The organism is Chromohalobacter nigrandesensis (assembly GCF_023061285.1).
Lineage (GTDB): Bacteria > Pseudomonadota > Gammaproteobacteria > Pseudomonadales > Halomonadaceae > Chromohalobacter > Chromohalobacter nigrandesensis.
Map to the genome: position 1 here is coordinate 57,533 of NZ_JAKGAM010000006.1, position 115,343 is coordinate 172,875.

The following is a 115,343-nucleotide window of genomic DNA, read 5'->3' on the forward strand; positions in this document are numbered from 1 at the left end:
TGAAATGATCCTGGAACAGAGTCGCGCGCGGATCGATACGGCCGATGCCGATGACGCCGGTTTCTGCTTCGCGGGCAATATGGAACACCGCCTGCACGAGCTGCTGGGCCAGCAGCGCTTCTTTTTCTTCCACCGAGGCGGCGACTACCGGCGCCGGCAGCAGGAAACGCTCCGCCCCGGTCTTGTCAGCCAGCACCATCACCCCATCGTAGCGGTTGGCAGAGCCGTCACGGGCGACATTGCCGACCAACGACACGATGCGATGCTGCGAGCGATCCAGACGGCTCAGGGCCTCCACCGTAGCGCGCACCGAACGCCCTGTGCCCAGCGATAGTGTCAGCGCTTGCTGGCGATCGAGAAGCCCAGCCAGGCGTTCGGCCCCCGCCTGGGCGAGGAAGCGCGGGCTGCTGTCCGGCACATCGGGGTCGCTGGGCACTACATCGCAGTAATCCAGCCCGAAATGGGTGAGAATCGCCTCACCCATCGCCATGCATCCGGAAATGGGATGGTCGATGTGCACCTTGACCAACCCTTCCTGCCGCGCCAATGCCAACAGGCGCTGTACACCGGGGCGCGAGACGCCCAACTGACCGGCGATTTCGTCCTGGGTGCGCCCCCCAACATAGGACAACCAGGCCGCACGCGCCGCCTGCTCGCGTTTGAGTTCGTACTTGTCCATCGCCGCTGCTCCTGCTGGAAGGGAGAATGCCGGCATCATCGCAATCGCATGCCATACGCACAATACGCGCCCATCGGAAGCACGCCGCGACTGCGTCAGATGATGATCAGGACTCGGTACCGCTCGGCGCTACCGGTGACGCAGGCAGCCAGACGCGTGCGGCGAGTCCACCGAGCGAGGCACGTGACAGCGAAAGCCGGCCGCCATATAGCGTCATCAGATCCTCGACAATGGCCAAGCCCAGCCCGGAACCGGAGCGTCGTTCATCGAGGCGGGAACCTCGCGCCAGGGCGGCGTCACGTTGTGCCTCGCTCATGCCGGGGCCGTCGTCCTCGATCAACAACTCGACGCCTGCCGCCTGCGGCTGAAGGCTTACGGTGACCTGGCTGTCGGCCCAGCGCAGCGCATTCTCCAGAAGGTTGCCGACCAGTTCCTGCAGATCCTGGGCCTCCATGCGCACCTTGAGGTCATCGGCCAACGATTGCGTCAACTGAACACCGCGCCGTTGCCCCATTCGCGTCAAACCCTCGAGCACCGGCGCCAAGGTTTGAGCAGCATCCACCTTGCCGGCGAGAACGACCCCGCCGGCGGCCGAGGCCCGAGCAAGATGATGGCGAACGGCCTCATCGATGCGCCCCAACTCGCCGTGCAGGCGGTCGCGCGTATCGGGCGGGAAGCGTTCGGCAAGGGTGGTGAGTACGCTGACCGGGGTCTTGAGTGCATGCGCCAGATTGCCGGCAGCATTGCGACCGCGCTCGATCAGACGCCTATCTCGTTCCAGCACCCCGTTCATGGCACGCGCCAGGCGCGCCAGTTCGTCGGGCAGGAAACGTGTCTCGAGGCTGTCGGCATCACCGGATTCAACCGCACGTAGATTGGTATGCATGCGACGCAACGGTGCCAGTCCCCAACGAATCTGAACCGCCAGCCCGACGAGCAGCAAGGCGCCCAGCGCCAGCAGCGACAACCCCAGCAGCCACTCGAAACGTGCCACCTCGGTATCCAGCTCCTCGCGTGACGCCGCCACACTGACATGCAGCGTCTCGGCATGCCCCGGCAAGCGGATATCACGCTCGATGACGCGCAGCACGTCCCCACGCGGGCCCTCGACTTCGCTCACGGCAACGCCCGTGGCGTTATCGATCGGTAGCCGTTGATCCCACAACGAGCGCGACGTCAGCGTTTGCCCCTCATCGGCACTGATCTGCCAGTACCATCCCGAGAAGACACGCTCGAATCGCGGGTCGCCCAGCGAGCGCGCCATACGCAGTTCTTCGTTCTGAGCATCGACCTGCACACCCGCCAGCAATACATTGAGCAACGATTCGAGACGGTCGTCGAAGGCGGTGGTGACGGAATCGCGAAAGTTATAGGCAAGCCCCGAGCCCGCCAGGGGGAGCGCCACCATGACCAGCAATAGCGAAGCAATAAGCAACCGGGCACGAATCGAGGTACGCGCAAGACGTTGTCGCCAAGGATAGCGACTCATTGCTCATCCTCGGGCGCCACCAGACGATATCCCTGCCCGCGCAGGGTCACGATGCGCTGGTTGCCGAGCTTACGGCGCAGGCGACTGACCTGCACATCGATGACGTTGGAGTCGGGCTCATGGTCACGGTCATAGACATGCTCGGAAAGTTCGATACGTGTCACGATGCGCGGCGCGGCATGCAGCAGATAGCCCAGCAGCCGCGACTCCTGGGCCGTCAAGGTGATCGGGCGTCCCGCCAGGGTGACGCTGCCGGTATGCGTATCCAGCGCCAGTTCCCCCAGCCTGAGGATAGGGTGTGCATGTCCGTGGCTACGTCGCACCAGGGCACGCAGACGAAACAGCACCTCGGCGGTTTCGAAGGGTTTGGTGACGTAGTCGTCGGCGCCGGCGGAAAAGCCCGCCGCCTTGTCCGACCAGCGCTCGCGGGCCGTGAGCACCAATACCGGCAAGTCGATGCCATCCTCGCGCCAGGCCGCAAGCCAGCGCGTGCCATCACCATCGGGGAGACCCAGATCGAGTATCACGGCGTCATAGGATTCGACGCGCACCAGATAATCGGCCGTCTCGCCGGTCGCGGCATGCTCCCACAGCAGTCCCGCTTCCCCGAGCGCTTCGCCGAGCGCCTGTGCCAGCGCGGTATCATCCTCGACCAGCAACAGCTTCATTGACGTGTCATCCCATCGATATTGACCCCTTCGATACCAATCATTTCCCCGCTCGTGGCATCGAATTCGAATTCCACCACCTGCCCCTGCGGACCGATCATGTCGATTTCGTAGCGCGGTATACCATCGTCGCGCTCGAGTTCAACCTCTAGCACCTGGCCTATATAATGCCGCTCGAGCCAGTCGAGCACCTTGGGCAGTGCGACCACACGCCCCTCCTCCACTTCGCGGTGCAGTGAGCGCCATTCGTCATCGTCGGCCGCGACCAGTGACTGGCAGGCCATGATACCCACCGCCACCAGCATCAGCGCTTTGATACAGCGATTGAAGCGTTTCATGGACATGAGTTTGCCTCTGCCGACATGAATGCAGCATGAATAATCGCGCGCTAGATACTCCATATCGGCCCCTGCCACGCTTTCGAGATCATCGCTGCCACGCATGTCCGACGCTCGGTCACATGAATGAAAGATGAACATCGTTTTCAGGTGACTGCAAGGTAGACGGCGTTAGCGTATCCCTAATCCGCAGTCGCGGTTCTATCATACCGGCCTTGAGGCGAAAGCCAGGAGTGAATCATGAAGACGATGCATATGCTGATGATGCCGATGGTTCTCACGGGTGGGCTGTCCACTGCCGCGCTCGCCGATGACGGTAGCCTATCTTCCAACGCACTCGAGTCGCTACTCAACGACGCCGATACATACGGTGTCACCCATTATGATGATGTCGCCATCGATGACGGTAACCGCCTCGAGATAGAAGGCTGGCGTGACGACGGCTGGCAACTCGACATCGACATGCTTATCGAGGACGGCAGCCTGGTGCACGAGAAACGGCACAAGGATACGGTTCCCGACTGGAGCCTGACCAGCGACGAACTGCACCAGGCACTGGGCAACGCTCAGGACGCCGGCATGAAACGCTTTTCCGAACTGGATGTCGATGAAGAAGGGCATGTGGATATCGAAGGCTACGACGCCCAGAATAGTGAGATCGACATTCGCCTCGAGCGCAATGACCTAACGGTCACTGGAGTGGAACATGACTAATCGACAGCAAAATGCCGCCTGGCAGGCGGCACAGCAATGGCAAGAACGGGCGCGTCGAGCGCGTCCGTCACAGGGCGCTGGCGGGCTCAAACTCCTCGCCACCTGGTTGTTGTTCGGCGTGATGATGATCGTCGGTACTCTGCTCGGCCTGTTCTTCCTGGTCATCGGCTGGGCGATGCTGCCCTTCTTGCGCCACCGCATGAAGAAACGCGCCGAGGCGTTTCGTGCCGACCATGCGCGCCCGGCGGGCGGCAATGGCGCTCAGGACAACGCTCGATCGCCGGATGATAAGCATTCTTCTCGCGTGCTCGAGGGCGACTACCGCGTCAAGTCGGACGACTGATCAAGGAATACGACTGCCTACCTGCAATCTACAGGTCTCACCATCAAGGAAGAAGGATCGTCGACTAAGACGAAAAAGCCCGCCCCCGGAGGGACGGGCTTGATATCTGGTGCGCCCGGGAGGATTCGAACCTCCGACCACCTGATTCGTAGTCAGGTACTCTATCCAGCTGAGCTACGGGCGCTTTGCACAACGCACGACCAGCTCTGCCGTGTTTCGCGTTGTATCGAGAGCCAAGCTCTCTCATTGGCATCATCACGTGATTTACTGTCACTCACGTGAGTCTTAAAGTGGTGCGCCCGGGAGGATTCGAACCTCCGACCACCTGATTCGTAGTCAGGTACTCTATCCAGCTGAGCTACGGGCGCAATACTTTAATTCCTACAACTTTTACTTCGATGCAATGCATCCGGTTGAATGGCGGAGAGAGAGGGATTCGAACCCTCGATGGGGCTACAAACCCCATACTCCCTTAGCAGGGGAGCGCCTTCAGCCACTCGGCCATCTCTCCCTCATCAACACGGCGCGTATGTTACCGATTATGCTGGGGTCTTGTCTAGAGCGGATTGAAAATCTTTTGATATCAATCAATACCGTCACTATTTACTTGGCAAACGACCCACTTAACGTACTGCATGCATGTCAAACTGCTCAATCCAGAAAGCGTGCGAGTCTATAAGCCCGAGCGGATAAAGGGGACGACTTCACCAGCTCAGACGGTTCCACGCATGCGTTACTTCAAACGCTTGAACCACCGTCTTCGCTATCGGTCTTCTCACGCTGAATGCGTTGATAGATCTCTTCGCGATGTACGGCTACGTCCTTGGGCGCATTGACGCCGATACGGACCTGATTGCCTTTTACACCTAGGACCGTAACGGTGATGTCGTCGCCGATCATCAGTGTTTCACCGACGCGACGGGTCAGGATGAGCATGTCTGATCTCCTTCTCAGGCTTTCTTCCAACGGGATGCATGCACCGCCAAGCGACAGTACGAAGGCGAATTATGCGTCATACAGGCCCCGAGAGCCAATGGCGCGTACTCTGCATCCACCGATGCGCTGAATGAAAGGCCGCATCTGGCCTTCCGGCGTCGTCCTGACGCCACCCTCAGCGTAGAAGCCAATGGGCCAGGAAGGCCAAATTTCTTTGCTTATTCGCCCTGTATACTGTCTTTATCGAGCCCGAAGGCGGAGTGCAACGCGCGCACGGCCAGCTCCATCTGCTTCTCGTCGATGACCACGGAGATCTTGATTTCCGAGGTAGAGACCATACGAATGTTGATGTTTTCGTCGGCCAATACACGGAACATCTTGGACGCCACCCCAGCATGCGAACGCATGCCCACACCGACCAACGAGACCTTGGCGATATTCTCGTCGCCACGCAGCTCACCACCGCCCAGCGCCGGGATCACCTGATCCTGCAGGATGCTTCGTGTCTGCTTGAAATCGTTCTTGGCCACGGTGAACGTGAAGTCGGTGTAGTCACCGGCAGGAGCCACGTTCTGCACGATCATGTCGATTTCGATGTTGGCATCGGCGATGGGCCCCAGGATCTTGGACGCCACGCCCGGCACATCGGGGGTATTGAGCAACGTCAGCTTGGCTTCACTGGAGGTGAAGGCAATACCGGAGATCAGCGGTTCTTCCATGGAGGCCTCTTCTTCTTCAGCGACGATCAGGGTACCGGGGCCGTCCTCGAAACTGGACAGCACGCGCAACGGTACGTTGTATTTACCCGCAAATTCGACGGCGCGAATCTGCAATACCTTGGAGCCCAGGCTGGCCAGCTCGAGCATTTCCTCGACGGTGATGCCCGAAAGACGGCGCGCCTTGGAACACACCCGCGGGTCGGTGGTATACACGCCGTCCACGTCGGTGTAGATCTGGCATTCATCGGCCTTGAGCGCCGCCGCCAGGGCCACGCCGGTGGTGTCCGAACCGCCGCGTCCCAACGTGGTAATGTTGCCCTCGTCGTCGACGCCTTGGAAGCCGGCCACGACCACGACCTGACCGTCGTCGAGATCGGCCTGAATGTCGTCGGTCTCGATACGCTGGATACGCGCCTTGGTATGGGCGCTGTCGGTCTGGATGCCGACCTGACCGCCGGTGTAGGAGGTCGCCGCCACGCCCAGCTTGTGCAGGGCCAGGGCCAGTAGCGAGCTGGTGACCTGCTCGCCGGTGGACACCAGCATATCCATCTCGCGCGGCGTGGGCTCATCGTTGATCTGGCTGGCCAGGTCGATCAGCCGATTGGTTTCCCCGCTCATTGCCGACACCACGACAACCACCTGATGGCCTTCGTCGCGGAATCGCTTCACTTTATCGGCGACGGCCTTGATGCGCTCCACCGAGCCCACCGAGGTCCCCCCGAACTTCTGTACGTATAGCGCCATAGCTGCCTATCCGTGGTGGTTTTCCCAAGCATGAATGAAGAAGAGGGCCGGCGCCATGCGCACGACCCTCTTCACGATCTCACTCGCCGAGCCGGGCCTCGACCCAACTCGGTACACTCGACAAGGCATCAGGCAACGCCTGAGGCCGTGACCCTCCCGCCTGCGCCATGTCGGCCCGGCCACCGCCCTTGCCGCCGACCTGCTCGGCGACATGCTTGACCAGGTCGCCGGCCTTGAGGCGCGCGGTCAAATCGTCAGTCACTCCGGCGATCAGGCTGACCTTTTCGTCGCCGGCCACGCCCAGCACGATGACCCCCGACCCCAGCTTGTTCTTGAGCTGATCGAGCAAGCCGCGCAGTTCCTTGCCACCGATGCCTTCGACCTGCTTGGCGAGCAATTTGACGCCCGCCACCTCACGCACCTCGGCCAGCATGTCGCCGCTTGCGGCACTCGCCAGCTTGGCCTTGAGCCGCTCGAGCTCCTTCTCCAAGCTGCGATTGCGCTCGAGCGTCGCCTCGAGACGTGACTCTACCTGCTCGGGTTTGGCCTTGAGATGCTCGGCGATACGCGTGACCTTGGCTTCCTGATCGCGGAAATACGCCAGGGCGCCTTCGCCTGTGACGGCCTCGACGCGGCGCACGCCTGCGGCGACCCCCGCCTCGCTGAGAATGTGGAAGCAACCGATATCACCACTGCGCGCCACGTGTGTGCCGCCACACAGTTCGATGGAGAAGTCATCGGCACCAATGGTCAGCACGCGCACGTTATCGGCATACTTGGCCTCAAAGAGCGCTGCGGCGCCTTTGGCCTTGGCCTCGTCGAGCGTCATTTGCTCGATGCGCGTGTCGGCGTTGGCGAGGATCTGCGCATTGACGATACGCTCGACCTCGTCGAGCTGCGCCGACGTCATTGCCTCGAAGTGGCTGAAGTCGAAGCGCAGACGCTCCGCCGTTACCAACGAGCCTTTCTGCTGTACGTGCTCGCCCAGAACTTGCTTGAGCGCCTCGTGCAACAGGTGCGTCGCCGAATGGTTGCGCATGGTCGCCGCGCGCAGGCTGGCATCGACCTGCGGGGTGACACTGTCGCCCACGTCGAGCCGCCCCTCGACGAGCACGCCATGATGCAGATGATGCCCGCCCTGCTTCTGGGTATCGGTCACCTGGAAGCGCATGCCGTTGGCGTTCAAGTAACCGGTGTCGCCGGCCTGCCCGCCCGATTCGCCATAGAACGGCGTGCGATCCAGCACCACGACGCCCTGCCGGCCGGCCTCGAGTGTCGCCAGCGCATTGCCCTCGCGATCCACCAGAGCGGTGACACGGGCCTCGTCTTCCAAGCGATCATAACCGGTGAAGGCCGTTTCGCCCTCGAGCTCCAGCGCCGCCGTATAATCGGCGCCGAATTGACTGGCCGCACGGGCACGCTCGCGCTGCGCCTCGAGCTCACGCTGGAAGCCGACCTCATCCGGCGTCACGCCCCGCTCACGGCAGACATCCGCCGTCAAATCGAACGGAAAGCCGTAGGTATCATAGAGCTTGAAGACGGTCTCGCCCGGCAGCACCTCGCCCTCGAGCGAGTCCAGCGCCTCCGTCAGCAGTCCCATGCCATGATCCAGCGTGCGCGCGAACTGCTCTTCTTCCTTGAGCAGCACCTTCTCGATCTGGGTGCGTGTCTTGCGCAACTCCGGATAGGCATCGCCCATCTCGGCATCCAGCGCCGCCACCAGCTTATGGAAGAACGGCTCGCGGGTACCGAGCTTGTGGCCATGGCGGATGGCGCGACGAATGATGCGACGCAGCACGTAACCGCGCCCTTCGTTGGACGGCAGCACGTCGTCGGTGATCAAGAAGGCGCAGGAACGGATATGATCCGCGATCACGCGTAGCGACGGCGCGCTGGTATCGGCGTAGCCCGTGGCCTCTGCCGAGGCATCGAGCAGATTCTGGAACAGGTCAATCTCATAGTTGGAATGCACGCCCTGCATCACCGCCGCGACGCGCTCCAGGCCCATGCCGGTATCGATGGACGGCTTGGGCAGCGGGTTCAGCGTCCCGCTGCTGTCGCGATCGAACTGCATGAATACCAGGTTCCAGATCTCGATGTAGCGATCGCCGTCCTCATCGGGGCTTCCCGGTGGGCCGCCCGCGACCTCAGGTCCATGATCGTAGAAAATCTCGGATGACGGGCCACAGGGACCGGTATCGCCCATCTGCCAGAAGTTGTCCTCGTCGAGCTTGGAGAAACGCGCCGGATCGACACCGATCTCGTCTTTCCAGATCCGTTCGGCTTCGTCGTCGCTGACGTGAACGGTGACCCACAGCTTGTCGGCGGGCAGCCCCAGGCGTTCGGTCAAGAACGACCACGCGAAGCCGATCGCATCACGCTTGAAATAATCGCCGAAGCTGAAGTTGCCCAGCATCTCGAAGAACGTATGGTGACGCGCGGTATAGCCGACGTTATCCAGATCGTTGTGCTTGCCCCCGGCACGCACGCAACGCTGCGGGGAGGTGGCACGTACGTAGGGACGCGGATCACGCCCCAGGAAGACGTCCTTGAACGGCACCATGCCGGCATTGGTGAACAGCAACGTCGGATCGTTGTCAGGCACGAGCGAACTCGACGGCACGATGGTATGGCCGTGCTCCTCGAAGAACGTCAGAAAGGCTTGTCTGATGTCTGCGCTTTTCATAGAAATTCCGTGGCGGTGTGCGTTAGGCGCTGCGGGCACGCGCGGCCCGACCGGACAAGCGGTGGGCGAGAAACGCGAAAGTCGGCGAATGACGGAAAACGAGTCGCCCTGAACCATCGCAAGGCACACTAGTATAACGCGTTCGACGGGGGACTAAAGAGGTGCCGAAATACCGGCGGAAGGTACACGCGTGGTGGCAGGCGCGCTAATGGTCCATATCCCAGGCATGTGCCATGGCATGACGCACCTGATCGAAATCGAAACCGCGGGAGGCCAGAAACCGCTCGCGCTTGGCACGTTCACGCGGCTCGCGGCCGGGTGAGTCGAAGCGCTTGGCCAAGGCCTCGCACGCCAGGCGATGCCAATCGGGGGCCTCGCCGTCGAGTGCCTCGCGCGCCATCTCATCGGTGACGCCACGCGCACTCAACTCGGCACGAATCTTCATCTCCCCTTGGCCCCGAAACAAGCGCGACCGCACGAATTGCTCGGCGAAGCGTGCATCGGACTGCAAGCCTTCCTCGGCCAGACCATCCAGCGCCAACGCGATATCGGCGCGTTCATGCCCCCGCGTCGTCAGCCGCGACACCAGCTCAGCCTGCGAGTAATCGCGACGCGCCAGCAGGCGGATGGCATCATCGCGAGGTGTCGCCTCTTGCTTATCCATGGTTACAACAGGCTATCGTCGTTCTGGGTCGCTGCGGCCTTATCTTCGCTGGCACCCTCCTCCGGCTTGTCGTCCTCCGCCTTGGGCGTGGACAGCAACCGCGCGCGAATCTCGGTTTCGATCTCGTCCATGATCGCCGGATTGTCCTCGAGAAACTGAGCGGCGTTGGCCTTGCCCTGACCGATCTTGCTGCCTTGGTAGCTGTACCAGGCACCCGCCTTGTCGACCAAGCCTTGCTGCACGCCGAGATCAACGACCTCGCCGGCATGGTAGATGCCCTTGCCATAGAGGATCTGGAACTCGGCTTGGCGGAACGGCGGCGCAACCTTGTTCTTGACGACCTTGACACGGGTTTCGTTGCCGGTCACCTCGTCGCCCTGCTTCACCGAGCCAGTCCGGCGGATATCCAGGCGCACACTGGAATAGAACTTCAGCGCGTTGCCGCCGGTGGTGGTCTCGGGACTCCCGAACATCACACCGATCTTCATGCGGATCTGGTTGACGAACATCACCATGCAGTTAGCGTTCTTGATATTGCCGGTGATCTTGCGCAGCGCTTGAGACATCAAGCGCGCCTGCAGGCCAACATGGGCATCGCCCATTTCGCCCTCGATCTCGGCACGCGGCGTGAGAGCCGCAACCGAATCGACGACGATCACATCGACACCGCCGGAGCGTACCAGCATGTCGCAGATTTCCAGTGCCTGTTCACCGGTATCCGGCTGCGAGACCAGCAGATCGTCGAGGTTGATACCCAGCTTTTCGGCGTAGCTGGGGTCCAGCGCGTGCTCGGCATCGACGAAGGCACAGGTCTTGCCTTGCTTTTGTGCCTGAGCGATCACCGACAATGTCATGGTGGTCTTGCCCGAGGATTCGGGGCCGAAGATCTCGACCACGCGACCCAGCGGCAAGCCGCCCACACCAAGCGCAATATCCAGCCCCAGCGAGCCGGTGGATACGGCGGGCAGCGCCACGCGCGGCGTATCTCCAAGACGCATCACGGCGCCCTTGCCGAACTGGCGCTCGATCTGGGAAAGCGCTGCGTTGAGCGCCTTGGAACGGTTGTCGTCCTGTGCCATGAAGGTCTCCTATCGAAGGACGTCGAAGCTCGCACGGCGGCACAAACGCATGTCGGCGCCGACCGCGAAATACTGTATGACTAGACAGTAGTATGACGAAAAAATTCCTCGCCGCCTACCTCTGCTTTTCACCCGATATCACGCTGTCGATACCATTTTCTCAAACCTGTCGATCAGGCCGATCAACGCCACGCGTACTGCCTGGTGACGCACTTCACTACGCGATCCTGCCAGGTGATGGCATTCTACTTCCTGTTGCCGCTCATCGCCCCAGGCAAACCATATCGTGCCTGTCGGCTTGCCGGGGCTACCGCCACCAGGGCCGGCGATACCGCTGATCGCCACACCCAGCGTGGCACCACTGTCGCAACACGCCCCCGCCACCATTTCGACCACGGTTTTGGCACTGACCGCTCCGTGCTCGGCAAGGGTCGCGTCACGCACACCCAATAGCCGCTGCTTGGCGCCATTGGCATAGGTCACGTAGCCGGTCTCGAAATACGCGGAGCTGCCGGCAATATCGGTAATCGCACTGGCCACACCGCCGCCGGTGCAGGACTCCGCCGCCGTCACGCTGGCATTCGCCGCGAGACAGGCGCGCCCCAGGCGCTCGGACAATGCCTCGAGCGAAAAAGCTTGCCATGCTGTCAGCGTCACCGCCATATCATGTCCCCCGGTTGCCATCTTGAGCGGCATGCCACTGACGCCGCCCACCCGAATGCGTAGAATAGAGGCTTTGGCGAACGTTTGCAGGCGCGTCCAGCGTCGCGTCGCCTTGATCCCATTTGGCAACATCAGCCACCGGCACGACAAGGATTCGCATGAGCCAGGCCTCTGCCCAGCATACGCCGATGATGGCCCAGTACCTGAAGATCAAGCGCGAGCATCCCGAGGTGCTGCTCTTCTATCGCATGGGCGATTTCTACGAGCTGTTTTATGAAGACGCCAAGCGCGCCGCCCAATTGCTCGATATAACCCTGACCCAACGTGGCCAATCGGCGGGCAAGCCTATTCCCATGGCCGGTGTGCCGTATCATAGCGCCGAAGGCTATCTGGCGCGGCTGGTCAAATCCGGGGAATCGGTGGCCATCTGCGAGCAGATGAGCGACCCCAGCACGGCCAAGGGACCCGTGGATCGTCAGGTCGTGCGCATCGTCACGCCAGGCACTCTGCACGATGAAGCCTTGCTCGACGCGCGCCGCGACAATCTCGTGCTTGCCGTGCATCCTCACGGCGAGCGCTGGGGCCTGGCCTGGCTGGAGCTTTCCAGCGGCCATTTCAGCGTGCTCGAAGTCGATGGCGAGAGCGACCTGCTGTCCGAGATCCAGCGCCTCGACCCCGCCGAACTGCTCGCTGCGGAGAGTCTTTCGCTGCCGCCGACCCTCGCTGAGCGTCCCGGCTTTCGCCGCCAGGGCGACTGGCTGTTCGACCTGGAGAGCGCTCAGCGCTTGCTGTGCGATCAATTCGGCGTGGCCGACTTGCGCGGCTTCGGCTGCGCGCACCTCACCACCGCGCTGACCGCCGCCGGCGTGCTCATCGACTACGCCCGCGATACCCAGCGCTCGCGCCTGCCGCACGTCACCGGCATCGCCGTGGAAAATCGCGACGAGGCGGTGGTGATCGACGCCGCCAGTCGCCGCAATCTCGAGATCGACATCAACCTCGGCGGCGGCGTCGAGAATACGCTGGCCAGCGTGCTGGATACCACCGCCACGGCCATGGGGTCGCGCCAGTTGAAGCGCTGGCTGAACCGGCCACTGCGCGATACCGCCCAGGTCCAGGCGCGTCAGGCGGCGGTACAGAGCCTCATCGACGACGATCGTTATGCTGCCCTGCGCGAGCCGCTCAAGGCGATCGGCGACGTCGAGCGCATCCTTGCCCGCGTGGCCCTCTACAGCGCCCGGCCCCGCGACCTGGCACGCTTGCGCGATGCCCTCAACGCCCTGCCGGCGCTGGAACGCGACCTGGCCGAGCTCGACGACGGCACCGCCATCGACGAACTCAAGCACCATATCCGGCCGTACCCCGAACTGGCCGACACGCTGACCCGTGCGCTGATGGACAACCCGCCCGTGGTGATCCGCGACGGCGGGGTGATTGCGACCGGTTTCGACGAGGAGCTCGACGAATACCGAGGCCTGGCCGAGCATGCCGGCGACTACCTGGTCGAGCTCGAGACCCGCGAGCGCGAACGCACCGGTCTGGCCGGCCTCAAGGTCGGCTACAATCGCGTCCACGGTTACTTTATCGAGATCCCCCGCGCCCAGGCTCGCGAGGCCCCGGCCGAGTATATTCGTCGCCAGACGCTGAAAAACGCCGAACGCTTCATCATCCCCGAGCTCAAGGAATTCGAGGACAAGGCACTCTCGGCCAAGTCGCGCTCACTGGCCCGCGAGAAGCTGCTCTACGACGGCTTGCTGGAAACCCTCAACGTCGATCTGCAAGCACTACAGGGCACCGCACGCGCCCTGGCGACCCTCGACGTGCTGGCATGTTTCGCCGAACGCGCGCTGGCGCTGGATTTCGTACGCCCCCGGCTGAGCGATCAGCCTGGCCTGCGCATTCATGGCGGGCGTCATCCCGTGGTCGAGCACGTCAGCGACCACCCATTCGTGCCCAATGACCTGACGCTGGATGAAACGCGGCGCTTGCTGGTCATCACCGGGCCCAACATGGGCGGGAAGTCGACCTACATGCGCCAGGCGGCCTTGATCGCGCTGCTCGCACATACCGGCAGTTGCGTGCCTGCCGACGATGCCGAGATCGGCCCCGTGGATCGCATCTTCACGCGTATCGGCTCCAGTGACGATCTAGCCGGCGGCCGCTCGACCTTCATGGTGGAGATGACCGAAACCGCGACTATCCTGCATAACGCCACCGAGCACAGCCTGGTGCTGATGGACGAGATCGGTCGCGGCACCAGCACCTTCGACGGCCTCTCGCTGGCCTGGGCCAGCGCCGAACACCTGGTCGAGCGACGCGCGTTCACGCTCTTCGCCACACACTACTTCGAGATGACCGCGCTGACGGAACCCTACGACGGCGTGGCCAACGTGCATCTGACGGCCGCCGAACATCAGGATGGCATCGTTTTCATGCACCGTGTCGAGGAAGGTCCCGCAAGCCAGAGCTACGGTCTGCAGGTCGCGCAACTCGCCGGCGTACCGCCTCGCGTCGTGGCACGAGCACGCGAGAAGCTCGCCACTCTGGAGCAGCAGGAAGTCCATCAAGCCAGCGCTCGTGGCGCCACCCACGAGGGCGACGCGCCCAAACCGCAACAGGCAGACCTTTTTGCCAGTGCGCCGCACCCGGTCATCGAGGCCCTGGAAAAGCTCGACCTCGACGACCTTTCCCCACGCCAGGCCATGGCCTTGCTCTATGAGTGGCGCGGGCAGTGTTGAGGAGGCGTGGGGACGTTTGGCTATGAGGCCATTCCAAAACGTTTATGGCGCTGGCTTGCCCGCGCGCCGGGGGCGCGACTAAAATGTGGCGCCATTAGAATACGCCATTATAAATCGCCGCCCGTTTATAACCGTACTGTCACCCTTGAGCGCTGCCGCGACCGAGATTCAGGAGATCCCCATGACATTCGTCGTCACCGAAAACTGCATCCGCTGCAAATACACCGACTGCGTCGAAGTATGTCCCGTGGACTGCTTCTACGAAGGGCCCAACTTTCTGGTGATTCATCCCGACGAGTGTATCGACTGCGCGCTGTGCGAGCCCGAGTGTCCGGCGGAGGCGATATATTCGGAGGATGAGCTTCCGGATGATCAGAAGGACTTTACCGAGCTCAATGCCGAGCTTTCCGAGATCTGGCCCAACATCAGCGAAAAGAAGGATCCCCTGCCCGAGGCGGAGCAGTGGGACGGTAGCCCCGACAAGTTGCAATACCTCGAACGCTGACTTACAGCATTCTCGGCGCGCGACACAAGGCCGGCCTTTCGACAAGGTCGGCTTTTTTTCGTCGAGAAGGCAGGCCAAAAAAAAGCGGCCCGAAGGCCGCTGCATCCCATTCATCCCTGAGCGGCTCCCTCCGCTCGACTCCCTAGGTGCGCTCCATGCCTGCCATGGGCTCCCTCCACGACAGACGCACCCTGCTGCATCCCAATCTGCCTCCAGGTAAGCAATGCCTTTGCTCATCCTGTGCCACGTATTGTTGCCAAACCTTCTCATCACGACAAGCGGGTCCTCTGCTCCTCGACTTTTAGCAGACAGACACCGGAAAAACCAAAATCTTCCTTTAAAAACATAAAGATAAACCATTAAAAAGTGTATCTATCACGTCGATTATCGCGATTTATCACACATCGATGGCACTTTTTGTAGGAAATCTCTTACAAAGAATGGAGATAATGCTTACCCAAAAACACCCACGGCGGCCCTGAAGGCCGCCGTGGGTGCTACAACCGAGACGTCATAGACGTGCGCTTTGCGCTCGACGTCAGCCCTGGCCCTTGATCGCGGCCAGGCCCGGATAGATAGCCTTGCCCTCCAAGGCTTGCTCGATGACCAGCAAGCGGTTGTACTTGGCCACGCGGTCGCTGCGGCACAGCGAGCCGGTCTTGATCTGGCCGGCGGATGTACCCACGGCCAGGTCGGCGATGGTGGTGTCCTCGGTCTCGCCGCTGCGGTGCGAGATAACCGCCGTGAAGCCGGCGTCCTGCGCCATCTTGATGGCATCCAGCGTCTCGGAAAGCGAACCGATCTGGTTGAACTTGATGAGGATGGAGTTGCCGATGCGCTCGTCGATGCCACGCTTCAGAATCCGCGTGTTGGTGACGAACAGATCGTCGCCCACCAGCTGAATCTTGTCGCCCAGCTTGTCGGTCAAGGCTTTCCAGCCAGCCCAGTCGGACTCGTCCATACCATCCTCGATGGAGACGATCGGGTACTGATCGCACAGCGCGGCGAGATAGTCGACGAAGCCTGCCGCGTCGTAGGACTTGCCCTCGCCCGAGAGGTTGTACTGACCGTCCTGGTAGAACTCCGAGGAGGCGCAGTCCAGCGCCAGTGTCACGTCCTTGCCCAAGGTGTAGCCGGCCTTTTCCACGGCCTCCTGGATCACCGCCAACGCCTCGGCGTTGGAGGCCAGGTCGGGAGCGAAACCGCCCTCGTCGCCCACCGAGGTCGACAGACCGCGTGCGGCGAGCACTTTCTTCAGGGTATGGAAGATCTCGGCGCCCATGCGCAATGCTTCACGGAAGTCAGGCGCGCCCACCGGCTGGATCATGAATTCCTGAATGTCGACGTTGTTGTCGGCATGCTCACCGCCATTGAGGATATTCATCATCGGCACCGGCATGCGGAACTGGCCCGGCTGGCCGTACAGCTCGGCGATGTGCGCGTAGAGGGGCACGCCCTTCTCGATGGCGGCCGCCTTGGCCGCGGCGAGCGACACGGCGAGGATGGCGTTGGCGCCGAGGCTGCCCTTGTTGTCGGTGCCATCCAGTTCGAGCATGGCGTTATCCAGACCGCGCTGATCGAGCGCATCCTTGCCTAGCAGGGCGTCGCGAATCTTGCCGTTGACGGCTTCGACCGCCTTGAGCACGCCCTTGCCCAGATAGCGCGCGGCATCGCCGTCGCGCAGCTCAAGCGCCTCGCGCGAGCCGGTGGAGGCGCCACTCGGCGCGCAGGCCGTGCCACGCACGCCACTCGCCAGCACGACATCGGCCTGAACGGTCGGGTTGCCGCGGGAGTCCAGCACCTCGAGGGCGTGGATATCTTTGATCTCAGCCATTGCGAGTCATCCTCGTGTTAACGATGGGTCGTTTCAGCATATCGAGAGGGTAGCGGTCGCGTTGACCGCTACGGGCGGCTCCGCTCGTCGTGTACTCGACTATCGCATGCGTCGGTGTCTCAGTCGATTTCCAGGGGGGCAAACCCCTTGACCATATCGTCGATCGACTTGAGTTGGCTCAAGAAGCCCTCGAGGCGGTTCAAAGGCAAGGCGCAGGGGCCATCGCACTTGGCGTTGTCGGGGTCGGGATGCGCCTCAAGGAACAGCCCCGCCAGTCCTACCGCGACGCCCGCACGCGCCAGCTCGGCGACTTGCGCACGACGCCCGTCGGCGCTATCGGCGCGGCCACCCGGTTGCTGCAGCGCATGCGTGACATCGAAGAACACCGGATAGCCCGTCTTCTTCATTTCACCCAAGCCCAGCATATCGACCACCAGATTGTTGTAGCCGAAGCTGGAGCCGCGCTCGCAGAGTATCAGCCGCGAATTGCCGGCTTCCTCGCATTTGCGAATGATATGACGCATCTCATGCGGGGCGATGAACTGCGGCTTCTTGATGTTGATCGCCGCACCGGTCTCGGCTAACGCCACCACCAGATCAGTCTGGCGGGCCAGGAAGGCCGGCAACTGAATGACATCCGCCACTTCGGCCACCGGCTTGGCCTGCCAGGGTTCGTGAACGTCAGTAATCACCGGCACGCCAAAGCGCGACTTGATCTCGTCAAGCCACTCGAGGCCCTTTTCCAGGCCCGGGCCGCGATACGAGTGAATCGAGCTGCGATTGGCCTTGTCGAAACTCGACTTGAACACATAGGGAATGCCCAGGCGCTGCGTCACCTCGACATACGCCTCGGCGACTTCCAGGGCCATCTCGCGGGACTCGAGCACGTTCATGCCGCCAAACAGCGTCAGCGGCAATGAATTGCCGGCCCTCAGGCCGGCAAACTCGATGTGTTTGGATGTCTCGGCCATAGCGCTTCCTCAGTTCTGCTGTTGTGCACGCGCCCGTGCGACCGCGGCCTTGTACTCCAGCGCGGCGTTGATGAAGCCGGAGAACAGCGGATGCCCATCGCGCGGCGTGGAAGTGAATTCCGGGTGGAACTGGCACGCCACGTACCAGGGGTGATCGGGCAGTTCGATCATCTCTACCAGGGAATGGTCGGCGCTCTTGCCGGAAATCACCAGGCCGGCGTCTTCCAGCGCCTCGACGAACTGGTTGTTGACCTCGAAGCGATGACGATGGCGTTCGGTGATGTCTTCCAGGCCATAGGCCGCGTGCGCTCGGGTTCCCGGCGTGAGGTGGCACACCTGGCCGCCGAGCCGCATGGTGCCACCCAGGTCGGACGCCGCATCGCGCAGCTCGATCTTGCCCTGGGGATTGACCCATTCGGTAATCAGCCCCACCACCGGGTGCTGCGTGTCGTGGGTGAATTCGGTGGAGTTGGCATCCGCCCAACCCGCGACATGGCGCGCATATTCGATGACCGCTACCTGCATGCCCAGACAGATGCCCAGATACGGCACCTTGTTCTCGCGGGCATAACGGGCGGTAGCGATCTTGCCTTCCACGCCACGCTCGCCGAAGCCACCGGGGACCAGAATGGCATCCTTGCCGGCGAGACGCTCGGTACCGTGACGCTCGATGTCTTCGGAGTCGATATAGTCGATGTTGACCTTGACCCGCCCCTGAATGCCGGCATGGATCAACGCCTCGTTGAGCGACTTGTAGGCGTCGAGCAACTCCATGTACTTGCCGACCATGGCGATGTTGACCGACTTCAGCGGATTCAGCTTGGCATCCAGAACATGCACCCATTCGCCAAGATCGACCTCGTCGGCCTCAAGGCGCAGCTTGTCGCAGATGATCTCGTCCAGGCCATGCTCGTGCAGCATCAGCGGGATGCGATAGATGGTATCGGCATCCTGCAACGGCACCACCGCGCGCTCCTCGACGTTGGTGAACAGCGCGATCTTGCGCCGCTCGCTCTCCTCGAGCTCGACTTCGCTACGACAGATGAGGATATCCGGCTGGATGCCGATGGAGCGCAGTTCCTTGACGCTGTGCTGGGTCGGCTTGGTCTTGGTCTCGCCAGCCGTCTTGATGTAGGGCACCAGCGTAAGATGCATGAAGAGTGCCTGGCTGGCGCCCCTCTCGCTACGGATCTGACGTGTCGCCTCGAGAAACGGCAGCGATTCGATATCCCCCACCGTGCCACCGATTTCCACCAGCGCGACATCGAATCCCTCGCCGCCTTCATACACGCGGCGCTTGATCTCGTCGGTGATATGCGGAATCACCTGCACGGTCCCACCTAGATAATCGCCGCGGCGCTCCTTGCGCAGCACGCTTTCGTAAACGCGCCCGGTGGTGAAGTTGTTGCTCTGGGTCATCTTGGTACGGATGAACCGCTCGTAATGTCCCAGATCGAGATCGGTCTCGGCGCCATCTTCGGTGACGAACACCTCGCCGTGCTGGAACGGGCTCATCGTGCCAGGGTCGACATTGATGTACGGATCCAGCTTGAGGATGGTGACCTTGAGGCCGCGCGCCTCGAGGATCGCCGCGAGGGAGGCGGAGGCGATGCCCTTGCCGAGTGAGGACACAACACCACCGGTCACGAAGATATATCGCGTCATGGAAAACCTGTCGAAACGTGATCTGAAGGCCGTGGAGAAAACCGGGCCTGGATGGGACGCCAGAATAGCAGATTCGCCCACAACGCTCAATTTGAGCTTCGGGCTTCGGGCTTCGGGCTTCGGGCTTCGGGCTTCGGGCTTCGGGCTTCGGGCTTCGGGCTTCGGGCTTCGGGCTTCGGGCTTCGGGCTTCGGGCTTCGGGCAGAAGTATGATTCGTAGCCCGTAACACCTGCGAAGCGTCTTGCTCGTAGCCCGAAGCGCGTTGCTCGTAGCTTATACGCCGAGGTAGTCGAGAATGCCTTCACCGGCCTGACGGCCTTCATAGACGGCGGTGACCACCAGGTCGGAGCCACGCACCATGTCGCCACCGGCGAAGATCTTTTCATGGCTGGTCTGGAAGGCGAAGCCACCCTGTGCCGGCGCCTTGACACGACCGCGCTCGTCAAGATCGATGCCCACCGTGTCGAACCACTCGGCGGGGTTGGGCTGGAAGCCGAAGGCAATGATCACCGCGTCGGCGGCGAACACTTCTTCCGAGCCCGGCACCACCTCGGGACGCTGACGCCCATTGGCATCCGGCTCACCGAGACGCGTGCGCACCAGCTTGACGCCTTCGACCTTGTCCTCGCCGACGATGGCCACCGGCTGACGATTGAACAGGAATTCCACGCCCTCTTCGCGGGCATTGGCCACCTCCTTGCGCGATCCCGGCATATTGTCCTCATCGCGACGATAAGCGCAGGTCACACTCGCCGCCCCCTGACGGATCGAGGTGCGGTTGCAGTCCATCGCCGTATCGCCGCCGCCCAGCACCACGACGCACTTACCTTCGAGCGACACGTAATCGTCAGGATCCTTCTCGAAGCCCAGGCAGTGATTGACGTTGGCGACCAGGAAATCCAGCGCCTTGTGGACCCCGGGCAGATCCTCGCCAGGAAAGCCGCCTTCCATGTACTTGTAGGTGCCCATGCCCATGAACACGGCATCGAACTCGTCGAGCAGTGCCTCATGGGACACATCGCCGCCAATTTCCACGCCCAGGCGGAACTCGATCCCCATCTCTTCGAACACCGCACGGCGCCGCTTCATGACATTCTTCTCGAGCTTGAACTCGGGAATGCCGAAGGTCAGTAGCCCGCCGATTTCGGGGTGCTTGTCGAACACCACCGGTTTGACGCCGTTACGCACCAGAATATCGGCACAGCCCAATCCCGCCGGGCCGGCACCGATCACCGCTACACGCTTGTCGGTCCAATCGACCTTGGACATGTCCGGGCGCCAGCCCATGGCGAAAGCCGTATCGGTGATGTACTTCTCCACCGAGCCGATAGTCACCGCGCCGAAGCCATCGTTCAGCGTGCAGTCACCCTCGCAGAGGCGGTCCTGCGGGCACACACGACCGCACACCTCGGGTAGCGAATTGGTGCGGTGAGACATCTCCGCCGCCTCGAGGATGTTGCCCTCACTGACCAGCTTCAACCAGTTGGGAATGTAATTGTGGACCGGGCACTTCCACTCGCAATACGGATTGCCGCAATCCAGACAGCGATGCGCCTGGCTGGCCGCCTCGCTGGGCTTGTAAGGCTCGTAGATCTCGGCGAACTCGCGCGCTCGGGCGCGCGCTTCCTTCTTCTGCGGATCCTGCCGACCGACATCGATGAACTGGAAATCGTTATTCAGACGGTTTGCCATGGTCGTCTCTCCTGGTATTCAGCGAGCAGCAAGCGCTACTCGGGCCGCCGACGGCTCTGACTCCGGCCACCAACGGCGCTTATTCTGGCCGCCAACGGCTTTTAATCCGGCTGACGCCAGCTCTTATTCCGGCTAACGCCGATGCCTATTCCGGCTGACGCCGATGCCTATTCCGGCTGACGCCGACTCTTATTCCGGCTGACGCCGGGACTGGGCCAGCAGACCGTTGAGATTCGCCGCCTTGGGTTTCACCAACCAGAAATGGCGGATGAAGTCGGAGAAGTCCTCAAGGATCGCCTGGCCCCGCGCGGAGCCGGTTTCGGCGACGTATTCCTCGAGCATCTCCCGCAGGTGGCGCCGGTAGGCTTCCATGACCTCGGTATTGATGCGATGGATCTCGACCAGTTCGTGGTTGTATTTGTCGACAAAGGTGCGATCTTCATCGAGTACATACGCGAACCCGCCGGTCATGCCCGCCCCGAAGTTGATGCCGGTCTCGCCGAGCACGGCGACCAGACCCCCGGTCATGTATTCGCAGCAGTGATCGCCGGCACCCTCGATGACCGCATGCACACCGGAGTTGCGCACCGCGAAGCGTTCGCCCGCCGTGCCCGCCGCGAACAGCCTGCCGCCAGTCGCGCCGTATAGACAAGTGTTGCCGATGATCGCTGTCTTGTGGCTTTCGAAGCGGCTCTCGCGAGGCGGCACGATGACCACCTTGCCGCCGTTCATGCTCTTGCCGACGTAATCGTTGGCATCACCTTCGAGATAGAGTTGCAGGCCACGGGCGTTCCACACTCCGAAGCTCTGCCCCGCCACGCCGGTGAAACGCGCGACGATCGGCGCGTCTTCAAGCCCACTCTCGCCATAGCGCTTGGCGATCTCACCGGACACCCGAGCCCCCACACTGCGGTCGCAGTTGGTGATCTGGAAGTGGAACTCACCACCCGATTTGGCCTCGATGGCCGGCAACAAGGCGTCCAGCATTTCCTGGTTCTTGGCGCCTGGATCGTGCGGCTCGTTGCGACCGATCTGGCAGAACTGCGGCGCGTCCTTGGGGACATGATCGTTCTGCAACAACGGCATCAAATCGAGCTTGCGCTGGGACGCCGTCTCGCCCTCGAGGATCTCGAGCAGATCGGTGCGCCCGATCAGGTCGGGCAACTGACGCACGCCGAGCAGTGCCATCAGCTCGCGGACTTCCTCGGCGATGAAGCGAAAGTAGTGCTTGACCATGTCCACGGTGCCGCGGAAATGCTCGTCGCGCAGATGCTGGTGCTGAGTGGCAACGCCGGTGGCGCAGTTGTTGAGGTGGCAGATACGCAGGTATTTGCACCCCAGCGCCACCATCGGCGCGGTGCCGAAACCGAAGCTCTCGGCGCCGAGAATCGCCGCCTTGATCACGTCGAGGCCGGTCTTCAGGCCGCCATCGGTCTGCAGGCGAATCTTGTCGCGCAGGCCATTGATGCGCAGCGCCTGATGCACCTCGGGCAGGCCCAGTTCCCACGGGCTGCCGGCATGCTTGATCGAGGTCAGCGGACTCGCCGCCGTGCCGCCGTCGTAGCCGGAAACGGTGATCAAATCGGCGTAGGCCTTGGCCACGCCGGTGGCGATGGTGCCGATGCCCGGCTCGGAGACCAGCTTGACCGAGACCTGGGCCTGCGGATTGACCTGCTTCAAGTCGAAGATCAGTTGCGCCAGATCCTCGATGGAATAGATGTCGTGGTGCGGCGGCGGCGAAATCAGCGTCACCCCAGGCACCGCGTAACGTAGCCGAGCGATCAGTTCGTTGACCTTGCCGCCGGGCAACTGGCCGCCCTCACCGGGCTTGGCGCCCTGCGCGACCTTGATCTGCAGCACCTCGGCGTTGACCAGATAGGCCGGCGTCACGCCGAAGCGCCCGGAAGCGATCTGTTTGATCTTGGAGCTACGAATGGTCCCGTAGCGCGCCGGGTCCTCGCCGCCTTCGCCGGAGTTGGAACGCCCGCCGGTCTCGTTCATGGCTTGCGCCATCGCCTCATGAGCCTCGGGTGACAACGCGCCCAGCGACATCCCGGCACTGTCGAAGCGCGGCAGCAGGTTCTCGACAGGTTCGATCTCATCGAGCGGCAACGGTTCGGGCGCCGGCTTGAGCGTCAGAAGGTCGCGGAGGGTCGCCACCGAGCGCTCATTGACGGTCTGTGCGAACTGCTTCCACTTGGCGTAGTCGCCGCTTTGCACCGCGCTCTGCAACTGCATGACCACGTCCGGGTTGTAGGCGTGGTATTCATGATCGTGCACGTACTTCACCAGACCGCCCTGACGAATTCCCTTGCGCGGGATCCAGGCATCACGGGCCAGCAGTTCCTGCTGGAGTTGCAGCTCGGCGAAGCCGGCACCTTCGATACGCGACGCCATGCCGGTGAAGCACATCTCCATGACCTCGGAGGATAGCCCCACCGCCTCGAACAGCTGCGAACCGCGATAGGAGGCCAACGTCGAGATACCCATCTTGGAGAGTATCTTGTAGAGCCCCTTCTGCAGGCCCTTGCGGTAATTTTCACGGGCGTCCGCCGGGTTGCCGGTCAACTCGCCAGTATTGTGCATGTCGGCCATGACCTGGTAGGCCAGATACGGATACACCGCCGTAGCCCCCACGCCGAACAATACCGCCATCTGATGGGCGTCGCGGGCATAGCCGGTCTCGACCACCAGGTTGACGCGCGGCCGCAAGGCCTTGCGGCCCAGGTAATGGTGGATCGCTCCCACCGCCAGCACGGCATGAATCGGCAACTTGCCGCGTTCCAGATCGGCGTCCGAAAGCACCAGGATCACCTTACCCTCGCGAATTGCGTCCTCGGCCCGTTGACACAGGCCGAGCAGCGCCTGCTTGAGCGTATCGCGCTCAGGGTCGTAACTCAGGCTCAGCTTATGGCTGGCGAACGCCGGATCCTCCTGATTAATCAATGCAGTGAACTTGCGCGGCGATAGCACCGGCGTGGTCAGGATCAGGCGGTGCGCGTGTTCGGGGGTCGCCTCGAAGACGTTCAACTCGGCGCCGCAGCAGGTTTCCAGCGACATCACGATCGCTTCGCGCAGCGGATCGATGGCCGGGTTGGTGACCTGCGCGAACTTCTGCCGGAAGTAATCGGTCAGCAAGCGTCCATGACGCGACAGCACCGCCATCGGCGTGTCGTCGCCCATCGAGCCCACCGCCTCCTGGCCGCCCTCGGCCAGCGGACGCAGCAACTGATCGCGCTCTTCGAACGTTACCTGGAACATCTTCTGGTAAACGTTGAGCTTGTCGCCGGCCATGGGCTGAAAACGCGCCAGCTCGGTCAGCGCGGACTCCAGATAATGCGCATGCTGCTTCAACCAGCGCCGGTATGGGTACGCCGAGCGCAGACGTTCGTCGACATCCGGCGTGTGCAGCACTTCGCCGGTATGGGTGTCCACGGCGAGGATCTGCCCCGGCCCCACGCGGCCCTTGGCAATGACGTCCTCGGGCTTATAGTCGTAGACGCCGATCTCGGAGGACAGGGTGATATAGCCGTTCTCGGTGATCACCCAGCGCGCGGGACGCAGCCCGTTACGGTCGAGCATGCACACCGCATGACGGCCATCGGTCATCACCAGACCGGCGGGGCCATCCCACGGCTCCATGTGCATGGAGTTGTACTCGTAGAAGGCGCGTAGATCACCATCCATCGTCTCGACGTTCTGCCAGGCCGGCGGCACCATCATGCGAATGGCGTTGTAGAGATCCATCCCGCCGGTCAGCAACACCTCGAGCATGTTGTCCATGCTCGAGGAGTCGGAACCCGACGTATTGACGATCTCGTCGAGTTCGGTGATTTCCGGCAGCAACGGCGAGAGAAAGTTTTCCTTGCGCGCGTTGGCCCAGCCGCGATTGGCTTCGACCGTGTTGATCTCACCGTTATGCGCCAGGAATCGGAAAGGCTGCGCCAGCGGCCAGCGCGGTGCAGTATTGGTGGAAAAGCGCTGATGGAAGACGCAGATCGCCGTATGCAGCCGCTCATCGCCCAGATCCCGATAAAAGGTGGGCAAATCCGCAGGCATCATCAGGCCCTTGTAGGACACCACCTCGGTGGACAACGAGCAGATATAGAAGTCGTCTTCATCCTTGAGCGCTTGCTCGGCATAGCGCCGCGCCATGAACAGGTCGACATTGAACGCCTGGGTGTCGCACTCGCCATCGGCCTCGACGAAGATCTGACGAATGCGCGGCAGGCACTCCAACGCCATGGGGCCACACACCGACGCATCGGTGGGCACCTCGCGCCAGCCGCTGACACGCAGACCACGCGCCGTCAGTTGCGCCTCGAGTACCTCTCGCGCATGCGTCTCGCGGGCATCGTCATCGGGCAGAAACAGACTGCCCACAGCGAAGCGTTCGCCCAGCGTGACGCCCAGCTCCTCGCTGGCCACGGCACGCATGAAGTCGCTGGGCATCTTGAATAGCAGACCGCAGCCATCGCCGGTCTTGCCGTCGGCGGCGATGCCGCCGCGGTGGGTCATGCAAGTCAGGGATTCGATCGCGGTCTTGAGCAGGTCATGACTCGCCTGCCCTTCCATGTGGGCGATCAAGCCGAAACCGCAGTTGTCACGGAACTCGCCAGGCTGGTGAAGGCCTCTCATCATGGGCGTGCCTCACAATTTTTGAAAACTTGTGTCCAGAAATAATCGTGTTATGCTTTTCGGTTATCTTTTATTTTTAAGGTGTGAAAAGCTCGTCATTCGATGACGCATCGGACGTGAAAAAGGCCAACCAGCATAGCCCCTGGCCCCTGCTCAAGCAATTCCACGACCCGCCTCTCTGCCTCAAAGCCGCGCAAAATCGCGGGGTTAGCCGCATAATTTGGCTAAAACCCCTGACATGTCAACGCGTTAGCAAGCTGGAACGCACAAATCTCGAAACATGCGACTTTAGTCTAGATTATCGCTCCAGCTCATGCCGATCCTGCATGAGGCATGCCGATACAGGCATATTGTCGCGTGAAAACCGTCGTTGCACAAACACGGGCGGGGCGACGCAAAACGCCTGCCGAAGAGGCAGGCGTCACGCGTCGATCAAGGGAGAGACACGCGCGTCAGGCGCGGGGGAAGTCGACGAGCAGCGACTCGAGCATATCCGACGGGGTGTCGTCGTAGACGCACGCCTCGCCCAGGCTGGACAACAGCACCAGGCGTAAGCGGTCGTCGATGTTCTTCTTGTCCAGGCGCATGGTGGCGAGAAAGTCACCGGCACTCATCGCAGCAGGTGCCGTCACCGGCAGGCCGGTATCCGCCACCAGCGTCTCGACACGCGCCATGTCGTCGGCGGCAAGCCAGCCAAGACGCTGCGACAGCGTGGCGGCCATCAACATGCCCGCGCCCACGGCCTCGCCGTGCAGCCAGTTGCCATACCCCTGATGCGCTTCGATCGCGTGCCCGAAGGTATGCCCCAGGTTGAGCAGCGCCCGCTGACCCTGTTCGGTCTCGTCGCGGGCGACGATCTCCGCCTTGATGGCACAGCTTCTGAGGATGGCCTCGGTGAGCGCCTCGACATCGAGCCCGCGCAGCGCCGGCATGCGCGCCTCCAGCCAGGCGAGGAAGTCGGCATCCTGTATCAGGCCGTACTTGATGACCTCGGCAAGTCCTGCGGAGAGCTCACGGGCCGGCAACGTGGCCAGCGTATCGGTGTCGATCAACACCGCGCGCGGCTGCCAGAAGGCGCCGATCATGTTCTTGCCGCGCGGATGATTGACGCCGGTCTTGCCGCCCACCGAGGAATCCACCTGCGACAGCAAGGTGGTGGGCACCTGCACGAAGGCCACGCCGCGCTGATAGCACGCCGCGGCGAAGCCTGCCATGTCGCCGATCACTCCGCCACCAAGCGCCACCAGCGTGCAACGCCGATTGAACCCCGCCGCCAGCAGCGCGTCCCAAATGCGCTCGACACTGGCCAGAGTCTTGGTGTGCTCGCCATCGGGCAGGATTACCTCGCGCACGTCGCGGTCGTCACCGCTCAGCGTGCGCTTGAGGCGCTCGAGATAAAGCGGCGCCACGGTCTCGTTGGTGACGATCATCACCTGACGCCCGGCCAGGTAGGGCACCAGCAGGTTCGGCTCATCGAGCAGCCCCGGGCCGACATGGATGGGATAGCGCCGGGCGTCGAGTTCGACATGCAGACGTTGATACGGCAATGCGGACGAAGCGGTCATGATCAAGCCTTGAGGTCGAGTGGATCGGACAAACGCTTGGTGCGACGAATGATCTCGTTGACCACCGCCCTGGGGCCACGCCGGTCGGTGCGGACCGTCAAGTCGGCGGTGGCGCGGTAAAGCGGGTCACGCTTGGCGAACAGATCGCGCAGCACCTGCTCGGGATTGCCTTGACGCAACAGAGGGCGGTTACGATCACGGGCCGTACGCCGAATCTGCTGTTCGACCGAGGTCGCCAGATACACCACCGTGCCACGCTCGCGCAGCGCCTGGCGGTTATCCTCACGCATCACCGCACCGCCGCCAGTAGCAAGGACGATAGCCTCGCGCCCGGCCAGCTCCCGCAGCATGTGGGTTTCACGATCACGAAAGCCACGCTCGCCCTCGACATCGAAAATCCAGGCAATATTGGCACCGCAGCGCGCTTCGATTTCGTGATCGCTATCGAAAAACTCGCGCTTCAACTCGGCTGCCAGCAGGCGTCCGATGGTGCTTTTCCCCGCGCCCATGGGGCCGACGAGGATGATCGTGGGCAGATCCTGCATCAGCGATTCGCCTGTTCGTCTCCGATGATCTTGGGGGTAATGAAGATCAACAATTCTACCTTTTCGTTGGATTCCTGGGTATAGCGGAACAACGACCCGATGAGCGGTAAATCGCCAAGCAGCGGCGTCTTGTAGAGATTGCGCAATTGCTCAGACGTCAGTATGCCGCCCAGCACCACGGTCTCGCCATCATTCACCAGCACCTGGGTCTCGATGGAATTGGTATCGATCGCCGGCGCGCCATCGTAGCTGCTATCAGAGACGGTATCGTTGTTGATCAGCAAATCCATGACGATGCTGCCGTCGGGGGTGATCTGCGGCGTGGCCTCGAGCGACAGCACGGCTTCCTTGAATTCCACATTGGTCGCCCCGGAGGACGTCGACTCTTGGTAGGGGATTTCCTGGCCTTGCTTGATTACCGCCTTTTTCTGGTTGGCAGTGATGATCTTGGGCTGGGAAATGGTCTGGCTCTTGCCCTCACTTTCCAGGGCACGCAATTCCAGGTCGAGCAACACGTCGCCAGAAAGATAACCGAAGCTGAATGCCGAGCCGCTGCCATCGCTATCACCCAGATCGACGGACAGACCGGCGGAGCCGCGATTGGCACCACTGGGGTTGCGATCGACCACGCTACCCACGCCATCTTCGTCGAAGGTAACCCCCTGGCGTTGCGAGACGCCCCAGTTGACCCCCAACTCCTGGGAGGCAGTATCACGGGCGATGACGATGCGTGCCTCGATCTGCACCTGACGCACCGGCACATCGAGCTTGTCGAGCATGTCACGGATCCCCGCCAGTTGATCGGGCGTGTCACGCACCAGCAATGTATTGGTCCGCTCATCGACCGTCACGCGGCCACGCTCGGAGAGCAGACCAAACCCTTCGCTGCCACGCAGCATCGTGGCGAGATCAGTGGCCTTGGCGTAACGCACCTGCACGTACTCGGTCCTGAGCGGCGCCAATTGTTGAGACTGGACACGATTTTCCAGCGTCTGGCGCTCCATCTGTGCCAGCTCATCGGCGGGCGCGACCACGATCACATCGCCCTCGCGACGACTCGCCAGACCATGACTCTTGAGAATCAGATCGAGCGCCTGATCCCACGGCACCTGCTTGAGATTGAGCGTCACACTGCCCTGAACGCTATCGCTGGCGACGATATTGATCCCGCTGAAGTCGGAAAGCACCGACAGCACTTCGCGTACTTGAATATTCTGAAAATTGAGGCTCACCGGCTCGCCGTCATATTCCTGCGTGTCGCCCTCTAACGCACGCGCATCATCAGCACGCGGCTGCACCTCCACGATCAGTTGATCGCCGCGCTGCGTGACCAGGTGCTGAAAGGCCTCGCGATTGTCGAGCGTCAATGTCACGCCGTCCGCGTCGGACTGTGGCACGATGCGCGACACCGGCGCATCGAAATCGCTGACGTCGAGAATACTGTTCAACTCCTTAGGCAGCCGCACACCGGGCAACGTGACCTTCAAGGTGTCGCCTTCGGCATCCGTTTCAGGCGTCACGCCACCGTGGTCGAGCGTCACCACCAAGCGCCCACCGCCGTTATCGCCACGCCGGAAATCGAGATCGCGGATGCGCGTCAATGCGGTGGAGCGCTCAGCGGCATCCCCGCCCAGACGCACACGAAGACGCTGCCCCTGACGCTGGGTCGAATAGGACAAGGGCTCGTCGAGACCGAACACCAGACGTGTGCGCTCGCCCGTCTCGGCCACGCTGACCTCGCGCAACCCAGCGCGATCGATACCGAAGCGGCGCTGCTCGAGCTGGTTTTGCGTTGCCGGCAGGTCGACGACGAGCTGCGCCGGCGAGTCGCTCCGGTAGCTATGCGGCTCGGGCGCCGGACCATCGAATGCCAGCAACGCATCGATTCCGCCATCTCCGCGCTGGGCAAACTCGAGCGACGTCAACGTCGCCGCCTGCCCCTGGGCACAGACGACCAGCCCCACGAGACAGAGCCCGCCCATCAGCCAGTCGCGCAGCGTTCGCATCATGTGGTTCTCCAATACTTGTTCGTACCGCCATCACTCGGCAGCTTGCGATGAATCGTTGAATTCCAGAGTGCGTTGCCGCTGACGCCAAGCACCGCCGCCATCGCGCACTCGCTCGACCAGCTCGACGCCAGCGTCATGAATCACGGTGACACGTCCGAAATCGGTCCCCAGATAGTGACCTTCGAAAAGACGGTAGACATTGCCATCGGGCGCACGAATCAAGGCCGATGGCTGCCCGCCCACCGTCAAGGTTCCCACTAGCTCGAGTTGTTCCAGCGGAAAGCGCTCCAGGGGCTCACGCGGACGCTGACGATCGGGGCCGTCACCCTGCGACGAGGCTGCGACGCCTTCCTGCGTGCGGCGCTCGGCACTGAACGGGCTGCGCTGCTGGGCCTGGGAATAATCCGCCGTGGGATACACCGGCGCGGGAGGAAGCGACTCGATGCTGCCCTCCGGTCGCTGGCGCAGAGTATCCAGGTGCGCGTCCAAAGCAGTCATCTCTGCATCGCGACAACCGCTCAGCAACACCATCCCGACCAGCCCCGCGAGCAGGACACGCCACCACCGGGGGATCATCAGCCATTCAGTCATCATCACGCCCCTCGACCTTGGGGTCGGCGTCTTCGCGATAACTATAAGTACGCGCCAATATCGACAGACGCAGCGTATCGCCACCGTCCACCGGCGACAGCGAGAAGTCATGTAAGGTGACGATACGCGGCAATGCCGCCACGCTGGCCAGGAAGGCAGCAATGTCGTGATAGCCGCCCCGCACCTGGATATCGAAGGGCTGCTCGATGTAGAAGTCTTGTGGCACCGGCGAGCGCAGCCGGATCGATTCGATGGCGAGCCGATGATCCTGCGCCGCATCGCTGATGTCATCCAGCAGCGCCGGGATCTCTGTGCCGGTGGGCAGCATTTTCAGCAATGCCTGCATGCGCGTGTCGAGCTCCGCCATCTGCATGCGCATCTGCTCGAGATTGGCCGCCTGGTAAGCACGGGTTTCGTATTCCTGGAGCAGTTCGCCCTCGCGTCCCTGCAAGCTGTCGAGGGTTTCCTGGCGCGGCGCGGCAAAGTACCACTGGGCCACCCAGAAGACGGCCAGGAATAGCGCCACCAGGCACAGCGCCTGCAGCAACGCCGGCCACGTACCGGCTTCCTTGAGGTCCAGGTCGCGCCACTCGACCTCGCGCAACTGTCGCCACTGTGAGCGCAGACTCATGGCGCCTCCTCGGCATCACGGCGAGGCGTACGCGCCTCGACACTGAGGTTGAAACGCTTCACCGCCGCAGCGTCGTCGCCCGACTGCACGTCGGAAAGCGCTGGCGTACCGAAATCTGGCGAGGCAGCCAGTTGCCGCAACTGCTCCGACACACGCCGATTGGAGCGCGCCAGCCCCTTGAGCTCGAGTTGATCTCCCTCCCGCACCAGGCGGTCGTAATGCACGCCGTCGGCCAGCGTCGCCGCCAACTGATCGAAGATGCGTACCGTCTGCGGACGGCTGAATTGCAGCTCGCGGATCAGGCCGATCTGTTCGAGCATCCGCCCTCGCAATTGGCGATAGTCCTTGACCGTATCGATGTCCTTTTCGAGTGCCTCCATGCGGCGCTCGATCAGGGCCAGGCGGCCACGCTCGGCATCAATTCCCGCCTGATACCAGCGCGATACACCCAGGGCACACAGCAGCGCCAACACCGATACGCCCACGAGGGCCATATAAAAGCGCTGCGTACGCCGCTGACGGTGCGCCTCTCGCCACGGCAACAGATTGATTTCGATACTCATCGCCGCCCCCTCATCGCCAGGCCACATGCAGTGAGCATCGCCGGTGCATCGCTGGCGAGCGCCTGCACGTCGACGCGTGACGCCACCCGCATGCGCTTGAAAGGGTTGGCCATCACCACTTCCAGCCCGCTTTGCGCCGCGAGCCGTTCACGCAACCCCGGAATGACACTCGAGCCACCCGCCAGAATCAGACGCTGGATATCACGGGGCTTGCCCGAGGTGTAATAAAGCTGCAACGAGCGGCCGATTTGCTGAATCAGCATGTCGATGAACGGCATTACCACCTCATGCTCGTAGTCTTCAGGCAAACCACCGCGTTTCTTGGCCAGCCCCGCCTCTTCGAGGCTCAGGCCATAGCGCTTGCGGATCTCCTCGGTCAAGTGTCGACCGCCCAATACGTTGTCGCGGGTATAGGCGATGCGCCCATCGATGAGCACATGGAAGGCGTTCATGTTGGCGCCGATGTCGACCAGCGCAGCACAGTCTCCCGCCTGATCGGACGGCGTCTCGTCACGCAGCAGCTCGCTGGCCGCACGCTCCATGGCGAAGGATTCCACATCGACGGCGGCCGGCTCGAGGCCGGCACGGCGAAGAACGTCGGCAAGATGGTCGACGTCCTGCAGTCGACATGCCACCAGCAAGACATCTTGTTGATCGGGATAGCGGGCGTTGAGCCCCAGGCGCTGGAAATCGAAGGCCACTTCATTGAGCGGAAACGGGATATGGCGCTCGGACTCGAGCTGAATACGGGCCTCGATTTCGTCGTCGCTGAGCGTCACCGGGTAGGTCAGCGTCTTGGTGATCGTGGCACTGGCAGGCACCGCCGCCACCGCGCGCCGTGAATGCGGACGCGCATGCTCGACCGCACGCGTCAACGTTGCGGCCACCTCGTCGAGATCGCGGATGCGCCGCTCTACCACCGCGCCTTCACGCAATGGACGCACCGCATAGCTGGAAATACGCTGGCCCGCCCCCGTATGATCGAGCTCGATCAATTTGACGGTGGCTGAGGTAATATCCACCCCTACCAGGCCTTGTTGGGACTTTTTAAACCGCCACACTGTCATACCCCTGCGATATTCTTCGGCGTGGCGTGGCGCTCGGTATTATCTTCGGCGAGCCAACCCGCTGCCCCTGTGCCAAGGCAAGCCGCTTTATTATCAGCATGCCACACTATCGTGTGAGGCACGCCACATTGCGTAAGGTTACATTATGCATACTGCCGTGACAGTCGATTCGCATCAACGCTAGCCCCTATGCGGCTGCGTTCTTATAATGGCGACAGCAACGGATTGCACCATTCATTGCGGCCAGACCGCCACCCGAGACGACGGAAAACGCCTTTTCATGAAGCTTTTCAAACGCTTGTTAACGTCCATCCTATGGCTGATAGTGTCTTTGGGGCTGGGCTGCGTACTGGCCACCATTGGCGCCGGTATCTATTTCGCTCCGGGCTTGCCCGATGTTCGCCAATTGCAGAACTTCGAACTGCAAACACCGCTACGCGTTTACACGCGTGACGACAAGCTGATCGGCGAGTTCGGCGATCAGCGCCGCATGCCGGTCGGCTACGATGACATCCCCCAATCCTACATCGACGCCCTGCTGGCTGCCGAAGATGCCAGTTTCTTCGAGCATCCCGGCATCGACCCCAAGGGGCTTGCACGCGCAGCGATGGAGCTTGCCACCAGCGGCAACATCCAGTCGGGGGGCAGCACCATCACCATGCAGGTGGCGCGTAACTATCTGTTGACGCTGGATCAAACATTTACGCGCAAGATTCGCGAGATCCTGCTGTCGCTGCAAATGGAGCAAGTGCTCGACAAGCAGGAAATCCTTGAGCTGTACGTCAACAAGATCTATCTCGGGAATGCCGCCTACGGCATCGGAGCGGCCGCCGAAAGCTACTACGATAAACCCCTTGCGGAGCTCGATTTACCGCAACTGGCCATGCTCGCTGGCCTGCCCAAGGCACCTTCGGCGCTCAACCCGCTGAACAATCCCGAGCGCTCGTTGATTCGCCGCAACTGGGTATTGCTGCGCATGCGCGAACTCGGCTCTATCGACCCCATTCAGTACCAGGCCGCCGTCAAGGCGCCGATCACTGCGCATCGGCCACGCTCGCAGTATGAGGTCAATGCGCCGTATGTCGCCGAGATGGCGCGCCAGTATGCCGTGGAACGTTTCGGCGACGACGCCTACACCGATAACTACCAGATCCAGACGACTATCGACAGCCGCCTGCAGGCCTCCGCGCGCGATGCGCTGGTCAACGGGCTCATCGATTACGACACCCGTCATGGCTGGCGTGGGGCCGAGGAAACCGAAATCCCCTCCAGCCTGGTGGAAGCCCAGGAGCGTACGGATTCCCAAGGGCTCGAGGAAGAGCTGTCCGAATCGCCCGAGGTCATGGAAACCGCACGCCAGGCCGCCAAAAGCAGCGAGGAATCGGTCGAAGGAATCGACGGGGATGTCAGCAACTGGGTCAAGGTGCTCGACCGCACTCCCCGGCATGGCCCGCTCGAGCCGGGTATCGTCGTGGAAACCGAGAATCGCCAGATGCGCGTCCTGACGCGTGACGATGGCGTCGTAACGCTCGACTGGGATGGACTCGACTGGGCGCGCACGTATCACAGCGCCGAGTGGCGCGGCGAGACACCCGCCAACGCCGAGGCCATCGCTCAGCGTGGCGACCTGATTCGTGTCATGCGCACCGACGACGGCGACTGGCGCCTCTCTCAGGTGCCAGGCGCCCAGTCGGCAATCGTCATCATGGATCCGCAAACCGGCGCCATTCGCGGCCTGCAAGGTGGTTTCAGCTTCTCGTCTAGCAAGTTCAATCGTGCTATCCAGGCGCAACGCCAGGCCGGGTCGATCTTCAAGCCCTTCATCTATCTCGCCGCGCTGCACAACGGGATGAACGCCGCCACGGTCATCAACGATGCCCCGGTGGTCATGTCCGATGTCGGCGGCGACTGGCGCCCTGAAAATGCCGAAGGCGAATTCCGCGGCCCTACGCGCTTGCGTGTCGGCCTCTACCAGTCGCGCAACCTGGTCACGATTCGCGTGCTACAGTCGCTAGGCTTGGATAACACGCTGGAATTCCTGACGAACTTCGGCTTCGCCAAGGACCGGCTGCCGCATGGCCTATCGCTCGCGCTGGGCAGCGCATCACTGACACCGCTGGAAATGGCCAATGCTTATGCCGTGCTGGCCAATGGCGGCTTCAAGGTCGTGCCGTGGTATATCCAGTCGGTCACCCATGGCAGCAAGAACGAATTGGTCGAGGAGGCCAATCCCGTGGTGGCATGCCGAGAGTGTGATCCCGACCAGAAAACCGTGGTGCTCGACGGCGAAACGCGCCGTATCGCCGAGCGTGCCGCCAGTCCCGAGGAAATGTATATCATCCGTGACATGATGCGTGACGTCATCGAGAAGGGCACGGGACGCGGCGCACTGGATCTCGACCGTCCCGATATCGTCGGCAAGACCGGCACCACCAACGATCAACGCGACGCCTGGTTCTCCGGCTTCAACGACGACCTGGTGGCCACCGTCTGGGTCGGCAAGGATGACAATTCCACGACCGGTGAATATGGCTCGCAAGCTGCCTTGCCGATCTGGAAGTCGTTCATGGGGCAGGCGCTTCAAGGCCAGCCTGAAAGTATGCCCTCGCGCCCCGACGATATCGTCAAGGTCCGCATCGACCCCGAGACCGGGCTGCGCCTGCACAACGATCAATCGGGCGGCATGCAGGAAATCTTCCGCAAGGACAATTTACCCGACTACAAGCCGCGCTCGATCCAGCCCGAACTCGAGGATAGCAGCGGCTCCCAAGGCACCGGTACTTACGATGCCATTTTCTAGTCGACTCCCCATGGGTGGCCCCGATGGCCACCCCATGAGCGCGCCAGCTCCCACACCACTGATCGAGAACCGTTTTTGAAAGGGAGTCCACCATGCTCGTGTCGCGAGGTTCGCGATGGTCATTGTTATTATCAGTAGCGCTCGTCATGCTGCTCTGCGGCGCACTCCCGGTGCACGCCGATTTATTCTACGCACCGCCCGCACCACAGGACGATGCCCCCGAGATGAGTGGCGAGGCCGAACTCGGCTATACGCGCCTCTCCGGGAACAGCAACAGCCGGACGCTGCTCGCCAAGGGGCGTCTCACCTGGCTGACGGGTCGCCATACACATACGCTGCGCGGCGAGACGCGCAGCGTTCAGGAAAACGATGAAACCAGTACCGAGCAGTACCTGCTGGGCGGCCGCGAGCGTTATGAGCTGGAAGGCCCCCACTATCTGTTCGGTTTCGGACGCTGGGAAAAGGACCGCTTTAGCGGTTACGACTACCAGTTCACCACCATCGGTGGCTATGGCCGTCAGTGGCTCGACGGGGCGACGCACACACTGTCCACGGAATTCGGCCCCGGCTATCGTCACGATGCCTACCAGGACGGCAAGGAAGATGACCTCGGCTTGGCCTATGCTGCACTCGACTATCGCTGGAATATCTCGGAAGGCGCCTACTTCGAGCAGGCAGTTTCTGTCGAAGCGGCCGAGCCCAACACCACGACGCGCTCGATTTCGTCGTTGACCTCCCAACTCAATTCGCACCTGGCGCTCAAGATGTCGTTTGAGGTCAAGAACAATACGGATCCACCGGACAACGCGGAAGCCAACACCGACCGCACTACCTCAATGTCACTGCTCTATAGCTGGTGACGCCGACTAGCCCCGCCCCACAACCACAAAAGGCACAAAAGGCCGCTCCAAGAGCGGCCCTTCGATATCATTGAGTCTGTTCGGAACACGACTATAGCGGTCCGTAAACGTCCTTGATGCTGGTCAGCGGATAATATGCCGGATAGGGCTTGCGCGCCACACCGCTATCGACTGCGGCTTGCGCTACCGCTGAGGCGACCCTGTCGAGCAGCCGCGAGTCCAGCGGCGTGGGAATGATATAACCGCGTCCAAACTCCAGTGACTCGATACCATAGCCATCCAGCACCTCATGGGTCACCGGCTCACGCGCCAAATCCTTGAGGGCATGCACGGCCGCCACTTTCATTTCTTCATTGATACGCGTAGCGCGAACGTCCAGCGCGCCACGGAAGATGAAGGGAAAGCCCAGCACGTTATTGACCTGGTTGGGATAGTCGGAACGCCCGGTGGCCACGATCACGTCGTCGCGGGTCGCGTTGGCGACGTCCGGATGAATTTCGGGATCGGGATTGGAGCAAGCAAAGACCACCGGGCTCGCCGCCATGCGCTCGAGCTGCTCGGGCTTGAGCAGATTGGGACCGGACAACCCCACGAAGACATCGGCCCCCTCGATGGCATCATCCAGCGTACGCCGCGAGGTCTGGGTGGCGAACATCGCCTTGTACTGGTTGAGATCGTCACGCTCGCTGTGCACAACACCCTTGCGATCGAGCATGAAGATGTTCTCGGCGGGCGCGCCACACGAGACCAGCAGCTTCATGCAAGCGATGGCCGCGGCGCCCGCGCCCAGGCAGACGATCTTGGCGTCTTCCAGGCGCTTGCCGGCGATATCCAGGGCGTTGAGCAGTCCCGCAGCCGTGACGATGGCCGTGCCATGCTGGTCATCGTGGAAGACCGGAATATTGCATTGCTCGATCAACGCCTGCTCGATCTCGAAGCACTCCGGCGCTTTAATATCCTCGAGATTGATGCCACCCCAGGTATCCGCGATGCGGGCCACGGTATCGATGAAGGCCTGAGGACTCTCGGCATCGACCTCGATGTCCACGGAATTGATGCCCGCGAAGCGCTTGAACAGCACGCCCTTGCCTTCCATGACCGGCTTGCTGGCCAAGGGGCCAAGATTGCCCAGGCCGAGGATCGCGCTACCGTCGGAGACCACGGCCACCAGATTGCCCTTGCCGGTATACAGATAGGCGTTTTCCACGTCCTTGGCGATCTCGCGACACGGCTCGGCAACGCCGGGACTATACGCCATGGATAGATGTTTCGATGTCTCGGTGGGCTTGGTCAATTCGACGGATAGCTTGCCGGGAATCGGCTTGGCGTGATAATCCAGCGCTGCCTGTCTTTTTTCGTCACTCATGAGCTTTTTTCCAATCGTCTGCATGGAGGCATGACCATCAGAATATAGAAAAAAATTCCACCAAACAACTTATGCCAAGTTCGCAAAATTAAAGACTTTTAAGCGACCGTTTGAAGCAATTACCAGCTATTTATTGAAACTTATGCCTGGCAAACCAAGCATAAAACAAACCTTATCGGAGCCTCGTTTTCGACGTTCCAAAAATAAAAAACCCGCCATATATTCGGCGGGTCTTCTCGAACGCCGGCGACACGCCGGCGTAGCGGTTCTCTTGCTTGGCTCAGTCGCGCTTGAGCGCTGCACCGAAACGCTTGTTGAAGCGCTCGACACGACCACCGGTGGTCGCCTGCTTCTGCTTGCCTGTATAGAACGGGTGGCACTGCGAGCAGACATCCAGGTAGAAGTCGTCTTTGGCGGTGGAGCCCAGATCGAAGGTCGCGCCGCATGAACAGGTGGCGGTGACCTTCTTGTATTCGGGATGGATCGCTTGTTTCATTTTGCTGCCTCACGCTATGGTGCGCCGCCACCTGGTCGACGCCAGGCACCGCACACGGGTTGATAAAGATGCAACCGATTGATTCGGCATGTGACCCCGACGATACTCGCCTGGCACACAGCCGAATAGCCGCACAGTATAGCAGTGCCGCGATATCGCTGAAAAGACGCGTGGCGCCTGCAACGCCATGGGCCACCGCCCTTTCGGAGGATTCTTGTCGAGCACCGACCATACACCACGCCTACTCAGGATCGCCCTGCCCACGCCCTTGCGACGCCTTTTCGACTATCGCCCCTGCCGCGAGGCTCCCGCTTGTGGTTGGCGCCCCGGGCTTCGCGTCAAGGTACCGTTCGGACGTCGTCAGCTCATCGGCGTGGTGGTCGAGTGTCCCGAGCATAGCGACGTTCCAGACGCACAACTCAAGGCGGTGCTGGCGTGTCTCGACGATGCCCCCTTGCCCGACGACTGGTGGTGGTTGTGTCGTTTCACCGCGCGCTACTATCAACACCCGCTGGGCGACACCATCGCCCAGGCATTGCCCGTGGCGTTGCGCCAGGGGCGGCCATTGCAGGCCCGCCACCAGGAGCGCTGGATCGCGCGCGACGGCGATACCAGCCCCCTCGAACGCGCGCCTCGACAAGCCGAACTACTGACCATGCTGCGCCAGCACCCGCGTGGTTTGATGACACGCGCGATCACCGCACAAGGCTTCACCCGCGCCCAATTGGAGGGACTGCTGGCCAAGCAGCTCGTCGAGTGCCGCGAAGAACGCCTGACGGCCACCGAAGAAGCGTCAGGTTCACGGCTCGCCGAACCCTCGTTGCCGCTGACCCGTGAACAGGCAGGCGTTCTCGCCGAAATTCACGAAGGCCTCGAACGCTATCACCCATGTTTGCTGCACGGCGTCACCGGCAGCGGCAAGACCGAGGTCTACCTGCAGCTCATCGAAGCGGTGCTCGCGCGAGACCGTCAGGCACTGGTTCTGATACCGGAAATCGGCCTGACACCGCAAACGCTGTCACGCTTCCGGCAACGCTTTCGGGTCCCCGTGGTCGCCCTGCATTCGGGACTCACCGATCTCGAACGCCTGGATGCCTGGGATGCCGCGCGTACCGGCCGGGCCCCGATCGTCATCGGCACTCGCTCGGCGGTCTTCACTCCTCTGGCCGCCGCCGGGGTGGTCATCATCGATGAGGAGCACGACGGCTCCTTCAAGCAACAGGAAGGCCTGCGCTACCACGCCCGTGATCTAGCCATCGCCCGTGCCCACCGCGAGAACATCCCCATCGTGCTGGGCAGCGCCACCCCGGCGCTGGAGACCCTCGCCCAGGCACGTAGCGGCCGCTACCGTCACCTGCGGCTAACGCAACGCGCCAACCGCCACGCCCCGGCACGCCTGGAACTGACCGATCTACGCGGGCGTCACCGCCAGGGCGGCTTGATCGCCCCCGCCATCGAGGCGATTCGCCAGACCCTGAATGCGGGCAACCAAGTGCTGGTCTTCATCAACCGACGCGGCTTCGCCCCTACCCTGGCATGTCATGCATGCGGCTGGCTGGCTGAGTGCCCACATTGCGATGCCCGCATGACGCTGCATCGCCAGCCGCAGGAACTGGTCTGCCATCATTGCGACTTTCACCGTCCGCTGCCCGATACCTGCCCGGAATGCGACAGTGGCGATCTGCGCCCATTGGGCAGCGGCACCGAGCGCACCGAGGAAACGCTGGCGGCATTGTTCCCCGAGACGCCCGTGCATCGCATCGACCGCGACAGCACGCGGCGCAAGCAAGCCTTCGAGGATATTCTGCGCGAGATTCGACGCGGCGAGCCCAGCCTGCTGGTCGGCACCCAGATGCTCGCCAAGGGCCATCACTTGCCGCATGTCACGCTGGTGGTCGTGGTCAACGCCGACGCCGGGCTCTACGCCAGCGATTTCCGCGCCCTCGAGCACAGTGCCCAACTACTGGTGCAGGTCGCCGGCCGCGCTGGTCGCGCCGAGCATCCCGGACGCGTACTGGTCCAGACCCTGCATCCCGACGACCCCAATCTGCGTTTGCTCGCCGACAGCGGCTATGAAGCGCTCGCCGGCCAACTGCTGGAAGAACGTCGCTTGGCCGGCCTGCCGCCCTATCGTCATCTGGCGCTGGCCCGCTTCGAAGCCGCACGCGAGGAACACGTCGCCGAATTCGCCACCGCCGCCGCCGAGGCATTGCGCGAATGGCTCGTCACTCAGGACACCTCGGTCACCTGCCTGGGACCGGTGCCGGCGCCCATGGAACGCCGTCAGAATCGCTATCACATGCAGTTGATGCTCTCCGACACGCGGCGTAGCGCTCTGCACCGTGCCTGTGCCTGGCTGGTGCAATGGCTGGAGAGTCATCCCGATGGTCGGCGCATACGCGCCTCGCTGGATATCGATCCACAGACGCTGAGTTGACGGGCCCCCGCCGTCCGTACTCGCCGCCACGCGCGGCAACGCAAGACACATGGCATCGCTGGGTTTAAAGGCGCCGTCCAATCGCCGATAATAGGCGACCTAACGCTCTCAGCGCACTTCGTAGCCTGGCGCCCGCCGGCCTGACGCGCGCCAGATACAGGACATCGGAATTTCATGAAAGAGACGATCATCGAACTGCTCGACGCGGCCGGTACGCAGCTCAAGCAGCAAGGCATTCTTCCCCAGGACACCCCGCTGGCCATCAAGGTCGAGCCCGCCAAGGACAAGGCCCACGGCGACTACGCGAGCAATCTCGCGCTGACCTTGGCCAAGCCGGCCGGACGCAAGCCACGCGAGCTGGCCGAGGCCTTGGTCGCGGCGCTGCCGGAAAGCACCGCCATACGCCAGGTCGACATCGCCGGTCCCGGGTTCATCAATTTCTTCGCCGCCACCGATGCCGTCGCCCAGGTGGTGCCCCACATTCTGGATGCCGGCGATACCTACGGACGAAGCCTGAACGGCCAGGGCCAGAAGGTGCAGGTGGAATTCGTCTCCGCCAACCCCACCGGGCCGCTGCACGTTGGCCATGGGCGTGGCGCCGCCATCGGCGACTGCCTATGCCGGCTACTGGAAGCCATCGGCTACGATGTCACCCGCGAGTTCTACTACAACGACGCTGGCGCCCAGATCGACAATCTCGCCCGCTCGGTGCAAGCCCGCGTGAAAGGCCTCACGCCGGAGGCGGCCGAGTGGCCCGAGAACGGCTATCGCGGCGCCTATATCGTCGATGTCGCCAAGGCGTATCTAGCCGGCGAAACGATTACCGCCGATGACCGAGAAGTCACCGGCAAGGGCGAGGCCGAGGATCTCGATGCCATCCAGGAGTTCGCCGTCGCCTACCTGCGTCGCGAACAGGATCTCGACCTCAAGTCGTTCGGTGTCGCCTTCGATGTCTACTTTCTGGAGTCCTCGCTATACAACGACGGCAAGGTGGACGCCACGGTGAAGGCACTCGTCGACGGTGGCCATACCTATGAAGAGGACGGCGCCACCTGGCTGCGCACTACCGATTTCGGTGACGACAAGGACCGGGTAATGCGCAAGCAAGACGGTGGTTATACCTATTTCCTGCCGGACGTCGCCTACCACCTCGACAAATGGCAACGTGGCTTCACCACCGTGATCAACGAGCAAGGCGCCGATCACCACTCCACGGTCACTCGGGTACGGGCCGGCCTGCAGGCGCTGGAAAGCGGTATCCCGCAGGGGTGGCCGGACTACGTGCTGCACCAGATGGTGCTGGTCACGCGCTCCGGGGTCGAAGTCAAGCTCTCCAAGCGCGCCGGCAGCTACGTGACCCTGCGCGACCTCATCGATGAAGTGGGCCGCGATGCCACGCGCTTCTTCCTCGCCGCGCGGCGTGCCGATTCGCAGTTGACCTTCGATATCGACCTCGCTCGCTCGCAGTCCAACGACAATCCGGTCTACTACATCCAGTATGCGCATGCCCGCGTGTGCAGCATGATGCGTCGCGCCGAATCCGAGGCCAAGGCATTCGATCATGCGCTAGGCATGCAGCACCTGAGTCGACTCGATACCGAACAGGAAAAAGAGCTGATGAACCGCCTGGCGCGCTATCCGGAAGTCGTCGAACGGGCCGCTCAGACCCGCGAGCCACAGCAGGTCGCCCAGTACCTGATGGACCTGGCCTCCGACTTCCACACCTGCTACAACGCGGTCAAGGTCATGGTCGACGACGATGAATTGCGCAATGCCCGGATGGCACTGGGCCTGGCCACGCGCCAAGTGCTGCGCAACGGCCTCGATCTGATGGGCGTCAGCGCACCCGAGGAGATGTAAGCATGGCTCGTCGCCCTGCCCAGCAAGGCAAAAACAATTCTCGCGCCACGTCACGCGGCGCCACCAGCCGCAAACGCCAGTCCAAGTCATCGCGGCCGGGGCTCCCGGGATGGCTATGGGGCGTGGTCGGCTTGATCGCTGGCTTCGCGCTCGCCCAATATTTCCAGCAATCGGCCCCGGAGCCGGTCGCCACGGTAATGCCCAAGCCCTCCAATAGCGCCTCATCCGGCAATGACTCGACGGGCAGTACAGGCGGCGGCGCCTCATCGGGCGGTGCACCCGACGAGGCCGCCTCCGAGTCGCGCATGCCGACCTTCGAGTTCTATACCTTGCTACCGGAATCGGAGGTCATCGCACCCAAGGTGGATAACACCACAGCGGCGCCCAGTAGCAGCGGCGAGAGATCGGCAGACACGAGCGACGACCGTGCTGACGAGGTGATGGCCAACCCTTCAGCCGATGGGCTCAAGTACATGCTGCAGGCGGCTTCGTTTCGCAAGGTCGCCGATGCCAAGCGTCTCGCGAGCCGGCTTCAGGACCTGGGGCTGATCGCCAAGATCACCGAAGTGCAAACCTCCAACGACGAAACCTGGCATCGCGTGCAGGTCGGCCCTTACCAAGACACGAATGAGTTGACGCGCGCCCAGGACCTGATGGTGACGCAAGGCATCGAGCCATTGCTGATCAAGTTACAGAACTGAAGGGGCGCCCGGGCGGCTTGATTTACCCGCTTGCCGCCCGCATTACCGTGATCATCGGCATTCGTCGCACCGTTTTATCGCCTGAGGTGCCAAGGGTACCTCGGCAATCAAGTCATCGGGTGTCCGACACCCCACAAGGAGTTCCCATCCATGACCACGATCGTATCCGTACGTCGCGGCGAACATGTCGCCCTTGCCGGCGATGGTCAGGTTTCGCTCGGCAACACGGTAATGAAGGGCAACGCCAGCAAGGTACGCCGCATTCATCATGGCAAGGTACTGGCCGGTTTCGCCGGTGGCACGGCCGACGCCTTCACGCTGTTCGAGCGCTTCGAGGCCCAACTGGATAAGTACCAAGGGCACCTGGTCAAGGCCGCCGTCGAGCTTTCCAAGGAATGGCGCACCGACCGCGCCTTGCGCCGCCTGGAAGCGATGCTCGCCGTGGCCGACAAGAACGCCTCGCTGATCCTTACCGGTAACGGCGATGTCGTCGAACCCGAACGCGGCATCATCGCTATCGGCTCCGGCGGCCACTACGCCCAGGCCTCCGCACGCGCCTTGCTCGAGAACACCGAGCTCGATGCGCGCGCCATCACCGAGAAGTCGCTCGAGATCGCCGGCGATATCTGCGTCTTCACCAATCAAAACATTACCCTCGAGGAGCTGTGAGCCACACTCACCGCTCCCGGGCAGCATAGGGCTCCGTCATGACACAGATGACTCCCCGCGAGATCGTCCACGCACTGGATCAGTACATCATCGGCCAGCAGGAAGCCAAGCGCTCGGTGGCCATCGCCCTGCGCAACCGCTGGCGCCGCATGCAGCTCGACGACAGCCTGCGCGGCGAGGTGGTGCCCAAGAACATCCTGATGATCGGTCCAACCGGGGTCGGCAAGACCGAGATCGCCCGGCGTCTCGCCAAGCTGGCCGGGGCGCCGTTCATCAAGATCGAGGCGACCAAGTTCACCGAAGTGGGCTATGTCGGCCGTGACGTCGAGTCGATCGTCCGCGACCTGGTCGAGATGGCCATGAAGATGGTCCGCGAGCAGGCCAAGGAAGAAGTCGCCCACAAGGCAGAAGACGCTACCGAGGAGCGCATTCTCGACGCGCTTCTGCCCCGACCGCGCGGCAGCGAGTACGACCATGCCCACGACGATTCCTCGACGCGCCAGACCTTCCGCAAGAAGCTGCGTGAAGGCCAGCTCGACGACAAGGAGATCGACATTGAGGTCACGCCGCAGGGGGGCAACTTCGATATCTCCGCGCCGCCGGGCATGGAGGAAATGACCAGCCAGCTGCAAAGCATGTTCTCCAACATGGGCAAGCAGAAGTCGGAATCGCGCCGCGTGACCGTCGAGGAAGCCCGGCGCCTGCTGCACGACGAAGAAGCCGCCAAGCTGGTCAACGAGGAACAGATCAAGAACCGCGCCATCGAGGCGGTGGAGCAGAACGGCATCGTCTTCCTCGACGAGATCGACAAGGTCGCCAAGCGCGGTGACTCGGGCAGCGGTGGCGATGTCTCCCGCGAAGGCGTGCAGCGCGACCTGCTGCCACTGATCGAGGGGTCGACGGTGTCCACCAAGCACGGCATGGTCAACACTGACCATATCCTGTTCATCGCCTCGGGGGCGTTCCACCTCTCCAAGCCATCGGACCTGATCCCCGAGTTGCAAGGGCGTCTGCCGATCCGTGTCGAGCTGCAAGCGCTGACGCCGGATGACTTCAAGCGCATCCTCACCGAGCCGTCCGCCGCACTGACCCGACAATACGAGGCGCTGCTGGCCACCGATGGCCTGGAGGTGAACTTCACCGATGAAGGCATCACGCGCATCGCCGAGATCGCCTGGCAGGTCAACGAAGGCACCGAGAACATCGGCGCACGTCGCCTGCACACGGTGATGGAACGCCTGCTCGAGGAGCCATCCTTCCAGGGAGGCGACATGGCCAGCCCGCTGACCATCGACGCCGCCTATGTCGACGAGCAACTCGGCGAACTGGCTACCGACGAAGACCTGTCGCGGTATATTCTTTAAGCCACGCGCTACGGGCTTCGGGCGACGAACCGCTCGAAGCTCGAAGCTCGAAGCTCGAAGCTCGAAGCTCGAAGCTCGAAAATCAGCATGTCGCTCCCGACGCTCGAGTTAAGGCTTTTCCTTCAAGCTTCCAGCCGCGAAGCGGCGCTCTTCCAGCGTCAAGCTCACCGGAGGTATTTATGTCCTCTCCCATTCCCACGCGCATCCACTACCATCAGCAGGCTCGCGAGCTCGAACTCGGCTATGCCGATGGCACGTCCTACCGTCTGCCGGCGGAACTGTTGCGCGTGTTCTCGCCTTCCGCCGAGGTTCGCGGCCACGGCCCGGACACCGCCGTCCTGCAGGTTGGCAAGAAGGATGTCGGCCTCAAGAACATTACCCAGGCCGGGCGTTACGCGCTCAAGCTGCACTTCGACGACGGCCATGACAGCGGCCTGTACAGTTGGGACTATCTCTATGCAATGGCCTGCCATCAAGAGCAGTGGTGGGCCGATTACCTCCGCCGCCTCGAGGAGGCCGGCGCCTCGCGCGAGCCTTCCACCATCACCATCAAGGAGTTATAAGACATCCCCGGCGTGGCGACAAACGCCAGGGGCGACGTTACAATGCAGCCCCACTTCCACGCACCGCGCGGGCACTCCACGCCTGCCCAAGGAAAGGTCATGGACAAGCGCACGACCCACTTCGGTTATCAGGAAGTTCCGGTCGAGGAGAAAGCTGACCGGGTAGCGCAAGTTTTCCATTCGGTCGCCGCCCGCTATGATGTCATGAACGATCTCATGTCGTTCGGCGTACATCGCCTCTGGAAACGCCTGACCCTCGAGCGCGCCGGTGTCCGTCCCGGCCATCACGTGCTCGACATCGCCGGCGGCACCGGCGACCTGGCGCTCAAGTTCTCGCGCCTGGTCGGTCCTCACGGGCGCGTGGTCCTCGCCGACATCAACGCCTCGATGCTGCGTGTGGGCCGCGACAAGCTGCTCGACAATGGCGTCGGCGACAACGTCGAATACGTGCAGGCCAATGCCGAAGCGCTGCCCTTCGCCGACAACAGCTTTGACTGCATCACCATCGCCTTCGGCCTGCGCAACGTCACCGACAAGGAGGCCGCGCTGCGCTCCATGGCACGCGTGCTCAAGCCTGGCGGCCGCCTGCTGGTCCTGGAATTTTCCAAGCCGGCGAGCGCCGCGCTGTCGCGCCTCTATGATGAATATTCCTTCCGCGTCTTGCCGCGCATGGGCGAATGGGTCGCCCAGGACGGCGAGAGTTATCGCTACCTGGCCGAATCGATACGCATGCATCCCGACCAGGAAACTCTCAAGGCGATGATGGAAGACGCCGGGCTCGAACGTGTCGAGTACACCAACATGACCGGGGGCGTCGTCGCCCTGCACCGTGGCATCAAACTATGAGGCCGTCATGCCGGTGATGTTCACTACCCTGCTGACCAGCGCGGAAACGCTGATCAACGGTCTTCTCGCGCACGATCCCGCCTCGCCCTCGCGATTGGCACAGCTTGCCGGACAGCGCATATCGCTGCGCCTGGAACGCCCTGCGCTGGCAGCGCTGGTGCATTTCGATACCCACGGCATCACCCTGCTCGCCCAGCACGACCCCGACGAGGCCGATAGCGATGTGGTCGTCGAGCTCGATGTCGAGACCCTAGGCGCGCTGCTTAGTGGCGAACGCGTCGAAGCATTGATGTTCGCCGGACGGCTATCGGTGCGCGGGCGTACCCATGTGCTGGAACGCGCCAGTCAGTTGCTCAGCGATCTGGAGATCGACTGGGAAGCCGAACTGGCACACTGGCTCGGCGATATGCCCGCGCATAGTCTGTCGCAAGGCTTGCGACGCCTGAATCGCTTCGGCCTGCGCACGCGCGGCGAGTTGCAACGCGACGTGCATGAATACCTCACCGAGGAAGCACGGCTACTGCCCAGCCGCACGCAATGGGAGATCGCCCGCGAGCATTTGACGCAACTGGGCCTGGCCACCGATCGACTCGAAGCACGCCTGGATCGACTGGTACGCGAGATCGAACGTCGCCGACAGGAGGAGCACACGTCGTGAATTTGCGGCTGTTTCGTATCGCCTGGGTGATCGCGCGTTTCCGCCTCGACACCCTGATCCCCGTAGATCGCCTCCCAGGCATACTGCGCCTGGCGATGAAATTCTCGCCACTACGCTTGCTACCTACCGGCCCGCACACTCGGGGCAAGCGCCTACGCCTGGCGCTCGAAGATCTGGGCCCGATCTTCGTCAAGTTCGGCCAGATGCTCTCCACCCGCCGTGACCTGCTGCCGCCGGACATCGCCGACGAACTCAAGCGCCTCCAGGATCAGGTACTGCCGTTTCCCGGCGAGCAGGCCCGCGCGCTGGTAGAAGAAGAACTCGGTATGGACATCGATGCTGCCTTCGCCGACTTCACCCGCGAGCCGCTCGCCTCGGCTTCCATCGCTCAGGTCCATGGCGCACGCCTGCACAGCGGCGAAGACGTAGTGGTCAAGATCATCCGCCCCAACATCGATGGCGTGATGCGCAAGGACATCGGCCTGCTGTATACCTTTGCGCGCCTGCTCAAGCGGGTTCCCGAAGCCAAGCGGCTACGCCCCGTCGAGGTCGTTGCCGACTACGAGTCCACGCTGTTCGATGAACTGGATCTGCACAAGGAAGCGGCCAACACTTCGCAGCTCAAGCGTAACTTCCGCGATTCGCCGCTACTTTACGTGCCGGCGATCCACTGGCCGCTGACACGCAAGCAGGTGATGGTCCAGGAGCGTATCCACGGCATTCCGGTAGCCGACATGGACGCCTTGCAAGCGGCCGGCATCGACTTGCGCCGACTCGCCGAGCGCGGAGTGGAGATCTTCTTCACCCAGGTGTTTCGCGACAATTTCTTCCATGCCGACATGCACCCCGGCAATATCTTCGTGTCCGCCGACAATCCGCATGACCCGCAGTACATCGCCATCGACTGCGGGATCGTCGGCAGCCTGACCCGCGAGGATCAGGATTACCTGGCCCGCAACCTGCTCGCCTTCTTCCGCCAGGACTACTACGAAGTCGCCGTATTGCACATCGAATCGGGCTGGGTCGGCGAGGACACGCGCGCCAACGAGTTCGCCGCGGCCATTCGTGCGGTTTGCGAGCCGATTCTCGAGAAGCCGCTCAAGGACATTTCCTTCGGCCAGGTGCTGTTGGGACTGTTCCAGACCGCGCGGCGCTTCAACATGGAAGTCCAACCACAACTGGTGCTGTTGCAGAAAACGCTACTCAACATCGAAGGGCTCGGTCGCCAGCTTTACCCAGACCTGGACTTGTGGAGCACCGCCAAGCCTTACCTGGAACAGTGGATGAAAGAACGTGCCGGGCCTCGCGGCTTCTGGGATGCCTTGACCAAGCACGCACCCGAACTCTCGCGCCAGTTGCCCGAGCTGCCAGTGCTGGCCCACCAGGCTCTCGCCCGCAGCGAAGACAGCCACCGCCAGCAGCGCCAGCAAACCGAGGCGCTCAATGCCTTGCAGCGGCGTTGGCACGGTGCCGGAACGCGCGCGCGGCGACTGCGCCTCGGCGCCTTGCTGATCGCTGTGGCGCTGGCTTGGCAACCACTCTGGGAATGGGCGCACACCCAACCCTGGCCGGTGCTGGCCGCCGCTACACTGGGGCTGGCACTCATCGCTTGGCGTTGACGCCGCTGCTAGCGCACGATGTTGCTGCTATCATCCACTCACTACCCTATTTGTCTCGGGACCGTCACATCATGAATGATACGCTTGCCCAGCTATCGGACGTCCTGGCCACACGCCGCCATGCCGACCCCGACAGCTCATACGTTGCCAAGCTCCACGCCAAGGGTCTCAACAAGATCCTGGAGAAAGTCGGTGAGGAAACCACCGAGACCCTTCTCGCCGCCAAGGACGCCGAACACGGTAACGACGAAACGCGTCAGGCATTGGTCGCCGAAACCGCCGACCTGTGGTTTCATAGCCTGGTGATGCTCTCGCATCTGGACATCGACCATCAGGCGGTGCTGGATGAACTGGCCCGGCGCTTCGGAACGTCCGGCCTGGAAGAGAAAGCGTCACGCCCATCACGCTAATCGGCCCGGTCGTCTTCGGGCATCAAGGAGATCTTCCATGTTAGGTGGAATCAGTATCTGGCAGCTGCTGATCGTTCTCGGCATCGTCATCCTGATCTTCGGCACCAAGAAGCTGCGCAATCTGGGCAGCGATCTCGGGGGCGCCGTAAAGGGATTCAAGAGCGCCGTCGGCGAAGAGGAACAGAAAAAAGCGCACGACGACGAGGACACGACGCAGCAGCGTGTCGAGCATGAAGCGAACGACGAGACGCTCGACACCCAATCGAAAACCTCGCAATCGTCCAAGGCCGACGAAACGTCCGAGCGGAAGTAACCGCCATGTTCGATATGGGCTTTCTCGAACTGATGATCATCGGTGTCGTGGCCCTGTTGGTGCTAGGACCCGAGCGCCTGCCCACGGCGGCGCGCACCGTCGGCCTGTGGATCGGCAAGATCAAGCGTACGGTGTCCGGCATGCAGCGTGAGATCAACGCACAGCTGGAAGCCGAGGACCTGCGTCAGAAGCTCAATGAGCAGCAACGCAAGCTCGATGCCGGTCTGCACAAGGTTCGCGACGGGGTCGAACGCCACGCCGACGACACCGACACGCATCACGCCGGATCACGCCGGGGGCCGACGGCGCCTAAACCGGATGATGACGCCTCAGCGACGCGTCCCGACGCCCCCCGGGACACACCCGACGCCTCGTCCGCCAAGGATTCCAACGCCCCATGAGCGATACATCGCCCCGCGAACCGGAGGAGCACGCCCAGACCCCCTTGATCGAACACCTGATCGAGTTGCGTTCGCGGCTGGTCAAGGCGGTGGCGGTGATCGTGGTCATCTTCGGCGCGCTTTACGCCTTCTCCAACGATATCTACAGCTTCGTCGCCGACCCGCTGATGGCACTCTTGCCCGAAGGCGCGCAGATGATCGCTACCGAAGTGGCCTCACCTTTTCTGGCGCCCTTCAAGCTGACGCTGTTCACGGCCTTTTTCATCGCCGTCCCCTTCGTGCTCTACCAGGCCTGGGCATTCATCGCGCCGGGCCTCTACCGGCACGAGAAGACCTTGGCATTTCCTCTGCTCGCCTCGAGCATTCTGCTGTTCTACGGCGGCGTGGCCTTCGCCTATTTCGTGGTCTTTCCCCTGTTATTCGACTTCTTCGTCCATACCGGGCCGGAGAACGTCACGGTGATGACCGATATCAATCAGTATCTGAATTTCGTGCTCAAGCTGTTCTTCGCCTTCGGTGCGGCCTTCGAGATTCCCATCGCCACGTTCCTGCTGATCTGGACCGGCGCGACCAGTGTCGAAAGTCTTGGCAAGAAACGCCCCTACGTGCTCGTCGGCTGCTTCGTGGTGGGTATGATGATGACGCCCCCGGACGTGGTCTCCCAGAGCCTGCTCGCCGTTCCCATGTGGCTACTTTTCGAGGTCGGCATTCTCTTCGGTCGCCTGGTACCGCGCCACCGTCACGACGCCGATGACGAGGCATCCCGAGAAGACTGATCTCCGACAGGCAGGCCACGCTTGGCCCGCTGTCTACGTTGGTTGGCGCGTGTCGTGCCCAGTTTCGTGCATATACTGAAGATGCCCGGTCGTCACTGTCACATTCCTGTCACAGACGGGTGTCATGCTTCCGGGCCAGCGGTTGGTCACAAGCGACGACAGGGAGCTCATGATGGACGACACGCGCTCTTCCGATGTCCCCCTCGGTAGCGATAATGCAGCGTCTCAGGAAGTCGGTGAGAAGCCACCACTTCGCGTCAATCGCACGCGCACGGGCATTCACGCCAAGCCCGCGCCGTTCCCCGAGGCCGAACTCGACGATCCAGCACTGTACTTCAACCGCGAACTCTCGCACCTGCAGTTCAATATCCGCGTACTCGAACAGTCCCTGGATCCCTCGCATCCGCTGCTCAATCGGCTGATGTTCCTGCTGATCTTCTCCTCCAATCTGGACGAGTTCTTCGAGATTCGTGTGGCCGGCCTCAAGCACCAGATCGCACTCGCCCGCGAGGAAAGCGGCGCCGACGGCATGCCACCACGCCAGGTGCTGGCCGAAATATCGCGCATCGCCCACGAGCAGGTCGAGCGACAATACCGCATCCTCAACGAGACCTTGATTCCCGCGCTCGAAGAACAACGCCTGCGTTTTCGCCGCCGTACCCAGTGGACCGAGGCCCAGGCCGATTGGGTACGCGAATATTTCGCCGAGGAGATCATGCCGGTGATCAGTCCCATCGGCCTCGACCCTTCACATCCTTTCCCGCGCCTGGTCAACAAGAGCTTGAACTTCATCGTCGAGCTCGAAGGCACCGATGCCTTCGGCCGTGAAGGGGGACTTGCCATCCTGCCCGCACCACGCTCGCTGCCACGCTTGATGCGCCTGCCACGTGAGCTGAGCGAGGCCGGCTATACCGAATACGTCTTCCTGTCGTCGATGATTCACGCCCATGCTCAGGAAGTATTTCCCGGCATGCAGGTACGCGGTTGCTACCAGTTCCGCCTGACCCGCAACGCCGACCTGGCCGTCGACCCCGAGGATGTCTCGGACCTGGCCTCGGCCCTGCGCGGTGAGCTGCTGGCACGACGCTACGGCAGCGGCGTACGCCTCGAGGTGGCCGATAATTGCCCCGACCGGCTGACGCACTTCCTGCTCACCCAGTTCGAACTCGAGGCGGCAGATCTGTATCGCGTCTCCGGCCCGGTCAACCTGACCCGGCTGATGTCGGTGCTCAGCGATGTCGAGCGTCCCGACTTGCTGTATCGTACCTTCACGCCGGGGTTGCCACGCCAGGTCAAAAGCGATGTCAGTCTGTTCAGCCAGATCGCCCAGAACGACATTCTGCTCCACCATCCTTTCCAGTCCTTCTCGCTGATTGAGGACTGGCTTCAGGAAGCCGCCAGCGATCCGGATGTGCTGGCGATCAAGCAGACGCTGTACCGAACCGGCGCCGACTCCCCCATCGTCAGCGCCCTGGTCGATGCCGCACGCAACGGCAAGGAAGTCACCGTCGTCATCGAGCTGCGGGCGCGTTTCGACGAGGCCGACAACCTCGCGCTGGCATCACGTCTTCAGGAAGCCGGGGCCATCGTCATCTACGGTGTCATGGCCTACAAGACCCACGCCAAGATGCTCCACATGGTCCGCCGTGAACGCGGCACGCTGCGCTATTACGCGCACCTGGGCACCGGCAACTATCACTCCAAGACCGCCAAGCTGTATACCGACTACAGCCTGCTCACCGCCAACGAGACACTGTGCGAAGACGTTCACAAGGTCTTCCAGCAGCTCTCGGGAATGGGCAAGCCACGTCAGATCGATACGCTGCTGCACGCGCCGTTCGTACTCCATGACCGCCTGGTATCGATGATCGATCGCGAGGCAGGCTACGCGAAAAAGGGCCACAAGGCGCAGCTGATCATCAAGTGCAATTCGTTGACCGAGCCGCAGTTGATCCGCGCGCTTTATCGCGCCTCGCGCGCTGGCGTGCAATGCGATCTGATCATTCGCGGCATGTGTTGCCTGCGACCCGGCGTCGAAGGGATTTCCGACAATATCCGGGTGCGCTCGATCATCGGTCGCTTCCTGGAACATACTCGCGTGTTCCACTTCCACAACGGCGGCAAGCCTGAGACCTGGTGCTCCAGCGCGGACTTCATGGAACGCAACATGTTCCGCCGCGTGGAGACCTGCTTCCCGCTGCTCGACAAGAAGCTCGCCCAACGCGTGCGCAAGGATCTGGCCACTTACCTCGTGGACAACTGCCAGAGCTGGGAGCTGCAGACCGACGGCCGCTACCGCCTCCTCGAGGCCGGCGACGCCGAACCGATCAGCGCCCAGGAAACCTTGCTCTACGCCTACGCCGTCAAACCCTGAGCTCGAAGCTCGAAGACAGCCTGAACCAAACCGCCTCCGTCGCAAGTTCAAGCGACGGAGGCGGTTTTTCTTCCAGCTTCCAGCCACGTAGCGGCGCTCTTCCAGGCGTCGGTTACACCCCGATCTGGCCTCCGTCGGCTTTCTGGATCACCACCGTGGCCGCCCGCGGACGCACGCTGCCGTCAGTCGCGCGCGTGGCATCCTGCGTCGCGGCATCGGGGTCCGCTGGCCAATTGCCGGGATGCTGAATGTTGATGAACAGCGCTGTCTTGTCGGGCGTGGTGAACGCCCCCGTCACCTCGCAACCATTGGGGCCGACCGCGAACCGCTTGAGCTGCTGCTGATTGCCGGCCCCCACCACCGAGGCCTGACCGCGCTCATGTGATAAGGCACTCGGCACGACCGCCAGCACTTGGTCGTTGGTCTGTTCGGCGACGCCATCATAGCCATTATCGGTCTCGATCCAGAGGATGCCCTGGCCATCGCCGCGGTCGTCGAACCACAGGCCATCGGGACTAGCGAACTGATTGAGCTCGGTGAGTCCTGATAGGTTATCGGTGTCGTTGGCGCTGGCACCGAACACGAAGATCTCCCAGTGTAAAGAAGTCGCCGCCGGGCTAGGCTCACGCCAACGAATGATCTGGCCGGCTTGGTTGTTAGCCCGCGGGTTGGCCGCATTGGTCGGGGCGGTGTCGTAGGCGACACCAAGTCCGTCGAGATCGCTACCACCATTGCTGAACGTGGCTGCGGTGCCCTCGGCGGTACGATCGCTATTGTTGGTCAGCGCCACATACACATCACCGCTGTTTGAGTCTACGGTGGCCCACTCGGGACGATCCATCGGTGTGGCACCCATCAGGTCAGCGGCGTCACAGGTATTGATGATCACCCCGGCCAGGTCGTCGTCAGCCAGACCGAGGGCGGTGGACAGGCGCTGGCCATCCTGGGTCGTGGCGTCCGGGGTCAGCGGCAGCCACTCACCCGTGCCATCGGCATTGAAGCGCGCCGCATAGAGCGTGCCTGCGTCCAAGTACTTTGCACCAATCGCCAGACGATCGTAATCCTCGCCGGGGCGATTGGCATCGGCGGGATCCCAGTTGGCTTTGGAAACAAACTTGTAGATGTATTCGTTACGCGCGTCGTGGCCGGAGTAAAACGCTAACGGCTGGCCTGCCGTCAGTTTGCCAAGCCAGGCACCCTCATGACGGAAGCGTCCCAGATAGGTCCGCTTGATCGCAGCGGCTTCAGTGCTGACGCTGGCGGTGTTGCCGTAGGGATCGACTTCGACCATATAACCAAAGGTACGCGGCTCGTTACGGTAATCGCCGCTGGCGCTGGTGGCACTGGGCGTGGCGTTGAAGCGGGTAAACTCAGCATCCACCTCGTCGGCGACCCCGGCGGCGGTTTCCCAGGCATAGCGGCTGCGCCCGTCAGGGATACCAATACGGTTGTCATCAATCGTGCGACCGCTGGTTTTGGTAAAGATAGCAGGCCAGTTTTCTTCACCGCTGAGGAAAGTGCCCCAAGGGGTCAAGCCATGACCACAGTTGTTGTTGGTGCCCCGGGTGCGGGTACCGTCAGGCGAGTAGGCGGTGACGACATAGTCGCTACCGCGCACCGGACCGCCAATCTCTATCGGCGTAGCCGACGTGATACGCATGTTGTAGCGCGAGCCGGCGTCCGACGACCAGACGTTGTCACTATTTTTGCTTAGCTTGACGAGAGTGACACCATGCGCATTGATCTCGGTGCGAACTTCATCCGCCGGACGGCTACCGCTATCTTGATTGGTCGGGCCGCCCTGGGGAGCCCACAGGGCGCCTTGGTCGATATACTCATTGTTGAGCGCCAACACAAACTCGCGGGAGGCGCTCTCTTCGCTAAGCGCAAAGAAATCCATGGCATCGTGGTGCATACCCACGCTATTCGCCTGGTACTCAGGGGTCACCACGCGGTCAGCGCTCCACGGCCCCACACTGTCATTAATCGGTGTCCCCCAAGGCACCAACACCTGGGCGGTGTAGCCTTTCGGGACCACGACCGTATCCGTCTTCGAACCGGCAATCGACTCGAACGCCAGCGCCAGCGGCGTCTTTTGGACGCCGCTGGCGCTGGCCATGCTGAGGCCACCGATGCCGCCCAACATGCCTAGGGCGGCCAGACTCAAGCCACCACGCATGATGTCACGTCGCGACGCATGACGCTCCAGCACGGATGAAAACGGCTCGTTAGCGCTTTGGTTCAGGTTGCTGTGATTCTCGATTTCCTTGCTCATGATCTCTCCTCACGGCGTTCGACCGACACTCCGATGTGTCGGAACAAGCTGTGAGGTCATATCCTGAGCCGCTCATATGACAGACAAATGAAGCCTTCTTCAAGCGCGTGAGTTGCGCAATCGCTCGGCGGCCAATGTCAGCAGGTGCTCGGTCGTTTCCCAGCCCAGGCAGGCATCGGTGACGGAAACGCCATAACGCATGGCACCCGGCTGCAACGGCTGTTTGCCCTCGTGCAGGTGACTTTCCAGCATCACGCCGATCAGATCGCGATCGCCGACCAGTCGCTGTTCGAGCACATCGAGCATGACCTCGGTCTGGCGGCGGTGGTCCTTGCGCGAGTTGGCATGGCTGCAGTCAACCATCAAACGCGGCGTGATGCCGGCGTTGTGTAGCTCGCGGCGACAGGCCCTGACCGAGTCCGCATCATAGTTGGGCTTGCCATGTCCACCGCGTAGCACTACGTGGGTATGCGGATTGCCGTCAGTCTCGCGCATCGCCGGGCGACCGGCATCGTCGAGAGCAAAGTGGCGATGTGGGTGCGCAGCGGACTGCATTGCGGCAACGGCGACATCGACGCTGCCATCGGTGCCATTCTTGAAGCCCACTGCGGCACGCAGGCCACTGGCCAATTCACGATGGATCTGCGACTCGGTGGTACGCGCGCCGATGGCCACCCAACTGAGCAGGTCTTCCAGGTACGGCGCGGCCATCGGCTGCAGCAATTCGGTGGCCACGGGCATGCCCAGGGTGGCGATGTCGCGCATCAAGCGCCGCGAGACTTCCAGGCCGTGCGCCATGTCGTCACTGCCATCCAGGTGCGGGTCATAGGCGAGGCCCTTCCAGCCCACGGTGGTGCGCGGTTTTTCGACATAGACACGCATGACCATCAGCAGACGGTCGTCGAGGCGCGCGGCAAGTTCACTGAGCTTTTCGGCGTATTCCAGCGCCGCACGCGGATCGTGAATCGAGCAGGGCCCCACCACCACCAGCAGACGGTCGTCGCGCCCGTCGAGAATGGCCTGAATCTCGCCACGCTGGCGTTCGATCTGCTCCTCGAGGGCGTCTTCCAGCGGCAGGCGCTGCTTGAGTTCCCCCGGCGTGGGCAAGGGCTGATGAGAATGTGCCGTGGCGACATCGGGGCGTTGGGGCATCGTCAGGGGTGCGTTCATGTCGAGTCTCTTGTCTGGGCTGTCCGTCACGCGCGGACAGCGGAACTTCGTGTTCGGTGGACGCCACCCAGCGTTTCACGGTCGGAGGTGGCAGCTAGGGCCGACCGGATGTCGCTAAATCGCCAATAATATAGTGCCTGCGTGCTCTGCCATGCGCCGCCGATCTCGAACATGTCCCGCTCCTGTGTCATACGTCAAAAAAGGGGTGGATTAAACGCAAAAACCCCCGGTCGGGTTGCCGACCAGGGGTTCGAAGACGCTGGAGGCAACCCGGGGTGGGCGTGCCTCGCGGCGTATCAGGTCATGTGACCTTATCGCCGGGCACGCCGGGGCTAAACCAATATCCATAGCTAAAACCAGACAACGCGCGCACGGCATCTTCCGCTGCCTGAATCGGCAGGGAAGGCATACGTGCGGTGACTGATGCTATCGACATGGGTTGACTCCTGAACATGCCCTCATCCTACATGGCTGTGGCAATTTGGCAAGCCCGCAACGGCAAGCGGCACTCATCGCAGGTGACGACCACCATCGACGGGCAGTATCGCCCCGGTCACGAAATCGTTGTCGAGCAGATAACGCAGCGTCTGATAAATGACGCCCGGCCCCGGCACCTTGGCCATCAACGACTTGGCCTTGGCCTTCTCGGCATAGGCCTCGTCGTCGCCCTCGCCCAGCATGATCAAGGCCGGCGCGATGGCGTTGACCTGGATATCCGGCGCGTACATCGCGGCGAACGACAGGGTCAGGTTGTCCAAGCCCGCCTTGGTCGCCGCGTAGGCGGCATGCTTGCGCGAGCCCTTCTGGCTGACGTAGTCAGTCATGTGGATGATATCGCGCTGTGGTTCCTGGCAGGCATCGAGCAACTCGCGGGCATGCAGGTTGATCAGGTAAGGGGCCTGCATGTGCACGCGAAACAGGCGCTCGAAGTTGGCCCCGGCATCGTCGTCGAGGCTGTCCGGCGCCCAGTCGCTGGCATTGTGGACGATGGCGCGCAGCGATGAGGTCTGCGCCTTGAGGCGTGCAATGAAGTCGTGAATGCCCGCCTCGCTGGAAAAGTCCGCCGCCAGAGTCACCGCCCCGCGTCGACGCAACGCCTCAAGAGACTCGCGTTCGCGACGATAGCTCAGGATCACCGGCTGGCCATCGTCGAGCAGACGCTCCACGCAGTGACGCCCCAGGCGCTGAGCGCCACCGGTGACGAGAATCGGTGATTGGCTCATGCGTCGTCCTCCGCACGGCGCTCGCCGGGCGACAGCGATACGGTCTCGGCCGCGTCGTCCGGCAGCGGAATCAGCGGTACGCGCGGCGCGTAGGCAAAGACATCCGAGAAGACCCGCTCGGGATCGAGCCCCAGCGGCGCCAGCGTATCGATGCAGGCGTAGACCATGCCCGGCGAACCGGAGAGGTAGACATCGTCGCCGGAGACGTCCTCCAATGCCGTAGCAAGCACCTCGTCGATACGCCCGATGTGGCGCGCCACCCCCGGTGGCGTGCTCAGACCGGGATCGCTCTCTTCGCTGACGGTGTGCATCTCGACATGCGCATGCTCGGCGACCCATTGCAGCGCCAGGCTTTCCAGATACAGATCCCGCGGATGCTTGACCGCCCACCACAACCGAATCGGGCCCGGGTGCTCGTTGGCCAGAGCCGCCTCGACGATGGCCTTCATCTGGGCGAAACCCGTGCCCGCGGCGATCAGCGTCAGCGGCCGCCGACTGTGGAGATCCAGCACGCAGCCGCCATTGGGCAGGCGCACCGTCAACTGGGCGGCATGCACGAGAATTTCGCGCAGGCGTGCCGAGTTGCTGCGTTCGGGCCAATGCTGGACGTGCAGCTCGATGATGCCGTCGTCGACATGGGCGTTGGCGATGGAGAACGGTACCCAGGTCTCATCGTCTAGCTTGAGCTCCAGGTACTGCCCGGGGGCATGCGCGATGGCCTCGCGGCGCCCCGCCAGATGCACGCGGAATACATCGGGCGTCAGGTCCTCGACCGATTCGACATGGCAGGTCAGGGTCTTAGGCGTCATCGTGTCCTCGTTCGTCGCTCTGGGGCGAATGTCGGGGGGCCGGCGGCGGCGTCGCGATACCATATTCCTCCCAGCGCGCGTCGACACGCCGCTTGATGGCCTCGTCCATGACGATGGGCGTGCCCCACTCGCGGTTGGTTTCGCCCGCCCATTTGGTGGTGGCATCGAGGCCCATCTTCGACCCCAGGCCCGCCACCGGGGAGGCGAAATCGAGATAGTCGATGGGCGTATTCTCGACCATCACCGTATCCCGAGCCGGATCCATGCGCGTGGTGATTGCCCAGATCACGTCTTCCCAGTTACGCGCGTCGACATCGTCATCGAGCACGATCACGAACTTGGTGTACATGAACTGGCGCAAGAAGCTCCACACGCCCATCATCACGCGCTTGGCGTGGCCCGGGTACTGCTTCTTCATGGTCACCACCGCCATGCGGTAGGAACAGCCCTCCGGCGGCAGGTAGAAATCGACGATCTCGGGAAATTGCTTGCGCAGGATCGGCACGAACACTTCGTTGAGTGCCAGGCCGAGGATGGCGGGTTCATCCGGCGGCCGCCCGGTATAAGTGGAATGATAGAGCGGATCGCGGCGATGGGTGATGCGTTCCACGGTGAAGACCGGAAACGTCTCGACCTCGTTGTAGTAGCCGGTATGGTCGCCATAAGGGCCTTCCGGCGCCGTATCGTCGGGGTAGAGATAACCCTCGAGTACGATTTCGCTCGAGGCTGGTACTTCGAGATCGGCATGGCCGCACTTGACCAGTTCGGTGCGCGAGCCGCGCAGCAAGCCGGCGAAGGCGTATTCGGAGAGGCTATCCGGCACCGGCGTCACCGCACCGAGAATGGTGGCCGGATCGGCGCCCAGCGCCACCGCCACCGGAAACGGCTCGCCCGGGTGGGCTTGCTGCCATTCCTGGAAATCCAGCGCTCCGCCGCGATGCGACAGCCAGCGCATGATCAGGCGGTTCTTGCCCAATTTTTGCTGGCGGTAGATGCCCAGGTTCTGGCGCTCCTTGTGGGGCCCCTTGGTGACCACCAGCGACCAGGTCACCAGCGGTGCCACGTCGCCCGGCCAGCAATGCTGGATCGGTAGCTCGTTAAGGTCGACATCGTCGCCTTCGCGGACCACTTCCTGGCATGGCGCCTTGCGCAGCGTCTTGGGCCCCATACTCATCACCTGCTTGAAGATGGGGAGCTTTTCCCAGGCATCGCGGAAGCCCTTGGGCGGCTCCGGCTCCTTGAGAAATGCCAGCAGTTCACCGACCTCGCGCAGCGCAGCGATCGAATCCTGGCCCATGCCCAGCGCGACACGTTCCGGCGTCCCGAACAGATTGCCCAGCAGCGGCATGGCGTGGCCCTTGACGTTCTCGAACAGCAACGCCGGCCCGCCCGCGCGCAGCGTGCGATCACAGATCTCGGTGATCTCCAGGTAAGGATCGACCTCCGCCGTGATTCGCTGGAGCTCGCCACGTTCCTCCAGCGCCGCGATGAAATCGCGCAAGTCCCGATACTTCATGTGGTTTTCCGTGCCAGAACGCGAAAAGGGCAGCATAACATGCCGCCCCTTTCATTGACCGCCCATCGGCCTTCAGCCCGGCGATATCTTGCACGCCTCAGCCGAGGCAGGCCTTCCGGAGGCGCTATGAACCCATCCCTGGGCGCTACCTACGCCATCCATGGCGTAGGACCTCCTGCAGGCCTGTCCTCGGCGCCGCTCGCCTCAACATGTTATCAAGGCTGGCCGCAGCCAGCAGGTGCGTCATGAGCGACACGCAGTCAAGGCGAACTCCGGAGAGCCAGCGGAGTGTACTGTAGTACATGAGCATGGCGAACCGGAGTTCAACGCCGTATTGCCGAGCGCAGACCGATGTTATCTACGCTTCATGGCCTCGAAGAACTCCAAGTTAGTCTTGGTATCCTTCAAGCGATCGATCAGGAACTCCGTCGCCGCGATATCATCCATGGGATTGAGCAGCTTGCGCAGGATCCACATGCGCTGCATTTCTTCCTCGGAGGCGATAAGGTCCTCGCGGCGCGTGCCACTGCGGCGGATATTGAGCGCCGGATAGACGCGCTTCTCGGCCAGCTTGCGGTCGAGATGGGCCTCCATGTTGCCGGTACCCTTGAACTCCTCGAAGATGACTTCGTCCATCTTGGAGCCGGTATCGACCAGTGCGGTGGCGATGATGGTCAGGCTACCGCCTTCCTCGATGTTACGCGCCGCGCCGAAGAAGCGTTTTGGCTTTTCCAACGCGTGGGCATCGACCCCGCCGGTCAACACCTTGCCGGAGGACGGCACCACGGTGTTATAGGCACGCGCCAGGCGGGTGATGGAATCGAGCAGGATGACCACATCCTTCTTGTGCTCGACCAGACGCTTGGCCTTCTCGATGACCATCTCGGCGACCTGGACGTGGCGTGCGGGCGGCTCGTCGAAGGTCGAGGCCACCACCTCGCCACGCACGGTGCGCGACATCTCGGTGACCTCTTCGGGACGCTCATCGATGAGCAGCACGATCAGATGGCATTCGGGATTGTTGCGCGTGATCGACGTCGCGATGTTCTGCAGCATCAGCGTCTTGCCCGCCTTGGGCGGCGACACGAGCAGGCCACGCTGACCCTTGCCGATGGGCGACGTAAGATCGATGACCCGCGAGGTCAGATCCTCCGTCGAGCCATTGCCGATCTCCATCACCATGCGTTCCTGCGGGAACAGTGGCGTCAGGTTCTCGAACAGGATCTTGTGCTTGGCGTTTTCGGGCCGATCGAAGTTGATCTGGCTGACCTTGAGCAGCGCGAAATAACGCTCCCCTTCCTTCGGCGGCCGAATCTTGCCGGCGATGCTATCGCCCTTGCGCAGGTTGAAGCGACGGATCTGCGACGGCGAGACATAGATGTCATCGGGGCCGGCCAGATAGGAGCTGTCGGCGCTGCGAAGAAAGCCGAAGCCATCCTGCAGGATTTCCAGCACACCATCGCCATAAATGTCTTCACCACTTTTCGCATGCTTCTTGAGAATGGCGAAAATGATGTCTTGTTTACGCGAACGTGCCAGATTGTCGATGCCCATTTCCCGGGCAATTTCCAGCAGTTCGGGAACGGTTTTTTGCTTGAGTTCGGTAAGATTCATCGGTTTCGTCAGAGATTGCTCGTGTCGGCGAGGCAATATGGAATTGCCGGACAAAAGACAGGAGGCGGTAGTGCGCCGCGCGGTGCGTTCAGAGGGCCCCAGGAAATCCTTTCCACTCGTCGCATTCATGCCTCAAGGCATCGCCGCGCGAGGGGTTGGCGAAAAACGGTATCGAGAGATTCGGTTCGCGTCGCCTGGCGCCATGCCCAGCTCCTGATCGGGAGGCTTGGCAAGGCAAGAATACTTGGGGCGATCTGACGACTTGGAGGACCGCGACGGCAATGCCGCGTGTACGGTCAGGAAGCATTCGGAACAGTCGAACGACTCGATGGTAGTCAAGGCGCCAGCCAAACGCAAGCCCACTTTTCTCATGCGTGACGCCGGGGCGCTACGCCGTGTGTCGTCGAGGATCGACCATCTCCATGGCACGGCCTCAATGCGCGAGCTGGTGATCGAGCCAGGTCTCGAGTTGCGCAGCAGACAACGCCCCCACGCGCGTGGTATCCAGCCCCGCCTCGGTAAACAACGCCAGGGTCGGCATACCGCGTACACCGTACTTGCGCGCCGTGGCCGTATTGAGGTCGACATCGCACAACGCGACCTGCAACGTCGTCTCGCGCGCGCTGGCCAAGGTGGCTAGCCGTGGGCGCAATTCGACGCAGGGACCGCACCAGGACGCCACGAAGGCCACCAGGGTCGGCCTGGTCGCCTCCAGCACGCGTATCTCGAAGGTGTCGTCCGTCACCTCGAAAAGCCTTTCGGACATACGCCGTCTCCTGAACATTCGGCCAATTCATCATCCCTCATTGGACGCCGCATGGCGACGATTGACAAGCTTCAAGCGCCCCCGCTACCTTGCCATACTTCTGTGAAAAGGATCCTCGCATGAGCAGCCGCCATCCGGCGCCCCGGCGTCTCGCCGCCATCGACCTGGGCTCGAACAGCTTCCACTTGCTGGTGGCCAATCATTACGCCGGTCAACTTCAGGTCGTCGCCAAGATCGGCGAAAAGGTACAGCTAGCGGCCGGGCTCGATGACGAGGAGTGCCTCGACGAAGCGGCCATGGAGCGAGCGCTGGCCTGCCTGGAGCGTTTCGCACCCTACCTGAATGGCCTCGCCGCCAGCGACATGCGCATCGTGGGCACCAACGCGTTGCGCGCGGCACACAACCGTCAGACGCTGATCGACCGCGCCGAAGCGCTGATCGGCCACCCTATCGAGATCATCGCCGGCCGCGAGGAAGCACGCTTGATCTACCTGGGCGCCGCGCATGCGCTGGCCGAGGTACACGGCCGGCGACTCATCATCGACATCGGCGGCGGTTCCACTGAGCTTATCATCGGCGAGCGCTTCGAACCGCTGGCACTGGAAAGCCTGCATATGGGCTGCGTGGCTTATACGCAACGCTTCTTCGCCAATGGAGAAATCACCGAGAAGGCTTTTCGCAAGGCCGAGCTCGCCGCGCTTTCAGAGCTGGCCAACATTCGCCGTTCCTATCAAACGCTCGGCTGGCAGGATCCGGTCGGCTCGAGCGGCACCATCAAGGCCATCGCCGCCGTGCAAGCCGCAAGCGGCGATGCGCCGGAAGGCATGATAACGCGCCAGGGGCTGAAGAACCTGCGCAGCCGACTGCTGAAGTGCAAGAAACTCGACAAGGTCGCCATGGAAGGTCTCAAAAGCGACCGTGCCCGCGTCTTCCCGGCGGGCGTGGCGATCCTCTGCGCCATCTTCGAGGCCTTCGAGCTCGAACGCATGCGCTACTCGGACGGCGCCCTGCGCGAAGGCGTGCTCTACGATCTTCTCGGCCGCAATACCGCCGAAGATTCCCGCGCCTCGGCGCTCATCACGCTGCGCCGACGCTTCGACGTCGACACGCGTCAGGCAAACAACGTACGCGCCACCGCGGTGCACCTCTGCGAGCACATCGCCGACGCCTGGCCGTTGAGCCAGGAGCAGCGCCAATTCCTGGCCTGGGCCGCCGAGTTGCACGAAATCGGCCTGGCGGTCTCGCACAGTCAGTTTCATCGCCACGGCGCCTATCTGCTGGAAAACTCCGACCTGGCCGGTTTTTCGCGTCCCGAGCAACAGGCCCTGGCCTTCCTGGTGCGAGCCCATCGACGCAAGTTCCCCAGCAAGGAACTCGGTGCTCTCCCCTCTGCCTCGCGATCGGTTTATGCACGCCTGGCGCGACTATTACGACTGGCGGTGGCGCTCAATCATTCGCGTCCCGAGCAGCCCACCCTTGACGTCCGCCTCGAGGCTGATGGCGACACGCTGCGACTGGCACTCGATCAGGCTGACCAGCCGCTGCTGATGGCCGACCTCGAGCAGGAGGCGCGTTATCAACGCAATGCCGGTTTCGCGATGATAGTGGGCCGTTGATGGCCGAGGTCCAAACGAGTTCCTGACTCAATTGTTAATCTTGCCGAGGCTGGCGGCTGCCGGCCTCAACCCCATCGATTAGCTTGCGAAGCAGCTCATTCAAGGTGTTTTGCTCGTCCGTCGTAAGGCCTGAAAGGGCCGCCGCTTCATTCTCTACGTGCAGGGGGACGATGCGATTTATCATCTCAAGCCCCGCATCGGTTAATGAGACTAGGGTGCCACGACGATCTTCAGGGTTGGGTGATCGAGCAATCAAACCTGCCTTTTCCAACCGATCGAGACGATTGGTCATCCCCCCCGAAGTGATCATAAGCGCTTCATAGAGCTTCGTTGGACCTAAAGCGTAGGGCGCTCCTGCACGTCGCAAGGAGGCCAAGACATCGAACTCACCTGCTTGAAGGTCATGGTTTTTGAAAAAAGGGTCAAGATAGTCGCGGTGGACCAGACGAGTGACCACCTTAAGCCTCCCGATCACAGCCATTACCAAGAGGTTTAACTCCGGCATCTCTTCCGACCACTGTCGAGTGGCCTTTTCGACATTGTCCATTGCACTCCCATTTACCTTTGCACTAAGATAATTAAAGAAAAGATTCTTTATGAATTCCTATGGCCAGGAGTGATCATGGCGAGTTCAGCACTACAGCGCAAGGGGACGTTTCTGCCCGAGTGGCGTGCCTTAGGTTGCCTATTGCTTGTCGGCACCCTGTTGGCAATGTCATATGTGGTCGCCAAACAGGCCGAAGCGAGCGGTATGCCAAAGCTTCACCTCCTTGTTGTATCCATGGCGGGCGCGGGTCTCGTATTGCTGGGAATCGCACGTCTACAGCATCGGACTTCTCAGCTATCCCCGCGCCTCTGCGAATACGCCCTTGTTTCTGGCATGCTTTTAGCCTTTCCAAATGCCATGGGCTTTCTGGCTATCAGGCATGTGGGGGCTGGGTTCGTCTCGCTTAGCCTGGCCTTCCCTATTCTCATCACTTGGCTACTCGTCGTCATGCTGAGGCTAGAACCGCTAATCAAGATTCGCTTGCTGGGCGTGCTGTTTGGCCTGGCCGGTGGGGTGCTGCTCACCCTGGGAAAGGCCAGCGGAATAGAGGGTAGTTGGGGGTGGACTGCCATTGTTTTGGCCATGCCCGCTGTCATCGCTTTTGGCAATGTTTACCGTACGCTACGCTGGCGGTCCCAGGCCGAGCCAGTCTTTCTTGCTGCTTTGATGTTGCTCGGTGCTGGCGCTTCGCTACTTCCATTTGCAACCGTGTTCGAATCCGGACGAGCGGTTTCGCTGATTGCCACGAAGACGTCTGCTTGGCTCGTTCTGGAGCTGATCGCCGTATATACCGTCCTCTATCTATTCTTTTTCCTACTGCAACGACTGGCCGGCCCTGTCTACTTCAGTCAGATCGGGACGGTCGCCGCTCTGGTCGGCTCAGGGATCGCCATCCTTGCCCTGGGTGAGACCCTGCCAAACTATCTAGGCCCCGCTGCAGCTCTGATCGGGCTAGGCACGATACTTTTTCATCGCGGCGCAAGACTACGACGTACCAAGCCCAGCGCGACCACGACCTAAACCCACAGCCATTTCCCATCTGTCAGATAAGGAGCTTGTAGCATGTCATTTTTGGAAGCCTTGAACTGGCGCTATGCGACGAAACGCATGAACGGACACACAGTCCCTCAGGAAAAGCTGGATACGATCCTCGAAGCGGCACGCTTGGCCCCTTCCTCATATGGATTGCAACCCTACAGCGTGGCTGTAGTCAGCGATGCCGCACTTAGGAACAAGATTCGAGGGTTAGCGGTACCTCAGCCACAGGTTACGGAAGGATCCCACCTATTAGTTTTTGCCACCTGGACGACTATCGACGAGGCTAGCGTGGAAAGGTTTATAGAGCACGTCGCTTCAGAGCGTGACTTACCACTATCGTCTCTTGCAGGCTACACAGATGCGATCAAGAGCACCCTTCGAAAGTACCCAACGCAAGTGGAACGTGAGCATTGGGCCTCGAAGCAGGCATACATTGCTCTCGGGATGGCGCTAGCCGCTGCGGCAACAGAACATGTCGACGCGACACCAATGGAAGGCTTCTCTCCTGAGGCTCTGGATGAGCTCTTGGACCTGAAAGCCCAGGGGCTACGCAGCGTGGTGGTGATGGCCATAGGCGAGCGAGATGAGAGTAATGATTCCATGACTTCGCTTAAGAAGGTGCGCTGGCCAAAAGAGTCGTTCATTACTCACACGTAATGAGGTAAGAGATAAGAAGTCCCGCCTTGCCGCACCCACTGTGCGGCTTTTTTGCATACAGAGCATCCCTAGGCTAACAGAGGGCAGTCCTGGTTAGTCTGGAAAATTCCTAGCACCGTCGCTTGCACAGGTACACCAGCTTCTTCTTGCAACCGTGCACCTTGATGTTAAGATATATTCACATTAGCTTAACATCAAGCTGCCAAGCTAAAACCGATGGTCTCGGTATGACACCAAACGAAGTGTATCAAGCGTAGCTGTAAAAGCCTCGTACTCATAGCCTTCATAGTGACTTCTTGGAACAAAGCAAACATCTGACGTCTATGCAGGATAAAGCGTTCAGCCACCCAATTACACTATCCGCAACATTTACTAAACAACCAGAATTTTGCAGGCTTAGATACACCAGTAACGGATACCCCACACTCGGATGACAATGACAACCATATAAATTGGCTGTGAAGAGCAAGTTCAATAGACGCAAACTTGGGACGCCACAAATCATGGATCGCTTCACTGCTTTGAAAACGTTCTGCGCAGCTGTGGAGGCTCAAAGCTTTTCGCGTGCGGCGAATGACATTTGCCTGTCTCGCTCGGCTGTGAGTAAGAACATACGTGAACTGGAAGAGTATTTAGGCGTCACGTTGATACAGCGCAGTACACGCGGTATCAGTGTGACTGAGGCTGGCGCCAACTATTACGAAAAAGTCAGTCGGATGCTGACCAGCATGAAAGGTGCTGACGATGAGGTACGACAATCCAGTACGACCCCATGCGGAAACCTACGGGTATCTGTGCCACTTTCCCTGGGTCTGTTGTACATCACACCCTTACTACCAACGTTCCTTGAGCGATACCCCGACATCTCAGTAGAGGTAGTGCTAACAGATAGCAAAGTCGACCTTCTCCAAGAAGGTTTTGATCTTGCTATACGTGGTATAAAACGTTTGGAAGACTCGTGCACTAGGTCACGACTGATTGGCGAATTCACTCACACCATATGTGCTTCGCCCGCTTATTTGGCTAGATGCACTGCCCCCATGTGTCCAAGTGACCTTCGACGTCATGACGTACTTATTTATACGGAAGTCGTGACCCCTGATCGCTGGAAGTTCGACAGCCCTACCAATGACGATCCAGATGAGTGCATCGTACAGGTCTCTGGAAGGTATCGATCAAATAACAGTCTCGCCTTGAGACAAGCAGCTATCGCAGGAAAAGGAATTCTTCGCATACCTGAGATCTATGTCAGAGATGACTTGGAGAAGGAGCGCTTGGTTCCCTTGCTCCAAGACTGGTCGCTTCCAACCACAGGAATTTGGGTAATTTACCCACAAACCTCTTTTATACCAAACAGGCTACGCGTATTTATTGACTTTTTAGCAGATCATTTTTCAATGAGCACGCTTCCTTCCACACCTAATCACATCAGCATTACATAAACTTTACATAGATTTTTCAGACATATTTCTTCATTAAGCCCGCAGCGTAATTGTGCGGGCTTTTTTTATATTCTTCGCCTCTCCTCATGTTGTGCACTGTCGGTAAACACAGTTCGCACTCAAATATATCTATCCTATCATTTCTCAGTCTAGTAACGTCTTGTAACGCAGCAATACGCTGTTTTTCCATAGTCGAACACAAGGTAAGAGACAGACATGAGCATTATCCAGGTTGCAGGAATCATCGACGCCAAAGAAGCTGACATGCTGATCAATGAAGGTGTGGATTGGCTAGGTTTTCCGCTACGTCTTCCTTCAGGGCGTGACGATATCAGCGAATCTGAAGCTACCTCTATTTTACAGTCATTGCCTAAACCACACAGGGGAGTTCTGATTAGCTATATGACTGAGGCTGACGAAGTATCCCGCTTCTGTGACCAGCTCTGTCTGGATGCTGTACAGCTGCATGGCGATATTTCCATGAAGGAGTTAGCCAAGCTGCGTGAGGCCCGCCCGGACCTTTATTTGCTCAAAAGCCTCGTTGTTCGCTCAGATAACCTGAACGGTCTCCTCCAGCTTATTGATGACAGCTCCGAATGGGTAGACATGTATATAACTGATACTTTCGACCCTATAACCGGGGCTAAAGGTGCCACTGGTATTACACATGACTGGTCAGTGAGCAAGGAATTGGTACGTCATTCTGAGCGCCCATTAATGATGGCTGGTGGTCTTTCTCCCGAAAATATTGGTGAGGCTATACGAGAGGTTCAGCCTGCTGCCATCGACGCACACTCGCTATTGGAAGGGCCTGACGGGCGCAAGGACCGAAACAAGATCCGCCGCTTCGTTTCAGAGGCACGTGCAGCTTTTGATGAAATTGGTGCAACAACCCTAGTGTAACGGAGGCTTAATCATGCCAGTTCATGTTTTGAACCAGACTAAGTCCTTAAAAGCCATACATTCGGTGATACGCCACCGTGATACCAGCCATTCACTGTTTGTCTTCCAGGCGAATCGGCTGATTCGTTTGATATTGGAAAAATGTTTTGAGCTTTTGCCCTATCAGCCTTACGAGGTAAGAACGCCTATCGGCGAACTGTACGAAGGACAACAAGTTAGCAAGCCTCTTTGTGCTGTTTCTGTCGTTAGAGCGGGAGAGAGCATGGAATATGCCCTTTCATCGATTCTGGCGGGCTTTCCTATCGGGAAGATCTTAATCCAGCGGAATAAGGTGACAAAGCTTCCTCACCTCTACTACGCCGCTTTTCCTGAAGATATTGCTGATCGATATGTGCTTCTTTTGGAACCCATGCTAGCCACAGGGGGATCGGCGATAATGGCTGTGCGTGAACTCCTTGAACGTGGCGTCCCAGAACATAACATCATTTTTGCGAACGTTCTTACCTCACCAGAAGGGTTAGCGAGACTCGAGTCAACCTATCCAAACCTGACTATCGTGACTTCTTCGGTCGAGAAACGACTGAACGAAGAGGCCTTTATGGTACCGGGCATTGGGGACTTTGGTGACAGGTACTTTGGCACAACGAGACAAGGGGCCGCTCATGGACAGGCATAATATTGTCCTGAATATCTTTTTGACCTCATTGGTTCCTATTGTCTGGGGCAGCACATATCTGGTGACCACGGAGTTTTTGCCTCCCGATGCGCCTTTGCTAGCTGCGGTGCTTCGCGCGTTACCGGCCGGCCTCATCCTCATTGCTTTCGGGCGCCAGCTGCCGACAGGTGGCTGGTGGGTCCGGGCGGCACTGTTGGGCGTACTGAACATAGGAGCCTTCTTCTATTTTTTGTTCGTCGCAGCCTATCACCTCCCTGGAGGGGTAGCTGCACTGATCATGTCCATCCAGCCAATCATTGTACTGCTTTATGGAGTAGTACTGTTTGGCAACGCCATTACTGCCACGCAGGTACTGGCCTGTGTGCTGGCGGCAGTCGGTGTGGCTCTAGTAGTGCTCAGGCCTGAAGCTGAATTGAACGTCGTTGGCGTAACAGCTGGCCTTGGGGGGGCATTGTCCATGGCGACGGGCATCGTCCTTACTAAGCGCTGGGGCCGTCCCGCCGGAACCAGCCTATTAACGTTCACAGGCTGGCAACTGGCCTTCGGAGGCGCCGCATTACTGCCGATCGCCCTCGTCTATGAAGGCCTCCCTCCGGTCCTCACAGTACGTAACTGGCTGGGTCTGGGTTACCTCGGGTTGTTTGGAGCTCTCGCCGCCTATGCGCTGTGGTTCCGTGGCATTGAGCGCCTGCCGGCTTTATCCGTGTCTTTCATCTCTCTCCTGAGCCCCCTCTCCGCGACATTGCTGGGGTACTGGTTCCTCAATGAGCAATTGAATTGGTTGCAATTGCTGGGAGGTGTCGGGGTGCTCGGTGCGGTATTCCTCGCGCAGCCCCATATAAACCTTTTTGCCCGTTTTCAACGTCCGAGGCACGGAGAGGCCTGAACCCCATCTGCACACGTCTTTAAACTGATCAGCAAGGGTATTCCCATGGCTTTGAACACGCAGCTTCCTTCCCATGACATTCCTACAACCTTGGACACGCTTTCCGGCATGCTTGCCTGGCAGGCCCGTACAAGGCCGGACGTGCCAGCGGTGATCTCTGACGATACCCAGGTAAGCATGGCCGATCTCGCTTCGACCGCGGGCAGTATTGCCAAGGGGATTCTCTCTAGCGCGCCAGGCGTCAGCGAGTGTCTGGGACTCTATGCCGATCCTTCGCCGGAAATGATCTCTGGTCTCTGGGGTATTCTCTGGGCTGGCCGTGCCTATCTTCCGCTGGCCGTTGAATACCCTGAGGAACGTATTCGTTACATCGTCGAGCACAGCGGTACCAACACCATCCTCACCCAGGCTCATCTAAAAGCCCAGCTACAAAGGATGGTGCCGCACACTACCCAGGTACTGGTGCTCGAAGAGCTCCTGCGAGAACCAGCGAGTGAGGCTGCGACATGCACTTTGGAGGACCTTGGCTACGTAATTTACACGTCCGGAAGTACAGGTAAGCCGAAAGGTGTCATGATCAGCCAAGAGGCCGTGGTCAACCAGTTGCGTTGGCTGTCCCGTCAAGCTTACCTAAGACCTGGCGTCAGAATCCTGCAAAAAACACCGGTCAGCTTCGATGCTGCACAGTGGGAATTACTCGCGCCAGCCGTCGGTGCAGCGGTGGTGTCAGGCCGACCAGGTATGTTCCGTGACGCGCATGCCATCATCTCCAGTATCCAGCGTCACAGTGTGGCCAATCTCCAATGCGTTCCCACCCTGCTCAGTGCGCTTGTCGAAGACGAGACATTCTTGAACTGTACAAGCCTCTCGACACTGTTTTCCGGTGGCGAAGCACTTTCTCAGAAGCTGGCACGCAAGGTGCTCACCTCGATGCCTCACGTCGATCTTGTCAATCTGTATGGACCGACGGAATGCACGATCAATGCGACATCGCATCATGTCTGTGTAGATGAATTAACCGACCTGTCCTGCGCGGTATCAATCGGCACACCCGTCGATGGGGTAACTTGCCATATCCTGGATTCGCAGATGAATCACGTTCCCGACGGAGAGGAAGGTGAGCTCTATCTTGGCGGGATTCAGCTAGCCAAAGGGTATCGCAACAGTACCGAACTAACCCGGGAACGCTTTGTTTTTCTACCCGGGGCTCCACAGCAACGTTTGTACCGGACGGGGGATATCTGTTCCCGGCAAGCCGACGGCACCCTACGCTTTGCTGGGCGTTCTGATCATCAGGTAAAGCTGCGGGGTTATCGCGTTGAACTTGAGGAAATCATCGTAGCAATCGAAGCTCATCTCTGGGTCCGCCATGCGTCGGTGGTGGTCCTTGAAGACGAGCGAACCAAGGGGCAATCGCTGACGGCTTGCATCGAGCTGAACGATAAAGAAGCTGCATTGATGGACCAAGGGGTCGCCGGCAGTCACCACCAATCCAAGGCGAACAAACTTCAGGTGAAGGCTCAGCTGGCCAACCCGGGCCTTCGTGATGATCTTTCTCTCGCCTCATCGGCGGTTACATCGCTGCCCGGCTCACAGCCCTTCGACGAGCAACGACGGAAGGTCTTCGCCCGGAAAACCTATCGTTTCTATGACGGCGGCATCACGACCCGGGACGAGCTGGCAGAGTTGATCAGCGACTGGCAACGCCAGATGGCGAGTCCCAAGGACATGCAGCTACCCTGTGAATGGGATATCGCCCTGTTGAGCGACCTGCTTCGTTGGTTCGGCAGCTTCCAGAGTGAAGCCCGACTTCTCCCCAAATATGCCTATGCATCCCCGGGAGCGCTATACGCCACTCAGCTCTACGTAGAGTGTGCCGGCATCCCAGGTGTTGAGGATGGAATCCACTACTATCATCCCTTACGACACACCCTGATTCGTGTGGCCAGCCCTTTCTCGGCCATTCAGGAAGACGGGCCTCGTCAGCTACGTTTCCACTTCGCGGGCAAGCGAAAGGCCATAGAGCCGGTCTACAAGAACAACATTAGAGAAGTCCTGGAGATCGAAACGGGACACATGCTGGGACTGCTCGATGAAGTACTGATCAAGGATGGTCACAGTGTTACGCCCGCGCCTCGCCATGAATATCTGTTAGCGCACCTTGGTCTCCAACGTGACGACTTTGACCTTGGAAGTTTTGCCTGTGTCCCAGCAGGACGAGGTTGGAGGCCGAATGTCGAGTTATATGTCCAGTCGACGGGCCTTGGGACGGAGGGCCTAGAGCCCGGGACCTGGAAGATCATGAGAAACGAGCGGAAGCTGATTTCGAACAATGCCATTGCGTCACGAGACGTCATCGCAATCAACCAGCAAGTTTTCAATCGCTCAAGCGTCGGCCTATCGATCCTGAGCCGCGAACAGGATGCGTCATTAGGCTATGTGGCGCTGGGCTATGCACTGCACAAGTTCCAGCGTAATGAGCACGGCTTTGGCTTCATGTCATCGGGCTACAGTTCTAAATCGGGCAACCCATTACCCGCTGCTCGCCGATTTGACGGGATTCTTCACGAAGCGGGCATCGAATCTGGCCCGATGTACTTCTTCATAGGCGGCAAGGTCAGCGAGGCACAGCGGCTTAGCGAAGGCATGCATGAAGACAGCGTTCACATGCAAGGCCCCGCAGAGATGATCCGCGATGAACTGGCGAGAAGCCTCCCTGATTATATGATACCCGACAGAGTTCTCGTCTTTGACAGGCTCCCCCTCTCGGCCAACGGGAAAGTCGATCACAAAGCAGTCGCCGCCTCGGATCAGTTACGCGAGGCCGTCGCTGCTAAACCCTATAAGGAGCCTGATTCACCGACCGAGCGCTGGCTAGCAACCCTTTGGTCCGACTTGTTGGATTTTGATCCCGTTTCGCGTGAGGACGAGTTCTTCCTGTCGGGTGGCAATTCCCTGGTTGCGATATCGATGCTTGCCTCGATCAATAAGCATTTCGGTCTGAACCTCCCCGCCCAGGTGGTTTTCGAGTGCCCGAAGCTAAGTGAACTAGCGACTCGCATTGATGAGGGTATGGCCACCCCATCTTCGCGCCTGATTCCGCTGAACGATAAAACAGACGCCTACCCCATATTCTGCTGGCCTGGGTTGGGCGGGTATCCGATGAACCTTCGCCCACTGGCCCAAACTCAGGCCCGTCCATTCATCGGTATCCAGTGTTATGGACTCAATGAGGGTGAGACACCTTACTCAACGATCGCAGAGATGGCCCGGGCGGATGTCGAGGAAATCCAGCATAAGCAGCCGAGCGGTCCCATAACGCTATGGGGGTATTCTTTCGGCGCCCGGCTGGCATTCGAGGCTGCTTGGCAGCTGGAACAAGCAGGCAGACAAATTGACCACCTGGTCCTGATCTGCCCAGGGAACCCTCATGTTGATACCGGGGTGGTGACAGAACAACGTGATGCGAATCTGAGCAATCTGGGCTTCGCTGCGATTCTCCTATCTGTCTTCTTTGGCAAGGTCGACATCGAAGAGACCAAGCGCTGTATGGCTCAGTGTGCCAACCTTGAGGCCTTCATCCGTTACGTGCACACACGACGCCCTGAAGTAGGCGTAGATACCGTGAGGCGCATTACCCAGCTCGTCTGTGAGACCTATGAGTTTGAGTATAACTTCGCTGAATTCAAAGTCCACCGGGTGTCGGCACCCATCGATATCGTGAAAGCCCAAGGGGACGACTACTCGTTTCTGGAAAATGCCAGCAGTTATGCCGCGGCGGCCCCGCGCGTCCTGTATTCGGCAAGCGACCATTACCAAATCCTTCGAGATGGCCCTGTTCGTGAGCTTGCCGGCATGCTCACCCGCGCAGGCCAACCCCCGCAGGGTTTCGAGGAAACCTCCACAACCTCGGCTTCACAGCGGGAGGTAAGCCATGCCGCACATTGAACTGAGCCACTTCCCGGTCGAGCTCACTCACGCAGAAAAAGAGGCCTTGGCCACAGATCTAACACGGGTGGTGTGCGACAGGCTTAAAACACCCTCGTCCGTAGTGTCGATTGTCCTGGAGCCAGTCACGCCCGAGCAGTGGCATGACCGAGTGATCGCTCCGAGGCTGCTACCTGCCGGGAGTCGGCTTATCAAGAAACCGAACTACCCCATTAAGGAATGAACATGCGTTACGTGACCACACATGGCGATATCCCATTAACGTTCAATGAAGAAGTCGCTGACGCGCTGGCCGGTAATCGTCCTGTCGTGGCGTTGGAATCCAACGTCATTACCCACGGTTTGCGATATCCACTGAACATAGAGACGGCCCTGGCCGTGGAGAATGCGGTTAGACGGGGTGGGGCTGTTCCAGCAACGATTTTCATCGATGAAGGTAAGATCCTGGTAGGGTCTGATCAGGATCGGATTGAACGATTCGCTTCCCTTGAGTCCGTGCCGAAGGTATCAAGCCGCGACCTGCCTGTCGCGCTTGCTAAAGGCGGGCCCGGTGCTACCACGGTCGCCTCTTCCCTGGTCTGTGCGGAACTGGCGGGGGTCGAAGTTTTTTCCTCAGCGGGCATCGGCGGTGTGCACCGCGGCGCAGAACGCAGCATGGATATCTCAGCAGATCTGGTGCAGTTCACGCGCTCGCGTGTCGCCGTGGTCTGTGCCGGCGCCAAAAGCATACTGGACCTGGAGTTAACGCTTGAGTTTCTCGAAACACATTGCGTGCCGTTGCTCTCTTACCGCTCGGATGATTTCCCCGCTTTCTTTTGCGACAGCAGTGGCTTGCGTAGCCCCAACCGTATAGATGACCTACCCACCCTAGCCCGTGCAATCCTGGCTCATTGGGCCAGCGGCGCCCCGGGTGGCCCCGTCATCACGACACCACCTCGCCCCGAGGATGCACTGCCTCGCGCCGAGGTCGAAAGCGTTATCACCGATGCACTTCAGCGTGCTGAGACTGAGCAGATTTCCGGCAATGGCCTGACGAAGTTCCTGATGCGTGCCATTGAGCAGGCAACAGAAGGACGCTCTGCCCAGGCCAATGCCGCCGTGCTGGTTAGTACGGCTGAGCTTGCCGGCGAAGTCGCCGCCTCACTACAACGCGAATCTACCTTTGTTTAAGGATCCAAGATGACCCGTTCAATCGCTTTCACCCCGGCACGCTTCGGTGCGATAGACGTTGCAAACCGGTTTGTCATGGCTCCCATGTCACGCAATCGTGCCACACCCGAGGGCCTTGCAACGCCATTGATGGCCGAATATTACGCCCAGAGGGCCACGGCAGGCTTGATCGTGACCGAGGGTGTACAGCCCAGCGCCGTAGGACAAGGGTTCATGAATACACCAGGCCTGCATAGTGAAGCGCAAATAACAGCGTGGCGTCAGGTGACCGAGGCCGTCCATGCCAAGGGAGGCAAGATTGTTGTTCAGCTAATGCACGCTGGACGCATTGGGCATCCCTCCCTCTACCCTGACCGACATGCTTCAATTGCGCCCTCAGCGATTGCTGCACAAGATCAGGCCTTCACTCCCGAAGGTCCCAAGGATTACCCGACGCCTCGTGCCATGTCTGAGGCTGATATCAATCAGGCGATCGCTGAGCATGCCCAGGCTGCCCGAAATGCCATGGAGGCAGGCTTCGACGGCATTGAGATCCATGCCGGTAATGGCTTTCTAATCCATCAATTCATGGCAGAAAACTGCAATCAGCGCACTGATGGCTATGGTCGCGACATTAAGGGGCGTGTTCGCTTTGCCCTGGAGGTGATTGACGCTTGCGTTCAGGCCATCGGCGCCAGGCGTGTTGGGGTAAGAATTTCCCCATGTAATCCTTTTAACGACATCATTGAAGGAAATACCCCAGAACTCTACAAGGCGCTCCTGGAGCGTATACCGGAGGACCTGGCTTACCTACATATTATGGAAGCCAATAACCGGCCGCAGACAGAGGCCATCAGGGCGATGTGGCGCGGTCCGCTCATCCTGAACCCGCATGCGGATGCCACCGCCTGGCCGGCCACTCCAAGCATACTAAAAACCCTCTTCGATACGGACCTCGCCGACGGGGTCTGCTTCGGCGCCCTATTCCTGGCCAACCCAGACCTGGTCTCTCGGATTCGCCTGTCAGCTCCATTAAACAGCGTGGATGAAACTACCTTCTATGGGGGAGGTGCCCGAGGCTATACCGACTACCCGACTCTGGAGCAGTGCGCATCCATTGCCTGATCCCCAGTGCCTTCGGCGGCATCGTCAAGACGCCGAAGAATGAACCGCAGCCGTGAGCTAGGCGACCTGTCCCATAAACAGGCAGGTTGCCCTCGTGCAGCCGAAAAAGGATTAGGCTGATGCATGATGTTGCAATCGTTGGTTTTGGTGCGACTGGGGTCAGTTTCCTCCGCCAGCTGCATTCCCATTTGTATGAGCAGGATTTAGATCCGATCCGTGTTGCCCTGGTTTCGCCTGAGGAAAGCTTTTCGTCTGGGCTAGCCTTTGGACAGGCTGAATATTTTCACAAGGTGAACACGCCACCCGAGCTAATGGGAATCGACCCAGAAGACCCACAAGGGTTTGCCACGTGGATGCGTCAGCAGAGAGGACAGGAGGACCCGTACCCACCACGCGTGACGTATTCAGATTACCTGAAGTATATCTATCGGACCTTGGCCGGCGACAAACTTGCAATCACTGAGTTTCACACCCACGCCAGCGATATCGATACACATACTGCCTACCAAGTTATTCGGCTTAACGATGGGCGCGAGGTCATGACGCGAAGGACCGTGCTTGCTCTAGGGTCTGTTTCCGCACCAACATTCAACACTGCCTCGGGCATGAATCCGGTACAACCCAGAGAGATTGCCTATACGCGGGCCCCCGAATGCGCGTTGGTCGCAGGGACAGGGCTAACGGCAGTGGACTGTGTCCGATCGCTGGCTCGACTGGGAACCCAGTCAATACACATGTTTTCACGTAGCGGGTTTGCGCCCACGGTAATCTCGAAAGGCGTGTCCTACCACCCTGAGCACTTCATCTGGGACAAGTTAAAGGCCGAGTTGAGCCGGCATCCTCGTGAGACGCGGCTGCCCAGTGTTATTAAATTGCTCAAAGCCGAGATAAAACAGATGCCTAATCCGGAAGTCCCTCGAGCCAACAGGTTCCTGTTGAAGGGGAATCTCAAGTCCTATTGGGGTTACCTGTTATCACGCGCTGACAACGCCGATCTCCCTTTTCAGGATACGTTAGGCTCGACTCGATTCTATGCCCACAAGATTTGGCGCAAGCTTGGAGAACGAGAGCGTCAGGACTTTCAACGTAGCTTCGGGTCGTTCTGGGCATGCTGGCGGCATCCGATACCTGCCGATATTGTCAGAGAGCTTCAGCAGTACGCAAAAGAGGGTCGTTTGCATTTGCATCGCCCGGTGGCGCCCATCAAACGCCAAAGAGGGCAGTATATACTTGAGACCAAAGACACGCGCATACTTGCCAACATCCTGATCGATGGAACCGGTGGCTCAGGCGACATGCAGCAAGTCTCTTCTCCACTTGTCCGAAATTTGTTGAACAAACAGTTGGCGATTGCTCATCCCTGCGGCGGCCTGAGAGTCGACTCCCTAACCTATGGATTAGAGAACGACACTCGATCCACAGGAATCTATTGTCTTGGACCATTGGCCAAAGGAGTACTTTTTTCTACTAATGCCTTCTGGTTCAATGCACAGTGCGCCTCCCAGTTAGCCTATTACTTGGCCATCGAGATTCGCCTCGAACCGCATGGGGAGGTTGTTACTTAATGTCCATTCTCATACCTCTAGCCTATTTACTTATCGGCGTCCTGCTAGGGCGCTTTTTGCCCGAAATAAAAAATATCTTGGCGAAAGCGCTGACCAAAATTTTCATCCCGTTAGTCATCATATACAACCTGCTAGCCTACCAAGCCGGTACGGCTTTGCTGGCGCTATTCAGTGTCGCCTTTTGTTCGCTGCTGTTCGTTTGTGGGCTTGTGCTCTGGAAGAACCGGTTGACGGCCCTGACATTGAGTTATCTCAATGTAGGGTGGCTAGGACTGCCAATCGCTATAGCCCTTTTTGGCGATGAGGCCAGCCACATAATAATTGCAGCCTACGTAGGTAGCTCGATCTTCGGAAACATAGCGTCGTCATTGGCATTACAGTCCGACATGCCATGGCGTGGGTTGTTTTATCGCATCGTCAGGATGCCGCCGGTAATGGCGGTGATTGTAGGCCTGGCATTGCATGTCTTGCCGCTGCACCTGGCACAGAATGAATACCTCAGCATTCTCTATGAAGTTGCCAAGCAAATGATGTCCTTGGCTGGCATGGGTGTTTTAGGTATCTGGCTGTACAACTCCAAAGTATCGCTGCAGAGCTTACGAGAATCCATTCCGCACGCCATTGTCAGAGCCGTAGTGGGAACCAGCATGGTCGCCTTATTTATCGTAGGTTGCCGAAGTCTAGGTTACGACCTCTTTCCAGACAGTATCTGGGCACTTGCCTTATTGCCTCTTCTTCCCCCAGCAGCCAATATCGTAGTGCTTGAAACCTACTATTGTGGCACGGGAAATTCCGCGCAAACGATAGTCTGTGGAACGGTAGTTTCTCTTGTATTGATATTTGTTTTTTCTTTTATACTCATGGAGATTTAACGATCATTCCAAGGCCCGCGCAAAGGCTTGGACACCAAAAACCTACCCTCGTCCCTCGGATGGCGATAGGGACTTTTAACCACCCTTGGCGGGCATCGCTCGCAGCCGCCAGCCTTCGGCGGCGGCGATGCCCAGCACCCCGACCAGGATATCGCCTTCCCAGGCCAGCCACAGACGCTCACGCTGCCACGGCGGCACATGGCGTTCCTGCAGCACACGCTTGAGATCGCGCCGCCCGCGCCCTGGCAGACGTAGCGCCTCGCCACCCTGACGCAAACGCAGCGTGAGACTGACATCACGCGGAGGATCGGGAAGCAGTTGCCACGCCAGCGGACCCAGCGGGGTCTCCAGGGGCGCGCGGCCATCCCAGGTCAGGAAGGGATCCGCCACCGGTGGTGCGTCCAGCGGTGCCAGCAGATAGAGATGCCCTCGCCAGCGCCTGGCCTGCGCGCCCGACCAGTCGATATGGACCTGGGCATCGTCGCGGGCCTGCAATTGATCGAGCAAGCTTTCGAGGCGCGCGCGCGGTGGCGTGGGCAGGGAGAGTCGCCGACAGGCATGGCGTACCAGCAGACGCTGGCGGGGCCGGGAGAGTGACGCGATGCTCGCGACCGGCAAGCAGGCCGCCTCGCCCCCCAGCGCCTGCAAGGTTTCTGCGGCCAGCTCTTCCAGCAGCGCATCGCTCTCGCCCAGTTGCTCGGCGGTGCGTGCCAGCGATGTTGCCGCGCCCGGCCAGCGTGCCGCCAGCGCCGGCATGACCGTGTGGCGCAGATAGTTGCGATCAAAGCGCTCATCGGCGTTGGACGGGTCCTCGACCCAACGCAGGTCACGTGTCGCGGCTTCGCGTTCCAGCGTCACGCGCGTTACGGACAGCCACGGCCGGACCATGAAACGCCCCTGCCACTCGCGTCTCTCAGGCATGCCCGCCATGCCGCGCAGCCCGCTACCGCGCAGTCCCGCCAGCAGCAGGCCTTCGGCCTGATCGTCGGCATGCTGCGCCAATAGCAGTGTGTCTCCCGGTGCGACACGGCGCGCATACGCCGCAAGCCGCGCCTCACGGGCGTGTGCCTCGAGACCTCGCTCACCGTGTACCACCGTGACACGCTCGACGTAAAGCGGCACGCCGAGGCGTGAACAAAGCACCCGGCAATGCCGCTCGAAATCCTCGGCAGCCGGCTGCAGGTCATGATTGACATGCACCGCATAGAGCGGCCGTGGATGACAGCGACATGACGCCACCGCCAGCGTCAGCATCAATGAGGAATCCAGGCCACCGGACAGCGCCACCCAAACGCAACGCCCCGGCGAGGTCGTCGCCAGGGCGTCGTCGACAAGGGCGTCAGGGGAAGACGATGCGTTATTGGGGAGCGCCATAGCTCATCAGACGCTCATAACGCCGCGACAGCAGGGCATCTGTCTCCATGGCTTCCAGCCGCTCGAGGCTCGCGCCCAGTGCGTCCTTGATGCTATCGGCCATCTTCTGCGGATTGCGATGCGCGCCCCCCAGCGGTTCCTTGATCAGGGTATCGACGAAGCCCAGCTCCTTGAGGCGCTCGGCGGTAATACCCATCGCCTGCGCCGCCTCGGAGGCCTTTTCGGCGCTCTTCCACAGGATCGACGCGCAACCTTCCGGGGAAATCACCGCATAGGTCGAATACTGCAGCATCTGCAGCTCATCGCAGACACCAATCGCCAGTGCTCCGCCGGAGCCACCCTCACCCACGACGGTGGAAATGATCGGCGTCTTGAGCCGCGACATGACCGCCAGATTATAGGCGATGGCCTCGCTCTGGCCGCGCTCCTCGGCGTCGATCCCGGGATAGGCGCCGGGGGTATCGATAAAGGTCAGTACCGGCATCTTGAAGCGCTCGGCCATTTCCATCAGCCGACACGCCTTGCGATAGCCTTCCGGGCGCGGCATACCGAAGTTGCGTCGCACCTTCTCCTTGACGTCACGCCCCTTCTGATGACCGATGACCATCACCGGCTTGTCGTCGAGGCGCGCCACGCCGCCCACGATGGCGGCGTCATCGGCGAAATGACGATCGCCATGCAGTTCGTCGAAGTCCTCGAACAGGCTATCGAGGTAATCCAGCGTGTAGGGACGCTGGGGATGACGCGAGAGCTGCGATACCTGCCAGGCGCTAAGATCGCGAAAAATCGATTCGGTGAGCTTGCGATTCTTGTCTTCAAGCTTGCCGATTTCGTCGCTCAAGCTGATACGGCTGTCGTTACCGACCAGGCGTAGCTCATCGATCTTGGCTTCCAGCTCGGCGATCGGCTGTTCAAAGTCCAGGTAGTTGGGATTCATAGAACGTCTACTTTGTGGTCTTGGGCAGCCCGGGGCCGCACGTCCGATGTCGCGCGAGGCGACGCTGTGACGGACAGGGCATGGCGCCAACCGGCCGTAAACCGGCATTATCGCACCCTGAACGCATCACGCAAGACACCCCGCACCAAGCACCCTCGCCAGCGATTAAGGAATCACCCACGATAGCGCAACGTCACCGCCTCCTGCCCCTCTACCTCGCGCAGGGCGATGAGCAGATCGTCGCTGGGCGACACCCGCCAGGGATCACCCAGTTCCAGCACGCCGCTGGCCTGGGGATTGCGGTAACGCACGCGTACCGGCAACCCTTGGGGATCACGCCACCGCGTGAGGCTATCTTGCAAACTGCGCGCAAAACGTCCATTGAGACGCGTGCCATCTAGCGCGAGTTCCACGGCCTCGCCATAGCGCGTGCGCGCATCGACCATCGGCGTCACTTCCTTGCCACGCAGGCGCAGGCCGCCCGAATAATCGTCGCTGCTCACTTCGCCCTCGATAATCAGGACATCATCGGCGCCGAGCTTGCCACGCATCTGCTCGTACATCTCGCCAAACAGCGAGGCCTCGATACGGCCGGTACGGTCGTCCAGGGTGATGAACGCCATGGTATCGCCGCGCTTGGATTTCATGGTGCGCATGGCCACCACCAGGCCCGCGACACGCTGCGACTCGCCGCGCAAGGGTTTCAGATCGACGATGCGCGTCGACACGAAACGCTTGAGCTCGCTTTCGTATTCGTCGATGGGGTGGCCCGTCAGATACAGGCCCAGAGTGTCCTTCTCACCGGCCAGGCGCTCCTTGTCGGTCCACTCGCGGGCATAGTGGTAATCGGCATAGACATCGCCGCTTTCCGGTTCGACGAAGGCATCGCCGAACATGTCGATCATCCCAGCGCTGGCATTGGCATGGCTCTGCGACGCCGCCTTGAGCGCGGCATCCAGCGACGCCATCAATACCGCCCGGGACGGCCCCAGGTTATCCAACGCACCCGAGCGGATCAGGGCTTCCAAGGTGCGCTTGTTGAGGCGTTTGGCGTCGACACGGCGGCAAAAATCGAACAGATCGTCGAAGGCACCGTCGGCCTCGCGCGCCTCGACGATCGCCCCGATGGGCCCTTCGCCGACGCCGCGAATCGCGCCCAGGCCATAGACGACACGGTTCTGTTCGTCGACGGTGAACTTGTAGCTGCCCATATTGACGTCCGGCGGCGTGACCGTCAGCCCCTGCTTGCGACATTCCTCGATCAGCGGCACGACCTTGTCGAGGTTGTCCATCTCGGTGGACAGCACCGCCGCCATGAAGGGCGCGGGGTAATGCGCCTTGAGCCACGCCGTCTGATACGAGACCAGACCGTAGGCCGCCGAGTGCGACTTGTTGAACCCGTAACCGGCGAATTTCTCCACCAGATCGAAGAGGTTGCCGGCGAGATCCTGGTCGATACCGTTGGCCGCACAGCCCTCCATGAAACCGGCGCGCTGCTTGGCCATCTCCTCGGGCTTCTTCTTGCCCATGGCGCGGCGCAGCATGTCCGCCTGGCCCAGGCTGTAGCCTGCCATCACCTGGGCGATCTGCATCACCTGCTCTTGATAGAGGATGATGCCGTAGGTAGGGCCGAGTACTGGCTCGAGCAGCTCGTGCTGATACTCCGGATGCGGGTAGGCGACCTCGGCGCGGCCATGCTTGCGATTGATGAAGTCGTCGACCATGCCGGATTGCAGCGGCCCCGGACGGAACAACGCCACCAGGGCGATCATGTCCTCCAGCGAGTCAGGCTCCAGACGCTTGATCAACTCCTTCATGCCGCGTGATTCGAGCTGGAAGACCGCCGTGGTCTCGGCCTTCTTGAGCATATCGAAGGTAGGCACGTCATCCAGCGGGATCGAAGCGATATCCAGCGGCCCCTGCCCTTCGCGGGCGCGCACCGTATCGACCATCTCCAACGCCCAGTCGATGATGGTCAGCGTACGCAGCCCCAGGAAGTCGAACTTGACCAGCCCGGCTTCCTCGATGTCGTTCTTGTCGTACTGCACCACCAGCCCGCTGCCGTCTTCCTCGCACAAAAGCGGCGAGAAATCGGTCAGCTTGGTGGGCGCAATCACCACCCCGCCGGCGTGCTTGCCGGTGCCGCGGGTAATACCCTCGAGCTTGAGCGCCATGTCCCAGATTTCCTGGGATTCCTCATCGTTGTCGAGATATTCCTTGAGCGCCGGCTCCTGCTCGATAGCCTTGGACAAGGTCATGCCGACCTCGAAGGGGATCAGCTTGGAGAGCTTGTCGCCCATCGAATACGGCTTGCCCTGGGCACGCGCCACGTCACGCACCACGGCCTTGGCAGCCATGGTGCCGAAGGTCACGATCTGTGAGACGGCATCTCGCCCGTAACGGCTGGCCACATACTCGATGACCCGGTCGCGCTTCTCCATGCAGAAATCGACGTCGAAGTCGGGCATCGACACACGTTCCGGATTGAGGAAGCGTTCGAACAGCAGGTCGTACTCGAGCGGATCCAGGTCGGTGATCTTGAGTGCGTAGGCGACCAGCGAGCCGGCCCCCGAGCCACGCCCCGGCCCCACCGGAATGTCGTTTTCCTTGGCCCACTGGATGAAGTCCATGACGATCAGGAAGTACCCGGGGAAGCCCATTTCGAGGATGATATTGAGCTCGAAATCGAGCCGCTCGCGATAAGTCCCCTCGTGCTCACTGAGATCGCGCCCGGGGTAGATGGGCGTCTCGCCGGTGAAGAGCTTCTCGAGCCGCTCGGTGAGGCCGTCGTGAGAGATCTTGCGGAAGAAGCTCTCCATGGTCATGCCATCCGGCACCGGGTACTCGGGCAGGAAGATTTCACCCAGCGGCACGTCGACGTTGCAGCGCGCGGCGATCATCACGCTATTTTCCAGCGCCTCGGGAAGATCGGCGAACAGCTCAGCCATTTCCTGCGGGCTCTTCAGGTACTGCTCTTCGCTGTAACGGCGTTCGCGGCGCGGATCGTCGAGCGCTTTACCCTCGCCGATCGCCACCCGCGTTTCGTGAGCCCAGAATTCCTCGCGGCTCAAGAAGCGCACGTCATTGGTCGCCACCACCGGTGTCTGAGTCTCGGCTGCCAGTGCCACCGAGAGATGCAGACATTCCTCGTCGTGCTCACGCCCGGTGCGCTGGACTTCCAGATAAAACCGCCCAGGAAAAGCAGCATTCCAGGCATCGCATAGTTCCCGCGCCGCCTGGCCGTGTTCGGTCAGAAGGTGACGTCCGATCTCTCCTTCCCGAGCACCGGACAAGGCGATCAGTCCCGCGCTGCGCGCGAAGATCCATTCCTTCTTGAGGATGCCCTGGCCGCGCTGCTGACCTTCGCTCCAGCCCTGCGAGATCAGTTCGGTGAGGTGGCGGTAGCCGTCGTTGTCCATCGCCAACAGCGTCACGCGGTAGGGATGCGTCTCGTCGTGGGGATTCTCCAACCACAGATCGGCACCGATGATCGGCTTGAGTCCCGCGTCCTGGGCGCCCTTGTAGGCCTTGACCAGGCCGAACATATTGGAATCGTCGGTCACGGCCACGGCGGGCATGCCGCCCTTGGCCGTCGCTTCGATCAGCGGCTTCAAGCGCACCAGGCCATCGACCAGGGAATATTCACTGTGCACGCGCAGATGAACGAAAGGCGTAGTCATGACGAGCTCTTGAGACGAAACGGACGATGCCGCCCGGGCGACATCTTCCTGAATGAATTGGGTAACGATGTGATGTGACGCTATACCGACAGCCACTGCTTGACCGGCGCAAACGAGCGGCGATGCTCCTCGAGCGGCCCCAGGCGCTCGAGCGCCTCGCGGTGCTCACGGGTAGGATAGCCCTTGTGGCGCGCAAACCCATACTCGGGATAGCGCTCGTGCAGCGCGAGCATCTGCGCGTCGCGCGTCACCTTGGCCAGAATCGAGGCGGCGCCGATGGCCTCATGGCGCTGGTCGCCCTTGACCGCGCACTGCCCTGGCACATGATGCCCCGGCATCCGATTACCGTCCACCAGCAGATATTCCGCCGCCACCGGCAGGGCGTCGATGGCCCGCCGCATGGCCAGATGCGTGGCGTGGTAGATGTTGAGAGTGTCGATCTCGGCGGGCGATGCTTCGCCCACCGCGAAGGCCGTGGCGTGTTGGCGAATGGCCTCGGCCAATGCCAGACGGCGTTTTTCGCTGAGGGTCTTGGAGTCGGCCAACCCTTCGATGGGACGCGCCGGGTCGAGAATCACCGCAGCCGCCACTACGCTACCCACCAGGGGACCGCGCCCGACTTCATCGACGCCCGCCAGGCACGTGCCCTGATAATCGATCACCAACGGTGGTAGCCCCGTCATGCGTTGTCCTCCTGTAGCGGCAAGCGGCCGTGAGTAATCAGGCCGTCGATGGCCTCGGCGGCACGCTCGCTGGCGCCGCGTTGGAGCGTGGCGTGCAAGTCAACAAAACGCGCCTCCATCGCCTGGCGCATGGTATCGTCGCCAAGCCATTCGAGCAGCGCCTTGCCGATCGCCTCATGACTGGCAGCCTCCTGTATCAGCTCGGGCACCAGCGTCTCCTGGGCGATAAGATTGGGCAGCGAGATCCAATCGGTCTTGACCATGCGCTTGGCCAACCAGTGCGTAGTAGGCGCCATCTTGTAGGCCACCACCATGGGACGATGACAGAGCATGGCTTCGAGCGCAGCGGTTCCAGAGGCGAGCAGCACCGCATCGGCAGCGGTCATCGCCTGGCGCGACTCGCCATCGTACAAGACGACGCTATCGCGGGCCGGATGCTCGGCCAGTAGTACCTCGAGTTCCTTGCGACGCGCCGGGGATGCCGCCGGCACGATCACTTGCAGGTCGGGGAGGCGTTCGCGCAACCAGGCGACGCTATCCAGGAACGTCGGCCCCAGGAAGCGGATTTCATTACCCCGTGAACCCGGCAACAACGCCAGCAGCGGCGCCGTGGACGATAATCCAAGCGCGGCGCGGGCCGCCTGGCGATCGTTGACCAGCGGTAGTTCATCGGCCAGCGGATGCCCGACGAAGGCCACCGGCACGTCATGACGCGCGTAAAAGGCCGCCTCGAAGGGCAGGAAGGTGAGCATGGCATCGACCGACTGGGCGATGGACTTCACCCGGCCCTGGCGCCATGCCCAGACCGAGGGGCTGACGTAATGCACGGTGGGGATGCCGGTGTCACGCAATTGGCGTTCGAGCCCCAGGTTGAAGTCGGGCGCATCGATGCCGATCATCGCGTCCGGCTCCCAGGCCAGGGCATCACGCCGCAAATGACGCCGGACCTTGATCAGCCCCGGCAGGTGCTTGAGAACCTCGACCAACCCCATGACCGAGAGCGTCTCCAGCGGATAAAGCGAGTGCAAACCTTCGGCGAGCATGCGCGGGCCGCCGATACCGCGAAACTCGGCGTCGGGATGACGACGCTTCAGCGCCTGCATCAAACCGGCGCCGAGGATATCGCCCGACAGCTCTCCCGCGACCAGGTAGATACGCATGACGTGCCTCGTTCAGCGCGTGATGCCGCGCTGGGACTCCTTCAGCGACGCCAGGAACGTCGCAACTTCCGGGCCGTCGAAATCGTTTTCGATACGCTCCAGCGCTTGCTCCATGGTCAAACCCTGGCGATAAACGGTGCGGTAGGCTTCGCCCAGCGCGCGCAGGGCCTCGCGCGAAAAGCCGCGGCGCTTGAGTCCCACCAGATTGAGCCCATGGGCCTGCGCCGGGTTGCCGTTGACGATGATATAGGCCGGCACGTCCTTGGTGATGATCGAGCCGCCGCCACACATGGCATGGGTACCGATATGGCAGAACTGATGGATCGCCGAGAGGCCACCGAGAATGGCATGGTCGCCAATGGTGACATGCCCAGCCAGGGTCGCCTGATTGGCGAGGATGCAATCATCGCCGATCACGCAGTCATGCCCGACATGCGCATAGGCCATGAAGAGGTTGCGCGAGCCGATGATGGTCGCTTCCTTGTCCTGGACCGTACCGCGATGCAGGGTCGCACCCTCGCGCACGACGTTATCGTCGCCCATTTCCAGACGGGTGGCTTCTCCGGCGTATTTCTTGTCCTGACAGTCCTCCCCCACGGAGGCGAACTGAAAGATCCGATTGCGCTTTCCCAAGCGGGTGGGTCCCTTGAGCACCACGTGTGGACCGATCACCGTGCCTTCCCCGATTTCCACTTCGGGGCCAATCACGCTGAACGGGCCGACATCGACGTCATCGGGTACACGCGCACTGGGGTCAACGATGGCGGTGGGATGAATCAAGCGACTTTCCTCTCGGCACAGATGATCTCGGCTTCGCAGGCTAGCTCGCCGTCAACCGTCGCACGGCAGGCGAATTTCCAGATCCCGCGCTTGCCCTTGATGACGATGGCTTCCAGGCGCAGTTGATCGCCCGGCATCACCGGACGCTTGAAGCGCACGTTATCACTTCCTACAAGATAATAGACATAACCGTCGGCGGGCATCTTGTTGACGGTCTTGAAACCCAGGATACCGCATGCCTGCGCCATGGCTTCGATGATCAACACGCCGGGCATGATGGGATGATGCGGGAAATGCCCATTGAAAAATGGCTCGTTGACGCTGACATTCTTGCAGGCGACGATCGACTCGCCGACCGTGATCTCCATGACGCGATCCACCAGCAAGAACGGATAACGGTGCGGTAGATACTCACGGATCTCGTTGATGTCCATTACCATCGATACAACCTCTGAAATAACGAAGTGCCTGTCATGGTGACGAACAGGCACACAAGACGGAGTGCTCCGCCTATCTGGATGGGGCGAGAAGTATACAGGTCCGCTTCCTCGCTGGCAGCCATCAGCCTTGGGTAACGTCCGGAGTATCCCGTTCCAGACGCGCCAGACGCTTGGCGAGATCGTCGAGCTGCTTGAAGCGCACCGCGTTCTTGCGCCACAAGCCATTGGGCATCGCACCCGTTCCCGAAGAATAAACCCCGGGCTCGTGAATGGAGTTAGTGACAAGACTCATGCCAGTAACCTGAACGCCATCGCAAATCGTCAGGTGCCCCGAGAGGCCTACGCCGCCCCCCAGCATGCAGTGGCGTCCCACGCGGGTCGAGCCCGCGATTCCTACGCACCCCGCCAGGGCGCTATGATCGCCGACCTGCACGTTGTGAGCGATCTGCACCTGGCTGTCGATCTTGACGTCATCGCCGATCAACGTATCACCCAGTGCACCGCGGTCGATGCTCGAGCAGCTACCGATTTCGACGTCGTCGCCCACGATGACGCCACCCAGCTGCGCGATCTTGTGCCAGCCTTGGCCATCATGAGCGAAACCGAAGCCATCAGCGCCCACCACACAGCCACTGTGCAAGATGGCACGCAGACCGATACTCACGCCGTGATAGACGGTGACGTTGGCATGCAGCCGGGTATCGGCGCCGATCTCGCTATCCGCCCCAACGATACAACCTGGGCCGATCACGCAGCCATTACCGATGACGGCGCCGGCGTCGATCACGCACTGCGGGCCGATCGAAACACGCTCACCGAGACGCGCGCTTTCGGCAACCACCGCACTGGGATGAACGCCTTCCGGCGCCTGCCCCGCCAGCGGATCGAAAAGCCTCGATAGCTCGGCGTAACCGAGATAAGGGTTGTCGAGCTCGAGCCGCGCGCATGGCACCTCGGCGCCATGCCCCGGATGCACCAGCACGGCGGCCGCACGCGTGTCGGGCAAGTATTTGAGATAGGTCTTGTTGGCCAGGAACGTAATGTCGTTCGGGCCCGCATCGAGTAATGTCGCCAGGCCGGTGACGCGATGATCGCTATCGCCGACCAAACGGGCCTCAAGACGTTCGGCCAGTTCACCGAGCGTGAAGGCGCAAGGAGTAAGGGTCTTCATGTGCGCTTGGAACCGCTAGCCATGGGCGCCATCGGCACCCCATGGGCTCAATTGAGCGAGTTAAAGATGCGGGTAACTTCCTCGGTGACGTCGAGGCTATCCTCTGAATACACCACCGCATCACGATCCACCACGAGGTCCAGGTCATGCTCTTCGACGACCTGTTCGACGGCGCGATCGAGCTTGGGCTTGGCCGACTGCATGAAGGACTGTTCCTTTTCCTGCTGCATGCGCTGAATCTGCTGACGCAACTGCTGGAACTCGGAGCCTTTTTCACGCAACTCTTGTTGAGCGCTGCTGCGATCGGAATCGGACATCACCGCGCCATCTTGCTGGAGCTGCTGTTGCAGCTGCTGCAATTCCTCGCTGAGTGACTCGGCACGCTGCTTCTTGTCGCCGATCTGATTCTTGAGCTCGTTCATCGAACGCTGGGCGGCGTCCGAATCCAGCAACGCCTGGCGCCAATCGATAACGCCAACCTCGTTCGCCATGGCCGGCATGGACAGCACACTCATCACCCCAAGACATAGGGCACCCGTCAATTTGCGCATCACACCCTCTCCTTGATTCGTTATGGTCACTCGGTGCGGCGGTCACGCCGCCGCACTTGGCGCATGACGCTGTGTCAGCCTGCTTTAGAAGGTCTGACCCAGCGAGAATTGAAAGACCTGAGTATCGTCACCGTCTTCGTCGCTTAGCGGCTTGGCAACACTGAAGGTCAACGGTCCCACCGGGGTCAGCCAGGAAAGTCCTAGCCCGACGCTATAGCGCAAGTCACCCATATCCACACCACTACTGCAGCTAGAACTACTACCTCCCGGCACATCGTAGCAATCGGTCAGGTAGGTGTTACCAGCATCGAAGAAGACACTGGTCTGCAGCGAGCGGCGGTCCTCGACCCAAGGGAAGGGGTAGATCAACTCGGCCGAGCCTTCGACGAGTACGTTACCCCCCAGGGTGTCATCGTCCCCGTCATTACGCGGCGTAGTATCCGGCCCCAGCGTATTGCTGGAGAAGCCGCGTACCGAGCCCAGTCCACCCGCGTAGAAATTTTCGTAAAACGGGTAGGCATCGTCACCGACGGTGTCCGCATAGCCCACGTTAGTACTGAATTTCAGTGACCACTCGGGACGGAACTCAAACAGCTTCTGGGCTTCATAGCGCGTCTTGTAGTACTGCGTATCGCTTCCCGGCATCGCAGCCTCCAGCGACAGTTCCTGATAGCTGCCGTCGGTGGGCATGATGCCGCGATTGAGGTTATTACGCGTCCAACTGGCGGTGAGCTTGTAGTTCATGAAGTCCTCACCCTCGTCGTCCGTGTACTGGACGATTTCGGCAGGCGTATCGCGATAGGTATCGAGCGACAGGTCCTCGATGCCGACGCCGAAGTTCAGCCGTGACAGATCGTTGATCGGATAGCCGAAGTTGACGCTACCCCCGATGGCATCCGAGGAATAGGTCGAGATGTCATCGAAGTCTTCGTAATCGGTCTCGCGATAATAAAGATTATAGCCGCGCGAGATGCCATCCAGCGTCCAGTAGGGATCAGTGTAGCCGAAGTTGAGGTTGGTGAAATAATCACCCTTCTGCGCATTGACGTTGACGCGATTGCCGGTACCCAGGAAGTTGCTCTGGGACAACGACGCACCATAGATGACCCCGGCGCTCTGCGAGTAGCCCAGGCTGGCCGAGACCGACCCGGACGGCTGCTCCTCGACGTTGTAGGTCACATCGAGCTGGTCGGACTCATCGGAGACGGGACGCGTTTCGACATCCACCGAGCGGAAGAAACCGAGACGCTCCAGACGCTCGCGGGATTGACTGATCTGGTCGGTGGAGGCCGGCGCACCTTCCATCTGGACCATCTCGCGACGCAGCACTTCGTCTTGGGTGGTGGTATTGCCCTCGAAATTGATGCGCCGCACATAGGCACGCCGCCCCGGTTCGACCTGGAAGGTGACATCCACGGTACCGCCGTCGGCATCGACCTCGGGCACGCTGTCGATCTCGGCGAAGGCGAACCCTTCGGCGCCGAGGCGCTTGCGCAAGGCTTCGGAAGACTCGGTCATCGCGCTTTGCGAGTAATATTCGCCGGGTTCGGCGGTCACCAGCTCACGCGCCTCGCTTTCGTCGATCTTGAGATCGCCTGCAAAGCGAATCTCGTCGAGTTTATAGCGCTTGCCTTCATCGACATTGATATTGATGAAGATATCGGACTTGTCGGGGCTGATCGACACTTGCGACGAGGTGATATCGAAATTGACGTAGCCGCGGTCCAGGTAGAAGGAACGTAGCGTCTCGAGATCGCCCGACAGCTTGTCGCGAGAATATTCATCGTCGGAAAACCAGCCAAAGAACCAGCCCGGTTTGTCTTCCAACGCGAACAAGTCACGCAGGGTATCGTCGTCGAAATCTTGATTGCCGACGAAGTTGATCTGGTGAATCTTGGCGACCGCACCCTCGTTGATATCGATATCGACTTCGACGCGGTTGTTGTCGAGCTCCTCGACGCTGGTCTCGATATTGGCGCTATAACGTCCTTGGGATTGGTAAAGCCGCTCGAGCTCACGCTGCACCTCATCGAGCGTCGAGCGCTGCAGTACCTGGCCTTCATCGAGCCCGGCCTCGGTCATGCCCTTGCGAAGATCCTCATCGGCCACCTGAGAGTTGCCGTTGAGCTCGATGCTGGCGATGGTGGGGCGCTCGACCACGTTGACGATCAATACATCGCCATCACGCGACAGCTCGATGTCGTCGAAGAGGCCGGTATCGAACAGTTCCTGCGACGCCTCGGCCAATTCACGGTCATCGACCTGGTCGCGCGCACTGACTGGAAAGGCATTGAACACCGATGCCGGCGATACGCGCTGCAGCCCTTCCACGCGAATATCTGAAATCTCGAAGGGGGCCGCCAGTGCCGCGGGAGTCGCGGTCAGCAGCAGCGCCGCCAATCCGATGGTCTTGATCTTCATGCAGTCGATTCGCTTTTCTCGAGTCCGCCCGCTCATGGAACAGGCACCTTATACATTTCCCTGGGTGACTGGCAAGGTCGTCCCCCGCCTTGCCGTGACACCCGGGTCGCTCATCCTTGCGGCCGATGACCGCTTACGACATGCCATTGATGGCCCATATTAAGGCCCGTTGGCGGTCCGTCTTGCAACGACGTCCCTACAGACGCATCAAATCGAAATACAACGCCATCAACATCAACGAGCCCACCAAGGCGACACCGATACGCAATCCAAAGGCTTGCACCGCCTCGGGCACCGGACGCCCCCGCACCGCTTCGATCAGGTAGTAAACCAAGTGACCACCGTCAAGCACGGGAATCGGCAAGAGATTGAGAACCCCCAGGCTGATCGATAAATAGGCCAGGAAGCTGATGAAGCTTTCCACGCCATTACGCGCGGAATCGCCCGCGATGCGTGCAATCGTCACCGGACCCGACAGATTGGAGGGCGAGATCAACCCAACCAGCATCTTGCGGATCGAATCCAGCGTGAGCAAGCTCATCTCGCCGGTCTTGCCCACCGCTTCACCGATGGCGTCCAGCGGCCCATACCGAATCTCGCGCCGGTAACGCTCGGGCCACTCGGTGGTTTGTACCCCCACGCCGATGTAACCCATCGCCGTGCCGTCTTCCTGCTCGCGCGTGGCCGGCGTCAACTCCACATCGCGGCGCTCACCGTCACGCTCGACTCGCAATGCAAGTGTCTTGCCGGGGTTGTCACGCACACGTTCGACGAATGCCATCCAATCCTCGATGCCGACACCGTCGACACTGACGATGCGGTCGCCACTCTGCAGTCCGGCCTTTTGGGCACGCCCATCATCCAGCACCTCCCCCAACACGGCGGGCATCTCGGGACGCCACGGCGTCACCCCCAAAGTAGCCAGGGGGCGTGGCGGGTCCTGGCGTACCAACCAGTCGCTGACCGGCACACGATGACGCTCCGGCGAAGCCGTCTCGGAATCACGCGTCGTGACCTCGAGCTCGCCGTTGGCGCCAATGGCCGCCACCAATTTGAGATTGACGTCTCCCCAGGATGGCGTGCGCTCGCCCTCGACGGCCACGATTTCCTGCCCGGACTGCAAACCGCCCTGGGCGGCTGGCGAATCTGCAGCAATGTCGCCGATCACCGGCGCCACCGTGGTCGTGCCATAGACGAACAGCACCCAATAGGCGACGAAGGCGAGCAGAAAGTTAGCCAGCGGTCCAGCCGATACGATGGCGATGCGTGCCCAGACACTCTTGCGATTGAACGCCTGCGCCTGCTCCTCCGGTGCCACCGGGCCCTCACGCTCGTCGAGCATCTTGACGTAGCCACCCAGCGGTATCGCGGCCACGGCGAACTCCGTGCCATGACGATCTACACGCGACCATAGCGGCTTGCCGAAGCCCACCGAGAAACGCAGCACCTTGACACCACAACGCCGCGCCACCCAGAAATGGCCGTATTCGTGGAAGGTGATCAACAACCCCAGTACCACGATGACCGCCAGCAGATTCTCAATCACGCCCATGGGAGTCGCTCTCCTTCCTGCGGCTTGCCGAGCCCGCGCATCATGACGTGAACTGCGTCAATTGACGTTCGGCCTCGCGCCGGGCCGCCTCGTCTGCGGCCAGCACCGCGCTCAACTCATGCGCCGAATGTACCTCGCAAGCCTCGCAGACTACCGCCACCAGGCGTGGAATATCCGCGAACCCGAGCCGTGCATCGAGAAACGCTTCCACCGCCACTTCATTCGCGGCATTGAGCGTGGCCGGGGCGGTACCGCCTGCGGCCATTGCCTCGCGGGCGAGACGCAGGCACGGGAAGCGTGCTTCATCAGGCGCCTCGAAATCGAGCCGCGCCACCTGAAACAGATCCAGCGGCGCCACGCCTGCATCGATGCGCTCCGGCCAAGCCAGCCCATAGGCGATCGGCGTACGCATATCGGGATTGCCCAACTGCGCGATCACCGAGCCATCGCTATAGGCGGCCATGGAGTGAACGACGCTTTGCGGATGCACCACGACCTGAACCTGTTCCGGCCGCGCATCGAACAACCAGCATGCCTCGATCAGCTCGAGCCCCTTGTTCATCAAGGTGGCGCTATCCACCGATATCTTGCGGCCCATCGACCAATTGGGATGCGCACACGCCTGCTCCGGGGTCACCGCCTTCAGCTGCGCCTCGGACCAGTCACGAAAGGGTCCTCCGGAAGCGGTCAACAACAACTGAGTCACGCCCTGGCGTGCCAATCCACCACGGTGCTCGGTGGGTAGACACTGATAAATGGCATTATGTTCAGAATCGATGGGCAACAATACCGCGCCATGACGTTCGACGGCTTCCATGAACAGCGCGCCGGACATCACCAGGGCTTCCTTGTTGGCGAGCAGCACGCGCTTGCCGGCACGTACTGCGGCCAGCGTCGGCATCAAACCGGCCGCGCCCATGATGGCGGCCATCACCACCTCGCTGTCGGCGCTTCCGGCAACTTCCGATAACGCCGCCTCGCCGGCGCGCACCTGGGTATCGACACCCGCCTCGGCGAGAGCATCACGCAACCAGACGGCGTCGCGCTCCTCGCCGAGCACCGCGACATCGGGACGATGAACCAAGCATTGATCGCGCAGCGTTTCGCGCGAACGATAGGCAGTCAAGGCATGCAGCCGGTAACGTTGGGGATGGCGGGCAATGACATCGAGAGTGCTCTTGCCGATGGAGCCGGTGGCTCCGAGTACGGTCACACGTTGTATCCGAGCGCAATCGGCATATTCCATGCGTCACCTCAGCCCAGCCATGGGCGCAACAATACGAAAAGCGGAATCGCGGCGGTCAAACTGTCGATGCGATCAAGCACACCGCCGTGTCCGGGCAGCAAATGGCTCGAATCCTTCAAGCCGCGTTGGCGCTTGAGCATACTTTCGAACAAATCGCCCAACACCGAAATCAACACCACCGGCAGCGCCAGAAGCATCAACCACAGCGCGTCACTGCCGCTCGCTCCTTGCCACTGCGCGAAGACCAGGGCCAGCACCGCGACCGCCACCATACCGCCATAGACGCCTTCCCAGGACTTTCCGGGGCTAACATGTACGGCCAGTTTGCGGCGCCCGAACGCACGACCCGCGAAGTAGGCACCGATATCCGCGACCCACACCAGCAACAGCACGAACAGCAGCCACGCCGCGCCGTCGCCGCGCAATTGCACGAAACCTATCCAGCACGGTAACAGCACCCACAGGCCCATGCCCAGACGCACCGCGCGACCTTGCCATTGCGCATGTTGACGGGGATAGCGAACCACCCAATAGAGATTGGCCAGCCACCCCAGCATACCCAACCACAACGGCCAAGGCTGGTGCACGGCGCCGCTCAACCATAGAAGAAGCATCGCCACGGCACAGGCGGCGACGAAGGCAAGACGCAGCGGCTGGCGCTCGAGACCCGCCATATTGGCCCATTCCCAGGCACCGATCAGCACGATCGCCCCCGTGAACAAGGCAAAAGGAAAACCGGTAAGCCCGAACAGACCAAGCAGTGCCAATGGCGCCAGGACAAGCGCCGTGAGTATACGTTGCCTAAGCACCATGCGCCTCGACTTGTTCCGGGGACATCCCGAAACGGCGCTGGCGCTCTTGGTAGGAACTCAGCGCGGTATCGAATGCCTCGGCACCGAAATCCGGCCACAGCTCGGGAGTGAAATAGAATTCCGCGTAGGCCAGTTGCCACAACAAGAAATTGGAAACCCGTTGTTCACCACTGGTACGGATGCACAGGTCGACTGGCGCTTCATCGGCCAGGCTGATTTCAGTTCCCAGCATTTCCTCGTCGATGGCGTCGGGTGCCAACTCCCCTGCCGAGACCCGCTGCGCCAACCGCCGCGCGGCACGCGTAATGTCCCAGCGGCCGCCATAATTGGCCGCGATCACCAGGTGAAGGCCCTGATTATCACGGGTCATGGCCTCGGCACGCTCGATATATTGCTGGATGGACGTGGAAAACGCCTCGCGCTGGCCGATCACCGAAAGACGGATACCGTGGTTGTGGAGCTTTTTCACCTCGCGCTTGAGTGCGATCAAGAACAGCTCCATCAGCGCGTCAATCTCGGAGGCAGGGCGTTTCCAGTTTTCGCTGGAGAAGGCGAACAAGGTCAGCGTGTCGATGCCACGCTCGGCGGCGCGACGAATCACCGCGCGCACCGACTCGACACCCGCGCGGTGCCCGCGGATGCCGGACAACCCACGTGCACGCGCCCAGCGATTGTTACCGTCCATGATGACCGCCACATGGCGTGGCAGCTCGCCCTTACGGGGTGGAGAAAACGGCTCTGAGGTCATGGGATCCCGTATCATGGAGATCGACGGAAGCGCGTCCCGGCGGTCACCTCTCAGACCTGCAGCAGGTCATGTTCCTTGGTTTCCAGAAGCTTGTCGATTTCGGCGACATACTTGTCGGTCATCTTCTGGATCTCTTCGATGGCGTGATGTTCCTCGTCTTCGGTAATCTCTTTCTCCTTGAGGAGCGCCTTGAGATCACCGTTGGCATCACGCCGCACGTTGCGGATCGCGACCCGTGCGTTTTCTGCCTCGCCACGCGCCTGCTTGATGTAATTGCGACGCGTTTCCTCGGTCAGTGGTGGCAAAGGCACGCGAATCACGTTACCCGCAGCGGCGGGGTTGAGGCCCAGGTCGGAGGTCATGATGGCCTTCTCGACCTTGGGCACCATGCTTTTTTCCCACGGCACCACGGCCAAGGTACGCGCATCTTCCACATTGACGCTGGCCACCTGGTTGAGCGGCATGTCGGCACCGTAGTACTCCACGTGCACCGCATCCAGAAGACTGGGATGCGCGCGCCCGGTGCGGATCTTGTGGAAATTGGCGTTCAGCGCCTCGACGCTTTTCTTCATTCGCGCGTCGGCGTCCTTCTTGATATCGTTGATCACTGTTTCAGCCTCTATCTACCAGCGTTCCTTCCTTGCCCCCGACCACGAGATTGAGCAAGGCCCCCGGCTTGGTCATATCGAACACGCGCACCGGCATATCATGGTCCCGCACCAAGCAGATAGCGGTCAAATCCATCACGCCGAGCTTCTGATCGAGTACGTCGTCGTAGGAGAGACGTTCGTACTTGGTGGCATCGCCGTGCTTGACCGGATCCTTGTTGTAGACACCATCCACCTTGGTCGCCTTGAGCACCACATTGGCATCGATCTCGATGCCGCGCAGGCAGGCCGCCGAGTCGGTAGTGAAGAACGGGTTACCGGTTCCCGCAGAGAAAATTACCACGTCGCCCGAGGTCAGGTAGCGAATGGCGGTACGCCGGTCGTAATGCTCGACGACACCGCTCATGGGAATGGCCGACATCACCCGCGAACGAATATTGGAACGTTCCAGAGCATCGCGCATGGCCAGCGCATTCATGACGGTGGCCAGCATTCCCATGTGATCGCCGGTGACGCGCTCCATGCCCGCTGCGTGCAGCGCCGCCCCGCGGAACAAATTGCCGCCGCCGACCACGATCCCCACCTGAACACCGATCCCGACCAATTGGCCGATTTCCAGCGCCATGCGATCGAGCACCTTGGGATCGATTCCGAACTCGTGCTCGCCCGTCAGGGCTTCGCCGGACAATTTCAACAGAATGCGCTTGTATTTCGACTTCTCGTTACGCTCCTGGGAAGCGGCGCTACGATCGGTGGGAACAGACATTCGGACTCTCCTCGTCTCAGCGGACTGTATCGGCGTAATGGGGAACGGCTCGGTCGGGCGTCGACCGGATACGCGATGGCGTGCGCATCCGCGCACGCCATCGACAGCACAGACACATGACAGCTTAGCTGCGACGCGCCTGATCCATGACTTCCTGAGCGAAGTCGACTTCTTCCTTCTCGATGCCCTCGCCCACTTCGAAGCGGGTGAAGCTGACCACTTCGCCACCCGCAGCTTTCACGTACTCGGCCACGGTCTGGTTGGGATCCTTGACGAAAGGCTGCTGAGTCAGGCTGTTTTCGGCCAGGTACTTCTTCAGACGACCCTGGACCATCTTCTCGGCGATTTCCGCCGGCTTGCCGGCCATATCCGGCTGCGCCAGGATGATCGCTTTTTCGCTGTCCAGTTCCGCCTGGGGCATATCTTCCGGATGCGCAGCGCTCGGATTGATTGCCGCTACGTGCATGGCAATGTCTTTGGCCACGTCGGCATTGCTGCCACTGAGAACGGTGAGCACGCCAATGCGGTTGCCGTGCACATAGGCACCCACGACACCGCCTTCCGGAGCATCGACGACTACTGCGCGACGCACGCTGATGTTTTCGCCGATCTTCTGCACCAACTGCTGACGCGCGTCTTCCAGTCCGCCTTCCATCAGGCTCGCCACGTCATCGCTTTTGGTTTCGAATACCTTGGCGACGACCTGGTCGGTGAAGGCGGTGAAGTTATCATCGCGCGCCACGAAATCGGTCTCGGAGTTGACCTCGAGCATCACTGCGTAAGAACCGTCGTCGGCGACACGCGTCACCACGGCCCCTTCGGCTGCCGTACGCTCGGCTTTCTTGGCCGCTTTCAGGCCAGAATTCTTGCGCAGATTTTCGATGGCGGTTTCGATGTCACCGTCGGCTTCGGTCAGAGCTTTCTTGCACTCCATCATGCCGAGACCGGTGCGCTCGCGCAGTTCCTTGACCAGAGATGCGCTGATAGCTGCCATGGTAAATACCTCTGAATGTGGTTCGACGTCTGGTGGAAATGCTGCCTCGCCACCGCCACGGCTTGAGCGTGACTTGGTGCGACATGCACGTGCGACCAGCATCTCCTTTGAATGAAGAATTCCTTCAGGGTTCACCGCCCTTCTTGCATCCGGACGGTGAAAAGGGGGCCTGTAGCCCCCTTTTGGTCCGTGCTGCGCCGCCTTAACGGGCTGCCTGGTGTTTCGTCGCTCGCGTGCGAGCGTCAGCACGGATCCACCCTATTACTCGGCGGCGGCTTCGTTCGCTTCGTTCGCTTCGTTCGTTTCAGTCGCCTCGTCGGTCACTTCGACGAACTCGCTAGCGCTATTGCCCTTGGCCTGCACGCAGGCGTCGGCGACGGCCTGAGTGTAGATCTGAAGGGCGCGGATGGAGTCGTCGTTGCCCGGGATCACGTAGTCGACACCGTCCGGATTGGAGTTGGTATCGACGACACCGATGACCGGAATGCCCAACTTGTTGGCTTCGTTGATCGCGATGCGCTCGTGATCGACGTCGATCACGAACAGCGCGTCGGGAAGACCGCCCATGTCCTTGATGCCACCGACGCTGCGCTCGAGCTTGTCTTGCTCGCGGGTCGCCATCAGGACTTCTTTCTTGGTCAGCTTCTCGAACGTGCCGTCTTCGTGCATGGCTTCAAGTTCGCGCAGACGCTTGATCGACACGCGAATGGTCTTGAAGTTGGTCAACATGCCGCCCAACCAACGATGGTTGACGAACGGCTGACCGGCACGACGGGCCTCTTCTTTGACGATCTTGCTGGCGGCGCGCTTGGTGCCGACGAACAGGACCTTGTTGTTGGAGGCCACCATCTTCTCGACCACGGCGAGCGCGTCGTTCAGCGCCGGCAGCGTGTGCTCGAGGTTGATGATGTGAATCTTGTTGCGTGCACCGAAGATGTACTTGCTCATCTTCGGATTCCAGTAACGGGTCTGGTGCCCGAAGTGAGCGCCTGCCTTGAGCAGGTCACGCATATTGACTTGTGCCATGGATGACTCCTGAATCGGGTTAGGCCTCCATACACCCCATGGATCCGACCACGACGGCACTACTGCCGCCCCGGCACCCGGGACCATGTGACGGTGCATGTGTGTTTTCAAGGCGTTATCATTTCACCTACTAGCTTCACCGCACCAATGTCTCGGTCGAACCGAAGGCGTTAGGCAGATTGCAGTGAGGCGCGCGGCTTTATACCATAGATCGCTTCCAAGATGAAGTCGCTCCCGGTTGCCGCGCCTAGTGACTGCGTGGATGTGCTGCGTCTCGCGCCAGCCTGGGCGCCGAGACTATAGGCCAGGAGCCACCTCGACGCCAGACCCGAACCCTCCGAATTCGAGATCGCATGAACATTCCCATCAAAACCGCCGACGAAATCGAAAAAATGCGCGAAGCCGGCCGCCAGGCCGCTTCGGTACTGGAAATGATCACGCCGCATGTCGTGGCCGGCATCAGCACCGGCGAAGTCGACCGCCTGTGCCACGAATACATCGTGGACGAACTCGGCTCCACCCCCGCGCCGCTCAACTATCATGGTTTCCCCAAGGCGACCTGCACCTCGATCAACCATGTCGTCTGCCACGGCATTCCCGATTTCGCCAAGAAACTCAAGAATGGCGACATCATGAACCTCGACATCACCGTGAAAACCGCCGACGGCTATCACGGCGACTCCAGCATGATGTTCGTGGTCGGCGACAGCATCCAGGGCGGACGCCTGGCACGCATCACCCAGGAATGCCTGTACAAGAGCATCGCCCAGGTACGCCCCGGCGTGCATCTCTCCGAGCTGGCGCGCACGATCCAGCAGCACGCCGAAAGCAACGGCTATTCGGTGGTGCGCGATTTCTGCGGCCACGGCATCGGCGCCGGTTTCCACGAGGACCCGCAGTTCCTGCATTATGACGGTTACGAGCCCAACGCCGACGCCGTACTGGCCGAAGGCATGTGCTTCACCATCGAGCCCATGCTCAATGTCGGCGATTATCGCACCAAGGTGCTGCGCGACGGCTGGACGGCGGTAACCAAGGACAAGAGCCTGTCGGCCCAGTGGGAACACACGCTGCTCGTCACCGCGACCGGCGTCGAGGTGCTCACCGCGCGTGGCGACGAGGACATGAGTTTCCTCGAGGCGTAAGCGCCGCCGCTCAACCGGTCACCCGACGTAACGCGCGAACAGGAGTGCCACGCGAATGCTGCTTCATCACTATCGCTTCGTGCCCGACGAGACGCTGTTCGATGCGTCCGCCTTCCGCGAAGCGCTAGCCGCCAGTCGCACACCGATCGCCGTGTTCAAGGACGCGCTACGCGAGTTGCAAGCGCGCCTCGACGCACGCTTTCACGCTGGCAGCGACATTCGCGACCTGGTCCATAGCCGCGCCTGGTGTCTGGACCAGCTACTGGCCATCGCCTGGGAACGCTATGACTGGCCCGACGACGGCATCGCCCTGCTTGCCGTCGGCGGTTATGGTCGTGGTGAACTGCACCCGTATTCCGATATCGACCTGTTGCTGCTGCTCGAGCACGACGACGACACGCCCTACCGCGAAGGCTTGACCGGCTTCATCACCTTTCTCTGGGATATCGGCCTGGAAATCGGCCATAGCGTGCGTTCGCTGGGCGATTGCGAACGCGAGGCAAGCGCGGATCTCACGGTCATCACCAACCTGCTGGAATCGCGTACCCTCGCCGGCCCCGAGCACCTGCGCGAAACGATGCGCGGGCAGCTCTCCAACGAGGCGATGTGGCCGAGCGATACCTTCTTCGAGGCCAAATGGCAGGAGCAGATCACCCGCCACTATCGTTACAACAACTCCGAGTACCATCTCGAGCCCAATATCAAGAGTTCGCCGGGCGGACTACGCGACATCCAGATGATCGGCTGGGTGGCCAAGCGCCACTTCGGCGAGCTGCGCTACGAAGACGTCGTCGCCCAAGGCTTCATGAACGACGCCGAACTGCGCATCCTCAGCCAGGGCCAGGCCTTCCTGTGGCAGGTGCGCTATGCGCTGCACATGCTCAATGGCCGCGCCGAGGACCGCTTGTTGTTCGACCATCAGCGCGCCATCGCCGAACTGTTCGGCTATCGCGACACGCCGGAGCGCCTCGCCGTCGAGCAATTCATGAAGCGCTACTATCGTCACGTCACCGCCCTGGCGGGGCTCAACGACATGCTGCTTCAGCACTTCGACGAGGTCATCCTGCGCGCTCACGAGACCCCGGACATCACGCCGCTCAACGCACGCTTCGAGATTCTGGGTGGCTACATCCAGGTGCGCCACGCCAACGTGTTTCGCCACCGCCCCGGCGCCCTGCTCGAGCTGTTTTTGCTGATGGCCCAGCACCCCGAAATCGAAGGCGTGCGCGCCGAGACCATTCGTCTGATTCGCGATCATCGCCACCTGATCGACGAGAGCTTTCGCGACGACCTGCGCCATCAGAGCCTGTTCATGGAACTGCTGCGCAGCGGGGGCAACATCCCACGCCAACTGCGGCGCATGAACCGTTACGGCATCCTCGGCAAGTACCTGCCGGAGTTCGGTCAGGCCGTGGGACTAATGCAGCACGACCTGTTCCACCTCTATACCGTCGATGCGCACACCTTACGCCTGCTGAAGTTCGTGCAACGCTTCCGCGAGCCCGAAGGCCACGAGGACTTCCCCGTCGCCGCGACCCTGATTCACCAGTTGCCCAAGCTCGAACTGCTGTGGATCGCCGGGCTCTATCACGATATCGGCAAGGGACGCGGTGGCGATCACTCCGAGCTCGGCGCCGTCGACGCCACCGCCTTCTGCGAACGCCACGGCCTCTCGCCGCGCGATACGCGCCTTGTGGCCTGGCTGGTCGAGCATCACCTGCTGATGTCCAAGACCGCCCAGAAGCGTGATATCTCCGATCCCGACGTGATCCACGAATTCGCGTTGGCGATGCGCGACGAGGTCCATCTCGACTATCTTTATGTGCTCACCGTAGCCGACATCACCGCCACCAACCCCTCGCTGTGGAACGGCTGGCGCGCCGCGTTGTTGCGCCAACTGCATACCGAGACCAAACGCGCCTTGCGGCGTGGTCTCGATCACGCCATCGACCGCGACGAATGGGCCCGCGAGTCGCGCGAAGAAGCCCGTGGCCTGCTCGGCACGGTGGGTATCGATGCTGCCAGCGCGGACGCCTTGTGGGCCTCGTTCGGCGACGACTACTTCCTGCAGTACGCGCCCAGCGAGATCATCTGGCAGACGCAGGGCATTCTCGAGCACCAGCCCTCGGAGTTGCCGCTGATCCTCGCCAACGCCCCCACCGAGGACATGGCCGAGGGCGGCACCAAGGTGTTCATCCACACCCGCTCGGTCAACGACCTGTTCGCCGCCACCGCCGCCGCCATGGAGCAACTGGGACTGTCGATCCACGATGCACGCATTGCCACCTCCAGCAACGACTGGACGCTCAACACCTTCATCGTGCTCGACGACGAGGGCGAGCCGATTCGCGACCCACAGCGTCTCGAAGAAATCCGCCACCACCTGGTGGAAGAGCTCGACGACCCCGCCGATTACCCACGCATCGTCACGCGTCATACGTCGCGCCAGCTCAAGCACTTCAAGGTACCGACCCAGGTGATGATCGAGCAGGACGAGGCCAACACCCGCACCATCGTCGAGCTCATCGCTCCCGACCGCCCCGGCCTGCTGGCCCGCGTCGGGCGTATCTTCATGGAGCAGGACATCGCCCTCTCCGCAGCCAAGATCGCTACTCTCGGCGAGCGCGTCGAGGACGTCTTCTTCATCACCGACAAGGCCGGCGAGCCGCTCACCGATCCCGAGCGCCAGGCCAAACTGCGCGAGCGCCTGTGCGAGACGCTCGACGTCTGAGCCGGCCCCATTTGAGGCCCTTGGCCGGCTTGCCTATAATCGGGCTCTCCCGATGGCGCCGCGCGCCTTCATAACAACGCCATGTCCGCGCCGCCGGACTCGCTGCTGGATTGCTAATGAATCCCGATCTCGACGCCCTCAAGCCCTACCCCTTCGAGAAGCTTGCCGCTCTCAAGGCTGAGGTAACGCCGCCCGCGCTATCGCCCATCGCACTGTCCATCGGCGAGCCGCGCCATGCGCCGCCGACGGCCGTACTCGAGGCGCTGCGTCGCTTCGAGGGCGAGGTCGCGCGCTATCCGGCCACGGCGGGGCTCCCCGAACTGCGCGACGCCATCACCCGCTGGGCGACACAGCGTTACGCACTGACATCCGGCTCGCTCGACCCCGCGCGCCACGTATTGCCGGTCAACGGCACCCGTGAGGCAATCTTCGCCTTCGTCCAAGCCGCGCTGGACCGCACCCGGCCCGCCAAGGTGGCGATGCCCAATCCGTTCTATCAGATCTACGAAGGCGCGGCCCTGCTGGCCGGCGGCGAACCGTTGTACCTGGATTGCGCCCCCGAAAACGGCTGCCTGCCCGATCTCGATGCCGTGCCCGCCGCCACCTGGCGCGACGTGCAATTGGTCTTCGTCTGTTCGCCGGGCAATCCCACCGGCGCCGTCACGCCGCTGGCCGAGTATCAAAAGCTGATCGCCCTGGCCGACGAGCACGACTTCCTGATCGCCTCGGACGAATGCTATTCGGAGCTTTATCTCGACGAGGCCGTGCCGCCACCGGGGCTGCTCGAGGCTTGCCGCTCGCTGGGGCGCGACGACTACCGCCGCTGCCTGGTGTTTCATTCGCTGTCCAAGCGCTCCAATCTGCCCGGGCTGCGTTCGGGCTTCGTCGCCGGAGACACCGAGTTGATCGCACCGTTCAAGCGCTACCGCACCTATCACGGTTGCGCCATGCCGCTGACGACTCAGCATGCCTCGATCGTCGCCTGGAACGACGAAACGCATGTGCGCGCCAACCGCGATGCCTATCGCGAGAAATTCAGCGCGGTGGGCGAGATCCTGGCGCCGGTGATGGACTTCCCCACGCCGCGCGCCAGTTTCTATCTGTGGCCGGAAGTGCCCGACGGCGACGATGAAGCCTTTGCCCGCGATTTGTTTGCCGAGGAACACGTCACCGTGCTGCCCGGGCGCTACATGTCGCGCGACGGCGCCCAGGGCAACCCCGGCGCGGGCCGCGTACGCCTGGCGCTGGTTGCCGAGCTCGACGCCACCCTCGAAGCGGCGCACCGCATCCGAGGCTTCATCGAGCGCCGCACCTGATCCACCGCACCACATCGCAACCCATTCATGAGGAGGCCGTCATGGTCACGCTCTACGGCATCAAGACCTGCGACACCTGCCGCAAGGCGCGCCGCACACTCGACGACCTGGGCATCGCGTATCGTTATCATGACCTGCGCGAGGACGGCCTCGATGCCGCACGGCTGGATGCCTTCCTAGCACGCAGCGACTGGAACACGCTGCTCAACACGCGCAGCACCACCTGGCGCGGACTGGACGACGCCGACAAGCGCGATCTCGACGCCGAGCGGGCCCGCGCGCTGCTGCTGGCGCATCCGACGCTGCTCAAGCGTCCCGTGCTGGAAACGCCGGAACACTTCCTGGTGGGCTTCAAGGCCGACGCCTATCGCGCCTTGCAGGCAGCCTAGGTGCCCACCGGCATCATACGTATCGCATCCCTTTTTACCTGACCCACGAGGACTTCCCCATGCTGAGCTTCGCTCTCGGAATCGGCCATCAGAACACCCAAGGCGAGTGGCTGGACGTCTACTACCCGACGCCGCTACTCAACCCCGATGACGCGCTGGTCGCGGCGGCACGCCAGGCGCTGAATGCGCCGGCGGGCAACACCGTGGTCAGCTTCCTGCCCGAGCACGGCCAGGCACTCGCCGAGGCACTACGCCAGGCCGGTGGTACCGAGCAAGCCGAATTGGCCGAGGCCTTCTCCGCCGGCCAGCGGCCCCTCGTCGCGGTTTTCCTCGACGAGGACAACGCGCCGGCCAGCGTGCCCGAGGTCTACCTCAAGCTGCACCTACTCTCGCATCGCCTGGTCAAGCCGCATGGCATCAAGCTCGACGGCATGTTCGGCCTGCTCAAGAACATCGCCTGGACCAACGAAGGCCCCATCGATGTCGACGAACTCGGCGCACGTCGCCTCAAGGCACGCCTCGAAGGCCGCCCGCTCACGGTCGACTGCGTCGACAAGTTCCCCAAGATGGCCGATTACGTGGTGCCCAAGGGCGTGCGCATCGGCGACACCGCCCGCGTGCGCCTGGGCGCTTACCTCGGCGAAGGCACCACCGTCATGCATGAAGGCTTCTGCAACTTCAATGCCGGCACCGAAGGTCCGGGCATGGTGGAAGGACGCATTTCCGCCGGGGTAGTGATCGGCAAGGGCTCGGATCTCGGCGGCGGCTGCTCGACCATGGGCACTCTCTCGGGCGGCGGCAACATCATCATCGCCATCGGCGAGGGTTGCCTGATCGGTGCCAACGCCGGCATCGGCATCCCGCTGGGCGACCGCTGCACGGTGGAAGCCGGCCTTTACATCACCGCCGGTGCCAAGATCGCCGTGCTCGACGATCAGGGCGAGCTGGTACGTACCGTCAGCGGCCGCGACCTGGCCAACCAGAGCGATCTGCTGCTACGTCGCAACTCGCAGAACGGCCGCATCGAGTGCTTGACCAACAAGAGCGCCGTAGCGCTCAACGAGGCACTGCATGCCCACAACTGATCGCACCACGCCAGCGTCCCCGACCCTGGCGCTGGCCTTCGAGTTGCTGCGTCGTCGTTCGGTGACCCCGGACGACGCCGGCTGCCAGGCGCTGATGATCGCGCGCCTGGAGCAGTTGGGATTTCATATCGAACGCCTGCGCATCGGCGAGGTGGACAACGTCTGGGCCACACGTGGTGACAACGGCCCCATGCTGGTGTTCGCCGGGCATACCGATGTGGTACCCACCGGCCCCGAAAGCGACTGGGAGCATCCGCCCTTCGAGCCGTGCATCGACGCCGAAGGCATGCTCTGCGGACGCGGCGCGGCGGACATGAAAGGCAGCCTGGCGGCGATGATCACCGCCGTGGAAGACTTCCTCGCCACGCATCCGGCGCATCCCGGCCGACTCGGCTTTCTGATCACCGCCGACGAGGAAGGCCCCGCCGTTCACGGCACCCGCGCCGTGGTCGAGCACCTGCGCGAGCGCGGCATCGCCCCGGATTACTGCATCGTCGGCGAACCCTCGTCCAGCGAGCGCCTGGGCGATACCCTCAAGAACGGGCGCCGCGGTTCGCTGGGTGGCGTGCTGCGCGTCAAGGGCATCCAAGGCCATGTCGCCTACCCGCACCTGGCGCGCAATCCCGTGCACGAGGCGACCCCGGCACTGGCCGCGCTGGCTGCCGAGCACTGGGATACCGGCAACGACTTCTTCCCCGCGACCAGTTTCCAGATCTCCAACCTCCAGGCCGGCACCGGTGCGACCAACGTGATTCCCGGTCAACTGGAGGTGGTCTTCAATTTCCGCTTCTCCACAGAGGTCACCGCCGAGGCATTGAAGGCACGCACCGCCGAGATCCTGGACGCTTTCGCACTCGACTACACGCTCGACTGGACGCTCAACGGTGAGCCCTTCCTCACAGCCGGAGGCGCCCTGGTCGATGCCACCGTGGCCAGCGTGGAAGACATGCTGGGCTATCGGCCGCAACTGTCGACCGGCGGCGGCACCTCGGATGGCCGCTTCGTCGCCACGCTCGGTGCACAAGTCATCGAACTCGGCCCGACCAACGCCACGATACACAAGGTCGATGAGCGCATTCGCGCCGCCGACCTGGAGACGCTGAGCCGTCTCTATGCGACCATCATGCAACGCTTGCTTACCTGAGGTCCGCCGTGGAGCGCTACCCCGACATCGAGATCTATCTAGCCGAGGCCGACATCGAGGCCGTGCAACGCTGGCTCGCCGGACACTTCGACGAACGGCCCACGCTGGTCAAGCGCGGCAAGGCCCAATGGCAGACACGGGCACGCCACGCCGACAACGAGGTACCGATCCTGCTGGTGACCCATGCTGCCGACGGCTTCGCCAGCCTGTGGTTCGACAGTCCGCACACCCCCTGGCCGCGCGACGTGGACTGCGCGCGTGATGCCGCACGGGCGCTCGGCTGCGAGGTGCGTTGCTCGTTGGGCGGGTGGCAGCCCGGCGACGAGCCGGACCGCTTCTGGCGGGTCCGCGCGGACGGCGAGGAAGGCGCGATCGACTGGCCGGATTCAGGGCAATAGACGACGCATGACGTGAAACGCCCCGTCCAATACAGTGATCGGACGGGGCGTTGTCATGCCTGCGTGGCAGGGTCTGCGGTCAGGAAATCACGGTCACATCATCGGCCTGCAGGCCGCGCTCGTTTTCGGTCACGTGATAGCGGACCTTCTGTCCTTCCGCGAGCGTGCGATGTCCCTTGCCGCGGATGGCACGAAAATGCACGAACACGTCCTCGCCGCTATCGCGGGTGATGAAGCCATACCCTTTGTTGACGTTGAACCACTTCACTTCGCCGATCTCGCGGTCGTCGTTTTCCAACTCGGCGAGATGCGCCAGCTGCCGCGACTGCGGGGCCAGGGCTTGTGTGCTCAGCGTTCCCAGCAACAGCAGCACGAACACGGCCAAGGCCGTGGCACTGTAGGCGATGGCGATGCCATCGGCTTCCAGCAGCAGGGAAAACTCCAGTACGCTGCCGCTCAGCGTCACGAACAGCGCGATCAACAGTGGAGAAGGAATGGCCAACAGGACACTGATAAGACTACAACGTAGGAATACCTTACGATTCATGGACCTCGATATCTCTTGTTGTCCGATGGAAATGCTCCTTGGCGCCTGAGCGCGTCCAGAGCCGACATGGGTTGCGCAGTCACTACATACACGACGTGATCCACACAACGTGATGAACACAACGTTTGAACGCAATGCGCTTGAATGCATTGCATAAGGTGCCAGAAATGAACGGTGACACACCGTCGAAAGATTCTAGCATGACCGAGGACGTCACGCGCGACCGCCTCGACGCACTGGAGTCCCGGCTCGCCTATCAGGAAGACTGGCTGGACACGCTCGACCAGGCTCTGGCCGCGCAGGACCGCCGCGTAGCCCAGCTCGAACGTACCAATGACATGCTGCGCGAACGCCTGCGGAACCTGCGTCAAAGTGTCGATCATATGAGCGATGACGACGCCCCAACGCCTAGCGACGAGATTCCTCCCCATTACTGAGCGACGACTGCCTCGGCCGTTGGCACATGGCTCAGGCGTGCTGGGGCTTTTTCAGCAGCAGAATCAACGGCGCCACCAACAGGTAAAGCGCGCCTAGCCACAGGAAGATATCGTTGTAGGCCATGACCATGCTCTGCTCGAGCAGGGTGCGTGCCATCATCTCGACCGAGGCCGTCTGTGGGTCGCCGGTCGACGCCAGTAGCTGCTGATACTGCGCCTGGGTCGCGTTGACCACCTCGCGGCCTTGATCGATGGCAGGAATCAACTGATTCCAGTGGTAGTCCTCCCGCCAGTCGCGAATCGTGTCCAGCAACGCCAGGCCCACCGCCCCGCCGAGGTTACGCATCACGTTGAACAGACCACTGGCATTGCCAACCTCGCTCGGCGGCAAGGTACCGAAGGCGATGCGCGAGGTCGGGATCAGGCACATCACCAATCCTATGCCGCGCACCACCTGCGGCCAGAAGAAGGCGTCGAAACCCGACTCGGCCGTCAGATTGGCATTCATCACCGTGCCGATACCGGTCAGCAGCATCCCCAGCAGCAGCAAGGCACGCAGGTCGACCTTGTCCGAGGCACGCCCGACCAGTGGCGCGGTCAAGAACATCGCCACCCCGGTCACGATCATCACCTCGCCGATCTGCAGGGCCGAATAGCCGCGCACGTTGCCCAGAAACAGCGGCAGCAGGTACACCAGGCCGTAGAGCCCGATCCCCACCACGAATCCTAGCCACGCCCCCACGGCGAAATTGAGATTGACGAAGGCTCGCAAGTCGACGATGGGATGACGATGGCGTAGCGCACGCCAGAAGAACCCCACCGAGGTGAGCGCGCAGACGATGGCGGCGATGAGGATCGTACGGCTGGCGAACCAGTCGTCGCCGGGGCCTTCCTCGAGCGAAAACTCCAGCGTGCCCAGAAACAGTGCCAAGAGTGCCAGGCCGATGAGATCGAGATGACGCAGCGCACGATGATCGGGACGGTCGATGTCCAGAAGCCGCCATACCGCCACCGACACCAGCACACCAGGCACGAGATTGGCGAGAAACAACCAATGCCAGCTCGCGAACTCGGTGATGTAGCCACCCACGGTCGGCCCGATCGACGGCGCCAGGGTCGCCACCAAGCCCATTACACCCTGCACCGTACCCATCATGCGCCGCGGAAAGACACTGAAACTGATGGCATAGGCGATGGGAATCATCGCCCCGCCCATGAATCCCTGGATAGCGCGCAGCACGATCAGCGATTCAATGGAATTGGCCATGGCGCAGCCGAGGCTCGCCAGCGTGAAGCCCAGGCACGAGCCCACGAGCGCGACGCGGGTGGAAAGAATCCGCGTCAGCATCCCCGACAGCGGGATCATGATGATCTCGGCGATCAGATAAGAGGTCTGAACCCAGGAGATCTCGTCGGCGCTGGCCGAGACCCCGGCCTGAATCTCGTTGAGGGAACTGGCGACGATCTGGATATCCAGGATCGCCATGAACATCCCGAACACCGCCGCCACGAAGGCCAGTTGGGTGCGTCGTGAAGGGGCTTCCTGGGGGCCCGACGCGTCGCTTGCGGTCGCCTCGGCCATCTAGCCGTCGTCCTCGGCGTCGGGATCGAGATCGCGCGTATCCACCGACGGCACCACCGAGAGGCCATCGCGCAAGCGCTCCAGGCCATCATCCGGGCCCGTCACACGGATGCGCACCGGCACCCGCTGGACGATCTTGTTGAAGTTGCCGGTGGCGTTATCCTGCGGCAACAGGCTGAAACGCGAGCCCGTGGCGGGCGCCAGACTATCGACGACGCCCTCGAACTCGGTATCGGGATAGGCATCGACGTGCAACGACACAGACTGCCCCGGCCGCATGCGCTCGGTCTGGGTTTCCTTGTAGTTGGCAATGACGTAGGCCGAGCGAATCGGCACCAACTGCATCAAGGTCAACGACGGCTGGGCTAGCGTGCCGACCTCGACCGTCTTGTTACCGATCACGCCGGCCACCGGTGCCGTCAGGCGAGTCTTGTCGAGTTGGTGACGCGCGTTGTCGACATCGGCACGGGCGGATTCGATGTTGGCCTCGGCACTGTCGCTTTCGGCCTCGAGCACGTCGAGCTGCTTGCGCGACGACGACAGCGTGGCGCGCCGCGCCGCGAGCGTCGCTTCCGCCACCTGCACGGCCGCCTGATCGTCCTGGTACTCTTGCTGAGAGGCGTAGTTCTTCTCCGCCAGACGCTTCGAGCGCTCGAGATGCAAGCGTGCCTGTTCCAGATCCGCCTGCGCTGAGGTCACCTGAGCCTTGGCCTCATCGATCGACGCGCGCTGTTGCTCGACCTGGCGCTTGGCACTGACGGCGTTGGCCTGGGCCACGGCCAGCGCCGCCTGGGCCTGAGCAAGTTGAGACTGGGCATCGCTGGGGTCGAGCTTCACCAGAATATCGCCGGCCTCGACCCGCTGGTTGTCGGACACCGCCACCTCGTCGACACGCCCGCTGACCTCGGCACGCACCGCAACACTATCGGCATGCACGTAGGCGTTATCGGTCTCTTCGAAGAAACGGCCGGTCTGCCACCAGTGTATCCCCCACGCGAGGGCCGCCAGCACCAACACGACCAAGGCCAGCGCCGTATAAAGTCGCTTCTTGATTTTCATATACCCAGTTCACCGGACGGTCTACACAGGTCGTACAGGATACACTAATCCATCCGCGGGACGCTCGGGGGAACCGCCCAGGCATGGCTAAAGGCGGATCGCGGCATGTGCTAGCAACCCGGCGCTGTACTCATCCGCACAAGCTGATACTCTTCGCGAATGCTGCCGCGTCTCATCCGCACCCGGTCCCGCCCTAGAGGAGCCGTCACGTGACGATCTTCACTTCCCTACGCACTGATTCGCGTCACACTCGCTGGCGGCCGCATCTCGATCATTGGACATTGATCACGCTCGGCGTGGCATTGATCGTTGCCTTGCCGGTAATCACCGTACTGGCACATATGTGGCTACCCACGCACGGTATCTGGACCCATCTCGCCAGTACCGTACTCGGCGGCTATCTCGCCAATACCCTGTGGTTGGTGCTGGGCGTTGGTGTCGGCACGACCCTCATCGGGACCGGTACCGCCTGGCTGATCACCATGTGCCGCTTTCCCGGGCGACGCCTGTTCGAATGGGCGCTGCTGCTCCCTCTGGCGGTGCCGACCTACGTCATCGCTTACGCGTATACGGATTTTCTGCAATACGCCGGCCCCCTGCAGAGCGAATTGCGCGCCCTCTTCGGCTGGGAGAGCGACGATTATTGGTTTCCACGCATTCGCTCCCTGGGCGGTGCCATCACGGTCATCACGCTGGTTCTTTATCCTTACGTCTACCTGCTCACCCGGGCGACATTTCTCGAACAGTCGGCCTGCGTGCTGGACGTCGGTCGCACGCTCGGACGCGGCCCCTGGCGACTCTTTGCCACCATCGCCGTACCGCTCGCGCGACCGGCCATCATCGGCGGAGTCTCGCTAGTGCTGATGGAAACCCTCAATGAGTTCGGCGCGGTCCAGTTCTTCGGCGTGGACACCTTCACCACCGGCATCTATCGCACCTGGTTCGGCATGGGCGAACCGATTGCCGCGGCTCAGCTTGCCGCCTGCCTACTGGTATTCGTACTCGTAGTGGTTGCGCTGGAGCGCGTATCACGCGGAAAACGTCGCTACTTCCACACTACCGGCCGCTATCGCCAGCTACCCGAATTCTCGCTCAATGGATGTCGCGCCTGGGGCGCCTTTCTCGCCTGTCTGCTGCCTATCGGCGTCGGGTTTCTTCTTCCCAGCGCGATTCTCGCCGAGCTCGCGCTGGAGACGGGCGATAGCGTACTCGGCACTCGATTTTTCGATTTCGCCGGCAACAGCTTGCTGCTCGCCGCCTTTTCGGCGATTGTCGCCGTGGGGCTGGCCGTCATATTGAGTTATGGCGTGCGCCTGCATCCCGGACGTCCGACCCGCATGGCCACACGTATCGCCGCCATGGGCTATGCCGTACCCGGCTCGGTGGTCGCCGTGGGAATTCTGATCCCGCTCACCTGGGTCGATCGACACCTCTACTCGCTGCTGAACGGCGGTCTCGGTTTCGACGTCGGCTTACTGTTGAGCGGATCGGCGTTCATTCTGATTTACGCTTATGTCGTGCGCTTCCTGGCGGTCTCGTTCAATACCGTGGAGGCAAGTCTGGGCAAGGTCACGCCCGCCATGGATGCCGCTGCGCGCACACTGGGGCAAACCGCCAGCGGCACGCTGCACCACGTACATGCTCCGCTGATGCGAGGCAGCCTGTTGGCCGCTGCCTTGCTGGTATTCGTCGATGTCATGAAGGAATTGCCCGCAACGGTGATCCTGCGCCCATTCGATTTCGACACCCTCGCCGTTCGAGCGCACAACCTCGCGGCCGACGAACGCCTCGCGGAAGCAGCGTCCTCGTCATTGGCCATCGTCATGGTAGGCGTGATACCGGTCATTCTCTTGAGCCGTGCCATTCGTCACTCGCGTCCCGGCGCTTCAAGCGGGAAACGCGAAGCATTGTGACGGCTCCAACTGTAAGGCCACCGACTGCCCGGCGCGGGGCAAAAAGACACCCGGCACCTGGGCATGCCAATGCACCTCCTGTCCCTTTTCATCGGGAACGGCAAGGTGCAGCAGGCTGCTTCGCCCCAACAATTTGGCCATGACCACGCGCGCGAATATGCCGACATCGCCTACCGGGCGTTCCATTAAAGCGCCATCGTGCGTCACACGGAGCGCTTCCGGGCGAACCATCACTCGTGCCCGCGACCCTTCCGCCAACGCTGGTGCAGCCACCCCACCCGCCGGCGTCATTACCTTCGCCTCGCGCACTTCACCGACCCACTCGTTGACGGCCCCGAAGAATGTCACCACGAACGGCGTCTGCGGCTGACAATACAATTGATACGGTGTCCCCCACTGCACCACGCGCCCTTCACGCATCAAGGCAATACGATCGGCCATGAACATCGCCTCTTCGGGATCGTGGGTGACCAGCAAGGTACCCGCTCCCACGCGCTTGAGGGCATGCAGGGTATCATCGCGGATCTGCTCGCGCAGACGCGCATCGAGACTCGAAAACGGCTCGTCCAGCAGCATCAACCGCGGCTCCGGCGCCAACGCACGCGCCAATGCGACGCGCTGTTGCTGACCGCCCGAGAGCATGTGCGGATAGGTATCGGCACGTGCTGCCATGCCCAGTTGTTCGAGCCACTGCATCGCCCGAGCACGTCGCTGCGACGGTGGGAGGTTATCGAGCCCGAACGCGACGTTTTCCAGCACACTGAGATGGGGAAACAGTGCGGCCTCCTGGAAAGCCAGCCCCACACCGCGTTTTTCCGGGGGCACGTGGTGGCCCTCGGCTTCATCCAGCATCTCCTCACCCAGGCGAAGCTCCCCATGCTGCAAGCGCTCGAGCCCCGCCGCGATCCGCAACAAAGTCGTCTTGCCACAGCCAGAAGGGCCCAGCAGACATACCACCTCCCCGGGCATGACCTCGAGACTGACATCATCGACGGCCAGATGCTCGGCATAGGCGTGCCGCACCCGCTGCAGAGACAAACGAGAAGCCGGCATCCCGGTGGATGACGCGAGAGGAATATCCAGTAAGCGGTGCATGACGGTAGTTAAGCCCAAGAATGACAAAGCGCCAGCATCTCATTCTGGCCTCGAGCCTTAACCCCAATAAAAATTCGCACTAGTAAACGATAATTAAACGCAATTAATTGACCGCCCCCACGGATTGGGCTTCAATACATAAATAAAATACGACTTATTATCATTCAATATATTACAAGGGAGCCTCACCTCATGTCCCCAACTCGACTCGCCATGCCTACTAGCGTACTACTCGCGGGCATCGCCTTCACCGGCAATGCGCTCGCCGATGCCGTCAACATCTACTCCGCCCGTCACTACGACTCCGACCAAGCCCTCTACGAGGCTTTCACCGACAAAACCGGCATCGAAGTCAATGTGCTCGAAGGCGATTCGGATCAACTCATCGAACGCATCCGCCGCGAGGGTGCCGCCAGTCCTGCGGATGTCATGCTCACCGTCGACGCGGGGCGGCTCTGGCGCGCCGAACAAGCGGACATTTTCCAGCGCATCGACTCCGACGTACTC

97 protein-coding genes and 3 tRNA genes (2 of these 100 running past the window's edge) are annotated in these 115,343 nt (G+C 61.3%); 42 read left to right on the plus strand and 58 right to left on the minus strand.

Annotation, left to right across the window (positions count from 1 at the left end; translation table 11 throughout):
- From L1073_RS09395 to L1073_RS09410, 4 genes are all read right to left on the minus strand, one after another.
- A protein-coding gene (locus L1073_RS09395) for a sugar-binding transcriptional regulator (RefSeq protein WP_040239644.1) crosses the window boundary here: on the minus strand, positions 1-679 show its 5' portion. 281 nt of this gene lie to the left of the window's left edge; 679 of the gene's 960 nt are visible here — the first part of the coding sequence; it begins with the start codon at positions 677-679; the stop codon falls past the left edge of the window.
- Positions 680-785: 106 nt separating this feature from the next.
- Positions 786-2,168 (minus strand): sensor histidine kinase, encoded by a 1,383-nt coding sequence (locus L1073_RS09400; RefSeq protein WP_246898735.1) that lies wholly within the window; start codon positions 2,166-2,168, stop codon positions 786-788.
- Positions 2,165-2,836 carry a winged helix-turn-helix domain-containing protein gene (locus tag L1073_RS09405; protein ID WP_246898737.1) on the minus strand — a complete coding sequence of 224 codons (672 nt, stop codon included), beginning with the start codon at positions 2,834-2,836 and terminating at the stop codon, positions 2,165-2,167. Before L1073_RS09405 ends, L1073_RS09400 begins: the two co-directional genes overlap by 4 nt.
- Entirely contained in the window at positions 2,833-3,180 is a 348-nt protein-coding gene (locus L1073_RS09410; RefSeq protein ID WP_425531574.1) for a PepSY domain-containing protein, read from the minus strand. The genes L1073_RS09405 and L1073_RS09410 overlap by 4 nt, the downstream gene beginning before the upstream one ends.
- 234 nt (positions 3,181-3,414) lie before the next feature.
- On the opposite strand from L1073_RS09410, the gene L1073_RS09415 reads away from it, so the two are divergent.
- Both L1073_RS09415 and L1073_RS09420 read left to right on the plus strand, forming a co-directional pair.
- The gene (locus L1073_RS09415; RefSeq protein WP_246898739.1) at positions 3,415-3,888 is read left to right on the plus strand and encodes a hypothetical protein; all 474 of its coding nucleotides are present in this window, start codon (positions 3,415-3,417) and stop codon (positions 3,886-3,888) included.
- Positions 3,881-4,231, plus strand: coding sequence for a hypothetical protein (locus tag L1073_RS09420; protein WP_246898741.1), 351 nt, complete (start codon positions 3,881-3,883; stop codon positions 4,229-4,231). The genes L1073_RS09415 and L1073_RS09420 overlap by 8 nt, the downstream gene beginning before the upstream one ends.
- A gap of 107 nt (positions 4,232-4,338) precedes the next feature.
- Here L1073_RS09420 and L1073_RS09425 read toward each other — a convergent pair.
- From L1073_RS09425 to L1073_RS09465, 9 genes are all read right to left on the minus strand, one after another.
- Positions 4,339-4,415: transfer RNA gene (locus tag L1073_RS09425), tRNA-Arg, on the minus strand.
- Between the two features lie 107 nt (positions 4,416-4,522).
- A tRNA-Arg gene (locus tag L1073_RS09430) sits at positions 4,523-4,599 on the minus strand.
- A gap of 50 nt (positions 4,600-4,649) precedes the next feature.
- Positions 4,650-4,742 (minus strand) — tRNA-Ser (locus L1073_RS09435).
- 227 nt (positions 4,743-4,969) lie between these two features.
- Positions 4,970-5,167 (minus strand): carbon storage regulator CsrA, encoded by a 198-nt coding sequence (csrA, locus tag L1073_RS09440; RefSeq protein ID WP_246898743.1) that lies wholly within the window; start codon positions 5,165-5,167, stop codon positions 4,970-4,972.
- Positions 5,168-5,385: 218 nt separating this feature from the next.
- Positions 5,386-6,630, minus strand: a complete 1,245-nt coding sequence (locus tag L1073_RS09445) for an aspartate kinase (protein ID WP_246898744.1) — start codon at positions 6,628-6,630, stop codon at positions 5,386-5,388.
- 79 nt (positions 6,631-6,709) lie between these two features.
- Positions 6,710-9,316, minus strand: a complete 2,607-nt coding sequence (gene alaS, locus L1073_RS09450; protein WP_246898746.1) for an alanine--tRNA ligase — start codon at positions 9,314-9,316, stop codon at positions 6,710-6,712.
- A gap of 205 nt (positions 9,317-9,521) precedes the next feature.
- On the minus strand, positions 9,522-9,980 hold the full coding sequence (locus tag L1073_RS09455) for a regulatory protein RecX (protein WP_246898748.1): 459 nt from the start codon (positions 9,978-9,980) through the stop codon (positions 9,522-9,524).
- A 2-nt stretch (positions 9,981-9,982) separates the two neighbouring features.
- Positions 9,983-11,059, minus strand: coding sequence for a recombinase RecA (recA, locus tag L1073_RS09460; RefSeq protein WP_246898749.1), 1,077 nt, complete (start codon positions 11,057-11,059; stop codon positions 9,983-9,985).
- Between the two features lie 138 nt (positions 11,060-11,197).
- Positions 11,198-11,854, minus strand: a complete 657-nt coding sequence (locus tag L1073_RS09465) for a CinA family protein (protein ID WP_425531575.1) — start codon at positions 11,852-11,854, stop codon at positions 11,198-11,200.
- A 26-nt stretch (positions 11,855-11,880) separates the two neighbouring features.
- On the opposite strand from L1073_RS09465, the gene mutS reads away from it, so the two are divergent.
- On the plus strand, positions 11,881-14,460 hold the full coding sequence (gene mutS, locus L1073_RS09470; protein WP_246898751.1) for a DNA mismatch repair protein MutS: 2,580 nt from the start codon (positions 11,881-11,883) through the stop codon (positions 14,458-14,460).
- 181 nt (positions 14,461-14,641) lie between these two features.
- Entirely contained in the window at positions 14,642-14,965 is a 324-nt protein-coding gene (gene fdxA, locus L1073_RS09475) for a ferredoxin FdxA (protein ID WP_246898753.1), read from the plus strand.
- A gap of 538 nt (positions 14,966-15,503) precedes the next feature.
- On the opposite strand, the gene eno is transcribed toward fdxA, so the two are convergent.
- The 12 genes from eno to pilM form a co-directional block, all read right to left on the minus strand.
- Positions 15,504-16,799: a phosphopyruvate hydratase gene (gene eno / locus L1073_RS09480; protein ID WP_246898755.1), complete on the minus strand. Its 1,296-nt coding sequence runs from the start codon at positions 16,797-16,799 to the stop codon at positions 15,504-15,506.
- A gap of 119 nt (positions 16,800-16,918) precedes the next feature.
- The gene (gene kdsA / locus L1073_RS09485; protein WP_246898756.1) at positions 16,919-17,770 is read right to left on the minus strand and encodes a 3-deoxy-8-phosphooctulonate synthase; all 852 of its coding nucleotides are present in this window, start codon (positions 17,768-17,770) and stop codon (positions 16,919-16,921) included.
- Between the two features lie 9 nt (positions 17,771-17,779).
- On the minus strand, positions 17,780-19,435 hold the full coding sequence (gene pyrG / locus L1073_RS09490; RefSeq protein WP_246898758.1) for a CTP synthase: 1,656 nt from the start codon (positions 19,433-19,435) through the stop codon (positions 17,780-17,782).
- Positions 19,436-19,708: 273 nt separating this feature from the next.
- On the minus strand, positions 19,709-21,127 hold the full coding sequence (locus L1073_RS09495) for an FAD-dependent oxidoreductase (RefSeq protein ID WP_246898760.1): 1,419 nt from the start codon (positions 21,125-21,127) through the stop codon (positions 19,709-19,711).
- 189 nt (positions 21,128-21,316) lie between these two features.
- Positions 21,317-25,768: a glutamate synthase large subunit gene (gltB, locus tag L1073_RS09500; RefSeq protein WP_246898761.1), complete on the minus strand. Its 4,452-nt coding sequence runs from the start codon at positions 25,766-25,768 to the stop codon at positions 21,317-21,319.
- A gap of 449 nt (positions 25,769-26,217) precedes the next feature.
- On the minus strand, positions 26,218-27,330 hold the full coding sequence (gene aroB / locus L1073_RS09505; RefSeq protein ID WP_246898763.1) for a 3-dehydroquinate synthase: 1,113 nt from the start codon (positions 27,328-27,330) through the stop codon (positions 26,218-26,220).
- 2 nt (positions 27,331-27,332) lie between these two features.
- Positions 27,333-27,875, minus strand: coding sequence for a shikimate kinase AroK (aroK, locus tag L1073_RS09510; protein ID WP_246898765.1), 543 nt, complete (start codon positions 27,873-27,875; stop codon positions 27,333-27,335).
- A complete protein-coding gene (locus tag L1073_RS09515; protein ID WP_246898767.1) occupies positions 27,875-29,884 on the minus strand; it encodes a type IV pilus secretin PilQ in 2,010 nt (669 codons plus the stop codon). The genes aroK and L1073_RS09515 overlap by 1 nt, the downstream gene beginning before the upstream one ends.
- Before the next feature lie 30 nt (positions 29,885-29,914).
- The gene (locus tag L1073_RS09520; protein WP_246898768.1) at positions 29,915-30,478 is read right to left on the minus strand and encodes a pilus assembly protein PilP; all 564 of its coding nucleotides are present in this window, start codon (positions 30,476-30,478) and stop codon (positions 29,915-29,917) included.
- On the minus strand, positions 30,468-31,106 hold the full coding sequence (locus L1073_RS09525; RefSeq protein WP_246898769.1) for a type IV pilus inner membrane component PilO: 639 nt from the start codon (positions 31,104-31,106) through the stop codon (positions 30,468-30,470). The genes L1073_RS09520 and L1073_RS09525 overlap by 11 nt, the downstream gene beginning before the upstream one ends.
- Positions 31,103-31,669 (minus strand): PilN domain-containing protein, encoded by a 567-nt coding sequence (locus L1073_RS09530; RefSeq protein WP_246898771.1) that lies wholly within the window; start codon positions 31,667-31,669, stop codon positions 31,103-31,105. Before L1073_RS09530 ends, L1073_RS09525 begins: the two co-directional genes overlap by 4 nt.
- Positions 31,666-32,736, minus strand: a complete 1,071-nt coding sequence (gene pilM, locus L1073_RS09535) for a type IV pilus assembly protein PilM (RefSeq protein ID WP_246898773.1) — start codon at positions 32,734-32,736, stop codon at positions 31,666-31,668. Before pilM ends, L1073_RS09530 begins: the two co-directional genes overlap by 4 nt.
- Before the next feature lie 280 nt (positions 32,737-33,016).
- On the opposite strand from pilM, the gene L1073_RS09540 reads away from it, so the two are divergent.
- Positions 33,017-35,536, plus strand: a complete 2,520-nt coding sequence (locus L1073_RS09540) for a penicillin-binding protein 1A (RefSeq protein WP_246898774.1) — start codon at positions 33,017-33,019, stop codon at positions 35,534-35,536.
- A 92-nt stretch (positions 35,537-35,628) separates the two neighbouring features.
- Positions 35,629-36,396 carry a DUF481 domain-containing protein gene (locus L1073_RS09545; RefSeq protein WP_246898775.1) on the plus strand — a complete coding sequence of 256 codons (768 nt, stop codon included), beginning with the start codon at positions 35,629-35,631 and terminating at the stop codon, positions 36,394-36,396.
- A 91-nt stretch (positions 36,397-36,487) separates the two neighbouring features.
- Here L1073_RS09545 and L1073_RS09550 read toward each other — a convergent pair whose 3' ends face one another.
- The gene (locus L1073_RS09550) at positions 36,488-37,762 is read right to left on the minus strand and encodes a malic enzyme-like NAD(P)-binding protein (protein WP_246898777.1); all 1,275 of its coding nucleotides are present in this window, start codon (positions 37,760-37,762) and stop codon (positions 36,488-36,490) included.
- Positions 37,763-38,042: 280 nt separating this feature from the next.
- Positions 38,043-38,258: a 50S ribosomal protein L31 gene (rpmE, locus tag L1073_RS09555; RefSeq protein ID WP_246898778.1), complete on the minus strand. Its 216-nt coding sequence runs from the start codon at positions 38,256-38,258 to the stop codon at positions 38,043-38,045.
- A gap of 214 nt (positions 38,259-38,472) precedes the next feature.
- Here rpmE and L1073_RS09560 point away from each other — a divergent pair, with 214 nt between their 5' ends.
- From L1073_RS09560 to ppk1, 14 genes are all read left to right on the plus strand, one after another.
- Positions 38,473-40,695 carry a primosomal protein N' gene (locus tag L1073_RS09560; RefSeq protein WP_425531576.1) on the plus strand — a complete coding sequence of 741 codons (2,223 nt, stop codon included), beginning with the start codon at positions 38,473-38,475 and terminating at the stop codon, positions 40,693-40,695.
- Between the two features lie 174 nt (positions 40,696-40,869).
- Positions 40,870-42,555, plus strand: a complete 1,686-nt coding sequence (argS, locus tag L1073_RS09565) for an arginine--tRNA ligase (RefSeq protein ID WP_246898781.1) — start codon at positions 40,870-40,872, stop codon at positions 42,553-42,555.
- Positions 42,556-42,557: 2 nt separating this feature from the next.
- On the plus strand, positions 42,558-43,256 hold the full coding sequence (locus L1073_RS09570) for an SPOR domain-containing protein (RefSeq protein ID WP_246898782.1): 699 nt from the start codon (positions 42,558-42,560) through the stop codon (positions 43,254-43,256).
- A 150-nt stretch (positions 43,257-43,406) separates the two neighbouring features.
- Positions 43,407-43,925 carry an ATP-dependent protease subunit HslV gene (hslV, locus tag L1073_RS09575; protein ID WP_040239597.1) on the plus strand — a complete coding sequence of 173 codons (519 nt, stop codon included), beginning with the start codon at positions 43,407-43,409 and terminating at the stop codon, positions 43,923-43,925.
- Positions 43,926-43,963: 38 nt separating this feature from the next.
- The gene (gene hslU / locus L1073_RS09580; RefSeq protein ID WP_246898784.1) at positions 43,964-45,289 is read left to right on the plus strand and encodes an ATP-dependent protease ATPase subunit HslU; all 1,326 of its coding nucleotides are present in this window, start codon (positions 43,964-43,966) and stop codon (positions 45,287-45,289) included.
- Between the two features lie 179 nt (positions 45,290-45,468).
- Positions 45,469-45,852 carry a gamma-butyrobetaine hydroxylase family protein gene (locus L1073_RS09585; RefSeq protein WP_246898786.1) on the plus strand — a complete coding sequence of 128 codons (384 nt, stop codon included), beginning with the start codon at positions 45,469-45,471 and terminating at the stop codon, positions 45,850-45,852.
- Between the two features lie 99 nt (positions 45,853-45,951).
- Positions 45,952-46,698, plus strand: a complete 747-nt coding sequence (gene ubiE, locus L1073_RS09590) for a bifunctional demethylmenaquinone methyltransferase/2-methoxy-6-polyprenyl-1,4-benzoquinol methylase UbiE (protein WP_246898787.1) — start codon at positions 45,952-45,954, stop codon at positions 46,696-46,698.
- Between the two features lie 7 nt (positions 46,699-46,705).
- Complete coding sequence (locus L1073_RS09595; RefSeq protein WP_246898788.1) at positions 46,706-47,356, plus strand: ubiquinone biosynthesis accessory factor UbiJ; 651 nt, start codon at positions 46,706-46,708, stop codon at positions 47,354-47,356.
- The gene (gene ubiB, locus L1073_RS09600) at positions 47,353-48,975 is read left to right on the plus strand and encodes a ubiquinone biosynthesis regulatory protein kinase UbiB (RefSeq protein WP_246898790.1); all 1,623 of its coding nucleotides are present in this window, start codon (positions 47,353-47,355) and stop codon (positions 48,973-48,975) included. The genes L1073_RS09595 and ubiB overlap by 4 nt, the downstream gene beginning before the upstream one ends.
- A gap of 71 nt (positions 48,976-49,046) precedes the next feature.
- Positions 49,047-49,385: a phosphoribosyl-ATP diphosphatase gene (locus tag L1073_RS09605; RefSeq protein ID WP_246898791.1), complete on the plus strand. Its 339-nt coding sequence runs from the start codon at positions 49,047-49,049 to the stop codon at positions 49,383-49,385.
- Between the two features lie 37 nt (positions 49,386-49,422).
- Complete coding sequence (tatA, locus tag L1073_RS09610; protein ID WP_246898793.1) at positions 49,423-49,698, plus strand: Sec-independent protein translocase subunit TatA; 276 nt, start codon at positions 49,423-49,425, stop codon at positions 49,696-49,698.
- A gap of 5 nt (positions 49,699-49,703) precedes the next feature.
- The gene (tatB, locus tag L1073_RS09615; protein WP_246898795.1) at positions 49,704-50,099 is read left to right on the plus strand and encodes a Sec-independent protein translocase protein TatB; all 396 of its coding nucleotides are present in this window, start codon (positions 49,704-49,706) and stop codon (positions 50,097-50,099) included.
- Positions 50,096-50,875, plus strand: coding sequence for a twin-arginine translocase subunit TatC (tatC, locus tag L1073_RS09620; protein WP_246898797.1), 780 nt, complete (start codon positions 50,096-50,098; stop codon positions 50,873-50,875). Before tatB ends, tatC begins: the two co-directional genes overlap by 4 nt.
- 172 nt (positions 50,876-51,047) lie before the next feature.
- Positions 51,048-53,249 carry a polyphosphate kinase 1 gene (gene ppk1, locus L1073_RS09625; protein ID WP_246898799.1) on the plus strand — a complete coding sequence of 734 codons (2,202 nt, stop codon included), beginning with the start codon at positions 51,048-51,050 and terminating at the stop codon, positions 53,247-53,249.
- A 112-nt stretch (positions 53,250-53,361) separates the two neighbouring features.
- On the opposite strand, the gene L1073_RS09630 is transcribed toward ppk1, so the two are convergent.
- From L1073_RS09630 to L1073_RS09660, 8 genes are all read right to left on the minus strand, one after another.
- Complete coding sequence (locus L1073_RS09630) at positions 53,362-55,524, minus strand: PhoX family protein (RefSeq protein WP_246898801.1); 2,163 nt, start codon at positions 55,522-55,524, stop codon at positions 53,362-53,364.
- Positions 55,525-55,623: 99 nt separating this feature from the next.
- The gene (locus tag L1073_RS09635) at positions 55,624-56,694 is read right to left on the minus strand and encodes a 3-deoxy-7-phosphoheptulonate synthase (protein ID WP_281506046.1); all 1,071 of its coding nucleotides are present in this window, start codon (positions 56,692-56,694) and stop codon (positions 55,624-55,626) included.
- A 301-nt stretch (positions 56,695-56,995) separates the two neighbouring features.
- The gene (locus L1073_RS17245) at positions 56,996-57,130 is read right to left on the minus strand and encodes a hypothetical protein (protein WP_281504383.1); all 135 of its coding nucleotides are present in this window, start codon (positions 57,128-57,130) and stop codon (positions 56,996-56,998) included.
- A 73-nt stretch (positions 57,131-57,203) separates the two neighbouring features.
- Positions 57,204-57,917: a dihydromonapterin reductase gene (gene folM / locus L1073_RS09640; protein WP_246898803.1), complete on the minus strand. Its 714-nt coding sequence runs from the start codon at positions 57,915-57,917 to the stop codon at positions 57,204-57,206.
- Entirely contained in the window at positions 57,914-58,726 is an 813-nt protein-coding gene (locus L1073_RS09645; RefSeq protein WP_246898804.1) for an NAD(P)H-flavin reductase, read from the minus strand. The genes folM and L1073_RS09645 overlap by 4 nt, the downstream gene beginning before the upstream one ends.
- Positions 58,716-60,242 (minus strand): 4-hydroxy-3-polyprenylbenzoate decarboxylase, encoded by a 1,527-nt coding sequence (gene ubiD / locus L1073_RS09650; protein ID WP_246898806.1) that lies wholly within the window; start codon positions 60,240-60,242, stop codon positions 58,716-58,718. Before ubiD ends, L1073_RS09645 begins: the two co-directional genes overlap by 11 nt.
- Positions 60,243-60,596: 354 nt before the next feature.
- On the minus strand, positions 60,597-61,856 hold the full coding sequence (gene rho, locus L1073_RS09655; protein WP_246898808.1) for a transcription termination factor Rho: 1,260 nt from the start codon (positions 61,854-61,856) through the stop codon (positions 60,597-60,599).
- A 433-nt stretch (positions 61,857-62,289) separates the two neighbouring features.
- Positions 62,290-62,622, minus strand: a complete 333-nt coding sequence (locus L1073_RS09660; RefSeq protein WP_246898810.1) for a thioredoxin family protein — start codon at positions 62,620-62,622, stop codon at positions 62,290-62,292.
- A 119-nt stretch (positions 62,623-62,741) separates the two neighbouring features.
- On the opposite strand from L1073_RS09660, the gene ppx reads away from it, so the two are divergent.
- Positions 62,742-64,238: an exopolyphosphatase gene (gene ppx / locus L1073_RS09665; protein WP_246898812.1), complete on the plus strand. Its 1,497-nt coding sequence runs from the start codon at positions 62,742-62,744 to the stop codon at positions 64,236-64,238.
- 34 nt (positions 64,239-64,272) lie between these two features.
- On the opposite strand, the gene L1073_RS09670 is transcribed toward ppx, so the two are convergent.
- Complete coding sequence (locus L1073_RS09670; RefSeq protein WP_246898814.1) at positions 64,273-64,785, minus strand: MarR family winged helix-turn-helix transcriptional regulator; 513 nt, start codon at positions 64,783-64,785, stop codon at positions 64,273-64,275.
- 75 nt (positions 64,786-64,860) lie between these two features.
- On the opposite strand from L1073_RS09670, the gene L1073_RS09675 reads away from it, so the two are divergent.
- From L1073_RS09675 to L1073_RS09725, 11 genes are all read left to right on the plus strand, one after another.
- Positions 64,861-65,805: a DMT family transporter gene (locus L1073_RS09675; protein WP_246898816.1), complete on the plus strand. Its 945-nt coding sequence runs from the start codon at positions 64,861-64,863 to the stop codon at positions 65,803-65,805.
- A gap of 42 nt (positions 65,806-65,847) precedes the next feature.
- Positions 65,848-66,480, plus strand: a complete 633-nt coding sequence (locus L1073_RS09680; protein ID WP_133695693.1) for a nitroreductase family protein — start codon at positions 65,848-65,850, stop codon at positions 66,478-66,480.
- A 503-nt stretch (positions 66,481-66,983) separates the two neighbouring features.
- Positions 66,984-67,922 carry a LysR family transcriptional regulator gene (locus tag L1073_RS09685; RefSeq protein WP_246898818.1) on the plus strand — a complete coding sequence of 313 codons (939 nt, stop codon included), beginning with the start codon at positions 66,984-66,986 and terminating at the stop codon, positions 67,920-67,922.
- A gap of 216 nt (positions 67,923-68,138) precedes the next feature.
- Positions 68,139-68,825: a phosphoribosylanthranilate isomerase gene (locus L1073_RS09690; RefSeq protein WP_246898819.1), complete on the plus strand. Its 687-nt coding sequence runs from the start codon at positions 68,139-68,141 to the stop codon at positions 68,823-68,825.
- A 13-nt stretch (positions 68,826-68,838) separates the two neighbouring features.
- Positions 68,839-69,501, plus strand: a complete 663-nt coding sequence (upp, locus tag L1073_RS09695) for a uracil phosphoribosyltransferase (protein ID WP_246898821.1) — start codon at positions 68,839-68,841, stop codon at positions 69,499-69,501.
- On the plus strand, positions 69,488-70,387 hold the full coding sequence (locus L1073_RS09700; RefSeq protein WP_246898823.1) for an EamA family transporter: 900 nt from the start codon (positions 69,488-69,490) through the stop codon (positions 70,385-70,387). The genes upp and L1073_RS09700 overlap by 14 nt, the downstream gene beginning before the upstream one ends.
- 45 nt (positions 70,388-70,432) lie before the next feature.
- The gene (locus tag L1073_RS09705; protein ID WP_246898825.1) at positions 70,433-74,335 is read left to right on the plus strand and encodes an amino acid adenylation domain-containing protein; all 3,903 of its coding nucleotides are present in this window, start codon (positions 70,433-70,435) and stop codon (positions 74,333-74,335) included.
- Positions 74,336-74,560: 225 nt separating this feature from the next.
- Positions 74,561-75,505: a pseudouridine-5'-phosphate glycosidase gene (locus L1073_RS09710; protein WP_133695709.1), complete on the plus strand. Its 945-nt coding sequence runs from the start codon at positions 74,561-74,563 to the stop codon at positions 75,503-75,505.
- 9 nt (positions 75,506-75,514) lie between these two features.
- Positions 75,515-76,609, plus strand: a complete 1,095-nt coding sequence (locus L1073_RS09715; RefSeq protein WP_246898827.1) for an alkene reductase — start codon at positions 75,515-75,517, stop codon at positions 76,607-76,609.
- Positions 76,610-76,728: 119 nt separating this feature from the next.
- Positions 76,729-78,174 (plus strand): FAD/NAD(P)-binding protein, encoded by a 1,446-nt coding sequence (locus L1073_RS09720; protein WP_246898828.1) that lies wholly within the window; start codon positions 76,729-76,731, stop codon positions 78,172-78,174.
- Positions 78,174-79,046: an AEC family transporter gene (locus L1073_RS09725; protein ID WP_246898830.1), complete on the plus strand. Its 873-nt coding sequence runs from the start codon at positions 78,174-78,176 to the stop codon at positions 79,044-79,046. Before L1073_RS09720 ends, L1073_RS09725 begins: the two co-directional genes overlap by 1 nt.
- Before the next feature lie 75 nt (positions 79,047-79,121).
- On the opposite strand, the gene tilS is transcribed toward L1073_RS09725, so the two are convergent.
- From tilS to rpsB, 18 genes are all read right to left on the minus strand, one after another.
- Positions 79,122-80,420, minus strand: coding sequence for a tRNA lysidine(34) synthetase TilS (gene tilS, locus L1073_RS09730; RefSeq protein ID WP_246898831.1), 1,299 nt, complete (start codon positions 80,418-80,420; stop codon positions 79,122-79,124).
- Entirely contained in the window at positions 80,404-81,357 is a 954-nt protein-coding gene (locus tag L1073_RS09735; protein WP_246898833.1) for an acetyl-CoA carboxylase carboxyltransferase subunit alpha, read from the minus strand. Before L1073_RS09735 ends, tilS begins: the two co-directional genes overlap by 17 nt.
- 173 nt (positions 81,358-81,530) lie before the next feature.
- Positions 81,531-85,037, minus strand: coding sequence for a DNA polymerase III subunit alpha (gene dnaE, locus L1073_RS09740; RefSeq protein ID WP_246898835.1), 3,507 nt, complete (start codon positions 85,035-85,037; stop codon positions 81,531-81,533).
- Between the two features lie 80 nt (positions 85,038-85,117).
- Positions 85,118-85,720, minus strand: coding sequence for a ribonuclease HII (gene rnhB, locus L1073_RS09745; protein WP_246898837.1), 603 nt, complete (start codon positions 85,718-85,720; stop codon positions 85,118-85,120).
- Complete coding sequence (gene lpxB / locus L1073_RS09750; RefSeq protein WP_246898839.1) at positions 85,717-86,880, minus strand: lipid-A-disaccharide synthase; 1,164 nt, start codon at positions 86,878-86,880, stop codon at positions 85,717-85,719. The genes rnhB and lpxB overlap by 4 nt, the downstream gene beginning before the upstream one ends.
- A gap of 12 nt (positions 86,881-86,892) precedes the next feature.
- Complete coding sequence (lpxA, locus tag L1073_RS09755; RefSeq protein WP_246898841.1) at positions 86,893-87,660, minus strand: acyl-ACP--UDP-N-acetylglucosamine O-acyltransferase; 768 nt, start codon at positions 87,658-87,660, stop codon at positions 86,893-86,895.
- Complete coding sequence (fabZ, locus tag L1073_RS09760; RefSeq protein ID WP_246898842.1) at positions 87,657-88,100, minus strand: 3-hydroxyacyl-ACP dehydratase FabZ; 444 nt, start codon at positions 88,098-88,100, stop codon at positions 87,657-87,659. The genes lpxA and fabZ overlap by 4 nt, the downstream gene beginning before the upstream one ends.
- A gap of 121 nt (positions 88,101-88,221) precedes the next feature.
- Positions 88,222-89,271 (minus strand): UDP-3-O-(3-hydroxymyristoyl)glucosamine N-acyltransferase, encoded by a 1,050-nt coding sequence (lpxD, locus tag L1073_RS09765; RefSeq protein ID WP_246898844.1) that lies wholly within the window; start codon positions 89,269-89,271, stop codon positions 88,222-88,224.
- A gap of 47 nt (positions 89,272-89,318) precedes the next feature.
- Positions 89,319-89,822, minus strand: coding sequence for an OmpH/Skp family outer membrane protein (locus tag L1073_RS09770; protein WP_246898845.1), 504 nt, complete (start codon positions 89,820-89,822; stop codon positions 89,319-89,321).
- A gap of 84 nt (positions 89,823-89,906) precedes the next feature.
- Complete coding sequence (bamA, locus tag L1073_RS09775; RefSeq protein ID WP_425531577.1) at positions 89,907-92,243, minus strand: outer membrane protein assembly factor BamA; 2,337 nt, start codon at positions 92,241-92,243, stop codon at positions 89,907-89,909.
- A gap of 196 nt (positions 92,244-92,439) precedes the next feature.
- Entirely contained in the window at positions 92,440-93,795 is a 1,356-nt protein-coding gene (gene rseP / locus L1073_RS09780) for a sigma E protease regulator RseP (protein ID WP_246898849.1), read from the minus strand.
- 40 nt (positions 93,796-93,835) lie between these two features.
- A complete protein-coding gene (gene ispC / locus L1073_RS09785) occupies positions 93,836-95,041 on the minus strand; it encodes a 1-deoxy-D-xylulose-5-phosphate reductoisomerase (protein WP_246898851.1) in 1,206 nt (401 codons plus the stop codon).
- Positions 95,042-95,049: 8 nt separating this feature from the next.
- Positions 95,050-95,850 carry a phosphatidate cytidylyltransferase gene (locus L1073_RS09790; RefSeq protein ID WP_246898943.1) on the minus strand — a complete coding sequence of 267 codons (801 nt, stop codon included), beginning with the start codon at positions 95,848-95,850 and terminating at the stop codon, positions 95,050-95,052.
- Positions 95,843-96,601 carry a polyprenyl diphosphate synthase gene (gene uppS / locus L1073_RS09795; RefSeq protein ID WP_246898853.1) on the minus strand — a complete coding sequence of 253 codons (759 nt, stop codon included), beginning with the start codon at positions 96,599-96,601 and terminating at the stop codon, positions 95,843-95,845. The genes L1073_RS09790 and uppS overlap by 8 nt, the downstream gene beginning before the upstream one ends.
- 50 nt (positions 96,602-96,651) lie before the next feature.
- Positions 96,652-97,209 carry a ribosome recycling factor gene (gene frr / locus L1073_RS09800; RefSeq protein WP_246898854.1) on the minus strand — a complete coding sequence of 186 codons (558 nt, stop codon included), beginning with the start codon at positions 97,207-97,209 and terminating at the stop codon, positions 96,652-96,654.
- Positions 97,210-97,213: 4 nt separating this feature from the next.
- On the minus strand, positions 97,214-97,975 hold the full coding sequence (gene pyrH / locus L1073_RS09805) for a UMP kinase (RefSeq protein WP_246898856.1): 762 nt from the start codon (positions 97,973-97,975) through the stop codon (positions 97,214-97,216).
- A gap of 124 nt (positions 97,976-98,099) precedes the next feature.
- Positions 98,100-98,969 (minus strand): translation elongation factor Ts, encoded by an 870-nt coding sequence (gene tsf, locus L1073_RS09810; protein WP_246898858.1) that lies wholly within the window; start codon positions 98,967-98,969, stop codon positions 98,100-98,102.
- A gap of 261 nt (positions 98,970-99,230) precedes the next feature.
- A complete protein-coding gene (gene rpsB, locus L1073_RS09815; RefSeq protein ID WP_246898860.1) occupies positions 99,231-99,995 on the minus strand; it encodes a 30S ribosomal protein S2 in 765 nt (254 codons plus the stop codon).
- Positions 99,996-100,348: 353 nt separating this feature from the next.
- On the opposite strand from rpsB, the gene map reads away from it, so the two are divergent.
- The 7 genes from map to L1073_RS09850 all read left to right on the plus strand — a co-directional run bounded on the left by map (position 100,349) and on the right by L1073_RS09850 (position 108,203).
- The gene (gene map, locus L1073_RS09820) at positions 100,349-101,140 is read left to right on the plus strand and encodes a type I methionyl aminopeptidase (RefSeq protein ID WP_246898862.1); all 792 of its coding nucleotides are present in this window, start codon (positions 100,349-100,351) and stop codon (positions 101,138-101,140) included.
- A 55-nt stretch (positions 101,141-101,195) separates the two neighbouring features.
- A complete protein-coding gene (locus L1073_RS09825) occupies positions 101,196-103,871 on the plus strand; it encodes a [protein-PII] uridylyltransferase (RefSeq protein WP_246898863.1) in 2,676 nt (891 codons plus the stop codon).
- A gap of 116 nt (positions 103,872-103,987) precedes the next feature.
- Positions 103,988-105,187 carry a succinyldiaminopimelate transaminase gene (dapC, locus tag L1073_RS09830; protein WP_246898865.1) on the plus strand — a complete coding sequence of 400 codons (1,200 nt, stop codon included), beginning with the start codon at positions 103,988-103,990 and terminating at the stop codon, positions 105,185-105,187.
- Positions 105,188-105,228: 41 nt separating this feature from the next.
- Positions 105,229-105,576 carry an ArsC family reductase gene (locus L1073_RS09835; protein ID WP_246898867.1) on the plus strand — a complete coding sequence of 116 codons (348 nt, stop codon included), beginning with the start codon at positions 105,229-105,231 and terminating at the stop codon, positions 105,574-105,576.
- 59 nt (positions 105,577-105,635) lie between these two features.
- Positions 105,636-106,661: a 2,3,4,5-tetrahydropyridine-2,6-dicarboxylate N-succinyltransferase gene (dapD, locus tag L1073_RS09840; RefSeq protein ID WP_246898868.1), complete on the plus strand. Its 1,026-nt coding sequence runs from the start codon at positions 105,636-105,638 to the stop codon at positions 106,659-106,661.
- Positions 106,648-107,805 (plus strand): succinyl-diaminopimelate desuccinylase, encoded by a 1,158-nt coding sequence (dapE, locus tag L1073_RS09845; RefSeq protein WP_246898870.1) that lies wholly within the window; start codon positions 106,648-106,650, stop codon positions 107,803-107,805. Before dapD ends, dapE begins: the two co-directional genes overlap by 14 nt.
- Positions 107,806-107,813: 8 nt before the next feature.
- Positions 107,814-108,203: a hypothetical protein gene (locus tag L1073_RS09850; protein WP_246898872.1), complete on the plus strand. Its 390-nt coding sequence runs from the start codon at positions 107,814-107,816 to the stop codon at positions 108,201-108,203.
- Between the two features lie 79 nt (positions 108,204-108,282).
- Here the strand turns inward: L1073_RS09850 and L1073_RS17250 are convergent, their stop codons facing one another.
- Positions 108,283-108,750: a cold-shock protein gene (locus L1073_RS17250; protein WP_281506048.1), complete on the minus strand. Its 468-nt coding sequence runs from the start codon at positions 108,748-108,750 to the stop codon at positions 108,283-108,285.
- A gap of 200 nt (positions 108,751-108,950) precedes the next feature.
- Between L1073_RS17250 and L1073_RS09860 the strand changes: the two genes are divergently transcribed.
- Entirely contained in the window at positions 108,951-109,187 is a 237-nt protein-coding gene (locus tag L1073_RS09860; protein WP_246898874.1) for a SlyX family protein, read from the plus strand.
- A gap of 31 nt (positions 109,188-109,218) precedes the next feature.
- Here L1073_RS09860 and L1073_RS09865 read toward each other — a convergent pair whose 3' ends face one another.
- Positions 109,219-110,769, minus strand: a complete 1,551-nt coding sequence (locus L1073_RS09865) for a DHA2 family efflux MFS transporter permease subunit (RefSeq protein ID WP_246898875.1) — start codon at positions 110,767-110,769, stop codon at positions 109,219-109,221.
- Positions 110,770-111,828: an HlyD family secretion protein gene (locus L1073_RS09870; RefSeq protein ID WP_246898877.1), complete on the minus strand. Its 1,059-nt coding sequence runs from the start codon at positions 111,826-111,828 to the stop codon at positions 110,770-110,772.
- A gap of 341 nt (positions 111,829-112,169) precedes the next feature.
- Between L1073_RS09870 and L1073_RS09875 the strand changes: the two genes are divergently transcribed.
- Positions 112,170-113,741, plus strand: a complete 1,572-nt coding sequence (locus L1073_RS09875) for an ABC transporter permease (protein ID WP_246898946.1) — start codon at positions 112,170-112,172, stop codon at positions 113,739-113,741.
- Here L1073_RS09875 and L1073_RS09880 read toward each other — a convergent pair.
- A complete protein-coding gene (locus L1073_RS09880; RefSeq protein WP_246898878.1) occupies positions 113,715-114,836 on the minus strand; it encodes an ABC transporter ATP-binding protein in 1,122 nt (373 codons plus the stop codon). The genes L1073_RS09875 and L1073_RS09880 overlap by 27 nt on opposite strands.
- A 192-nt stretch (positions 114,837-115,028) precedes the next feature.
- Between L1073_RS09880 and L1073_RS09885 the strand changes: the two genes are divergently transcribed.
- Positions 115,029-115,343 carry the 5' end (the start) of a Fe(3+) ABC transporter substrate-binding protein gene (locus tag L1073_RS09885; RefSeq protein WP_246898880.1) on the plus strand. It continues 711 nt past the right edge of the window, so only the first 315 of its 1,026 coding nucleotides appear in the window; it begins with the start codon at positions 115,029-115,031; its stop codon lies beyond the right edge, outside the window.

Bases quoted from the DNA above. Each gene is read 5' to 3' on its own strand.
- L1073_RS09400 (WP_246898735.1), bottom strand. From the start codon at position 2,168: ATGAGTCGCTATCCTTGGCGACAACGTCTTGCGCGTACCTCGATTCGT.
- L1073_RS09405 (WP_246898737.1), bottom strand. From the start codon at position 2,836: ATGAAGCTGTTGCTGGTCGAGGATGATACCGCGCTGGCACAGGCGCTC.
- L1073_RS09410 (WP_425531574.1), bottom strand. From the start codon at position 3,180: ATGTCCATGAAACGCTTCAATCGCTGTATCAAAGCGCTGATGCTGGTG.
- L1073_RS09415 (WP_246898739.1), top strand. From the start codon at position 3,415: ATGAAGACGATGCATATGCTGATGATGCCGATGGTTCTCACGGGTGGG.
- L1073_RS09420 (WP_246898741.1), top strand. From the start codon at position 3,881: ATGACTAATCGACAGCAAAATGCCGCCTGGCAGGCGGCACAGCAATGG.
- csrA (WP_246898743.1), bottom strand. From the start codon at position 5,167: ATGCTCATCCTGACCCGTCGCGTCGGTGAAACACTGATGATCGGCGAC.
- L1073_RS09445 (WP_246898744.1), bottom strand. From the start codon at position 6,630: ATGGCGCTATACGTACAGAAGTTCGGGGGGACCTCGGTGGGCTCGGTG.
- alaS (WP_246898746.1), bottom strand. From the start codon at position 9,316: ATGAAAAGCGCAGACATCAGACAAGCCTTTCTGACGTTCTTCGAGGAG.
- L1073_RS09455 (WP_246898748.1), bottom strand. From the start codon at position 9,980: ATGGATAAGCAAGAGGCGACACCTCGCGATGATGCCATCCGCCTGCTG.
- recA (WP_246898749.1), bottom strand. From the start codon at position 11,059: ATGGCACAGGACGACAACCGTTCCAAGGCGCTCAACGCAGCGCTTTCC.
- L1073_RS09465 (WP_425531575.1), bottom strand. From the start codon at position 11,854: ATGTTGCCAAATGGGATCAAGGCGACGCGACGCTGGACGCGCCTGCAA.
- mutS (WP_246898751.1), top strand. From the start codon at position 11,881: ATGAGCCAGGCCTCTGCCCAGCATACGCCGATGATGGCCCAGTACCTG.
- fdxA (WP_246898753.1), top strand. From the start codon at position 14,642: ATGACATTCGTCGTCACCGAAAACTGCATCCGCTGCAAATACACCGAC.
- eno (WP_246898755.1), bottom strand. From the start codon at position 16,799: ATGGCTGAGATCAAAGATATCCACGCCCTCGAGGTGCTGGACTCCCGC.
- kdsA (WP_246898756.1), bottom strand. From the start codon at position 17,770: ATGGCCGAGACATCCAAACACATCGAGTTTGCCGGCCTGAGGGCCGGC.
- pyrG (WP_246898758.1), bottom strand. From the start codon at position 19,435: ATGACGCGATATATCTTCGTGACCGGTGGTGTTGTGTCCTCACTCGGC.
- L1073_RS09495 (WP_246898760.1), bottom strand. From the start codon at position 21,127: ATGGCAAACCGTCTGAATAACGATTTCCAGTTCATCGATGTCGGTCGG.
- gltB (WP_246898761.1), bottom strand. From the start codon at position 25,768: ATGATGAGAGGCCTTCACCAGCCTGGCGAGTTCCGTGACAACTGCGGT.
- aroB (WP_246898763.1), bottom strand. From the start codon at position 27,330: ATGACCGCTTCGTCCGCATTGCCGTATCAACGTCTGCATGTCGAACTC.
- aroK (WP_246898765.1), bottom strand. From the start codon at position 27,875: ATGCAGGATCTGCCCACGATCATCCTCGTCGGCCCCATGGGCGCGGGG.
- L1073_RS09515 (WP_246898767.1), bottom strand. From the start codon at position 29,884: ATGATGCGAACGCTGCGCGACTGGCTGATGGGCGGGCTCTGTCTCGTG.
- L1073_RS09520 (WP_246898768.1), bottom strand. From the start codon at position 30,478: ATGATGACTGAATGGCTGATGATCCCCCGGTGGTGGCGTGTCCTGCTC.
- L1073_RS09525 (WP_246898769.1), bottom strand. From the start codon at position 31,106: ATGAGTCTGCGCTCACAGTGGCGACAGTTGCGCGAGGTCGAGTGGCGC.
- L1073_RS09530 (WP_246898771.1), bottom strand. From the start codon at position 31,669: ATGAGTATCGAAATCAATCTGTTGCCGTGGCGAGAGGCGCACCGTCAG.
- pilM (WP_246898773.1), bottom strand. From the start codon at position 32,736: ATGACAGTGTGGCGGTTTAAAAAGTCCCAACAAGGCCTGGTAGGGGTG.
- L1073_RS09540 (WP_246898774.1), top strand. From the start codon at position 33,017: ATGAAGCTTTTCAAACGCTTGTTAACGTCCATCCTATGGCTGATAGTG.
- L1073_RS09545 (WP_246898775.1), top strand. From the start codon at position 35,629: ATGCTCGTGTCGCGAGGTTCGCGATGGTCATTGTTATTATCAGTAGCG.
- L1073_RS09550 (WP_246898777.1), bottom strand. From the start codon at position 37,762: ATGAGTGACGAAAAAAGACAGGCAGCGCTGGATTATCACGCCAAGCCG.
- rpmE (WP_246898778.1), bottom strand. From the start codon at position 38,258: ATGAAACAAGCGATCCATCCCGAATACAAGAAGGTCACCGCCACCTGT.
- argS (WP_246898781.1), top strand. From the start codon at position 40,870: ATGAAAGAGACGATCATCGAACTGCTCGACGCGGCCGGTACGCAGCTC.
- L1073_RS09570 (WP_246898782.1), top strand. From the start codon at position 42,558: ATGGCTCGTCGCCCTGCCCAGCAAGGCAAAAACAATTCTCGCGCCACG.
- hslV (WP_040239597.1), top strand. From the start codon at position 43,407: ATGACCACGATCGTATCCGTACGTCGCGGCGAACATGTCGCCCTTGCC.
- hslU (WP_246898784.1), top strand. From the start codon at position 43,964: ATGACACAGATGACTCCCCGCGAGATCGTCCACGCACTGGATCAGTAC.
- L1073_RS09585 (WP_246898786.1), top strand. From the start codon at position 45,469: ATGTCCTCTCCCATTCCCACGCGCATCCACTACCATCAGCAGGCTCGC.
- ubiE (WP_246898787.1), top strand. From the start codon at position 45,952: ATGGACAAGCGCACGACCCACTTCGGTTATCAGGAAGTTCCGGTCGAG.
- L1073_RS09595 (WP_246898788.1), top strand. From the start codon at position 46,706: ATGCCGGTGATGTTCACTACCCTGCTGACCAGCGCGGAAACGCTGATC.
- L1073_RS09605 (WP_246898791.1), top strand. From the start codon at position 49,047: ATGAATGATACGCTTGCCCAGCTATCGGACGTCCTGGCCACACGCCGC.
- tatA (WP_246898793.1), top strand. From the start codon at position 49,423: ATGTTAGGTGGAATCAGTATCTGGCAGCTGCTGATCGTTCTCGGCATC.
- tatB (WP_246898795.1), top strand. From the start codon at position 49,704: ATGTTCGATATGGGCTTTCTCGAACTGATGATCATCGGTGTCGTGGCC.
- tatC (WP_246898797.1), top strand. From the start codon at position 50,096: ATGAGCGATACATCGCCCCGCGAACCGGAGGAGCACGCCCAGACCCCC.
- ppk1 (WP_246898799.1), top strand. From the start codon at position 51,048: ATGGACGACACGCGCTCTTCCGATGTCCCCCTCGGTAGCGATAATGCA.
- L1073_RS09630 (WP_246898801.1), bottom strand. From the start codon at position 55,524: ATGAGCAAGGAAATCGAGAATCACAGCAACCTGAACCAAAGCGCTAAC.
- L1073_RS09635 (WP_281506046.1), bottom strand. From the start codon at position 56,694: ATGAACGCACCCCTGACGATGCCCCAACGCCCCGATGTCGCCACGGCA.
- L1073_RS17245 (WP_281504383.1), bottom strand. From the start codon at position 57,130: ATGTCGATAGCATCAGTCACCGCACGTATGCCTTCCCTGCCGATTCAG.
- folM (WP_246898803.1), bottom strand. From the start codon at position 57,917: ATGAGCCAATCACCGATTCTCGTCACCGGTGGCGCTCAGCGCCTGGGG.
- L1073_RS09645 (WP_246898804.1), bottom strand. From the start codon at position 58,726: ATGACGCCTAAGACCCTGACCTGCCATGTCGAATCGGTCGAGGACCTG.
- ubiD (WP_246898806.1), bottom strand. From the start codon at position 60,242: ATGAAGTATCGGGACTTGCGCGATTTCATCGCGGCGCTGGAGGAACGT.
- rho (WP_246898808.1), bottom strand. From the start codon at position 61,856: ATGAATCTTACCGAACTCAAGCAAAAAACCGTTCCCGAACTGCTGGAA.
- L1073_RS09660 (WP_246898810.1), bottom strand. From the start codon at position 62,622: ATGTCCGAAAGGCTTTTCGAGGTGACGGACGACACCTTCGAGATACGC.
- ppx (WP_246898812.1), top strand. From the start codon at position 62,742: ATGAGCAGCCGCCATCCGGCGCCCCGGCGTCTCGCCGCCATCGACCTG.
- L1073_RS09670 (WP_246898814.1), bottom strand. From the start codon at position 64,785: ATGGACAATGTCGAAAAGGCCACTCGACAGTGGTCGGAAGAGATGCCG.
- L1073_RS09675 (WP_246898816.1), top strand. From the start codon at position 64,861: ATGGCGAGTTCAGCACTACAGCGCAAGGGGACGTTTCTGCCCGAGTGG.
- L1073_RS09680 (WP_133695693.1), top strand. From the start codon at position 65,848: ATGTCATTTTTGGAAGCCTTGAACTGGCGCTATGCGACGAAACGCATG.
- L1073_RS09685 (WP_246898818.1), top strand. From the start codon at position 66,984: ATGGATCGCTTCACTGCTTTGAAAACGTTCTGCGCAGCTGTGGAGGCT.
- L1073_RS09690 (WP_246898819.1), top strand. From the start codon at position 68,139: ATGAGCATTATCCAGGTTGCAGGAATCATCGACGCCAAAGAAGCTGAC.
- upp (WP_246898821.1), top strand. From the start codon at position 68,839: ATGCCAGTTCATGTTTTGAACCAGACTAAGTCCTTAAAAGCCATACAT.
- L1073_RS09700 (WP_246898823.1), top strand. From the start codon at position 69,488: ATGGACAGGCATAATATTGTCCTGAATATCTTTTTGACCTCATTGGTT.
- L1073_RS09705 (WP_246898825.1), top strand. From the start codon at position 70,433: ATGGCTTTGAACACGCAGCTTCCTTCCCATGACATTCCTACAACCTTG.
- L1073_RS09710 (WP_133695709.1), top strand. From the start codon at position 74,561: ATGCGTTACGTGACCACACATGGCGATATCCCATTAACGTTCAATGAA.
- L1073_RS09715 (WP_246898827.1), top strand. From the start codon at position 75,515: ATGACCCGTTCAATCGCTTTCACCCCGGCACGCTTCGGTGCGATAGAC.
- L1073_RS09720 (WP_246898828.1), top strand. From the start codon at position 76,729: ATGCATGATGTTGCAATCGTTGGTTTTGGTGCGACTGGGGTCAGTTTC.
- L1073_RS09725 (WP_246898830.1), top strand. From the start codon at position 78,174: ATGTCCATTCTCATACCTCTAGCCTATTTACTTATCGGCGTCCTGCTA.
- tilS (WP_246898831.1), bottom strand. From the start codon at position 80,420: ATGGCGCTCCCCAATAACGCATCGTCTTCCCCTGACGCCCTTGTCGAC.
- L1073_RS09735 (WP_246898833.1), bottom strand. From the start codon at position 81,357: ATGAATCCCAACTACCTGGACTTTGAACAGCCGATCGCCGAGCTGGAA.
- dnaE (WP_246898835.1), bottom strand. From the start codon at position 85,037: ATGACTACGCCTTTCGTTCATCTGCGCGTGCACAGTGAATATTCCCTG.
- rnhB (WP_246898837.1), bottom strand. From the start codon at position 85,720: ATGACGGGGCTACCACCGTTGGTGATCGATTATCAGGGCACGTGCCTG.
- lpxB (WP_246898839.1), bottom strand. From the start codon at position 86,880: ATGCGTATCTACCTGGTCGCGGGAGAGCTGTCGGGCGATATCCTCGGC.
- fabZ (WP_246898842.1), bottom strand. From the start codon at position 88,100: ATGGTAATGGACATCAACGAGATCCGTGAGTATCTACCGCACCGTTAT.
- lpxD (WP_246898844.1), bottom strand. From the start codon at position 89,271: ATGAAGACCCTTACTCCTTGCGCCTTCACGCTCGGTGAACTGGCCGAA.
- L1073_RS09770 (WP_246898845.1), bottom strand. From the start codon at position 89,822: ATGCGCAAATTGACGGGTGCCCTATGTCTTGGGGTGATGAGTGTGCTG.
- bamA (WP_425531577.1), bottom strand. From the start codon at position 92,243: ATGAAGATCAAGACCATCGGATTGGCGGCGCTGCTGCTGACCGCGACT.
- rseP (WP_246898849.1), bottom strand. From the start codon at position 93,795: ATGGGCGTGATTGAGAATCTGCTGGCGGTCATCGTGGTACTGGGGTTG.
- ispC (WP_246898851.1), bottom strand. From the start codon at position 95,041: ATGGAATATGCCGATTGCGCTCGGATACAACGTGTGACCGTACTCGGA.
- uppS (WP_246898853.1), bottom strand. From the start codon at position 96,601: ATGACCTCAGAGCCGTTTTCTCCACCCCGTAAGGGCGAGCTGCCACGC.
- pyrH (WP_246898856.1), bottom strand. From the start codon at position 97,975: ATGTCTGTTCCCACCGATCGTAGCGCCGCTTCCCAGGAGCGTAACGAG.
- tsf (WP_246898858.1), bottom strand. From the start codon at position 98,969: ATGGCAGCTATCAGCGCATCTCTGGTCAAGGAACTGCGCGAGCGCACC.
- rpsB (WP_246898860.1), bottom strand. From the start codon at position 99,995: ATGGCACAAGTCAATATGCGTGACCTGCTCAAGGCAGGCGCTCACTTC.
- map (WP_246898862.1), top strand. From the start codon at position 100,349: ATGAACATTCCCATCAAAACCGCCGACGAAATCGAAAAAATGCGCGAA.
- L1073_RS09825 (WP_246898863.1), top strand. From the start codon at position 101,196: ATGCTGCTTCATCACTATCGCTTCGTGCCCGACGAGACGCTGTTCGAT.
- dapC (WP_246898865.1), top strand. From the start codon at position 103,988: ATGAATCCCGATCTCGACGCCCTCAAGCCCTACCCCTTCGAGAAGCTT.
- L1073_RS09835 (WP_246898867.1), top strand. From the start codon at position 105,229: ATGGTCACGCTCTACGGCATCAAGACCTGCGACACCTGCCGCAAGGCG.
- dapD (WP_246898868.1), top strand. From the start codon at position 105,636: ATGCTGAGCTTCGCTCTCGGAATCGGCCATCAGAACACCCAAGGCGAG.
- dapE (WP_246898870.1), top strand. From the start codon at position 106,648: ATGCCCACAACTGATCGCACCACGCCAGCGTCCCCGACCCTGGCGCTG.
- L1073_RS17250 (WP_281506048.1), bottom strand. From the start codon at position 108,750: ATGAATCGTAAGGTATTCCTACGTTGTAGTCTTATCAGTGTCCTGTTG.
- L1073_RS09860 (WP_246898874.1), top strand. From the start codon at position 108,951: ATGACCGAGGACGTCACGCGCGACCGCCTCGACGCACTGGAGTCCCGG.
- L1073_RS09865 (WP_246898875.1), bottom strand. From the start codon at position 110,769: ATGGCCGAGGCGACCGCAAGCGACGCGTCGGGCCCCCAGGAAGCCCCT.
- L1073_RS09870 (WP_246898877.1), bottom strand. From the start codon at position 111,828: ATGAAAATCAAGAAGCGACTTTATACGGCGCTGGCCTTGGTCGTGTTG.
- L1073_RS09875 (WP_246898946.1), top strand. From the start codon at position 112,170: ATGTGGCTACCCACGCACGGTATCTGGACCCATCTCGCCAGTACCGTA.
- L1073_RS09880 (WP_246898878.1), bottom strand. From the start codon at position 114,836: ATGCACCGCTTACTGGATATTCCTCTCGCGTCATCCACCGGGATGCCG.